Source organism: Acinetobacter sp. 22323 (genome assembly GCF_052044895.1).
In the GTDB taxonomy this organism is placed as follows: domain Bacteria; phylum Pseudomonadota; class Gammaproteobacteria; order Pseudomonadales; family Moraxellaceae; genus Acinetobacter; species Acinetobacter schindleri.
This window is the reverse complement of the sequence record NZ_JBQEOL010000003.1, coordinates 1-115,343: the sequence shown is the minus strand read 5'-3', so window position 1 is coordinate 115,343 and position 115,343 is coordinate 1. Positions and strand designations below refer to the sequence as shown.

At 43.2% G+C, this 115,343-nt stretch carries 95 protein-coding genes, 8 tRNA genes and 2 pseudogenes; 30 read left to right on the top strand and 75 right to left on the bottom strand.

Going from position 1 to position 115,343, the window contains the following annotated elements; all coding sequences use genetic code 11:
• Positions 1-8: 8 nt before the first annotated feature.
• The 4 genes from ACTJIX_RS02970 to ACTJIX_RS02955 form a co-directional block, all read right to left on the bottom strand.
• Positions 9-347 (bottom strand): FKBP-type peptidyl-prolyl cis-trans isomerase, encoded by a 339-nt coding sequence (locus ACTJIX_RS02970; protein WP_163170999.1) that lies wholly within the window; start codon positions 345-347, stop codon positions 9-11.
• A 79-nt stretch (positions 348-426) separates the two neighbouring features.
• The gene (locus ACTJIX_RS02965) at positions 427-1,050 is read right to left on the bottom strand and encodes an MgtC/SapB family protein (protein ID WP_004814826.1); all 624 of its coding nucleotides are present in this window, start codon (positions 1,048-1,050) and stop codon (positions 427-429) included.
• An 87-nt stretch (positions 1,051-1,137) separates the two neighbouring features.
• Positions 1,138-1,668 carry a YaeQ family protein gene (locus ACTJIX_RS02960; protein WP_440611152.1) on the bottom strand — a complete coding sequence of 177 codons (531 nt, stop codon included), beginning with the start codon at positions 1,666-1,668 and terminating at the stop codon, positions 1,138-1,140.
• 81 nt (positions 1,669-1,749) lie between these two features.
• Entirely contained in the window at positions 1,750-2,772 is a 1,023-nt protein-coding gene (locus ACTJIX_RS02955) for a CobW family GTP-binding protein (protein WP_440611151.1), read from the bottom strand.
• Between the two features lie 398 nt (positions 2,773-3,170).
• Here ACTJIX_RS02955 and ACTJIX_RS02950 point away from each other — a divergent pair, with 398 nt between their 5' ends.
• Both ACTJIX_RS02950 and ACTJIX_RS02945 read left to right on the top strand, forming a co-directional pair.
• The gene (locus tag ACTJIX_RS02950; protein ID WP_071320197.1) at positions 3,171-3,407 is read left to right on the top strand and encodes a hypothetical protein; all 237 of its coding nucleotides are present in this window, start codon (positions 3,171-3,173) and stop codon (positions 3,405-3,407) included.
• A 366-nt stretch (positions 3,408-3,773) separates the two neighbouring features.
• Entirely contained in the window at positions 3,774-5,378 is a 1,605-nt protein-coding gene (locus ACTJIX_RS02945; protein ID WP_325777693.1) for a bifunctional 3-(3-hydroxy-phenyl)propionate/3-hydroxycinnamic acid hydroxylase, read from the top strand.
• Positions 5,379-5,452: 74 nt separating this feature from the next.
• Here ACTJIX_RS02945 and ACTJIX_RS02940 read toward each other — a convergent pair whose 3' ends face one another.
• The 7 genes from ACTJIX_RS02940 to ACTJIX_RS02910 form a co-directional block, all read right to left on the bottom strand.
• A complete protein-coding gene (locus ACTJIX_RS02940) occupies positions 5,453-6,070 on the bottom strand; it encodes a glutathione S-transferase family protein (RefSeq protein WP_440611150.1) in 618 nt (205 codons plus the stop codon).
• A 129-nt stretch (positions 6,071-6,199) separates the two neighbouring features.
• Positions 6,200-7,093: a LysR substrate-binding domain-containing protein gene (locus ACTJIX_RS02935; RefSeq protein WP_440611149.1), complete on the bottom strand. Its 894-nt coding sequence runs from the start codon at positions 7,091-7,093 to the stop codon at positions 6,200-6,202.
• Between the two features lie 13 nt (positions 7,094-7,106).
• Positions 7,107-8,294, bottom strand: coding sequence for an MFS transporter (locus ACTJIX_RS02930; protein ID WP_163170997.1), 1,188 nt, complete (start codon positions 8,292-8,294; stop codon positions 7,107-7,109).
• A gap of 31 nt (positions 8,295-8,325) precedes the next feature.
• Positions 8,326-8,889 (bottom strand): TetR/AcrR family transcriptional regulator, encoded by a 564-nt coding sequence (locus tag ACTJIX_RS02925; RefSeq protein WP_440611148.1) that lies wholly within the window; start codon positions 8,887-8,889, stop codon positions 8,326-8,328.
• A 132-nt stretch (positions 8,890-9,021) separates the two neighbouring features.
• The gene (locus tag ACTJIX_RS02920) at positions 9,022-9,543 is read right to left on the bottom strand and encodes an acyl-CoA thioesterase (RefSeq protein ID WP_004814807.1); all 522 of its coding nucleotides are present in this window, start codon (positions 9,541-9,543) and stop codon (positions 9,022-9,024) included.
• Between the two features lie 296 nt (positions 9,544-9,839).
• Positions 9,840-10,016: a hypothetical protein gene (locus tag ACTJIX_RS02915; RefSeq protein ID WP_004814805.1), complete on the bottom strand. Its 177-nt coding sequence runs from the start codon at positions 10,014-10,016 to the stop codon at positions 9,840-9,842.
• A 344-nt stretch (positions 10,017-10,360) separates the two neighbouring features.
• Positions 10,361-11,359, bottom strand: coding sequence for a patatin-like phospholipase family protein (locus tag ACTJIX_RS02910; RefSeq protein WP_005222992.1), 999 nt, complete (start codon positions 11,357-11,359; stop codon positions 10,361-10,363).
• 122 nt (positions 11,360-11,481) lie between these two features.
• Here ACTJIX_RS02910 and chrA point away from each other — a divergent pair, with 122 nt between their 5' ends.
• Complete coding sequence (gene chrA, locus ACTJIX_RS02905; RefSeq protein WP_005222995.1) at positions 11,482-12,690, top strand: chromate efflux transporter; 1,209 nt, start codon at positions 11,482-11,484, stop codon at positions 12,688-12,690.
• 51 nt (positions 12,691-12,741) lie between these two features.
• Here chrA and ACTJIX_RS02900 read toward each other — a convergent pair whose 3' ends face one another.
• Positions 12,742-14,217 carry an alanine/glycine:cation symporter family protein gene (locus ACTJIX_RS02900; RefSeq protein WP_005222998.1) on the bottom strand — a complete coding sequence of 492 codons (1,476 nt, stop codon included), beginning with the start codon at positions 14,215-14,217 and terminating at the stop codon, positions 12,742-12,744.
• 55 nt (positions 14,218-14,272) lie between these two features.
• Entirely contained in the window at positions 14,273-15,511 is a 1,239-nt protein-coding gene (gene gltS / locus ACTJIX_RS02895) for a sodium/glutamate symporter (RefSeq protein ID WP_005223001.1), read from the bottom strand.
• A gap of 890 nt (positions 15,512-16,401) precedes the next feature.
• On the opposite strand from gltS, the gene ACTJIX_RS02890 reads away from it, so the two are divergent.
• Positions 16,402-17,109 carry a nitroreductase gene (locus tag ACTJIX_RS02890; protein WP_005223003.1) on the top strand — a complete coding sequence of 236 codons (708 nt, stop codon included), beginning with the start codon at positions 16,402-16,404 and terminating at the stop codon, positions 17,107-17,109.
• 48 nt (positions 17,110-17,157) lie between these two features.
• On the opposite strand, the gene ACTJIX_RS02885 is transcribed toward ACTJIX_RS02890, so the two are convergent.
• Positions 17,158-18,366: a multidrug effflux MFS transporter gene (locus ACTJIX_RS02885; protein ID WP_103799658.1), complete on the bottom strand. Its 1,209-nt coding sequence runs from the start codon at positions 18,364-18,366 to the stop codon at positions 17,158-17,160.
• A gap of 150 nt (positions 18,367-18,516) precedes the next feature.
• Here ACTJIX_RS02885 and yccS point away from each other — a divergent pair, with 150 nt between their 5' ends.
• The 4 genes from yccS (at position 18,517) to ACTJIX_RS02865 (ending at position 25,021) form a co-directional block, all read left to right on the top strand.
• A complete protein-coding gene (gene yccS, locus ACTJIX_RS02880; RefSeq protein WP_333822225.1) occupies positions 18,517-20,691 on the top strand; it encodes a YccS family putative transporter in 2,175 nt (724 codons plus the stop codon).
• Positions 20,692-20,776: 85 nt separating this feature from the next.
• Positions 20,777-21,337 (top strand): hypothetical protein, encoded by a 561-nt coding sequence (locus ACTJIX_RS02875; RefSeq protein WP_440611147.1) that lies wholly within the window; start codon positions 20,777-20,779, stop codon positions 21,335-21,337.
• Between the two features lie 166 nt (positions 21,338-21,503).
• Positions 21,504-24,140, top strand: a complete 2,637-nt coding sequence (locus tag ACTJIX_RS02870; protein WP_440611146.1) for a PepSY domain-containing protein — start codon at positions 21,504-21,506, stop codon at positions 24,138-24,140.
• Between the two features lie 98 nt (positions 24,141-24,238).
• A complete protein-coding gene (locus tag ACTJIX_RS02865; protein ID WP_005223011.1) occupies positions 24,239-25,021 on the top strand; it encodes a YdcF family protein in 783 nt (260 codons plus the stop codon).
• A 25-nt stretch (positions 25,022-25,046) separates the two neighbouring features.
• Here the strand turns inward: ACTJIX_RS02865 and ACTJIX_RS02860 are convergent, their stop codons facing one another.
• The 11 genes from ACTJIX_RS02860 to ACTJIX_RS02810 all read right to left on the bottom strand — a co-directional run bounded on the left by ACTJIX_RS02860 (position 25,047) and on the right by ACTJIX_RS02810 (position 27,910).
• Positions 25,047-25,508: a DUF2750 domain-containing protein gene (locus ACTJIX_RS02860; RefSeq protein WP_034434278.1), complete on the bottom strand. Its 462-nt coding sequence runs from the start codon at positions 25,506-25,508 to the stop codon at positions 25,047-25,049.
• A gap of 73 nt (positions 25,509-25,581) precedes the next feature.
• Positions 25,582-25,657 (bottom strand) — tRNA-Val (locus tag ACTJIX_RS02855).
• Positions 25,658-25,759: 102 nt separating this feature from the next.
• Positions 25,760-25,836, bottom strand: a tRNA-Asp gene (locus ACTJIX_RS02850).
• A 23-nt stretch (positions 25,837-25,859) separates the two neighbouring features.
• Positions 25,860-25,935: transfer RNA gene (locus tag ACTJIX_RS02845), tRNA-Val, on the bottom strand.
• 31 nt (positions 25,936-25,966) lie between these two features.
• Positions 25,967-26,043, bottom strand: a tRNA-Asp gene (locus tag ACTJIX_RS02840).
• A 13-nt stretch (positions 26,044-26,056) separates the two neighbouring features.
• Positions 26,057-26,132, bottom strand: a tRNA-Val gene (locus tag ACTJIX_RS02835).
• A 21-nt stretch (positions 26,133-26,153) separates the two neighbouring features.
• Positions 26,154-26,230, bottom strand: a tRNA-Asp gene (locus tag ACTJIX_RS02830).
• 49 nt (positions 26,231-26,279) lie between these two features.
• A tRNA-Asp gene (locus ACTJIX_RS02825) sits at positions 26,280-26,356 on the bottom strand.
• A 29-nt stretch (positions 26,357-26,385) separates the two neighbouring features.
• Positions 26,386-26,461, bottom strand: a tRNA-Val gene (locus tag ACTJIX_RS02820).
• A gap of 542 nt (positions 26,462-27,003) precedes the next feature.
• Positions 27,004-27,510: a cell wall-recycling L,D-carboxypeptidase ElsL gene (gene elsL / locus ACTJIX_RS02815; RefSeq protein ID WP_440611145.1), complete on the bottom strand. Its 507-nt coding sequence runs from the start codon at positions 27,508-27,510 to the stop codon at positions 27,004-27,006.
• A 4-nt stretch (positions 27,511-27,514) separates the two neighbouring features.
• The gene (locus ACTJIX_RS02810) at positions 27,515-27,910 is read right to left on the bottom strand and encodes a YbaN family protein (RefSeq protein WP_008307518.1); all 396 of its coding nucleotides are present in this window, start codon (positions 27,908-27,910) and stop codon (positions 27,515-27,517) included.
• A gap of 88 nt (positions 27,911-27,998) precedes the next feature.
• Here ACTJIX_RS02810 and ACTJIX_RS02805 point away from each other — a divergent pair, with 88 nt between their 5' ends.
• From ACTJIX_RS02805 to dapE, 3 genes are all read left to right on the top strand, one after another.
• Entirely contained in the window at positions 27,999-28,847 is an 849-nt protein-coding gene (locus tag ACTJIX_RS02805) for a DUF1853 family protein (protein ID WP_440611144.1), read from the top strand.
• Between the two features lie 138 nt (positions 28,848-28,985).
• A complete protein-coding gene (locus ACTJIX_RS02800) occupies positions 28,986-29,135 on the top strand; it encodes an entericidin A/B family lipoprotein (protein WP_004814773.1) in 150 nt (49 codons plus the stop codon).
• A gap of 124 nt (positions 29,136-29,259) precedes the next feature.
• Positions 29,260-30,396: a succinyl-diaminopimelate desuccinylase gene (gene dapE / locus ACTJIX_RS02795; RefSeq protein ID WP_308912144.1), complete on the top strand. Its 1,137-nt coding sequence runs from the start codon at positions 29,260-29,262 to the stop codon at positions 30,394-30,396.
• Between the two features lie 73 nt (positions 30,397-30,469).
• On the opposite strand, the gene ACTJIX_RS02790 is transcribed toward dapE, so the two are convergent.
• From ACTJIX_RS02790 to pilG, 6 genes are all read right to left on the bottom strand, one after another.
• Complete coding sequence (locus ACTJIX_RS02790) at positions 30,470-30,931, bottom strand: hypothetical protein (RefSeq protein ID WP_076754027.1); 462 nt, start codon at positions 30,929-30,931, stop codon at positions 30,470-30,472.
• A gap of 3 nt (positions 30,932-30,934) precedes the next feature.
• Positions 30,935-35,434, bottom strand: a complete 4,500-nt coding sequence (locus tag ACTJIX_RS02785) for an Hpt domain-containing protein (protein WP_440611143.1) — start codon at positions 35,432-35,434, stop codon at positions 30,935-30,937.
• Between the two features lie 168 nt (positions 35,435-35,602).
• The gene (locus ACTJIX_RS02780; protein ID WP_004814766.1) at positions 35,603-37,675 is read right to left on the bottom strand and encodes a methyl-accepting chemotaxis protein; all 2,073 of its coding nucleotides are present in this window, start codon (positions 37,673-37,675) and stop codon (positions 35,603-35,605) included.
• 44 nt (positions 37,676-37,719) lie between these two features.
• Entirely contained in the window at positions 37,720-38,256 is a 537-nt protein-coding gene (locus ACTJIX_RS02775) for a chemotaxis protein CheW (protein WP_004814765.1), read from the bottom strand.
• Between the two features lie 5 nt (positions 38,257-38,261).
• The gene (locus ACTJIX_RS02770; protein WP_004814764.1) at positions 38,262-38,630 is read right to left on the bottom strand and encodes a response regulator; all 369 of its coding nucleotides are present in this window, start codon (positions 38,628-38,630) and stop codon (positions 38,262-38,264) included.
• Positions 38,631-38,661: 31 nt separating this feature from the next.
• Positions 38,662-39,045: a twitching motility response regulator PilG gene (gene pilG, locus ACTJIX_RS02765; RefSeq protein WP_004814763.1), complete on the bottom strand. Its 384-nt coding sequence runs from the start codon at positions 39,043-39,045 to the stop codon at positions 38,662-38,664.
• 307 nt (positions 39,046-39,352) lie between these two features.
• Here pilG and ACTJIX_RS02760 point away from each other — a divergent pair, with 307 nt between their 5' ends.
• The 4 genes from ACTJIX_RS02760 to ACTJIX_RS02745 all read left to right on the top strand — a co-directional run bounded on the left by ACTJIX_RS02760 (position 39,353) and on the right by ACTJIX_RS02745 (position 46,141).
• Entirely contained in the window at positions 39,353-40,012 is a 660-nt protein-coding gene (locus tag ACTJIX_RS02760; protein WP_004814762.1) for a hypothetical protein, read from the top strand.
• A gap of 51 nt (positions 40,013-40,063) precedes the next feature.
• Positions 40,064-41,197, top strand: a complete 1,134-nt coding sequence (locus tag ACTJIX_RS02755) for an efflux RND transporter periplasmic adaptor subunit (protein WP_004891781.1) — start codon at positions 40,064-40,066, stop codon at positions 41,195-41,197.
• A 21-nt stretch (positions 41,198-41,218) separates the two neighbouring features.
• Positions 41,219-44,326 (top strand): efflux RND transporter permease subunit, encoded by a 3,108-nt coding sequence (locus tag ACTJIX_RS02750; protein WP_262467864.1) that lies wholly within the window; start codon positions 41,219-41,221, stop codon positions 44,324-44,326.
• A gap of 96 nt (positions 44,327-44,422) precedes the next feature.
• Positions 44,423-46,141 carry a proline--tRNA ligase gene (locus ACTJIX_RS02745; RefSeq protein WP_004891776.1) on the top strand — a complete coding sequence of 573 codons (1,719 nt, stop codon included), beginning with the start codon at positions 44,423-44,425 and terminating at the stop codon, positions 46,139-46,141.
• 54 nt (positions 46,142-46,195) lie between these two features.
• On the opposite strand, the gene ACTJIX_RS02740 is transcribed toward ACTJIX_RS02745, so the two are convergent.
• From ACTJIX_RS02740 to ACTJIX_RS02700, 9 genes are all read right to left on the bottom strand, one after another.
• On the bottom strand, positions 46,196-47,602 hold the full coding sequence (locus tag ACTJIX_RS02740; protein ID WP_108675430.1) for a hypothetical protein: 1,407 nt from the start codon (positions 47,600-47,602) through the stop codon (positions 46,196-46,198).
• 22 nt (positions 47,603-47,624) lie between these two features.
• Positions 47,625-49,859 carry a DUF6160 family protein gene (locus tag ACTJIX_RS02735; protein WP_108675431.1) on the bottom strand — a complete coding sequence of 745 codons (2,235 nt, stop codon included), beginning with the start codon at positions 49,857-49,859 and terminating at the stop codon, positions 47,625-47,627.
• Between the two features lie 31 nt (positions 49,860-49,890).
• On the bottom strand, positions 49,891-50,598 hold the full coding sequence (locus tag ACTJIX_RS02730; RefSeq protein ID WP_108675432.1) for a hypothetical protein: 708 nt from the start codon (positions 50,596-50,598) through the stop codon (positions 49,891-49,893).
• Positions 50,599-50,610: 12 nt separating this feature from the next.
• Complete coding sequence (locus ACTJIX_RS02725; protein WP_076754045.1) at positions 50,611-52,749, bottom strand: hypothetical protein; 2,139 nt, start codon at positions 52,747-52,749, stop codon at positions 50,611-50,613.
• Positions 52,750-53,003: 254 nt separating this feature from the next.
• Entirely contained in the window at positions 53,004-53,573 is a 570-nt protein-coding gene (dcd, locus tag ACTJIX_RS02720; RefSeq protein ID WP_004814752.1) for a dCTP deaminase, read from the bottom strand.
• A 125-nt stretch (positions 53,574-53,698) separates the two neighbouring features.
• Entirely contained in the window at positions 53,699-54,292 is a 594-nt protein-coding gene (locus ACTJIX_RS02715) for a LysE family translocator (protein WP_045796330.1), read from the bottom strand.
• A gap of 439 nt (positions 54,293-54,731) precedes the next feature.
• Positions 54,732-56,015 (bottom strand): iron-sulfur cluster carrier protein ApbC, encoded by a 1,284-nt coding sequence (gene apbC, locus ACTJIX_RS02710; protein WP_108675437.1) that lies wholly within the window; start codon positions 56,013-56,015, stop codon positions 54,732-54,734.
• 280 nt (positions 56,016-56,295) lie between these two features.
• Positions 56,296-57,048: a hypothetical protein gene (locus tag ACTJIX_RS02705; protein WP_108675438.1), complete on the bottom strand. Its 753-nt coding sequence runs from the start codon at positions 57,046-57,048 to the stop codon at positions 56,296-56,298.
• A 382-nt stretch (positions 57,049-57,430) separates the two neighbouring features.
• A complete protein-coding gene (locus ACTJIX_RS02700; protein WP_108675439.1) occupies positions 57,431-58,234 on the bottom strand; it encodes a hypothetical protein in 804 nt (267 codons plus the stop codon).
• Positions 58,235-58,418: 184 nt separating this feature from the next.
• Here ACTJIX_RS02700 and metG point away from each other — a divergent pair, with 184 nt between their 5' ends.
• A complete protein-coding gene (metG, locus tag ACTJIX_RS02695) occupies positions 58,419-60,476 on the top strand; it encodes a methionine--tRNA ligase (RefSeq protein WP_262467862.1) in 2,058 nt (685 codons plus the stop codon).
• A 138-nt stretch (positions 60,477-60,614) separates the two neighbouring features.
• Positions 60,615-60,971, top strand: a complete 357-nt coding sequence (locus tag ACTJIX_RS02690; protein WP_004814739.1) for a hypothetical protein — start codon at positions 60,615-60,617, stop codon at positions 60,969-60,971.
• A gap of 56 nt (positions 60,972-61,027) precedes the next feature.
• On the opposite strand, the gene ACTJIX_RS02685 is transcribed toward ACTJIX_RS02690, so the two are convergent.
• Positions 61,028-61,792 carry a hypothetical protein gene (locus ACTJIX_RS02685; RefSeq protein WP_108675442.1) on the bottom strand — a complete coding sequence of 255 codons (765 nt, stop codon included), beginning with the start codon at positions 61,790-61,792 and terminating at the stop codon, positions 61,028-61,030.
• A gap of 152 nt (positions 61,793-61,944) precedes the next feature.
• Here ACTJIX_RS02685 and ACTJIX_RS02680 point away from each other — a divergent pair, with 152 nt between their 5' ends.
• Together ACTJIX_RS02680 and ACTJIX_RS02675 are read left to right on the top strand one after the other, a co-directional pair.
• Positions 61,945-62,913: an MBL fold metallo-hydrolase gene (locus ACTJIX_RS02680; RefSeq protein ID WP_108675443.1), complete on the top strand. Its 969-nt coding sequence runs from the start codon at positions 61,945-61,947 to the stop codon at positions 62,911-62,913.
• A 450-nt stretch (positions 62,914-63,363) separates the two neighbouring features.
• Positions 63,364-64,551 (top strand): ammonium transporter, encoded by a 1,188-nt coding sequence (locus tag ACTJIX_RS02675; RefSeq protein WP_071321020.1) that lies wholly within the window; start codon positions 63,364-63,366, stop codon positions 64,549-64,551.
• Between the two features lie 66 nt (positions 64,552-64,617).
• Here the strand turns inward: ACTJIX_RS02675 and ACTJIX_RS02670 are convergent, their stop codons facing one another.
• Positions 64,618-65,241, bottom strand: coding sequence for a LysE family translocator (locus ACTJIX_RS02670; protein ID WP_071321021.1), 624 nt, complete (start codon positions 65,239-65,241; stop codon positions 64,618-64,620).
• A gap of 111 nt (positions 65,242-65,352) precedes the next feature.
• Positions 65,353-65,532, bottom strand: coding sequence for an NF038215 family lipoprotein (locus ACTJIX_RS02665; RefSeq protein WP_004814732.1), 180 nt, complete (start codon positions 65,530-65,532; stop codon positions 65,353-65,355).
• 176 nt (positions 65,533-65,708) lie between these two features.
• Here ACTJIX_RS02665 and ACTJIX_RS02660 point away from each other — a divergent pair, with 176 nt between their 5' ends.
• Complete coding sequence (locus tag ACTJIX_RS02660; protein ID WP_071321022.1) at positions 65,709-66,584, top strand: 1-aminocyclopropane-1-carboxylate deaminase/D-cysteine desulfhydrase; 876 nt, start codon at positions 65,709-65,711, stop codon at positions 66,582-66,584.
• Here the strand turns inward: ACTJIX_RS02660 and ACTJIX_RS02655 are convergent.
• Positions 66,581-66,907: a DUF4870 family protein gene (locus tag ACTJIX_RS02655; RefSeq protein WP_108675444.1), complete on the bottom strand. Its 327-nt coding sequence runs from the start codon at positions 66,905-66,907 to the stop codon at positions 66,581-66,583. The genes ACTJIX_RS02660 and ACTJIX_RS02655 overlap by 4 nt on opposite strands.
• A 184-nt stretch (positions 66,908-67,091) precedes the next feature.
• Here ACTJIX_RS02655 and ACTJIX_RS02650 point away from each other — a divergent pair, with 184 nt between their 5' ends.
• Entirely contained in the window at positions 67,092-68,291 is a 1,200-nt protein-coding gene (locus tag ACTJIX_RS02650) for an NAD(P)/FAD-dependent oxidoreductase (protein ID WP_071321024.1), read from the top strand.
• Between the two features lie 30 nt (positions 68,292-68,321).
• Here the strand turns inward: ACTJIX_RS02650 and ACTJIX_RS02645 are convergent, their stop codons facing one another.
• The 7 genes and pseudogenes from ACTJIX_RS02645 to eat all read right to left on the bottom strand — a co-directional run bounded on the left by ACTJIX_RS02645 (position 68,322) and on the right by eat (position 74,937).
• Entirely contained in the window at positions 68,322-68,474 is a 153-nt protein-coding gene (locus ACTJIX_RS02645; RefSeq protein WP_004814723.1) for a hypothetical protein, read from the bottom strand.
• A 124-nt stretch (positions 68,475-68,598) separates the two neighbouring features.
• Positions 68,599-68,766 carry a hypothetical protein gene (locus ACTJIX_RS02640; RefSeq protein ID WP_004814722.1) on the bottom strand — a complete coding sequence of 56 codons (168 nt, stop codon included), beginning with the start codon at positions 68,764-68,766 and terminating at the stop codon, positions 68,599-68,601.
• A gap of 68 nt (positions 68,767-68,834) precedes the next feature.
• A complete protein-coding gene (locus ACTJIX_RS02635; RefSeq protein ID WP_004891720.1) occupies positions 68,835-70,664 on the bottom strand; it encodes a mechanosensitive ion channel in 1,830 nt (609 codons plus the stop codon).
• Positions 70,665-70,868: 204 nt separating this feature from the next.
• Positions 70,869-71,243, bottom strand: coding sequence for a hypothetical protein (locus ACTJIX_RS02630; RefSeq protein ID WP_004814718.1), 375 nt, complete (start codon positions 71,241-71,243; stop codon positions 70,869-70,871).
• Positions 71,244-71,377: 134 nt separating this feature from the next.
• A complete protein-coding gene (eutC, locus tag ACTJIX_RS02625; protein ID WP_071321025.1) occupies positions 71,378-72,196 on the bottom strand; it encodes an ethanolamine ammonia-lyase subunit EutC in 819 nt (272 codons plus the stop codon).
• 9 nt (positions 72,197-72,205) lie between these two features.
• Positions 72,206-73,591, bottom strand: a pseudogene (locus ACTJIX_RS02620) (ethanolamine ammonia-lyase subunit EutB).
• A 25-nt stretch (positions 73,592-73,616) separates the two neighbouring features.
• A pseudogene (gene eat / locus ACTJIX_RS02615) lies at positions 73,617-74,937 on the bottom strand (ethanolamine permease).
• Between the two features lie 150 nt (positions 74,938-75,087).
• On the opposite strand from eat, the gene ACTJIX_RS02610 reads away from it, so the two are divergent.
• A complete protein-coding gene (locus tag ACTJIX_RS02610) occupies positions 75,088-75,510 on the top strand; it encodes a hypothetical protein (RefSeq protein WP_004814711.1) in 423 nt (140 codons plus the stop codon).
• A gap of 177 nt (positions 75,511-75,687) precedes the next feature.
• On the opposite strand, the gene ACTJIX_RS02605 is transcribed toward ACTJIX_RS02610, so the two are convergent.
• Complete coding sequence (locus ACTJIX_RS02605) at positions 75,688-76,449, bottom strand: ferredoxin--NADP reductase (protein ID WP_004814709.1); 762 nt, start codon at positions 76,447-76,449, stop codon at positions 75,688-75,690.
• Between the two features lie 85 nt (positions 76,450-76,534).
• Between ACTJIX_RS02605 and gigC the strand changes: the two genes are divergently transcribed.
• Complete coding sequence (gigC, locus tag ACTJIX_RS02600; RefSeq protein ID WP_004814707.1) at positions 76,535-77,413, top strand: LysR family transcriptional regulator GigC; 879 nt, start codon at positions 76,535-76,537, stop codon at positions 77,411-77,413.
• Between the two features lie 81 nt (positions 77,414-77,494).
• Here gigC and ACTJIX_RS02595 read toward each other — a convergent pair whose 3' ends face one another.
• The 16 genes from ACTJIX_RS02595 to ACTJIX_RS02520 all read right to left on the bottom strand — a co-directional run bounded on the left by ACTJIX_RS02595 (position 77,495) and on the right by ACTJIX_RS02520 (position 94,306).
• On the bottom strand, positions 77,495-77,857 hold the full coding sequence (locus ACTJIX_RS02595) for a hypothetical protein (RefSeq protein WP_071321026.1): 363 nt from the start codon (positions 77,855-77,857) through the stop codon (positions 77,495-77,497).
• 202 nt (positions 77,858-78,059) lie between these two features.
• Positions 78,060-78,353, bottom strand: a complete 294-nt coding sequence (locus ACTJIX_RS02590) for a cold shock domain-containing protein (protein ID WP_071321027.1) — start codon at positions 78,351-78,353, stop codon at positions 78,060-78,062.
• A gap of 83 nt (positions 78,354-78,436) precedes the next feature.
• Positions 78,437-79,072 (bottom strand): uracil phosphoribosyltransferase, encoded by a 636-nt coding sequence (gene upp, locus ACTJIX_RS02585; RefSeq protein ID WP_004814701.1) that lies wholly within the window; start codon positions 79,070-79,072, stop codon positions 78,437-78,439.
• Positions 79,073-79,199: 127 nt separating this feature from the next.
• Complete coding sequence (gene nuoN, locus ACTJIX_RS02580; protein WP_440611142.1) at positions 79,200-80,744, bottom strand: NADH-quinone oxidoreductase subunit NuoN; 1,545 nt, start codon at positions 80,742-80,744, stop codon at positions 79,200-79,202.
• Between the two features lie 3 nt (positions 80,745-80,747).
• Positions 80,748-82,361 (bottom strand): NADH-quinone oxidoreductase subunit M, encoded by a 1,614-nt coding sequence (gene nuoM, locus ACTJIX_RS02575; protein WP_071321029.1) that lies wholly within the window; start codon positions 82,359-82,361, stop codon positions 80,748-80,750.
• 1 nt (position 82,362) lies between these two features.
• Entirely contained in the window at positions 82,363-84,252 is a 1,890-nt protein-coding gene (gene nuoL / locus ACTJIX_RS02570; protein ID WP_071321030.1) for an NADH-quinone oxidoreductase subunit L, read from the bottom strand.
• Positions 84,249-84,557: an NADH-quinone oxidoreductase subunit NuoK gene (gene nuoK / locus ACTJIX_RS02565; RefSeq protein WP_004814693.1), complete on the bottom strand. Its 309-nt coding sequence runs from the start codon at positions 84,555-84,557 to the stop codon at positions 84,249-84,251. Before nuoK ends, nuoL begins: the two co-directional genes overlap by 4 nt.
• Positions 84,557-85,075 (bottom strand): NADH-quinone oxidoreductase subunit J, encoded by a 519-nt coding sequence (gene nuoJ / locus ACTJIX_RS02560; protein ID WP_171058617.1) that lies wholly within the window; start codon positions 85,073-85,075, stop codon positions 84,557-84,559. The genes nuoK and nuoJ overlap by 1 nt, the downstream gene beginning before the upstream one ends.
• Positions 85,075-85,617: an NADH-quinone oxidoreductase subunit NuoI gene (nuoI, locus tag ACTJIX_RS02555; RefSeq protein ID WP_004814689.1), complete on the bottom strand. Its 543-nt coding sequence runs from the start codon at positions 85,615-85,617 to the stop codon at positions 85,075-85,077. Before nuoI ends, nuoJ begins: the two co-directional genes overlap by 1 nt.
• Before the next feature lie 18 nt (positions 85,618-85,635).
• Positions 85,636-86,652, bottom strand: a complete 1,017-nt coding sequence (nuoH, locus tag ACTJIX_RS02550) for an NADH-quinone oxidoreductase subunit NuoH (protein ID WP_004814686.1) — start codon at positions 86,650-86,652, stop codon at positions 85,636-85,638.
• A 3-nt stretch (positions 86,653-86,655) separates the two neighbouring features.
• A complete protein-coding gene (nuoG, locus tag ACTJIX_RS02545) occupies positions 86,656-89,334 on the bottom strand; it encodes an NADH-quinone oxidoreductase subunit NuoG (protein WP_004891706.1) in 2,679 nt (892 codons plus the stop codon).
• Between the two features lie 11 nt (positions 89,335-89,345).
• Positions 89,346-90,677, bottom strand: a complete 1,332-nt coding sequence (gene nuoF, locus ACTJIX_RS02540; protein WP_004814681.1) for an NADH-quinone oxidoreductase subunit NuoF — start codon at positions 90,675-90,677, stop codon at positions 89,346-89,348.
• Entirely contained in the window at positions 90,674-91,183 is a 510-nt protein-coding gene (gene nuoE / locus ACTJIX_RS02535) for an NADH-quinone oxidoreductase subunit NuoE (protein ID WP_004814680.1), read from the bottom strand. Before nuoE ends, nuoF begins: the two co-directional genes overlap by 4 nt.
• A 14-nt stretch (positions 91,184-91,197) precedes the next feature.
• On the bottom strand, positions 91,198-92,985 hold the full coding sequence (nuoC, locus tag ACTJIX_RS02530) for an NADH-quinone oxidoreductase subunit C/D (protein WP_004891702.1): 1,788 nt from the start codon (positions 92,983-92,985) through the stop codon (positions 91,198-91,200).
• A gap of 88 nt (positions 92,986-93,073) precedes the next feature.
• Positions 93,074-93,754, bottom strand: a complete 681-nt coding sequence (locus tag ACTJIX_RS02525; protein ID WP_004814676.1) for a NuoB/complex I 20 kDa subunit family protein — start codon at positions 93,752-93,754, stop codon at positions 93,074-93,076.
• 6 nt (positions 93,755-93,760) lie between these two features.
• The gene (locus tag ACTJIX_RS02520; RefSeq protein ID WP_004814675.1) at positions 93,761-94,306 is read right to left on the bottom strand and encodes an NADH-quinone oxidoreductase subunit A; all 546 of its coding nucleotides are present in this window, start codon (positions 94,304-94,306) and stop codon (positions 93,761-93,763) included.
• 402 nt (positions 94,307-94,708) lie between these two features.
• On the opposite strand from ACTJIX_RS02520, the gene ACTJIX_RS02515 reads away from it, so the two are divergent.
• Positions 94,709-95,065: a hypothetical protein gene (locus ACTJIX_RS02515; RefSeq protein ID WP_004891698.1), complete on the top strand. Its 357-nt coding sequence runs from the start codon at positions 94,709-94,711 to the stop codon at positions 95,063-95,065.
• Positions 95,066-95,156: 91 nt separating this feature from the next.
• Here the strand turns inward: ACTJIX_RS02515 and bfmS are convergent, their stop codons facing one another.
• Both bfmS and bfmR read right to left on the bottom strand, forming a co-directional pair.
• Entirely contained in the window at positions 95,157-96,824 is a 1,668-nt protein-coding gene (gene bfmS / locus ACTJIX_RS02510; RefSeq protein WP_004891695.1) for a sensor histidine kinase BfmS, read from the bottom strand.
• Positions 96,825-96,866: 42 nt separating this feature from the next.
• The gene (bfmR, locus tag ACTJIX_RS02505) at positions 96,867-97,583 is read right to left on the bottom strand and encodes a response regulator transcription factor BfmR (RefSeq protein ID WP_004891693.1); all 717 of its coding nucleotides are present in this window, start codon (positions 97,581-97,583) and stop codon (positions 96,867-96,869) included.
• Between the two features lie 554 nt (positions 97,584-98,137).
• Here bfmR and ACTJIX_RS02500 point away from each other — a divergent pair.
• The 3 genes from ACTJIX_RS02500 (at position 98,138) to ACTJIX_RS02490 (ending at position 103,161) form a co-directional block, all read left to right on the top strand.
• Complete coding sequence (locus ACTJIX_RS02500; RefSeq protein ID WP_004891691.1) at positions 98,138-100,972, top strand: ribonucleoside-diphosphate reductase subunit alpha; 2,835 nt, start codon at positions 98,138-98,140, stop codon at positions 100,970-100,972.
• Positions 100,973-101,306: 334 nt separating this feature from the next.
• Positions 101,307-101,585, top strand: coding sequence for a hypothetical protein (locus tag ACTJIX_RS02495; RefSeq protein WP_004814665.1), 279 nt, complete (start codon positions 101,307-101,309; stop codon positions 101,583-101,585).
• Between the two features lie 292 nt (positions 101,586-101,877).
• Positions 101,878-103,161 (top strand): ribonucleotide-diphosphate reductase subunit beta, encoded by a 1,284-nt coding sequence (locus tag ACTJIX_RS02490; protein WP_004814661.1) that lies wholly within the window; start codon positions 101,878-101,880, stop codon positions 103,159-103,161.
• 106 nt (positions 103,162-103,267) lie between these two features.
• On the opposite strand, the gene arsC is transcribed toward ACTJIX_RS02490, so the two are convergent.
• Positions 103,268-103,696, bottom strand: coding sequence for an arsenate reductase (glutaredoxin) (gene arsC / locus ACTJIX_RS02485; protein WP_440611141.1), 429 nt, complete (start codon positions 103,694-103,696; stop codon positions 103,268-103,270).
• Between the two features lie 83 nt (positions 103,697-103,779).
• On the opposite strand from arsC, the gene ACTJIX_RS02480 reads away from it, so the two are divergent.
• From ACTJIX_RS02480 to arsH, 3 genes are read left to right on the top strand one after another with little or no spacing between them, the layout of a single operon-like run.
• A complete protein-coding gene (locus ACTJIX_RS02480) occupies positions 103,780-104,097 on the top strand; it encodes a metalloregulator ArsR/SmtB family transcription factor (protein ID WP_440611140.1) in 318 nt (105 codons plus the stop codon).
• A gap of 10 nt (positions 104,098-104,107) precedes the next feature.
• Complete coding sequence (arsB, locus tag ACTJIX_RS02475; protein ID WP_440611139.1) at positions 104,108-105,148, top strand: ACR3 family arsenite efflux transporter; 1,041 nt, start codon at positions 104,108-104,110, stop codon at positions 105,146-105,148.
• A 4-nt stretch (positions 105,149-105,152) separates the two neighbouring features.
• On the top strand, positions 105,153-105,857 hold the full coding sequence (arsH, locus tag ACTJIX_RS02470; RefSeq protein ID WP_440611138.1) for an arsenical resistance protein ArsH: 705 nt from the start codon (positions 105,153-105,155) through the stop codon (positions 105,855-105,857).
• 108 nt (positions 105,858-105,965) lie between these two features.
• On the opposite strand, the gene ACTJIX_RS02465 is transcribed toward arsH, so the two are convergent.
• The 4 genes from ACTJIX_RS02465 to ACTJIX_RS02450 all read right to left on the bottom strand — a co-directional run.
• Entirely contained in the window at positions 105,966-108,125 is a 2,160-nt protein-coding gene (locus tag ACTJIX_RS02465; RefSeq protein WP_440611137.1) for a TonB-dependent receptor domain-containing protein, read from the bottom strand.
• A gap of 233 nt (positions 108,126-108,358) precedes the next feature.
• Positions 108,359-110,761 (bottom strand): glucose/quinate/shikimate family membrane-bound PQQ-dependent dehydrogenase, encoded by a 2,403-nt coding sequence (locus ACTJIX_RS02460; protein ID WP_440611136.1) that lies wholly within the window; start codon positions 110,759-110,761, stop codon positions 108,359-108,361.
• Positions 110,762-110,921: 160 nt separating this feature from the next.
• Positions 110,922-112,181 (bottom strand): carbohydrate porin, encoded by a 1,260-nt coding sequence (locus ACTJIX_RS02455; RefSeq protein WP_440611135.1) that lies wholly within the window; start codon positions 112,179-112,181, stop codon positions 110,922-110,924.
• A gap of 393 nt (positions 112,182-112,574) precedes the next feature.
• Positions 112,575-115,343, bottom strand: a 2,769-nt coding sequence (locus tag ACTJIX_RS02450; RefSeq protein ID WP_440611134.1) for a BapA/Bap/LapF family large adhesin, incomplete at its 5' end; no start/stop codon positions are given.

Below are 115,343 nucleotides of genomic sequence, written 5' to 3'. Positions count from 1 at the left end.
ACATAATATCAGTCACGTGTTTTAACGTCATACAGTTCGATTTCAAAAATCAGGTTTGAATTGGCCGGGATGATATTTCCCATTTTACGTTCACCATAAGCCAGATGAGCAGGTACGATCAGCTTACGTTTGCCCCCCACTTTCATGCCGACGATACCTTGATCCCAGCCTTTAATCACACGACCAGTGCCGATGACCGTCTCAAAATAGTTGCCACGATCCAGCGATGAATCAAACTTGGTTCCATCTTCCAGCCAGCCAGTGTAATGCGTGGTAATCAGTGCACCTTTTACCGCTTCTTTACCTTCACCCACCACCAGGTCAATAATTTCTAGTTCTTTGGTCATCGCCAATATCCTTCATTTTGCAAATAGCCCTAGTATAAACACGATTGAGCCAAATTCCTCAGACTTTAACTGCAATGGATCAAAAGCTGAGTTCCTGAATCTTCTTATCCTGTAATAAATACTGGGTTAATTTCTGGTGATTTTTAGCCGAACCCATCAGGATCCAGCGGCCTGTGATCCGTCGGTCGATTTTTTGCTGGCTGGAATGAATGACTTTTAATTTGTATTGTTTAAACAGTTTTTCATAATGATCCGGCTCATGCTGCTCAAAAGGACAGACAATTTCGTAGTTACGTTCTTGATTCAGATGCTCAATCCCACGTTGCACGTAGACCAGTAGAACCAGTACGATCAGCACGATCACCGTTGCCCAGACACTTAACAGTTCATAGCCAGCCCCAACTGCCATGCCCAGTGCAGCTGTCATCCAGATTGTGGTTGCAGTGGTAATACCAGAAATCCGGTTATCATCTTTTAAAATCACGCCGGCTCCCAGAAAACCCAGGCCAGTTAAGACATTGGCTGCCAGACGGTCGGGGTTGGCGACGCCGATTTTTAAGGAAATAATAGTAAATAGACAGGAACTCAGACTGACCATGATCATGGTGCGCAGTCCGGCAGACTTACTGTGATATTCCCGTTCTGCCCCAATAACTGCACCAATCACGACTGCTAACAGCAAATCATAAAGTTCATGATACATGCTTCGTCCCTGGACCTTATTATTCTCTCCAGATATACGAAATATTGGGGCGAGGATACAAGTCGAAACTTGCATCCTTGTGAGTTGTTATTGTAACTGTTCCCACTCAATTACAGCCTGTGCCTGATCGCCAATCAAAGTCCATTCACTATCCATGATGTTTAGCTGCAACTGCATAGTGCGTTCACACAGTTGTTGTACCGCTTCGGTACTCGCCGGAGACAGCTTCCACACTTCCACATTGGATAGGGTCTTCAGTTTAGAACTGCGCTTGTACCATTCATCGACAGAAGTACCATAAGCCACGACTGCAACTTTCTTGCAACGGGCACTTGCCTTTTTGACCTTATCTTCATCGGGCAAGCCGACTTCGATCCACTGTATCAATTGACCGGTCAGGTCTTTCTCCCAGAGAGCAGGTTCATCAGTTTCAAACATGTCTTTAGTAAATTCAAGCGCTTCACCAGCAAAACGTGCATAAGCCAAAACACGCACCATTAGACGTTCAATGGTTTCCGAAGGATGCAATGCCATCGTTAACTGATAATCTTCATAACGATGGTTATCCATATCGGCAATATTCAGGTCAGCCTTGTAAATCGTTGCTTTAAGCGCCATAACACAATCCTCAAATTTGGCGCCTAGCATATAAGATTTATATCGATTTTGCTGAACAGATTTATCGCCATGCCAGAAAATTTAGCTAGCAGAATGTCCTGCTTCCGCATCAATCCGACATTGCATCAGCGCAGTTTCAAAATTCAGCCAGTCACGTTCAGTCTGGTAAATAATCTCGACCCGGTTATCAATACCCTCTTCTGCTGACTGATAGTTAAACTGCTCCGGATTAAAGTTAAAGCTTTTCCAGCCCTGATTGGTATTAAAAATCCCTTTGATACGTAGCCAGTCCTGCAGTTCACAGAGCAAATCAAGCAGATCATAAAAATCAAACTGCCAGCGTTTTGGCAACTTCCAGCCAGCCACTGCATAACCTTGGGCGGATTCCACATAATGATAAGGTAGCTGCTGGATTTTCACTGCAACCTCATCTGCACCAAGGGAACGCTGCTGTTTTAACAAGGGCTGAATCTGACGAACAGAACCGATATAGTCCTGCTTGAGCTGTTCAATATCAATCTGGCCATTTACACTAAATAACCAGACCTGGTTATAAGCCTGGTACTCCTGCTGTAGCTGTTTCAAACTTTCCTGATCTTCTGCAGTCATTAAATCGGTATGCGACACAATGACAATATGTGCAGCCTTGAGCTGATCGGCATACAGGTTCTGGGTCGTCCAGGCTTGATCATGCAAACGCGAACCATCGACGACAGTCATTAATGCCTGCATCTTCAGATGAGTCTGCCAGTGCGGTTCTGTGAGCTGTTCCAATAACTGCGCTGGATGCCCCAACCCGGTCGGTTCAATAAACAGTCGATCTGGCTTGGATTCGGATAATAATCGCGACAGTGCCACCTGCATTGGCAACTGACTGCTACAGCATAAACAGCCACCTAATAGTTCTTTGACTGCGTAGCCTTCATGTTGTGGTAATAAGGCTTGATCCACGCCAATCTGACCAAACTCATTCATCAAAACCGCCCAGACTTCATTTTCCGGCTTTTGACTGAGCAAATGCTTCAGTAGTGTGGTTTTTCCTGCCCCTAAAAAACCGGAAATAATATGCACGGGCACTGCAGATGAAGGAGAAAGGAGTTTCAAGGCGAGCTCACATAGCAATGAAAATGAGGAGATTGATACATTATAACAATGCCATTTGGCTTGCAGGGAGTTAATTTACTGATGTAACTAGTAAGTTCCTCAAAACTTCAATTCTGTCAGTTTTTACCAATTTTCAGCGTAGGCAACCACTGACACAAGCTCAAAATTTAACCAATTATGAAATGTTTTAAAACATTTTAATTGATTTTTTGGGGTTAAATTTAACAAAAATAAAACATAACCCTGAGTTTTGTATACCGGACGTACACATTGTTCTATAGCTTCTGTTAAATCAATTGCGGTACGAATTTTCAGCCCCTAGCATAAGTCCCTGTTGTGTTGATGTGATGGTCAACGCAATAAATGACTTGTGAATAAAACCTATAAGGATGCCAAACATGAACTATGCTCAAATTCTACTTGCAACTACACTCAGCGCAGCAGCGGCAACTAGCTTCGCAGCAACTAAAACCACAGATAGCAAAGCAACAACTGAAGAAGAAAAAGTTGTCGTGAGCACTCAGGAGCTTCCTGAAACTCAAGCTGCAACTGCTCCGGCGACTGCAGAACAACCAGCGTCTGAAGCAGCTGTAGAACCTGCAACTAAAACACCAAAAGCATCATCTGCTCAATAAGGCAATTTTGCTTTTACCGATAATGAGTAGCCGTTCATTCGGGTACTCATAGCTCCTGTTGGGTAACTCTCCAGTGGATTTATGGTCCATACTCTACAGGAACTTTAAATGGCTGATTGCAGACCTTTGCATTCAGCCATTTTTCTAAGCTTTTTTTGCTTTCCATCATAATAAATGATGATTATTAAATCACTCTAGACCATGAGATATATTTATAAATTATATTATTTATCAATAACATAAATATTAAATTTGTTTTTTCACCATGCATTATAACTATGTAGCACCGACTATGGCATAGCTTGTTTAGACTTTGGATTTAGCCCTTAATCAACTTCATTCTGGACGGATTTAAGGAACCTTGCGATGAGCAATGCAAATTACACAACTGAAGTAGCCATTTTGGGTGCAGGTCCGGTAGGTCTGACGATTGCCAACTACCTGAGTAAACAGGGCGTACAGGTCACTGTAGTTGAACAGCTGGACAGCCTGATTGATTACCCTCGTGCAATTGGCATTGATGATGAATCATTGCGTACGATTCAATCATTAGGTCTGGTGGATCAGGTCCTTCCACATACCACACCCAACCATGCGATGCGTTTCCTGACTCCGAAAGGTCGCTGTTTTGCGGATATTCAACCATTGACGCGTGAGTTTGGCTTCTCTCGCCGTAACGCATTTATTCAGCCACAGGTAGACAATGTTCTACTGCAAGGTCTAAAAAAGTATAAGAAAACTGAAGTACTGTTCTCTCGTCACTTGACTCATTTCAGCCAAGATGCTGACGGCGTAACACTAAATGTTCAGAGCAAAGATGGTGGTTCGGAAGTTGTACGCGCGCAATACCTGATCGCATGTGATGGCGGTAACTCTTATGTGCGTCGTACTTTAAATATTCCATTTGAGGGTGAAACTGCACCAAACCAGTGGATTGTGATCGATATTGACAATGACCCATTGGCAACCCCGCATATTTACCTGTGCTGTGACCCGGTGCGTCCTTATGTATCTGCTGCCCTGCCTCACGGTATCCGTCGTTTCGAATTCATGGTCATGCCAGGTGAAACGCAGGAAGAATTGAGTAAGCCAGAAAATATTGCCAAACTCTTATCTAAAGTCCTGCCAAATACTGATGGTATTGAAGTGATCCGTCAGCGTGTTTATACCCATAATGCGCGTATTGCGGACAAATTCCGTGCCGACCGTATTCTGCTTGCCGGTGATGCTGCGCACATTATGCCTGTATGGCAAGGTCAAGGCTATAACAGCGGTATGCGTGATGCCTTTAACCTGGCCTGGAAAGTAGCACTAGTGGTACAAGGCAAAGCAGGCCCAGACTTACTGGACTCTTACCAGGTAGAACGTAAGGACCATGCCAAAGCGATGATCGATCTTTCGGTCATGGCAGGCCATGTGCTTGCGCCACCGAAAAAATGGCAAGGTTTTGTACGTGACGGTATTGCCTATGCATTGAACTATATTAAGCCAATCAAACAGTACCTGCTGGAAATGCGCTTTAAACCAATGCCGAAATATCATGATGGTGCGTTACTAGCAAATACTCAGAAAGATTCTCCAGTTGGCAAAATGTTCATTCAGCCACAGGTCAAACTGGAATCTGGTGAAACTGTATTACTGGATGAAGTCATTGGCAATGACTTTGCCATCATTGCCTGGGGTGTAGATCCGAAATGGGGCTTAAGCAAGGAATCAATGCAGCAATGGAAAAAACTTGGTGTGAAGTTCATTCAGGTTATTCCTGCGGTTCAGCTGTCTAATCAACAGCGTAAGCAATATGAAGATGTTATTACCATTGGTGATATCGGCACTGATATCCGTACATGGTTTGGCAAGACCCAAGATTCTATCGTCATCCTGCGTCCAGACCGCTTCGTAGCAGCTCTTGCCATTCCTCAATCTATGGAAAGCACAAGCAAGGCGCTGTTCAACAAGCTCCATGTTAAATAATAATTGACCTGACTTAAAAAACCACGCTACGGCGTGGTTTTTTTATGTATGGATGACAATAAATAAGGTTTCAGCTAAGTACGGTATCGCTGAAACCATGGAATATCTTTGAGTGAATCACGGTACGCCATCTGCTGTAGAAAAGGCTTGAACTCCTCAAAAGGCGGTAATATTTCGGAGGAAATAGCAAAGATTAAACAATAAGCCACATATAAATCTGCAGCCGAACATTTTTCACCAAGTAAATACGGATTTGCTTTCTGTATTCCCTGCTTAAGGAAATTAAACACAGAATCTTCGTGACCAAAGCTCAGACTTATACGATTCTTTTCGATCTCTGTCTGAAGTACCTTGAGGTTTTTGATATCAATATATTCAGTCAAAGGGCCATGGCAGAAGAACATCCATTTCAGATAAGCCCCGCGTTTAGGATCATCTAGTGCAGGCGCCAGACCTTTCTCCCGATATTTATCTGCCAGATAGACATAAATTGCTGCCATTTCTGAAATGACAATACCGTTATCCACCAGACATGGAACCTTACCCATGGGATTAATCTGCTCATAAGCTGGCTGGTGCATCTCAGTATAAGGAATTTCAATCTGCTCAAGCTGATTCTCAATTTCCAGCTCTTTCAGCAAGGGCAGCAAAGTCAGGCCGCGAGACTGCGGATTATTATATAAGGTCATCATAATCGTGAACCTATGCTTTATTTTATTTCCTGACTATAGCGTTATTTTAGAGCGTAATGAGTGAGGATATGCTACCAATCATTTCATCCTCATCTGTGTCGGTTTCCCTAGCCGATCCCTCTCCCTAAATTAAAATAAATCCAGGCAGAATTTTTCTTTTAACACTTTCAGGATCAGGTTAATCACTTCATGTTTCTGATCCTTGCGATAAGTCGCATACAAACCAATCATCGGGAGCGGCTCGATGGTCTTTTTCACCATAATATTTTCACCTAATAACGGAATGACATAAGCCGGTACTAAACTCCAGCCTACTCCCATACCGACCAGATTCACATTCAGCAAAATATTGGTGGAATGCTGTACCACATTGACCTTAATACCGGACTTCTTCAGAAATTCATGGATGATATTAAACAGCTGAGGTGAAGCCTGTTCATCACTGATCACGAAGTTACGTCCTGCAAAATTCTTGATACTTAAGGCAGGTATATCTCTTACATCGGAGTCGCGCGGTACGATCAAGGTTAATGGCTCATCAAAAATCTTGATCGATTCAAATTCTGCTGAAGAATCTGGATAGCGGGTAAAAGCGATATCAATTGTCCCCTGGCGAAGCCATGAGAACTGTTCAGCATCGGTCAAGCTATGAAACTGGGCTTTTAAATCCGGAAAATGCGCACGGATATTCGGCATGATGTAAGGGAAAATTTTCATTTCTGCCACAGGTACAAAGCCAATATCCAGATGCTCTTTTTCCACTTCTGCGACCTGGCGAGCCAATTGGATCGCCCGTTCAGCATGTTCCAGACTCTGCAAAGCTTCTTTGAGAAATACCTCTCCTGCTTCGGTCAGCTCAACTTTACGGTTAGAACGTTCTAATAGCTTGACCCCAACTTCCTGTTCCAGATCTTTAATCTGCTGGCTAAGAGAAGGCTGCACTGTATTTAGCTTTTCCGCAGCACGAGTAAAGTTCAGTTCGCGTGCAACCATACAAAAATAACGTAAATGTCTAAGTTCCATGTTCTTATTCCTGTTATATCGCTACTTTTGTTCGTTTCTTGGATATGGTGTATCGATAGACCAGCAGAGTCAATATCACGATCATCGCACATAACATATACGTGGTTTCATACCCCCAATGCGCTATAAAAATACCCATCATTACAGACCCGACTGCCAAACCAAGATCAAACAAAGTAAAGAAGGTTGAGATAGCATGTCCCATACGCTGTTTCTCCACCGCCTGAATCGCCAGAGTTTGCAGACATGGGAAAAGTGAACCATAGCCAATCCCAATGAAAACAGCAGAGAGCCACAACATCCATTGATTATTGACTAAAGTCACCAGCACCAGACCTAAGGCAAAAAAGATCAATGATGGATAGATCACGGCGTCCGGACCTTTACTGTCATAAAATTTACCGACCCAAGGACGTACCAGCAACATGGAGAACGCGAAGACAATAAAGAATAGGCTGACATAGGACAGCAGCTGCTTGGTTTCTGCAAAGACCGTAATAAAGCTGGTAATACTGGAATAAGCAAATGCAGTAAGTAGCGCTACAAAGCTCACAGCCAGGACTTTTGTTTCGATAATATCCTGCAAGCTTAATCGCGATTTTTCTGCAGTTTTTACTTTCGCTTGAGGCAGCTCTCGAATATTCAAGATTAAACTGAAGATCAATCCCAGACTGATCAGGACGGCGAGAATGCCAAACAGCATCTGAAAGCTGGTGAACTGAATCGTAGTTAAGGCAATCAGCGGACCAAACACCACTCCGAGATTGGTCGACATGACGAAATAACCCATCCCTTCCCCTTTACGCTGATCCGGAATAAAGTCATTGGCTACCGGTACGGTCACCGTAGTCAAAATACTGAACCAGATGCCATGCAGAAAACGCACGATCAGTAGTGAACTCATGCTATCAATCAGCAGATAACTAAAGGCAAACAGCGCAAATAAGAGTCCTGCCCCACGCATCGCCAGTTTCTTACCCAATTTCTCAATAATCAAGCCTGAAAAAGGGCGAATAGCAATAGAAGACACCAAAAATAAGGTCAGCGCCAAGCCCGCTTCTTTCACCGTTCCACCCAGATCTGTGGTGATGTAGATTGGCAAAATCGCGATCAGGGCAAAATAATAGGTAAACAGAAATAAATTATTCAGTACGCACAAAATAAATGAGCGATTCCATAAGGGAGCTGTCGTGCTAGACATAAAAACCAACTATATACAGAAAATTCTAAAATCAGGCCTGAGGTCTTGCAGGCTGTAGGTTCAGTGCAACCAGCGCGCGAATATAACTCTCATCCGGCATTTTGTTAAAAAAGATAATCTGGTAGTGAATCGGCCCGTACAAACAGTCCAGCATCAATTCAAAATTATAGTCCGCACCGATTTCTCCACGCTCAATCGCTTGCTGGATCAAGCCGCGCATTTGTTCTCGACGCGGTAGCAGATACTGGGTGAAAAATTCCCCTGCAAGTTCACGATGATTAGCCATCACCACCAGTAATGCCCGTCCTACCGGATGATCCAGTGCCTGAGATAACCGTATTAATTGCTGTACCAGGTTATCTTCCAAAGACCTGGAAAAATCCAGATCAAAAATAGACGCGGTATGTGCTCTGAAGGTATCCAGAACCAGTTCAGACTTATGTTTCCACCAGCGATAAATAGTGGACTTACCCACCCCCGCCCGTGCAGCGACATCCTCAATGGTGAGCTGATGATATTCATATTCAATCAGTGCTTCTGCCACCGCCTGCAAAATACATTTTTGGCGACGTGAGCCTTTTTCTTCCAGTGTCATATAATCTGTCAAAAAACGAAACGATACGTATCGTTTCATATTAGATGATTTATAAGGTTATGACCAGTCCGTATGAAAAGCACAGGCCAAAAAAAGACCTCTAATTTGAGGCCTTTTTTCACTTTATAGAAATTAGCTGTGGGCTGTTTTCTTATAAATACTGCAAGAAGGATGATGATTTTCTTGCAGTCGAGCAATCTTACGCTGTTCAGCTGCTTCAAAACGGCAACGTTTCCAGTCATTATCCAGATTCAGTGGTGGAATATGTTGCGGTTTACCATTTTCATCGACTGCAACCATGGTGAAGTAACAGCTGTTGGTATGACGCACAGTACGTTTTTGGATATTCTGCGCCTCTACACGGATCCCGATTTCCATCGAAGTACGGCCCACATGGTTCACACTCGCCAAGAAAGTCACCAATTCACCCACGTGAATAGGTTCTTTAAAATTCACTTTATCCACGGACAGCGTAACCACATAACTGCCTGAATAGCGGCTCGCACAGGCATAAGCAACCTGATCCAGCAATTTCAGAATGGTACCACCGTGGACATTTCCTGAAAAATTCGCCATGTCTGGCGTCATAAGAACAGTCATTGTTAATTCTGACTGATCGTCTGAAGCTGGTGCAATTTGATCTAATGGGGCCATCGCTTTCTTTGAACTCTTTGAATGACAATGATATAAGCACATTATTATATCGTTTTTACTACTAATTAAATGTTCTATTCGGCAAAAAATCCATCATTATTATTTATATGAAAAATGATTTCATACAGAAATAAATATAATAGAAGCCGCTTGAATGATATTCCATCGAACCTGTATTTCAGAAAATCATTATTCATTTATTATTTTCATGATGAATAATCTGTATATAGATGGAATTAAGAATTTATCCAGACTGTTTTCATAACCTCTCATAGATAAATTCTTCTATTCATCCTTTAGTCAGCACTGAGTCTTAACATTTCCTGAGCGACATTTTGATAACTCAATACTTGCTGACCGTCGAGCTGTGTTTCTACAGTATAAGTGCCATCCTGATGTGTAGCAGTTACTTTAAAGATGTATTGCTCAAACTGAGCCAGTTTGACCTGCTGCCCGACTTCAAGATTATTCATATATCACCCTAGATCTGATCTTATCTGTTTTCATCAATTGTATTCTGACATGACTGATTGAATTTTTAAACAATTGATAAACTTAAGTATATAAATAACCATATAAAATTCTAAAAATATATACTTTAATAATATATTAATTCTAGTAATTTATTTAAATTTCAGCGGCTTATATTTTTAAAGCTGATTATTTTTTATTAATATATACTTAATAACACTTAGCTCATATTTTCTATAGATTGATATTTTCTTATAAGTAATTCTTATTATTTTTTTGAATATATGAATTAAAAAACCCTCATTTATTACAAATAAGGGTTTTAATTGAATAGCTGCTTTAGAGATTATTTTTCACGGGCCAGTAACTGTGGAATCTGATGTCCCTTTGCATAATCATATTTCTGATATACCTGTTCAATTTCAAGCAATTTCCCCCGTGCCGCTTCAATACCCGCTTCCATAGTCATGGTTCTGCCACGCACATCAAAAATATGTCCTTTCTCACGCAAGTCTGGCTGGATCACTACATCCGCATGTTTTAATTCTTCAAAGGCAAGTCGCTTCTGCATGATGTTGATGTTCTGATTAAACAAGCCCCAGACATTGGTCGTTTCGGTATGAATCGGCTGCGCCAGAATATCTATGGCAATGACAATATCTGCACCCAGTTCACGAGCAACATCTACAGGTACCGGACTAACCAGACCGCCATCCACATATTCCTTTTCTTCAATCATGGTGGGAATAAACATACTTGGAATCGCGACCGATGCACGTACCGCCTGACCGGTATTACCATAATTAAATACGACTTTCTTGCCTTCTTTCAGGTCTGTCGCCACCACAAACATGGGGATCTTCAGGTCCTGTAAAGGAACATTGTCTACCTGCAAGTTGACATAATCTTCGACTTTTTTGCCATCAAAGAAGCCTTTTAGATCGATTCTGAAATCACGAACATCATTGGCTTTCATGCTCAGCGCAATATTGCGCAGCTCAATCGCAGGTTTGCCACTGGCATAAATAGAACCCACAATACTGCCAGCACTGGTTCCCACAATCATGTCCGGCTGAATGCCTGCCTGCTCCAGTACCTCAATCGCGCCAATATGCGCATAACCACGAGCACCACCACTGCCTAAAACCAGCGCAACCACAGGACGCTGCTCGGTCGTTTTAATCTTCAGAAAATCGATTTGATTCGGACGTGCTTGTGCTGTGCTGTACTGCATTTGCTTGGATTGAATACCTGCATTCACTGCCATCACTCGCTGATCAGGCATGCTCTGACAGCCGTTTAAAAACAGTCCCAGCATGATGAAGCTCAACCCATAGTTCCGCATACAGCACTTATCCTCATTTTAATAGCTGCATAGTGTATAAACACCATGTTAAATTAACTGTTGAATTTCGTAAATTTGTCATACAGTTTGAATAACTTGTAGCTATTTAAACCTGTATTATCATGCAGTCACCTACCCTTTATCAGATTTTTCTGACTTTCTTCAAGCTTGGATGTACCGCATTTGGCGGACCTGCTGCACATCTGGTATTTTTTCACCATAAGATGGTCGGTCAATTGAACTGGTTGAATGATACCCAATATCAACAACTGGTGGCATTGGCCCAACTCCTGCCAGGACCCAGTAGCAGTCAGGTCGGCATCGGCATCGGCTATATGCAACGAGGTTATAGCGGTGCCTTAATGGCCTGGCTAGGTTTTACTTTGCCATCTGCACTGTTAATGACTTTGGTTGCCCTGCTCGGACAACGCTACTTTCACATTTTAAACTCGCATAGCTTTCATGTGATCCAGCTTATTGTGTTTGCAGTGGTCAGCTGGGCATTCTGGCAAATGTTGCGTAGCTTCTGTAAATCCTGGTGGCAATATAGCCTGATGATCGCTGCCACAATCCTTCTGGCCGTCATCCCACTCAGCTTTAACCAGATCCTGGTGATTCTACTGGCTGGCTTGATCAGTATTGCGATGAGCAAGTTTCAAAGTCAAGCACTGTTACAATCGACACCAGTGAAAAATGCCACTCTAGACACCCCCTATATTCAGAAAAAGCATGCAATTTACTGGTTTATCGCCTTTTTGCTGCCCTTCATAAGTATCCCCCTTCTGGTTCAGTACCTGCACTGGTCTGAACTCGGTTTCTTTGCCGATTTCTATCGAACAGGTTCTCTGGTCTTTGGTGGTGGACATGTCATTTTGCCCCTGCTTCATCAGGACTTTGTCAGCACCCAGCTGGTCAGTGCACAGGCTTTTGACCTAGGCTATGCTTTTGCCCAGTTGATGCCTGGTCCGCTGTTCAGTTTTGCTAGTTATCTTGGTGCTTTATTGGACTGGACGGATCAGCTCTGGCTCAATGCCCTACTGGCGACTATTGCTATCTTCTTGCCCTCATTCTTACTGATTTTTGCAAGCTTACCTTACTGGTCCTGGCTGATGCAGCAAGCTGTGATCCGTCATGCAGTGGCAGGGATTAATGCAGCAGTGGTCGGACTGTTACTTTATCTGGTCCTGCAACTTGGACAAAGTTACCTGAAGCGCTGGGAAGATGTGGTATTTGTAATCGTGATAATTTACCTGCTACGGTCAAAACTTCCACTCTGGTTCAGCCTGATTACAGGCTTCGCAGTCTATTATAGCTATCTCAGTTTTTTATAAACTGGAGCCATAAAAAAGCCCCGAATGATTCGGGGCTTTTTCAATAGGGTTTTACCAGATATCGGATTTGACTTTGTCTTTAAACTTAGGATGTTGATCCAGTTTAAACACTGGCTCTTTCACCCCACGCTTTAACTGACCAGTATAGTCTTTCAGAAGCATCAGGATAAATGGCATCAATAACAGAATCGCAATCAGGTTAATACTTGCCATCACGCCCATGAACAGATCTGCCATGTTCCAGATCAGTGGTACGCTGGCAATCGAACCGAAATACACCATGAACAGTACCAGAATACGGAAGATCATCATCACACCTGGATTGTTATTGATGAACTGCACATTCCCTTCTGCATAGGCATAGTTCCCGATAATGGAAGAGTATGCAAACAGGAATAGAATCAATGCCAGGAAGTCATCCCCCCAGGCACCGATCTGGCTTTCTAGTGCCATCTGGGTCAGGGTTACGCCTTCAAATCCGGCATTTTCATACAGTCCAGACACCAGAATAATGATCGCGGTACATGAACACACCACAAAGGTATCTACAAATACACCCAGCATTTGTACTAGGCCCTGATTCACCGGATGTTTTACATCCGACGCAGCAGCAGCATTCGGCGCAGAACCCATCCCTGCTTCATTAGAAAACAGGCCACGCTTGATACCCATCATCATCGCCATAGAAACCATGGCACCGAAGAAACCACCTGCAGCAGCTTCAAACTCAAACGCTTTAGTGAAGATCAGCTGGAAGATAGATGGCAGCATATCGTAATTGATCACAGCAATATAAAGCGCCACAATCAGATAGAGAAGCGCCATAAATGGCACAAAGCTTTCAGCAACTTTTGCAATCCGCTTGATGCCACCGAAAATGATCACCGCAGTGATCAAGACCAGAAATAGACCTAACCATGAAACTTCAAGGTCAAAACCACCCAATGGCAAGTTCAGATTCGCCTGATCCCAGCCCCAGGCATGTGAAGTTGCACCAATAATCGCATTGGCCTGCACCGCATTAAAGACAAAGCCGTACGTCAAAATCAGCGCGATAGCAAAGAGGATACCCAGCCATTTCTGTTTCAAACCTTGCGTAATGTAATACGCTGGTCCACCACGGAACTGCTTGTTCTGGGTATCACGAATCTTGAACAGCTGTGCCAATGAAGATTCAACAAATGCCGAACTCATCCCCAGAAAAGCGGTAAACCACATCCAGAACACGGCACCTGGACCACCAATGGCAATGGCAATCGCAACACCAGCAACATTACCCACACCTACACGGCTAGCCAAACCCGTTACAAAGGCCTGGAATGGCGTAATCCCATGCTCATCCTTGGTTTCATTCCGGCTGCGTTTCATGACTTTCATACTGTGCCAGAACAGACGAATCTGTACGGCCCCAGTCATGATGGTATACAGAATACCCACTGCCACTAGGAAGACGACCAGAAAATCCCAAAGTGGACCATTTAGGGCATTGACCCAACCCAGCAGGGTTTCATTGAGCTGTTCATTCATATTCAATCCTTTCTATCCGTCTTAGATTTATTGTTATGACTCTGCATATCTATCCTTATACAAAGAATTTCAGAATTACCTGAATCACAGTGGCATTGATCAAGTCTACGAAGAACGCACCACAGAGCGGTACAATCAGGAAGGCCTTATGTGATGCACCGTACATATTGGTAATGGCCTGCATGTTTGCAACTGCCGTCGGTGTTGCCCCCATACCGAAACCACAGTGACCTGCTGCCAGGACAGCCGCATCATAGTTTTTGCCCATGACACGAAAGGTTATGAATGCTGCGTACAGTGCCATGGTAATAGTCTGTGCACCGAGGATCACCATCAGTGGGCCCGCAAGGTCGGCTAATTGCCATAATTTCAGAGATAACAATGCCATTGCCAGATAAAGTGATAATGAAGCATTACCAAATACATCAATCGCGCGATCAAAGACCTTAACCTTAAACACACCTTCAAGCACGTTACGCAGGATTACACCACCAGCCAGCGCCCAAACGAAGGTTGGCAGTTCAAATGCAGTACCTTTACTGAAACCGGTCATAAATTCTGCAAATGCCAGACAGCCTGCAAACAGACCCAGTGTAGTAATTGCATTATCTGCGGTAATCAGGCGTACGCGGTGTGGATATTCAAATGGAATGTATTCAGTTGAATTCACATCTAGCGGAGTATTATCACGTTTTTCAACCTGAGCCGCAGTACGAGGCGTGGCTAATTCATGGCGGTTAATCAGCATTTTCGCCAAAGGGCCACCGATGATACCGCCAATGATCAGACCGAAAGTCGCACTGGCCATACCAATCACCAGGGCACCCTGGATACCATGTTGCGTTTCCAGAATCTCGCCCCATGCACCTGCCGTACCGTGACCGCCAGTGAGTGTAATTGAACCTGCAATCAGACCAATCAGTGGATCAATACCCAACAGGCTAGCCAATGTCATACCGACAGTGTTCTGTACTATGATAAACACTGAAACTGCGATCAGGAAGATCACCAGACCAATACCACCTTCACGCAGCTTGGCAAAGTTTGCACTCAAACCAATCGATGCGAAGAAGATCAGCATAAAACTGGTCTGCAATTCTGCACTTGTGGTAATACTGTAACCCCACAAGCTATGGATGATCAGGGAGATAATCGCTGCAACCAGACCACCTGCAACAGGTTCTGGAATGTTATAGCGCTTTAAAAAATCGATTTTATTGACCAGGAAACGACCGAGCAATAAGACAATCACTGCAGCAATCAAGGTATAAAATGCGTTAAAAGTAAAATCCATAATTATTTGCCCAAGATGATTCTGAATTTTTGTTGTTCTAAAAGTAATCTTTTGACCTAAGTTTAGTGGATGATGTCCACCTCCCTACCCTATATCAGTCAACACGGACAGTAATCTCTTTTAGAAAAACAAAACAATTCAGCACCTGATTCAAATTCGTTAATGCAATCTGGCAGATTGCATATAACCCTAAGACCATCTTAAAAATACAATGTGCGAAATCTTGAGGCTGTTAAACAGTCGGTTCTGCATCGAAAGATGAGATAAAAGCTTCATCATCCTGCAGGATCTCGAAGCACAATATTTTTAAATTCATTCCAAACCCACAGATACGCTACAGAAATACCGCGATAACCACAGTTTTTTATATTTACGATCCGTTCAGAATGTTTAGAATGAACCTTCAGATGAAAAGTCGGACATTATGCGGTGTCTTAATGCACTGTATTATTGTTTTTTATTAACAATATTTTGACTTTTCATAAAAATAATTCATAAATAGATAATTTTTTGATCTATCTTTCCTTATTTTAAAGTTTTAACAATTCATTATAAATACCGCATATTTAATGGAGATTCATTGAAGCTTCGATCTATTTTATTAGGATTATTGTAGTCTATATTGCTTATACAGCATTTTTATGAAAGTTTTATTTATCTTAATCACAGGATATTTAAGAAAAAATTAATTTATAGATAGCTAATATCGAATTTAGCCAAGAATAAAAGGTGCAGCGGCATGTTTTAGAGTAATGAAGTATTGATCAATTCTTAAAAACCAATATTTTTAGCTTAGCCTTTGTTCATAGATGAACTTACTTCATCGCATCAGTTAATATCATTTGTTTAGTTTATAGTCAGAACTTACCATCAAGGAAATAACAATTCATATGGATCAAACAATCGTCAATGCTGTGGATCAAACCATCACTTCCCGTCATTCAGTTCGTGCTTTTCTGAATACGCCTGTAGATCAAAATACCTTGAAAGATATTTTAACGGTTGCCAGTCGCGCACCTTCCGGTACCAATACCCAGCCCTGGAAAGTCTATGTACTTACAGGTAAAAAACGCGATGAACTGGTCGAGAAAGTATGTCAGGCACAAATGGAGATTTATCAGAATCCAAAACTGGCTGAGCAATACAAAGAAACTTTCTCTTATTATCCTGAACAATGGCTTTCACCTTTTATTGACCGTCGCCGTGAAAATGGCTGGGGACTGTATGGCTTGCTGAATATTCAGAAAGGCGAAAAAGAGAAAATGGCACGCCAGCAGTTGCGTAATTTCCAGCTGTTTGATGCTCCAGTAGGTTTATTTTTTACTGTACACAAATCATTAGGCATTGGCTCGAAAATGGATATTTCCATGATGATCCAGAATGTGATGCTGGCAGCTAAAGCACGTGGATTAGATACTTGCCCACAGGCAGCTTGGAACTATTTTCATCCTATTGTGCTAGACGTGGTGGGTGCTCCTGAAGATGAAGAATTGGTTTGCGGTATGGCTCTCGGCTATGCAGATCCAGAGGATATTGTAAATACTTTCATTACGCCACGTGTGCCAGTTGAGGACTTCGCTGTCTTTTTAAATGACTAATTGTCTGAACTTGTAAGCTTATCTTGAGCAGTTATGCCGTCCCTATGTTTAATCCCCTTTAGGCGACGGCAGCTGCAGACGGTAAATGGTCACTGCCGCAATCCCAACAAAGATCGCCATTACCAGCGCCATATTAAATAAAGCATTCCACCACATAAAGTTCAGCAGAATCCCGCCAAGCAGACCACAGGCAAACTGCATGCTGCCCATAATGGCACTGGCAGTTCCAGCACGTGCCCCCTGCTCAGACATCGCAATCGCCATGGCATTTGGTCCGGTAAAACCAGTAGATGCCACCACCATAAACATGGCAACAATGACCAGAATTAAAGATTCAGTCTCAATTATTCCCAGCACCAACAAAGCAATTACGCCACTAAGTTGTAAGGTCGTTCCAATTCTTAAACGACTTAAAATCCCAAACCGATGTGCCAGCTTTTTATTCAAGGTGGAAAACAGCATAATCCCGACCGCATTACCACCAAAGACATAAGCAAACTGCTGCTCACTTAAATGAAAATGATCCATCAGAATCGCTGAAGATGAGGTGATATAACAGAACAAGACTGCACTGGAAAAACAACCAGCAAACATTGGCTTTCTGAAACTTTCATCCTGAAAAATTGCCTGATATAGGCTCATGACCTGGGTAAAATTCAGTTGTAAACGGCGTTCTGGCTCTAGGGTTTCTTTAAAGAAAAAATGTACGCATGCCAGAATCACCAGACCAAACAGCATCAGCAATACAAAAATCATATTCCATTCAAATACCAGCAATACCCAGGCACCCATACTCGGCGCTAGAATTGGAGCAATCGTACTGACAATCATCATGCTGGCAAAAGCCTGAGCTGCTGAATGCATATCTAGGCGATCACGGATCGCAGCGCGGGCAATTACCACACCGACACATCCGCCTAAGGCTTGCAGCACCCGTGCGGCAATTAGACTCCATTCATTTTGAGCAAATACACAGAGCAGACTTGCCACTGCATATAAGGCTAAACCAAAGTACAATGGCGGTTTACGTCCGATACGGTCACTGACCGGACCATAGACCAGCTGCCCGATCGCTAGCCCCAGAAAATAGGCGGGCAAACTGTTTGCCACCTGCTGGGTAGTGACACCAAAATCATCAGCCATTTGTGGCAATGCCGACAGATACATATCAATAGAAAGCGGGCCAAGTGCAGTGAGGGATGCCAGTAATATGATCCAGGACATGGCATAGTTTTTATTGGTCGTTGTTGTCGACATAATAATATTTAGAATTTAAATGAGCGCTGTGCAGACAAGTTTACACAGGGCATAGTATGATTTGTGAAGCAAATTTACTTATTTTTATTGCTAAATTTTCACACATTTATTAAGTCTTTATCTAAAGACAGTGGTATAGAAGGACGAATCTTGAAATCCTGGCTCACTCGTTTCAAGCAAACCACCGGCAATACGACGTTTATGTATAATCTGCGGATGATCATTGCCTTTGCAGGAACTGCCTTTGTGCCTTATCTGATGGGTCAGCAGTTAATGACCATTCCACTGACCTTGGGTGTGGTGGCAGCAGGTTTAAGCGATATTGACGACCGCTTCTCGGTCCGGATTCTGAATCTCCTCTATACTTATATTGGCTTCTTTATTACAGCCTCTGCCGTTTATCTGTTATTTCCGTACCCGATCCTGTTTGCCTTGGCACTCATCGTGTCCTGTATTGGCTTAATTCTGCTCGGCTCGCTGGGACGGCGTTATGCTACGATTTCCTATGGCTGTCTAGTGATCTCAGTCTATTCCATGCTCGGGGTGGAACTGTTTGATAACTGGTACACCCAGGCAGGTCTGCTGGTTATCGGTGCCATGTGGTATGGCCTGTTATCTACAATCAGTTTCCTGCTGTTCCCTGCCCGTCTGGCACAAGACAATCTGGCCAAGTGCTATTCGTCGCTCGGTAACTTTCTTTATGCCAAATCGAATCTATTTGATGTTGATATGACATCGAGTAGTTATCAGCAAAGCATGATTGAACTTTCACTTGAAAATGGCAAATTAATTGCGATTTTTAATGATATGAAAGCTGCTTTACTGACCCGACTCAAGGGAGATCGAGGACAGAAAGACACCCGTCGCAGCCTGCAATATTATTTTATTGCCCAAGACATTCATGAGCGGGCGGACTCAGCGCATATTGATTATCAGAAACTGGCAAAGATTTTTGAGCATAGTGATATTCTGTTCCGCTTTCAGCGCATTTTGTCGATTCAGGGCAAAGCCTGTAAGGACCTGAGCGAAAGTATCCTTCAGCGCAAAACCTACCAGCATAATTCGCGGTTTAAGCATGCCTTTAAGAACCTGCGCTATTCGCTGGATAAGTTACGTCAGGAACAGCAGTATGATGAAGTCTGGATCAATGCACTGTTTTCCCTGTATCAAAACTTAAAGTCGATTGATGCTCAGTTACGTAATCTGGAAACTGAACGCAATATTAAGTTCGAGCGTGCCAAACATATTGAAAACCAGCTCAAAGATGACGACTTAAAAGGCTGGGAAGATATCCGGATCCGGATCAAACAGCATCTGACCCCGGAATCCGTGCTGTTCCGTCATGCGGTGCGTTTGTCAATTGTACTGCTGATTTCTTATATCTTTGTACAGCTGACCAATATCGAATATGGATACTGGATTCTGCTGACTGCCCTGTTCGTGAGTCAGCCCAACTTTAACGCCACCAAGCGCCGCTTACGTCTGCGGATAGTCGGCACATTGATTGGGATTAGCCTGGGCTTTGCCGTTCTGTATTTTGTCCCTTCAATCGAAGGTCAATTACTGCTTCTGATCCTGAGTGGCGTGCTGTTCTTTGAATTACGCAGCAAGCAGTATGCGCAAGCTACAGCCTTCATCACCATTCTGGCTTTGATTAACTTTAACCTGGATGGTGTGGGCTTTTCCGCAGCATTGCCACGGATGATTGATACCCTCATTGGCTGTGCGATTGCCTGGTTCGGGGTGAGCTTTATCTTCCCTGACTGGAAATTCCGCCGTCTGCCGCGTTCAATCAAACGTTCTTTAAATGCTGAGGTCGATTATCTTAGCGAAGTGATTGAACAGTATAAAACTGGGCGTAACAATGGTCTGCGTTACCGGATCGTGCGTCGCGCTGCACATAATACCGATGCTGAAGTTGCCTCCCTGATTTCGACCTTGGCGACTGAGCCCGATTTTGATCCTTTGCAAAAGAGCCAGGCTTTCGAATTTCTTTGTCTGAATCATACCCTGATCAGCTATATTGCTGCGCTGGGTGCACATCGTGAGAAAATCGAGGATCAGGAAATTTTAAGCCTGCTAGATCAGGCGCTTGAAGACATTCGTGGTGCATTGCTGGCCGATGAAGTGCCCGATCTCAGTGCACAGAATATGATCCACAATATTCGTCAACGCCTGTCACACCAGCAGGATGAAGACCAGAAATCCCTGATCATTTTGCAGCAACTGTCCTTAATGTTCAGTATCTTGAATCAACTCAGTCAGTTAAAGCAAAGTTTAAGCCATGAACGTGATGAGCAGGCAACCGAATTAGCCTCATTATAATTTGACTGATTTTGGAACAATATACTCACTGAATTGGTACAAATAATGCTAAACTTTTTGCAGTTTTAAATTTGTAAATTTCACTATGACCGCGAAAAATTTATACGCCTATACCCTACAGCCTGTGAACTATGAAGTGACAGAACAGGAACAACGTCATGCTCAGCTAATGATCTGGCGCAGTACCAATAAAATTGGCATGAAAGCCTGGCTGATCATGGTTGCAGTTGTGGCACTTTCTATTCTGGGCATTATCATGCTCAAGAACTATTCTACGATTTTTTGCTGGGTGGCACTGGTGTGTGTGGTGCTGTACTACCTGATCCGTACTTTTGGTCTGGAATGGTATGTAAAGCGTAAGATGAACGAATTTCCAGTTCAGGAAATTAAAGGTATTCGTCTGGGTGTACAACCTCACGGGATCGTGATGCGTCAGAAAATGGGTCTACAAGAAGGTGTAGGTGCGATTGGCTGGAAAGACATCTATGAATGGTACAATACACCTGAATTCATGCTGGTTAATTTCAAAGTTAAAGGTCAGCAAGGTGCTTATATCCTGCCAAAACGCCTGGATAGCAAAAATTTCTCATTCGAAACCATTCGCAAGCATTTACGTGAAGAAGTAGGCGAACCGAAAGAAATCTGATACGAACTTTCATTAAAAAACCTCCTACCTGGGTACGGAGGTTTTTTTGTATTCATAACTGTAAACGATAATGAGAATAAATATTATCCGCAAAATCCATCATTCTATTGCGATATTCCTTTATAATCAGACCATTTTCTAATATTCGTATTTTCATCCAACGACCATGTTTAAAAAAACCTTTTTCCAGATCCACTGGTTTCTTGGAATTACTGCCGGTCTGGTCCTGTCAATTATGGGCGTTACCGGGGCGATATATTCCTATGAACAACAGATCCTGAAATGGATCAATACGGACAGTTATACCGTACAGGCACAATCCGGACCGAAACTCAGCCCGGCTGAGCTGTATCAGCACTTTAAGCAGCAAAATCCTGAAATGCAGATCAACAGCGTGAGCCTGGATGCCAGTCCAACAGGATCCAGTACGGTTAATATTGCCAAAGAAGGTGCTCGTCGTGGCTACAACATGATGGTCAACCCGTATACGGCTGAAGTACTACCTGAAATCAAAGGCCGTGAGTTCTTCCAGTTCATACAGCAGCTACACCGCTATTTAACCATTGGGCCTGTCGGCAAGCAGATCACAGGTGCCTGCGCCCTGATGCTGATTTTCTTTGTCTTGTCGGGTCTTTACCTACGCTGGCCAAAACGCCATTCAGTGAAGCAGTGGCTAGCTGTGAAGCCGCAACTGAAAGGTCGTAACTTTATCTGGGATCTGCACGCGGTTGTTGGAACCTGGGTCGTGATTTTTTACCTGATCCTGGCGTGTACCGGACTGTACTGGTCTTATGACTGGTGGCGCAACGGTATGTTCAAGGTGCTGGGTGTAGAACGTCCACAACCTGAAATGCAGCAAGGTCAAGGCGGCCGTGGTGGTGCAGAACAAGGTCGTAGTGCTGGCGAATCACGTGGTGAAGGTGCAGGCGAACGTGGTCCACGAAGCGAAGGTCAGCGCGAAAATCGCGGTGAAGGTCGCGAGAGAGGTGTTGATGATACCCTTCTACTTACTGCATTGAACAAGAGCTGGGCAGGTTTCCAGAATGAATTCAATGATAAATATTCAACGGTTACTTTTAATATCCCTAAAAAAGCCGATGGTGAACTGAAACTCAGCTTTACTGATGTTGAAGTTCAGCATGAGCGTGCCCGTAATAATGCTACTTATAACTATCAGGATGCAGCATTTACATCGGTAGAAATGTATGAAGACAAAAAGCTGAATGAAAAGATCATGAGCAGTATGTTACCGGTTCACCGTGGCAGCTTCTTTGGTCCGATCTACCAGTTCTTTGCCATGGTCGCGTCACTGCTGATGCCACTTTTCTTTGTGACCGGCTGGATGCTGTATCTGAAGCGTCGTAAACAGAAGAAATTAACCCTTGCCGCACGTCAAGGCGCTACAGCCGTCAATATTGATCCAAATGCCAGGCCTTGGCTGATTGCTTATGCCACACAAACCGGTGTTTCTGAACAGCTGGCATGGCGTACCGCAACTGCCTTGCAACAAGCACATCAACCAGCAAGGGTAAAAGCCGTACAACAGCTGACGCTGGCTGATCTGCAACAGGCTGAACAGGTGCTCTTTATTGCAAGTACTTATGGTACCGGTGAAGCACCAGACCTGGCTTCGTCATTTGAGAAGAAAATTCTGTCCGGTCAGGCTGACCTGAGTCATCTTCATTATGCTGTACTGGCGCTGGGTTCTAAAGAATATCCGGATACTTTCTGTAGTTTTGGTCACCGTATTGATCAATGGCTGAAAAATAATGGTGCTCAGCAATTATTTACCACTATTGAAGTCGACAATGCCAGTAACGAGCATATCCAGCAATGGAATGCCGCACTCGCTCAGTCAACTCAGCTAGAACTTCAGGCCATGGACATTGATAAAACCTTTGACCATTGGACCCTTGTAAAACGTGAGGTGTTGAATCCAGGCAGTCTGGGAGCTCCAGCCTTTAACCTGGAATTTAAACCTGAACATGAAGCACAATGGCAAGCGGGTGATATTGCAGAAATCCAGCCAGGGAACAGTGCTGAACGCATTGCGCAATTCCTGGCAGCACACCAAATTCCTGCAGGTACTGTGGTTGCCTCTATGCAGCAACGTATAGAAGACATCCTTTGGAATCGTGATCTGACTCAGCCAATTTTCCCATTTATTTCTTCAGAAGAATTACTGAATCAGTTACCCGTGTTACCAACACGTGAATATTCTATTGCCAGTATTCCAAGCCAACAGATCTTGCGTCTCGTAGTTCGTCAGCAACAGGATGCATCCGGTGAACTTGGTCTAGGTTCAGGCTGGTTAACACAATATGCCGCACTCAATGCACCTATTGCCTTGCGTATTCGCAGCAATGATTCCTTCCATCTGGTGGATGATAACCGCCCAATTATCTGTATTGGTAATGGTACCGGGATCGCTGGCCTGATGAGTTTACTGCATACTCGTAACCGTCAGGACTATAATGAAAACTGGCTGATCTTCGGTGAACGTCAGCGTGCACACGATTTCTTCTATCAGGAAACCCTGGAAGCCTGGTTGACTGTAGGTACACTAAAACGTCTGGATCTGGCATTCTCACGTGATCAGGCTGAAAAAGTTTATGTACATCACAAGCTCCGTGAACAGGCGGATGAGCTGAAAACCTGGATGAACAATGGTGCTGTGATTTATGTCTGCGGTAGCATTGATGGCATGGCCAGTGATGTCGATCAGGCACTGATTGATATTCTAGGTGAATCAACTGTTGATCAATTACGTCAGGACGGTCGTTATCGCCGTGATGTGTATTAATCAGTGAATGATAGAAAAACCGGGCCATGTTGCCCGGTTTTTTCTTGCCTATAAAACTGAAATACCTACAATAAAATATGAAAATTACAGGATTATTCATGTCAGATTTTTATAAATGCCTGATCAGTAGTATTGTAGGGATTTTACTGAGTGCAGACAGTCTCTGGTTACTCTTACAGAACAAGATTCATCTGGGAATCTTGCTACCACTATTGATTGGCGTGTTACTGATTATTTACGCCCTGTTCTTTTCCTATTTCCAGCAATGGCACCAGCACTCCAGGTTTCGTTCCAGTGTATGGAAATGGATGTGGATTGGACTTTTTACCTGGGTTGCCAGTGTTCTGATCTTCTTTGGCTATATTCAAAGCAATATCAATAGTGATAATACCCAATTGCCAACCAAGGCAATCCTGGTTTTAGGTAGTGGTATAGAAAACAACCGACCCTCGCCAACCTTGCAAAAACGTCTCGACACTGCAGCTGACTATGTACAATTGCATCCAGAAGCATTGATCATTATGACGGGTGGCTTGAGTTTTCAGGAGAAATATACTGAAGCTGAAGTGATGCAGACTTACCTTAAACAGTCATATCCTGCTGTTCGTAATCCAGTTGCAATGGAAGATCAAAGTACCAGCACCCAACTCAATCTGATCAACTCCAAAAAGATTTTAAACCGTCATCAGATTACTTTGAATGATCCAATTACCATTGTCACCAGTGACTTTCATAGCATTCGTGCTCGTGCCATAGCCAGACATCAGGGCTATACACAGGTCATCAGTATTAGCGCAGAAACACCACTATATATTCGCTATAACTCGTGGCTACGCGAGTATTTTGCTTTTCTTAGCGGCTGGTTGCTGAATGAATATTAAAAAAGATTTATTTAAAAGATAAAAATCAATGCAATCGGATTTGGCGTGGCAATGGAATATGACCGTTTTTAAAGATCTCCGGCTTCTGTACATAAATCTGATACAGATAATTCTTGATATCCAGCAGCATTTTTTCTGGTGCAACCAGAATATTTTGCCCTTCAGGCGTCAGATCTAGAGATAAAGCGGTATGTTCTTCACGCAGGAAAGGAATCACTTTTTCAATAAAGTCTTTGAAGCTGATTTCCTGAATTTCGTATTTTTCCCAGTTATCTTTGATGAGCAGTTTTGCCAAGCCTTTACTCTGCCAGGTTGCAAAAGCCTTTTGCCCTGTTGGCGTTGCACAGAGTGCCCAGCCATCTTGGTATAAGGCGTAAATGCAGCCTTGTGCCACAATTGTTTCAATGAACTGTTTATAAACTTGTAGAGGATCGTAAGGAGTATTTTGAGTTTTAGCCGCGGCCTTGCGCTGATATGGATTTCTCATAGCCATGAAATTTTATAAATTATTATAGACTTAGGATTCTATGGAAAATTTAGATTTTAAGCAAGAGAGAATATGGTGGGCGCTGACGGGATCGAACCGCCGACATTCTGCTTGTAAGGCAGACGCTCTACCAACTGAGCTAAGCGCCCTGAAGAGTAAAAAATAACATCGTTATTTTTTATGATGCAAGACAAGCGAAGCGCGTAGTCTTAGACTTTGATAACACATTCTTCACATCAGGAAATGAAAAATGGCGCAGCGGACGGGACTCGAACCCGCGACCCCCGGCGTGACAGGCCGGTATTCTAACCAACTGAACTACCGCTGCGTGTCGTATATCTATAAAAGATATGGTGGGCGCTGACGGGATCGAACCGCCGACATTCTGCTTGTAAGGCAGACGCTCTACCAACTGAGCTAAGCGCCCTCAAAGGGTCAAACTGTTTCGATTCTAAGGATGGCGCAGCGGACGGGACTCGAACCCGCGACCCCCGGCGTGACAGGCCGGTATTCTAACCAACTGAACTACCGCTGCATCACAAAAAATCTGGTGGGCGCTGACGGGATCGAACCGCCGACATTCTGCTTGTAAGGCAGACGCTCTACCAACTGAGCTAAGCGCCCTCAAAAGGTCTATCATGTAAATGGCGCAGCGGACGGGACTCGAACCCGCGACCCCCGGCGTGACAGGCCGGTATTCTAACCAACTGAACTACCGCTGCACTTACACAATGTCGCTATTGTGGCAAACGATTCATCAAGAACTTAAAGTGGCGCAGCGGACGGGACTCGAACCCGCGACCCCCGGCGTGACAGGCCGGTATTCTAACCAACTGAACTACCGCTGCACTAAAAGATCTCAACTTTGAAAGAAGCTTGGTGGGCGCTGACGGGATCGAACCGCCGACATTCTGCTTGTAAGGCAGACGCTCTACCAACTGAGCTAAGCGCCCTTTCAAATCGACTTCATCGCTTGATGAGGTGCATTATAGAGAATCTTCACAGCGTGTCAAACGCTTTTCCGAATGTTTTCCACTTTTTAGGTTCGAGTGATTAAAAAATAGGTTGATCGCCAAAAAAAACAACACTTTTTGTTTATTTTTTAAGTCTATACCGAAATTTATTGAATCTCGAACTCAGATAAGGCGGTATTCATTGCTTGCTGGATCGTTCCTTATATACACCATACGGTCCAAAAGCCGCTATTTCACTGAAATAGTATACAAAGCTTTATCTAAGGACACGTTGTGATCATGTAAAAACGTATCTGCAATTATTTTTAATCAAAAATAAGTCGGGATTTATGCCATATTTTTCGATTCAGGAGGAAATTCAGCTTATTTCAAAGGCAAACCATGCTTTTCATTATGCTCTAAAGCTGCCTGGTTACTCATATTTAAAGGTGAATAGTGAGATAAAATCCTTTTACGCTCTCTACCCTATCTCACTCTCTGTAGAGATTTAAAATAGGAGCCATGAAAACATTGGTAAGAGACTATTTTTCTAAAGCATGTTCTGAGATATAAACCAGAGCCTGCTCATTAACCAGATCAAACAGCTCGATCAGGTCGGTATTACGCATACGGATACAGCCATGTGACATTGGTATCCCCATCGGTTCTGTATCTGGCGTGCCATGAATGTAGATATAACGGCGGTAAGTATCACAACCTTCACCATAGTTAAAACCGTCTTCCAAACCACTCAGCCATAAAATCCGGGTCAGAATCCAGTCCCGATTGGGAAATTCTGCTGCCAGTGATTCAGAATAAATCTCTCCTGTAGCCTGACGGGCAATGAATACACTATTCAATGGTGTATCAGTCCCGATTTTTTGCGCAACTTTATGCCAGCCTCGAGGCGTTTTACCACTATTTTCTATTTCTCCGATACCATTTTTACCACTTGAAATTGAATAACTCTTGGCAAAACGAGGTAGATACAGTTTTTGTGCAGCCAGATCAATCTGAATATCGGCTTGTTCTATAGTCCATTGCTGCATACATTTATTCCCTTTCAGACGGTATATGCTTTTCAGAGATTGGCTTGGGTTCCGGGCGGCACCATAACCAGATTGCCACGATTAGCATGGTCAGATCAGTAAAGATTTTGACAGCCAGCGGTGCATTGGTAAATAACATGATAATCCCGCTAACCAGCATCATGATACTGGCAAACCATTTGGCTTTACGCGGCACGGTCCGATTGGCACGCCAGTCGCGTAAAGTCTGTCCATATTTAGGGTGATTCAGCAGCCACTCATCCATCTGCGGCCAGCCTTTAGAGGCAGCCCATGTGGCCAGAATCAAGAAAACCGTTGTTGGCATGCCAGGCAAAACCGCACCTATAAAGCCTAATGTCACAAAAATGACCACCAGACTTCGCCAAAACAACACTTTCATACAGCAACCCTAACCATGGAATTGGGGTAGTATAAGGTGTTTTTGATTCTTATCCGTTGTATTTCTGCATATTTAGCTAGGACTCTTCATGCCTGTACCCTGCCTGACTCAGGACTTTATTGAACCGTGGCAACAGTATCAGCATCCACTGGTACGTCAGCTGGCATTCGCTGTTGGCAGTCCAAATATCCTTTCTCAGGTGCCTGACAAACTTGAACTAGAGCATGCCTTTGACTTGCATTCAGATCAAATGTGGCAACAATATCTGGAAAATTATCATCCACGACTTTTAGAACTGGATCAAAATCCACAGGCTTTGGAAAACTTTGTTGCACAACTCAAAAGTACCCGTCTTGGACTGCGTTTCGAAATGCTGATCTGGTTTTGGCTGCTGGATAAGGGTTATCATCCCTATACCCTGCTTGGACATAGTATTCAGAAGATTGACGGATCCAGAACCTTTGGTGAACTCGATTTTCTGCTGTTCAATAAAATCAGCGGAAAAATTGAACACTGGGAAATTGCTTTAAAATACTATCTGGCTGAAGCAGATTTTAGCTTGCCGCATTGGTATGGCTTAAACCGAAGCGATACCTTGAATCGCAAGTTGCAGCATTTCACCCAAAAACAGTTCCAGTTTCCGGATGCGCTGGATTATCCGATTGATCAGCGATTCTGCATATTGAAGGGACAACTGTATTTACCAGTCCATCGCAGCGCGCCTATTCCAGACTGGGTGAATACAGGACGGCGTTTGGGCAGCTGGGGCTATCAGATTCCAGACCGGGAACAAGGCTTTTATCGTTTGCAACGACATGAATGGATCTATCCAAACCGGCATATGAGCAGTGACTATCCACAGTGGTGGACTAATGGCTTATATAAATCGGCACTCAGCGGAGATTTCTATATGTTCCGTGTCCCGACACTGATCTAGGATATTTACTGAAAAATTTGATAACTATTACATTAATTTACGCAAGCACTATGAAAACCATATATTTTTTCTTTCGTATATTTTCTAATCTAAGTTCCACATCATAATAATTTTATTATTGATAACACGGAGATGATGATGAAAAAAATTCTTGCAACTTCTTTAATCTTGGCATTTGTACTTACAGGTTGTAATACTGTGAAAGGCGTTGGTAAAGATGTGTCTAAAGCGGGTGAAGCCGTGACTGGTACAGCAGAAAAAACTTCTGATGAAATTCGCCGCAACTAATCTTATTGCCTTAGTAAAAGAACCCTGCGCTTGTCAGGGTTTTTTTATGTCTGAGATTCCCAAATTACTATTTCTTCGCCTATCATAGTGCCCACAATATTCTTGATTTATGAATGAATCTCATATGACATCTTCCGCAACTCTCGATTTAAGCCTGCAACTGTTACGTCAGCCTTCCGTTACTCCAGTCGATCATGATTGCCAGAACATCATGGCAGAACGCCTGAAAAAGGTAGGCTTCAATATCGAAAACATGCGTTTTGAAGATGTCGACAATATCTGGGCACGCAAAGGGACGGATGGCCCGGTGTTCTGTTTTGCAGGTCATACAGATGTAGTGCCAACCGGCAACCTGGATGCCTGGAACTCTGACCCGTTCCTGCCAGAAATCCGTGATGGTAAACTTTATGGTCGCGGCAGTGCAGATATGAAAACTGCCTTGGCAGCCATGGTTGTTGCTACTGAGCGCTTTGTAGAGAAATATCCAGATCATAAAGGTTCAATTGCTTACCTGATCACTTCTGATGAAGAAGGTCCATCAATCAATGGTACGGTAAAAGTCATTGAGGCCTTAGAAGCGCGTAATGAGAAAATTACCTGGTGTCTGGTAGGTGAACCATCTAGTACCAATAAACTTGGTGATATTGTTAAAAACGGCCGTCGTGGCTCATTGAATGCCAACCTGACTGTCAAAGGTAAACAAGGTCATGTAGCCTATCCCCATCTTGCTGTGAATCCAATTCATACTGCATCTAAAGCCATCGCTGAACTCTGTGAAACTGTTTGGGATAATGGCAACGAATACTTCCCGGCAACCTCTTTCCAGATTTCCAATATCAATGCTGGCACAGGCGCAACCAACGTTGTTCCAGGCACAATGAATTTACTGTGCAACTGGCGTTATTCAACTGAAGTAACTGCTGACGAATTAAAAGCACGTACTTTAGAAATTCTGGATCATCATGGTGTGGAATATGACATTCAGTGGACTTTATCTGGGCTGCCATTCCTGACACCAGTCGGTGAACTGGTGAATGCTGCTAAAGATGCGATCCGTGATGTCACTGGTACTGAAACCGAACTGTCAACTTCTGGAGGTACTTCAGATGGCCGTTTCATTGCCCCTACCGGTGCTCAAGTTCTTGAGCTAGGCGTATTGAATGCAACGATTCACCAGATTAATGAGCATGTCGATATTGCAGATCTGGAACCACTGGCTGAAATTTACGAAAAAATCCTGATCCATTTGTTGGCAAACTAAGCCAGATTGAAAAGCTCCAAATAAAAAAGGAACTCCATTGAGTTCCTTTTTTATATTCTTAGATTTATATAGCTTAATGGCCGACTAGGGACTGAATATATGCCATCTGGGGAATATGGTACATCGCCTCGCCCATACGTACATACTGGAAAATCGTCGGATCTGTCACTTCGCGTTCATCATCGACAATTTCCGAAATACGTAAACGGATGGTCTTGGGCATTTCATTGCACATCAGGGCAAAACGCTGATTCGCTTCATCCCCTTCAATGACTAATGCTACACCATTCTTACGGTCTGGATCATTCACTGCATAAACTGGAAGTTGTGCATCATGCCACTCTACAGTTTTTACCTGTGTAGCACTATCCAGCGCTGACAGAACGATGTTCTGCGGCAGCAACATCGGATCCTTGCCATGACAGTCGATGATATACGCATCAATAAATCCCGTAGATACGGTAATGAGATGCTGTAGCTCCTGCTGGCTGATTTTATCGGCCGACACTGCGTTCACATTAGTCTGACTATTCATTCATTACCCCTGTTGAGCAGCAATTAATTCTTGAACATTGGCAAGCAGCTCCGCTTCCTGGAACGGTTTACCCATATAGTGTGTCACACCCAGACTGAAGGCACGCTCACGATGCTTCTCCCCAGTACGTGAGGTGATCATGATAATTGGCAAGTTGCAGTGAATATCATGATGGCGAACCAGGTTAGTTACTTCGAAACCATCCATACGTGGCATTTCAATATCCAGCAACATCAGGTCTGGACGGACATTTTCCAACTGTTCAATCGCGTCGACACCATCTTTGGCAGTGACAATATCATAACCCTGACGCTCTAACAGACGTGACGTTACCTTACGTACAGTTACCGAGTCATCGACAATCATGACCAGACGACGTGCATTACCACGACGCGACAGATCCTGCTGATCAGATAACTGTTTGATACGCTGAGTCGCCTGAACCTGACGGGCAATATTCTGACCATCCAGAATCAGACAGACCTGACCATCACCAAGAATGGTTGCCCCTGCAATCACACCCACACTGGCAAACTGCTGTCCAATCGGTTTCACTACGATCTGTGCACGTGAGCCAACTAATTGATCCACCAGCAAAGCGATACTTTGACCACCATTACCCTTGATAAGGAGTACTGGTAATGAATGCGCAACATTGTTCAAACGTGGAATTGGCTGATTAGAGACAAACTCAGACAGATAGCGCAGCTTGTAGTTCACACCATCAATCTTGAAGTAATCATCCTTACTGTTGAAGTAAGTTTCCAGTGTTGCTGGTGCAATACGGACAATACGGTCAATCTGTGCCAGAGAAATGGCAAATTGCTGGTCACCTGCTTTCACCATCAAGGCATCACTGACTGCCACAGTGGTCGGTACGCGAATCGTAAAGGTAGTGCCTTTGCCCAGTTCAGAATTTACCGAAACGTGACCGCCCAGCGTTTTGATTTCGCTTTGTACCACGTCCAGACCAACACCTCGACCAGAAATCTGGGTGACTGCTTTAGCCGTACTGAAACCTGGATGGAAGATGAATTGCAGCAATTCTTCCTGATCCACCTGCTGTTCCGCTTTGATCAAGTCCAGACTGATGGCTTTAGCACGAATACTCTCCGCATCAATTCCCTTACCATCATCACTAAAGGAGATAATGACATCGGTACCCTGACGGCTAATGTTCAGGACAATTGAACCGACTTCTGGCTTATTCAGCGCAAGCCGTTCTGCAGTATCTTCCAGACCATGGTCAATCGCGTTACGTAGCATGTGCTCAAATGGGTTTACCAGACGTTCCAGAATGGTACGGTCGAGTTCACCTTCGGTATTCTGAACAATCAGCTCTGCCGGACGGTTCAGTGTGGTCGAAGTTTGACGCACAATACGTTGTAAACGTGGCAACATACGGTCAAATGGTACCAGACGGGTACGCATCAGACTTTCCTGAATCTCAGCCTGGATACGCGATTGTTGCAATAGCAAACCTTCGGTATCACGGATTTTTTCCGCGAGCGTGGTCTTAAAGTCGACCAAGTCCGATGCAGATTCAGCAAGAGATTTAGATAACTGGTTCAGGGATGAATATTGGTCCATCTCCAAGGGGTCGAAGTCAGCATAGCGTGAGTTTTCTGAGCCATGTTTGGCAATAATCTGAGACTCCAGCTCGCCTTCCATACGGCGCAGCTGATCAGCCAGACGTTTGATCGCCAGTTCCATCTCATTTAAGGTATTGCCGAGCTGTCCCAGATCCATCTCGATACGCGAACGGTTAATTGCATTTTCGCCTGACAGGTCAATCATCTTCTCGACCAGTTCGGCTGAAATACGGATCATCTCGTTACTGCTATCGCTTGAGGTGTTCTCAGCCCACTCACCCATCATATTTGGTGGTTCAGTACCATCACCTTGAACAAACTCGAAGCCAGTTGTAACTTCCAGACTTTCAGTTTTGGTCAGACGTTCAGGTAGCTGTGCAGTGACATCTACAAACTCAATCGCATCCAGCGCTGCTTTGATTTGCTCAAAACCATTGTAATCATGATCAAAAATGGCTTGACCCAGCCATTTCAGGGTCTTTTGCAGCAGACTGTCATAGGCATTGGAGTTAAAATGATGAACAGCAAATTGTTCAAATGCACTTTCCAGACCATAAGCAATACTTGCGATGCTTTCATTGCTGATCATGCGGGCGCCACCCTTAATACTGTGGGCAGCACGCTGAAGTTGCAGCAATAAGCTACGATCACTTCGCTGATCGAACCATTGGTTCAGTAATTTTTCTGCATTTTCCAGAATCTCTTGCGATTCTTCCAGGAAGGTTTCTTCAACAATCGTTTGCAGATCATCTTCATCAGCAAGCATAGATTCAGCTGACTCAGCCGTAAGTGTTTCGCCTGACTGGTCTTCCTGAATTTGCTCATCTGATGCAGGAACAGATTCAGTTTCAAAGCTGTCTACTCGCTCAAGCGCTTGTGATTCCACAACGATCTCAGCAGATTCTGATGCATCGTCAATAACTTCTAGTTCTACAGAAGTCTCTGCTTCTACCGTCTCAACAGCAGCTACCGGAGTTGCAGTAGCTGTTCCAGCCACAAGTGCCTGGATATTTTGCAGCATATGAATAGCTTCAGGTGCCGGATAATCAATCTTATTATCACGAATACTCTGGATACGGTCTGACACGTTATCCTGTACCAGTCGGATAATCTGGATCAATGCAGGTGTTACGGTAATCTGCTGACGGATCACGCGCTCATAAATACTTTCCAGCTCATGTGCAATCGAACCGATATGCGTGGCAGCAATCATGTTTGCACCCCCCTTCAGGGTATGCAAATAACGCATCAGATTGTTCAATGAGTGGGTATTTTCAGGTTCTTTGGACCAGGTATTCAGGTCTTCATCAATGCCTGCCAGCAACTCATCTGCTTCTTCCAGGAAGATATCCAGCAAGTCTTCATCGAAATCACGGTTCGCATCTTCAGCGTCCTGCTGCTGACGATCAACTGCAATACGCTGGCTGAGCCCAGTAAAATCAACTGCTGTGGATATATCCGACTCTACTGGCGCAGATACCTCAGTTTCAACAACTTTGTCTGTAGCGAATACTTCGATGTCTTGCTGTACAAAGGCAGACAGATCCGCCAGAAGTTTTTCAACTTCGGCATTCAAAATCACCCGCTGTCCTGCCGCGAGCGTATCGAACAGGTGAATAAATTCCTGGTGTGCCTGTGCAAACAGTTCGAAGGCATAATCACTTTCAAGCAAGACCGGTCTCGCCAGCAAAGCATCATAAGCTTCTTTTAACTGGGATGCGAATTCATGAATACCGATCGATGCACGGTTATCCGTATGTACCATCAGCTCTGCGGCTTGCTGGCTCAAAGCTTCAATATAATCTGGATATTCTTCAAGTACCCGCTTATCAAACTCAAATTCGGCATCCAGTAACTGATCAATATTCAGTTCAACCAGACGTGTAACCATACCTTGAGATTGATCAGCATCCTGCTGTTCAGTCACAGTAAAGCCATAGGTATCCCAGGCATCCTCAAAAGTAGCAGAAATCCCTGCCAGCTTTTCAGTATTACCTTGTTTCAATAGATGTAAATAATCACCGATAAATTCTGAATATTGCTGTAATAGTGCTGTTTCTTTGGAAGTTGAAGCAATTTCATCCTGAACCAGCGTTTTAAATAAATTCTCTACTTTAACGCTGGCCTCACAGATATCATCAATCTGTGCCATAGAAGAGCTGCCACGCAGGGTATGCAATGCACGAATCAGGCCATTATAGTCTTGCTTGGCACTATTTTCATGTTTTAGGAAATCATGGATTGTCGCAAGATGTTCCTCGGCTTCTTCAACAAAGATCGCCACCGTTTCTTCAAGGTCAGTACGTTCTTCAGCAACTTCTACTCGTTCTGCGGTAGCAGTTTCAGCAATCTCTACTCCTGATGAATCTGCTTTTGCAGTATCCGCAAGCTCAAGACCTGTTAGCTGACCTTCAGCAGTCAGATTGTCCGCAAGTAGCAATAATTCTTCAAGTGCCGGTTCTGGACTCAATTGCTGTTGTAATTGTTGTCCTAAAAGTACGACTGGACGTAAATCAATGGTTAATGGCTGTACCTGCTTAAAGCATGGATACAATATATATTGATAGATATTTAAAGTTGCTTGCGCAAACTTCTGAATGACTGGTGTTAATTTGATTGAACCTGAAAGTACACGGTTCAAAGTATCTTCAACTGCCCAGGCAATTTCACCCGCCTGCTTCGCACCGACCATACGACCCGAACCTTTCAGCGTATGGAAATGGCGGCGAATGGTGGTTAATGTTTCTTGATGATCTGGTGTGGCAAACCACTGTGGCAATAAAGCATTTAACTCGACAAAGATTTCTTCAATCTCTTCGACAAATATCTCTAAAATTTCAGCATCTTGATCAAGATAACTATCTTCAGGAAGCGCTGTTGTTTCAACTAGATCTTTTAATATTTCTTTCATAGCTAAGGCTTCTTACGTTCTGCCGCCAAGAAGGGCGCTCAAACTTGATTGTGACCGTCACGCGAGACCTAACGTTTGAAGTTAAGTACATCTTGTCGAGGCTTGATCTGTATGTGGAGGTGTCCTAACCGGAATTAAGACACGCTCCTTCCCCCAAATTTGTCTGACTTATTCTGGAAGTTTAAAGTCAGATACAGATTCACGTAATGCATCGGCCATGTTGGCAAGTTCAGATACCGAACGTGCCGTATCGAAGGTTGCAGTCGTTGTTTGTGAAGTAATTTCCTGTACAACGTTCATCGTCGTTGCAATATGACCCGCAGATGCAGCCTGAAGTTTTGCTGCATCGGAAATGTTCGCAATCAGTTTTGCAAGGTTATTCGATACAGTTTGAATCTCGTCTAGTGCCACACCGGCATCTTTAGACAGGTTCGCACCACGCACAACTTCGGCAGTAGTCTGTTCCATCGAAATTACAGCTTCGTTGGTATCGGTCTGAATGGTTTTTACCAGGCCTTCAATCTGCTTGGTCGCAGATGCAGAACGCTCTGCCAGACGCTGTACTTCATCGGCAACTACGGCGAAACCACGGCCTGCTTCACCCGCCATAGATGCCTGAATCGCAGCGTTCAGTGCCAGGATGTTCGTCTGGTCGGCAATATCGTTAATTAGTGCGACGATGTTACCAATCTCTTGAGAAGACTCACCCAAACGTTTAATACGTTTAGAGGTTTCCTGAATCTGTTCACGAATCGTATCCATACCCTCAATAGAACGATGTACAACGTCTGCACCATTTGCTGCAATTTGTACTGAACGTTCCGCAACGACAGCAGACTCTTCGGCGTTGGCAGATACCTGGTCAATCGACAGTGCCATTTCGTTAATCGCTGCAGATGCACCGGCAATCTCTTGTGCCTGGTGTTCAGATGCTTCGGCTAACTGGTTGGTAATGCTCTGAGTAGTTGCAGTATATTGTGCAACTTCCTGAGATGTTTCAGTAATACGCGATACCAGATCACGTAATTGATCGATCGCGAAGTTAATCGAGTCAGCAATCGCACCGGTAAAGTCTTCAGATACCGTTGCATATGAACGTAAGTCACCATCTGCAAGGTCAGCAATTTCGTCAAGTAAACGAAGAATCGCATTCTGGTTACGGTCATATTCTTCTTGTAGGCGAGTTACACGCTGTTTATCCGATGCACCACGTAATGAAAGCAAACGGAATACGCAAACAATGAAGCCAGCCAGGAAGGTAAGTAACAATATTGCCGGAATAACTGTTTTTAAAGTTGAACCACCTGACAGTTTGTTCAGGTTATCTAATAGTTGGTCAGATTGAGAAAAAATAGATGCAGATGCCTGACGTACTTTTACAATCTGCGCTGAGTTTTTCAAAATTGTAGATGCAGCTGACTGTAATACATCATCATATTCAGCTTTAATACCTTCTAATGACTCACGTAAGTTCGGATCATCGATACGTTGTACACCCAGTTGTGCTGAACCATCTAACTGTGCATTTAAGTAAGCACCGAATGTTTCAGTATCCGAACTGAAGTCATCTGCAGACTCACGTGAACCATCTGTACCGGTTAACACCAAGCTGATCGAACGCAAGATACGTTCTGCAATGAATACCTGGTTTTTGGCAATAACCACCTGGTTCGACGGCATGTCCTGACGTGCCATCTGATCGACCATCAGGTTATATTCTGCCTGAATTCCTGGAATTGCTTCACCAATCGCGATGTTAGTATCGTAAAGTTGGTTAATGATTTTTTGTTGTGAAGAAATCAGGTCAATACTTGAAGATACTTCAGTCCATTGCTTGTCTACCGCTTGCAGGGCTTCATTATTCGAATGGATACTTTTTACCGTTTCCAGATTTTCAGCAAATGACTGCTGTGATTCGGTCAGTTTCTTCATTGCCTCAGGCGTGCCGGAAGCAGTCGCTTCAGTTGCTTGACGCGAAATGGTTTGTGAAAGTAGACGCAATTCACCCAAACTTTGTGTAAGTTCGTTGGCACGAGGAACGCTATAGAAAAGGTATAACAGTGTGATAGTTGCAGCAACAAGACAGCCAATTGCTCCGTAAATGAGTGGCTTAGACTTTTCACTATCACCAAATACACGTGATAGCTGATCTGCTTGTGATTGAATCTTGGCTAAAAAAGCATTACCGCCGCTGCGGCTGCTACTCTCGCCTGTATTTTTCTTCTTAAGCTTAAAGCCCATAAAGCTTCTCCCCGAATTTACGCCCTTTTACTTTCGTGCGACAATTAATTTATAAATTTTATAGATGCATTCATGTATTTTGGATTTTGCAACAAACGACTGAATAAAAAGACATGCCACTGCTGATTATGCTGGTGGAAATACCCCTGACAATATTCCTGTAAATTTTTGTCTAATTCAGTTGTTTTAGAAAAGAAACTTTTCTTATTAAAGTGTTGAATCCCCAAAACCTGATCTACAACCAGGCCGACATACTGATCATTATGGTTAATGCATAATACTTTTTGAGTAGGTGAATACTGGCTTCTATGTCCAGACATGTATTGAGCCAGATCTGAGACTGAAAGCAGTCTGCCCCGAATATTTGCCAGTCCCACTACCCACGGCTGAGTATTGGGAACAGGTGTATATTTTGGCGGATAGATAACTTCCGATACTTCCCCGAGCGGAGCAACAAAATATTGCCCCATCATTTCAAAAGCAATGCCTGACCATCGGTTGACTTCGTTGTCATTGGAAACGTAGTTTTTGTTACCCCGTTTCGCAATCCGAAGCAGTTCGATAAATCCATTCGCTGCCATAGCGCTTATCCTGCATTGAGGTGTTGCTTAATCACATCAATTAACTGATTTTCATCTACAGGTTTGGTCAGATAATCTGCTGCACCCTGACGCTTACCCCATACACGGTCAGTTGCCTGATCCTTGGTACTTACAATGACAATTGGAATATGTTTGGTTGTTGCCCCACGAGCGATCTGACGTGTCGCCTGAAAACCGTTTACCCCTGGCATGACGACATCCATTAACACCAGATCAGGCAATTCTGCCTGCGCCATGGTCACCCCATCAGCCCCATTTGCTGCTTCAATCACGTCAAAGCCGTGCTTGGATAGAATTTCGCGGAAACGAAAAGTTTCGGTCGGTGAATCATCTACGATTAGAATACGTGGCATGCCAATTTCCCCAAGAAAAAAATCAAATAAATTAAGCACTGATATGATTGCGGATTGCGGTAAGCAACTCATCTTTGCTAAATGGCTTGGTGAGATATTCATCTGAACCTACCACACGGCCTTTGGCCTGATCGAACAAACCATCTTTACTCGATAGCATAATAACAGGAATGTTCTGATAACTTTGCGAGTTTTTAATTAAGGCACAAGTCTGATACCCATCAAGGCGAGGCATCATGATATCTACAAAAACGATGTCGGGATTTGCTTCTGCAATTTTTGACAATGCTTCAAAACCGTCTACTGCGGTAATGACTTCACAACCTTCACGCTGAAGAAGAGTTTCTGCTGTACGACGAATGGTTTTTGAATCATCAATGACCATCACTTTTAGATTTTGGAATTTATCGTCCATTTCTTACCCCTTCCCATTCAGAAACCATAAGCGTCCACAGGCTTATAGCGGAATTTTATATAAGTGTCGATTATTTTTAACATACCTGTCCAGAGATTATCAACGAGCATTTTCTACACAAGTAGTCAAAAAATTATAATTTCAATAACGACTTCACACTTTCCCTGTTTCAATGATTTTTTTTTGAGTGGTAATAGCTTTTTATTGTCGGAATTAGGAATAATATACCAATATTATCACTTCTAATTAAGTAATTTAGTCAACTTTAAAAGAACTTTATTAGTAAACTTTTTTCGCGGAGCCGATAATGCGCCAGTTTGGGGAAAAACCTGCTTATATGGGTCAAAGAAAATCCATAATCAGGCAGACTGCTTTTTTAATGGTACTTATGCTGCAAACCATGTTGACTATTAGCCATGCATCCGCAACAAATAACGTGCCTCAAAAGGCAAAATGGTATCGTTATTATGATCATAAGGGGGTAGCAAATATTAGCAGCAACGTGACCCCTAACCATATTCGTTATGGCTATGAAGCACTAGATCAGAATATGCAGGTGATTCAGCGTGCCAAACCTTATAATGTTGAAGCAGATATTCGTCAGGCACCTCAACGCGCAGCACTTGCCAGACAACAGGCAGAAGACCAGAAGTTAAAACGTGCCTATAATAATAGTCAGATTGCATTACAAAAAAAGAATGAAGTACTCTCTCAGTTGAAAAAGCAAATGGCTTTCCAACAAGAGCAACTTAAGCAGCTACAAAAAGATCGGATTATGTTTGTACGTCAGGAACGTGAATTTCTACGTAAAGGTAAAAATGTACCTGAGCACCTTAAAAAAACCTTAGTTACCAATGAAAAAAACCTGACTGCACAAAAAGAAAATATTCAATCTTTACAAAGCCGCTATCGAAATCAGGAAGCAGAATACGACAGAATTATCCAGCGTTTAAAAGCGCTTGAATAATCTTTTATTCCTGATGCTGCTTCTGTGGTCAGCGCTATAAAAAGGACTCCTATGCACCCTGCACAGCATACTTATTTTTCGAAAAATAATACCAGTCGCTCTACTTTTGTCATGAGTCTACTCTGTATGAGTCTGCTCTTAACTGCATGTAATAAACAAGAAACAGCTGATTCAACGCCATCAAAAAATCAAAACACTGTAGAACTGATTGCTCAAGACCTGATTGAGGTAAAGACAGGCAATGCTGTGCAAAAAACAGCATTTACCGGGACTATCCGTGCGGTAAATCAAAGTAGCATTCAGGCTCAGGTGACCGCTACAGCGACCAGTGTCAATGCTCAAGTCGGGCAACGCGTTCAGAAAGGTCAGGTGCTGGTTCGCCTGAATAATCAAGACAATACTGCGCGTCTTGCACAGGCCCAGGCCAATCGTGCATCGGCTCAAGCACAGGCGAATCAGGCACGCCTCATGATGGAACGTAAGCAGCGCCTACTCAATCAAGGTTTTATTTCCAAAGCTGAATATGAACAAAGCCGTGTCGACTATCAAACACAATTAGAAAATGTTCGTGCACAACAGGCCAATGTCGATATTGCACAAAAGGCAGATCGGGATGGCATCATTAGCAGCCCGATTAGTGGGGTAATTACCCAACGTCAGGTTGAGCCAGGTCAGACTGTCGCTCCCGGTCAAACCATTTTTGAAATTGTCGATCCAGATCAACTGGAAATTCAGGCTAAAGTGCCGAGCGACATGCAGGCTGACCTGAAAACTGGCAGTAAAATTGAATACCGTATTCAGGGCAATCCAAACCTGCTTACTGCCAGTATCAGTCGGATCTCTCCTATTGCAGATCAGGCCAGTCGTCAGATTGAATTCTTTGCTCGTCCAAATGAAACCATTACTTCTTTAAGTATCGGCTCCTTTGTGGATGGCGAGATTCTCAGTGCTCGTCAGATTTCCGGACAACTGATACCTCTGGATACTATTCGGGATATTCAGAACAAGCCTTATGTTTGGGCTGTTCGCCAGAATAAGATCATCAAAGTGAATGTGGATGTACTAGAACAACGTTATAACGATAATCTTGCCGTCGTTCGCGGACTTGAAAGTAGTGATCGGGTCAGCCGAATCAGCTTCACAGATGCCGATATTAATAAAACCGTCACCCTTGGTCAGAACTAAAATCATAAAAGGATTATCAAGATGTGGTTGACGCGTATTAGTGTGAAGTTTCCTGTATTTACCATCATGATGATGTTCTGTCTGATGGTACTGGGCCTCGCTTCCTGGCAACGTATGGGTGTGGAAGAGTTTCCAGATGTGGATTTTCCCTTTGTGGTGGTCTATACCAACTATCCAGGTGCTTCTCCTGAAACGGTTGAATCTGAGATCACCAAAAAACTGGAAGACCAGATCAATACCATTTCTGGCCTTAAGCAAGTGATTTCACAATCCAGTGAAGGCCTGTCGATGATTACGGCAGAATTTAATCTGGATGTACCATCAACCACTGCTGCACAGGATGTGCGAGATAAAATTGCGTCTGTTACTGCTGATTTTCGTGATGAAATTCAGGAACCCGTGGTTGAGCGTTATGACCCATCTGCCAATGCAGTCATGTCGATTGTATTTGAATCCGACAAAATGGATCTCAAATCATTAAGTTCTTATCTTGATCAACGTATTGTGCCGCAGCTACGTACTGTTCCCGGTGTGGGTACAGTCAACCTGCTCGGTGATGCCCAGCGTCAGATCCGTATTCAGGTTGAACCACAAAAATTACAAGCTTTTGGGATTGGTGTAGACAGTGTCATTAACACACTGAAATCTGAAAATGTTGAAGTTCCTGGTGGTACGCTGAAATCTGGCAATTCTGAGCTGGTGATTGAAATCAATTCTAAAGTGCTGCATCCACAAGCCTTTGGGGACCTGGTAATTGCTAATAAAAATGGTGCGCCTATTTTCCTGAAACAGGTTGCCAAGATTGAGGATAGTCAGGCCGAACTAGAAACAGGTGCTTTCCTGGATGGCAAGGCAGCAGTGGCTATCGATATTCTGCGTAGTTCTGACTCTAATGTTATTGAAGTTGTCGATGAAACTTATAAAACTTTAGAAAGCATTAAAGCCCAGCTCCCGCAAGGTACTACTTTGCAAGTGGTGGTTGATTCCTCCAAAAGCATTCGTGGAACGATTGGCGATGTGGCACGAACCATCATTGAAGGGGCTGTGCTTGCAGTATTGATCGTGTTGCTATTTTTAGGTTCTTTTCGCTCTACAGTCATTACAGGCCTCACTCTACCGATTGCCCTGCTTGGTACCTTAACCTTTATCTGGGCCTTTGGTTTCACCATCAATATGATGACGCTGCTGGCACTTTCGCTCAGTATTGGTCTGTTGATTGATGATGCCATTGTGGTCCGGGAAAATATTGTACGTCACAGTGATATGGGCAAAGACCATGTCACTGCCGCTCTGGATGGCACCAAAGAAATTGGTCTGGCTGTTCTCGCCACAACTCTGACCATTGTTGCAGTCTTTTTACCCGTTGCTTTTATGGGCGGTATTATTGGTCGTTTCTTCTTTCAATTTGGCGTCGCGGTGAGTACCGCTGTGCTGATTTCCATGTTTGTCAGCTTTACCCTGGATCCAATGCTGTCTGCGCATTGGGCAGAGCGTAAAAAGGATCCAAATAAAAAACCCAACGCGGTAAAACGCTTTTTTACCTGGATTTCCAATAAGCTCGATGGCTTAAGCGATGTCTACGAGAAATTACTCAAACTGGCACTGCGTTTTAGATTAATCACGATTCTGATTGCGGTTGCTTCTCTATTCGGTGCTCTCGGACTTTCCAAATTGATTGGTACCGAATTTGTACCTGTGCCAGACAAAGGTGAAATCCGGATTAAATTCGAAACTCCGGTTGATTCATCTCTGGAGTATTCTCAAGCCAAACTCCAGCAGGTTGATCAGATCATCCGTAAACATCCGGATGTACGTGCGACTTATGGCGTCATTAATGGGGTTACCGACCGGGGCAAAAACCATGTCAGTCTACGCGTCACTGTGACGCCACGGACTGAACGTGAAAAAACTCTGAACGACCTTAACAATGAATTCCGTGAGCGCTTGCAGTCTGTAGGTGGGATTACCATTACTTCAGTCGCCTCCGCAGACGAAACTGTTTCTGGTGGGCAAAAGCCCATCATGATCTCTATTAAAGGGCCAGATCTGGATGAATTACAAAAAATTTCTGACCGCTTTATGGCAGAGATTAGCAAAGTAGAGGGTGTGGTTGACCTTGAGAGTTCATTGAAAGAACCCAAGCCTACTCTGAGTGTACAGGTCAATCGATTACTGGCAAGTGATCTTGGTCTTTCAGTCAATCAGATTGCCAATGTCATACGTCCATTAATTGCTGGTGATGATGTCACCTCTTGGCAAGATGAGAAAGGTGAAACCTATGACGTGAATTTACGCCTGACTGAAGATAAACGTACTCTACCAAGTGACTTACAAAATATGTATCTCACATCAAATAAGGCCGATGCGAATGGTCAACCAATCATGGTTCCCCTCTCAAGTGTGACAAAATTTGAGGAAAAACTTGGAGCATCCCAGATTAACCGCCGTGATCTGGCGCGTGAAGTACTGGTAGAAGCCAATACAGCTGGTCGTCCTGCAGGCGATATCGGTACGGACATTAGCAAAGTACAGGCTGATTTTGACTTACCACCGGGCTATAGCTTTGACACTCAAGGCGCCAATGCTGATATGGCTGAATCTGCAGGTTATGCCCTGACAGCGATAACTCTATCGATCGTGTTCATTTATATTGTACTCGGTTCACAGTTCAACAGCTTTATTCACCCAGCTGCGATCATGGCTTCGTTGCCCTTGTCCTTGATTGGTGTATTCCTAGCCCTGTTCCTGTTTAACTCGACCATGAACCTGTTCTCGATCATCGGGATCATTATGTTGATGGGTCTAGTGACCAAAAATGCTATCCTGCTGATTGACTTCATCAAGAAAGCCATGGACCGTGGTGAAGATCGCTATGAAGCCATTATCGCTTCTGGTAAAACCCGTTTACGTCCAATCCTGATGACAACGAGTGCTATGGTCATGGGTATGGTTCCTTTGGCACTTGGACTCGGTGAAGGTGGTGAACAGAGTGCACCTATGGCACATGCGGTGATTGGTGGGGTGATCACCTCTACCCTACTGACCTTAGTCGTTGTTCCAGTCATCTTTACTTATTTAGATGACTTTAAAAATTTTATGCTGCGCCATACACGTAAAATCATGTCATAATTTATTGCATAACAGTGGGGTGACATTCTGAAATGTTCACCTCATTTTTTATTGTATAATCTCTGCTTTAACGCTTAATTTTTTAGGACAGTTTCCATGCGCGCGAGTCGCTTTTTATTTGCAACGTTGAGAGAAACCCCGAACGATGCTGAAGTTATTTCACATCAGCTAATGCTTCGTGCCGGTATGATTCGTAAGTTGGCTTCAGGTTTATATACCTGGCTGCCGATGGGCGTTCGCGTATTAAATAAAGTTGAAGCGATCGTTCGCGAAGAAATGGATCGTGCTGGTTCATTACAGGTGTTGATGCCGGTAACTCAGCCTGCTTCACTTTGGGAAGAATCTGGCCGTTATGTTCAATATGGTCCTGAACTGCTTCGTTTCAAAGACCGTCATACCAATGATTTCGTACTTGGTCCTACACACGAAGAAGTCATTACTGATCTTGCGCGCAATGAGTTAAAAAGCTATAAGCAATTGCCTGCCAATTTCTATCAAGTACAGACTAAATTCCGGGACGAAATTCGTCCACGTTTTGGTGTAATGCGTTCACGTGAATTCATCATGAAAGATGCATATTCTTTTCACGCAGACCAGGAATCACTGCAAGAAACTTACGACAAGATGTATGATGCGTACTGCAAAATCTTTACCCGTTTAGGTTTAAATTTCCGTCCAGTACAGGCGGATACTGGTTCAATTGGTGGTTCAGGTTCTCACGAATTCCACGTCCTGGCTTCAAGCGGCGAAGATGACATCGCATTCTCGACTGAATCGGATTATGCAGCCAACATCGAAATGGCTGAAGCAGTTCTGGTTGGTGAACGCGCTGCACCCGCTCAAGAATTAAAAGTTGTTGACACGCCAAATCAAAAAACCATTGCTGATGTATCTCACTTCCTGGGTACTGATCCTGCACATTCAGTGAAAGCTCTCCTCGTTCAAGGCGTTGCAAAAGAAGCGGATCAGCCTGCTCCAGTTGTTGCTTTGTTCCTTCGTGGCGACCACGAACTGAATGAAATTAAAGCTGAAAAGCATCCACAAATTGCTGCTCCTTTAGCGTTTGCAACTGAAGCTCAACTTGCTGAACTTGGCTTAACGGCAGGTTTTGTAGGTCCACAAGGTCTGGTAGAAAAAGGGATTACGGTCATTGCTGACCGTGCTGCTTCTGTACTGTCTGACTTCGTTTCGGGTGCAAACGAAGCTGACAAGCATGCGACTGGTGTAAACTGGGACCGTGACGCACAATTTACTGAGGTTTATGACCTGCGTAATGTAGTTGAAGGTGATCCATCTCCAGATGGTAAAGGCACGCTTCAAATCAAGCGTGGTATCGAAGTCGGTCATATCTTCCAGTTAGGCAAAAAATACTCAGAAGCGTTAGGCTGTAAAGTCCTTGGTGAAGATGGTAAGCCATTTACTGTAACGATGGGTTGTTACGGTATCGGTGTGACTCGTGTGGTTGCGTCTGCAATTGAGCAAAACTATGATGAGAAAGGCATCATCTGGCCAGCTGCAATTGCACCATTTGAAGTTGCCATTGTGCCGATGAATGCGCACAAATCACCGCGTACTTTAGAAGCTGCTGAAGCGCTTTATGCAGAGCTTCAAGCTGCAGGTTATGACGTACTGCTGGATGATCGTAATGAACGTCCAGGGGTAAAATTCTCTGACCTTGAGCTAACTGGTATTCCACACCGTATCGTGATTGGTGAAAAAGGTCTGGATGCAGGCACTTTTGAATATAAAGGTCGCCGTGATGCTGAATCAGTCAACCTTTCTAAAGAAGAGTTATTAGCAAAAATTGCAAAATAATTTTTTTCTGAATATAAAAAAATCCCACGAAATGCGGGATTTTTTTATATTGTATTAGCAGAATTTGTGACCACCGAAACAGTTGGGTGTAACTGACTGGTTACTTAAAATCTGATTTTTTAGAGTTAGAGTTGCTGGTGAACCATTGGTATAATTAGTATAAGGACCAACGTTAATATTCATCTTACGTTCAATAGGTACTTTTGCCAGTGAGCCTAGAGCCTCAAGTAAGTTTACATCAACATTATGATAAGATTGCATTAATTCGGTTGTAAGTGCTTCAGCAACTTGTGGCAATACGGCAGATACATCTACTTGTTCTAAAGTCTGTAAATGCCCCAGTTGAATTGGATCTTTAAAAGACATCCACCACCCTGATTGAGCAGTATCCGCATCATCTGCACCCAACCAATGTACTGGATTTTTTTGTAGAGATAAATACCCACCACTACCACTTAAAGGAATATTATGAATCATATTGAGTGCCTGAACAAAAGTAATATCCAAATTCAGGTTCTCAAGTGTTGATCCTTCACTCATTTTGAAAAAGGAGTGATCCCCTACATCTAATGAACCAAGTTTAATCAGGGCTGGAAACTCTACATATAACTGATCTTTACTAAAGTCTGGAGTTCCTACCACTTCACCTGGTAAAGATTTCCCAGATTCTGCTGCAGCAAGCGGAATAGATTTCAAAGTAGAACGAATACCATATACAGTTGCAGAATTGATACGCCTACCTGTTACTATTGTTTCTGGCATCACAAAGTCTGCACGCATCGAAGGGACAGTAATACCAGTATGACCTTCAGCACCGGGCTTACTGGTATAAATTCGGTCTTGCCCCAATGCAGTCAAGTTACCTTGTATGATTTGATCTGAACTAGCGCCAAAGGTTGCCTTTTTAGTAAAAGAGTGACCAGTAGTTTGTGCCATCTTCATATACCCACTGAAACTTTTGATACCATCTGTTGGATTTTGCGTATTTTCAGTTCCTAAAGTTAATAAGCCTAGTATCTTTTCTGCTCCTAAGCGAAATCCTACAACTTCACGCGTTGCAGCACTATCTCCTTTAATTGCAAACTCCAGAAATGGATTGGTGATCTCAGCACTAGTAGCAGCACGATCTCCCTCAAACAACGGGCTTCCTGTCTGATCTGTCTTAGAAGTATAACCACTGAGAGCAATATTCGAAATATCAATATCACAACCCTGTGCACCATTATCACCACCACATCCAAGCTGCAAACTCTTAATGTTAGCATTAAGCTCCATGATCGCTTCAATACTCAGTTTAAAGAAATTCAGGCCTTGTGAAGCATCGTAATTTTTTTCCATATTTAACAAAGCTTGTCCTTCTACAGCTGACAATTCTTGATCATTCAAAGAAGTCATACCTAAAGCAGGATTAGCACTCACTAAAATTGAGACAAAAAGAGTGCTTAAAATCATTTTTTTCATAATTATATTCCTGTATTTATGCCTAGCGCGGTGTGATTCCCATAGTGCTGCGCAAGGTGCCACCTGTAATGGCAATATTGGCCATATTTTGCATTTTATTATTAGTCAACATAGCAAAATTAGTTCGAAATGGCTGATTGATATCATTGCTTTTGTTCAAATGAACTTGATTATCTAAAGTCACAGTATCAGCACTGAGCTTAACTTTAGCTTTAAGTGCTAAATGCCCTTCCATACGATTAAAATTGATTGCTGAGGTCTTCAAATTATCTTCTGGGCCATCTATATTACTCAAACTAAAATAACTGCCCAAGTTATTACTATCAGCTTTTTCTTCAACACTTAGAGGTCTAAATTTGAAGTTAGCATCAAATGAGAGAAAATTGCTATTTGGAGAGGAAGGTGTTGGATCCACACCTGGAATGATCATTAACTCCCCCTTGCCATCCAGTTTAAAGGCAATATTAGTGAGGACATCATCACGCTTGGAAAAGTTATCAAAAGGCACCAACTGACCACAGTTATTTCCTGTACCCACCTGACAGTTATACTTAGAACCTGGTAATTGACCAATTGCCAGCTCAGCATTTGCTGCTATTAGCAATTTATCGGCTCGTATATAAATACCTTCGTCCTCATAACCTATCACGCCTTCAGACTGAATGAGCGCATCTATATTTCTAAAACCAGCATAATAGTTAACCGCCTCACCATGTACACCATCTTGACCATCAATCAGAATCATTGAAGTAGTACTTGGTAACTTAGTTTTAGTGTCTATGCCATAACCTTCAGTGGAAGCTGTGATGTTGTAAGCGATACCATATTTATCTTCAGGTCCATATTGTGTTCCAGACAAAGCAACATTGGCATTTAAATTATAAATTGGAATACCAATCCCCCAAGTTCCCCCGCTACCGCCAAGTTCAGCAAGTGAATTATCTGATATGAATCGTGCTTTAGCCGCTATGGATTGGAAATCCATATCCCGTATGGCAATTAAGGCAAAATTCGAGTTATTTTGGCCATCTGAAAGTATTTGCTGGATAATATTATTGTCTTTGCCCAGAGTTTGCTTGATTTTATTATTAATTTGGAAATCTAAGTTATTCGCCTGAATGGTATTAATATAGATATTACCAAAGTCAATATAAGCATTCTTTTTATGTGCGCTACCATTTGCATCATGGGTTGTTAATGGTCTTAAATTGGAAAACTCTACTGCGTAACTGTCTTTACCTGTATGGCCGATTTCAAGTGTGGTTGGTTTTAACTGATCTGGACGATTCGTATCACTCTCACTACTAAATTCTGCGGACATGCCAAGACGCAAGCCACCTGTACCTATAGCATCATAACTATTATTAGCGGTGGTATTACCACCATTTAAACGTCCTGCTGTCCCAAAATCGGTGATGCCTTCTTGATTTGCACCTACAGATAACCTTGCATTAGTGAGTGCACCTGATGCTCCCATGCGCATAATATTTTTTGTTTGACCATTAGCCTGATAACGCAAGTCAAGATTCAGTCCAGGATTCGTCGCCTTATTACGTTCAAGAGATACATCAGTCGTATCTGCAACACGGCCTAAATCAATATAATGATCCTGTAAGCCGTTATTAGTAGCTAAGACAATACCGTCATGTTCAGACAGATACATGTAACCTGAACCAGCAAAATTAAAATTCAGATCATTTAAAATCAGGCTGTTATTACCAAGTTTATGACTAATATTGGCATTTTGAAGTTGAAAATCCATATAGGCTGTATCATTAATATTAAACAGCCCTGCCGATGTCTTCAACACAAGTCCAATTGGTGTTTTAGTGCTTATTCCCAACTGTCCTAAGCTTTGAGTCAATGCCGTTGAGCACGTACTCCCAACACATTGCTTTTTGACCAAATTTAAGTCTGCGATTATGTTAAAAGGTGCTAGGCTAGCATCAATATGTAATCCAGTACCTCGATCCGTACCTCCTAGATCAATTGCCAACTGGCTTATTATTGGTTTGTCATCTACACCATTAATTTTAACATTATGTAGCCCCAAGCCCATCTTCTGGTTAGCAGCAGGATTCGGATCATACCAATTCAACTGGTTAATAGTAGCATGTGATATCTCATGTGTAATAATAATACCATCTTGACCAGTTACACCACTTAAATCACGCTCTTCAATTTGTTCAAGTGCATACGCCTGATGAGCTAAACAGATACTTAATGTGAGCAATTTTAATTTTATTATTTTTTTCATGCTTGATTCCTGTGCTTATTTCTACCTGTACTTAACAGCGTCCACTTCCATTACCAGTGCAGTTGTAGCTAAAAATCTTCAGGTTTCCCGACATATGTAAATTGCCATGCATGTTAAGACCCATGAATCCTTTTTCAGCACCTAAGTCAAAATCAGGAACATTTTGCTCTACCTCGGCAGGGTTTCCATCTGCTTTATAAGTTCGATCCATATAAGTTGTATAAGTTCCAGTATTGGCATAACCTTCTTTACCACTGGTACCTGTTTCAATGGCTAGGGTTTCAAAACCAAGATTACGTATTTTCAAAGGTTTATCGTCATAAAATGTAATCTTCATAGCAGATTGAGCATTATTTTGATGATTAATAATTGTAGTACCGTCTATAGAAAATTTATCAATCTGAATTGTTCCTTGAATACCTTTGAATACGAGCCATTTTTTATTTCCTTGAGCATCAACATGGTTATTTGGAGAAATAGCGAGACGACAGAATTTTTTATCATCACCGCATGCAGTGGGGTTCAATTTATAAAAAACTTCAAGTGGATTATTTCTATTGTATATATCTTCCTTAGACATATCTGTTGCATAGACATGGTTTAAAGAAAGCGTCCAACTCAAATCTGCTCCTCCCTGACCCGTAGTTTCATTTAACTGTGCAGTGGACATACTTACCAGATTGGCATGACTAGAGAGTGCTATACCAAGGCTTAAGGTGAGAAAAAGTCTATTTAACATTGCCATACTCCCTTATAACCCAGTAGTTCTAATTTTCAGGTGTTGAATCAGAACACCATCAATTGCGACAGAACCTAAATTTTTTATTGATCCATCAACGCCTTTAAAAACTACACCTGTCGCATCAGCTCCATCTTTAGCTCTTAACATGTTATTCGACAAGCGTTCTGTCGTTCCAATAGCGATACTACTGTGAGTCGCATTACGTCCTTGATAACTTGTTCCCTTGATATCAATAGCTGTACCGCATGAGTTGACATTACAAGTAGAACCCTTTAGATCACTTGTTCCCAGTCCATCACCATAGTTTTGATAAATCTGGTTATAAATCGAAGCAACTTTAGGAATTCGAGTTACTTCTAGAATAATGTTATTACCTTCCGAACCCACAATAAATGGTTGGTACATATTTCCGAGTACCAAGTTGATATTCGGGCTATATAAATATAATCCTTCGGTATTATGAAAAATAGGTGCCAGTGAACCACGTTTCATTGCCGGGGTTGCCACTTCACTATCCAAATCATCTAAAGTTGCCGTGCCTATACGAATCCCTTTACGATCTAGATCTGTCTGTCTGATACTTAAATCAGCAGGATTATCGTTGGTATTTAAACGGAGTAGGCTTGCCATACCGAATGTCTGGTTATAGTTCTTGTTATCAGACTCTAAAGTCTGGAACATACGCACTTGCGAACCATTTAAACTTAAACCATTAGCAATAAATTGGGTACGCAAGCGATACTCTTTGTCCAGACCAGAAATGGGAGCACCAGTAATTGGATTTACTTCACGACTAGAATTTAACTCACGAGAGAAAATGTCTGACCAAAATCCAAGTTTAATATTAAAAGATGTATTTTCTATATTCGCCGGATCTTCTAACGCTGTTTTGGCCAAGGGAGCTTCTAATGCCAAGTATCCCAAATTCTCTGCTTTATCTTTAAATTGTCTGACATTTTCTGTACCCGCACGAAATAGCCATGGATTACTTGCTGTTCCCCAATTAAATCCTTGATTACTATAACGAGTACTTAAAGAACCATCGCTTTTAGAAAGTGCCAAACCATAGATAAAAACATCTGCTTTAGTTCTTAAAGAACGTGCAGAACTATTGATTGCTGCAGCCTGCGCAGCCTGAACAGCTTCATTAACAATTAACTTATATAATGCTTCTGTAGCTTTTTTCGCTTCCTCTTCCGCTTTAAGATCGGCATTGTTTTCAGCTCTTAAAGTAGCTAACCGCTCCTCCTCAAGAATTGCAGCGGCAATCAGATCTGTTGCTTTAGATGAAATTTGGTTGCTTCGTACAAAATTAGAACCCAAACTTTGTAAAAATGTTGAAGTTGGAATAGATTCATCTGATCGACTGCCATAAAGCAATTCAACCATTTCCCTAGTATTACTTTCTGCGAAGTCTGTTGCCTGAGCATTAATGGCCTCGAGCTTCAGCGGATTCCATACCAGATACTCTTCCTGTGTCCCATCATTCTCTGGTCCAGATGGCAGCCCTGAATTTCTCTGATAATCATCATAACGTTGTTGGTAATAACGCCGCATTTCGGCTGAGTTATAAAACTCATTAAACACATCCCTTTCAAATGTATCTCGTCTTTTTTCAACATTGGTTGGAATATCTTTCGTATAACTTTCAAGTAAGCTATTAAAATTAGTTTCATAAGCAGTATCATAGGTGTTCTTATAGATAGCATTATAATTATGCTCAGCTTTACCCTCTAGGACCGCTTGATTATAGTTATCAGAATAAATTTTATTATAGGCTCGTTGCCCTAATTGATTATAATTTTCCCCAGTAGGGATAATACGAATAAATCCAGTATCATTTTGTGAAGCATTTTTATAATTTAATAGGGCTTCATTATAAGTACTCAGCTCACTAGGACTAGCATTTGGGCCAGGCTTAAATGGTATTTTGAGCTGGTCATAGGCGGAAGTAGTCGATACGTCATTTGGCCCCTGAAAGACCATCTTAAAATCATCAAGTACTAAAGCAATGCCAGCACCTGTGCTCTCAGACATTGAGTCCTCTGACATTTCCTGCAAGGCAAAACTTGACTGAGCATAAACCAGTGCCAGCGCAGATACGAGGCAGGTTTGTTTAAGTCTGATATGATCATGACAAAAATTCATCTCATTCTTCCTTTTTATATGATGCTCCGCATCTTTCTTCTTTGGCTTCCAGCCATCGCTTACTTTTTGTAGTATTTAATTTTTATGCTACATAGCTTTCAGCAATGTATTTTTTAATGTGTAATCCTCATCCATTATGCTTATTTTCCATTCAGATGCAAAAAGCAAAGTGCTGAATAGCCAAGTTTCCGATGAATGAAAACTCAAAAAATAAACGGGACCTTAAGCCCCGTTTATTCAATACTTTAAACTAATTATGCTTTTGGCAAAGTCACACCAGTCTGGCCCTGATACTTCCCGCCGCGGTCTTTGTATGAAGTTTCACAAACTTCATCAGATTCAAAGAACAGCATCTGTGCTACCCCTTCACCCGCATAGATACGTGCAGGAAGGTTCGTCGTATTAGAGAACTCAAGGGTGACATGACCTTCCCACTCTGGTTCAAGTGGGGTCACATTCACAATAATACCGCAACGCGCATAGGTAGATTTACCCAGACAAACAGTCAGTACATTACGTGGAATACGGAAATATTCTACAGTACGTGCAAGCGCAAATGAGTTAGGCGGGATAATACATACATCAGATTCGATGTCGATAAAGCTTTTCTCGTCGAAGTGTTTCGGGTCTACAATCGCAGAATGCACATTGGTAAATACCTTGAATTCACGTGCACAACGAACATCATAACCATAGCTTGATACACCATAAGAAATGAGTTTTTCACCATTCTCATCAAAACGAACCTGGTTCTCTGCATAGGGTTCGATCATGCCATGCTTTTCGCTCATTTCGCGAATCCAGCGATCAGACTTAATTGCCATTGGTACTAATCCAAAAATCTTAAATTCAGTTATTGCGACGTACTTTAACTGAAATTCACCTCAATGAAAATAAGTGTTCTTTCTTGATGCTACTTTGAAATTTTAATAAGATTTTTTGAGTGAAGTTACAGACTCATAATCGCTGAATAACTCAGCGGTACAGAAAAGCTCATCAGTACCAATGATGCGGTCTTTTGCATATTTTTTTGGTTGAGCCAACGATTATTATTACGACCCAGTAAAGTACCGAAGAATGTCCATAAAACTGCAATTGGAATTAATAGTCCTATAAACATCAGCATATGTACGACATAGTAATAACTGTTCTGCCATGCAATTACGGGGAAAATTGCCGATGCAAACAATAAGGCCTTAGGGTTCAGTAAAGTTGCTAAAAATAACTCTCTGGCACGAATGGTGAATTGACTTAAACTGTCAGCAATTTCTGCTGTACGCCATAATCTGATTGCCAAATAGAGAATATAACAGGCGCTAAATAATTTCAGGATATTCGGTAAAGCTGGCAGATGGGTTGAAATCTTGCCAATCAGGATTCCCCAAAAACTGATCGCAAGCAGATAGCCTAACGCTTCAGCAGGAATAAGATAAAATGATTTCCTAAAACCAGCATGGATCCCGGAAGATGCCAATAAGGTATTAGTTGGGCCTGGAGTCAGTAAAATTGTGACTACTAAACCAATAAATAACCAAGAAATCATGGGTTGACCTCGCTGTAATGCTTGCAGCATAGATCAGAATATTTTTACCTGCAAAATCTTATTTGTAAGAAGAATTATAATTTTTTGGAATAATTTAAATTATAAATTAAATTCAAATACTTATATGAAAAAAATGCTAAGATTAAGTGATATACGATAGAGTCATTTTAGTTGACTCCCACTTATTCATGAGAAAATTCTATAAAAAACACTAACGCAAAAATTAAATTTTTATATCTTTAAAATGATTTATCTAATAATACATTTCTGATTTTTTCATCTTCAAATCTTTTAAAGTCACTCAGTTTATTTCCACTTATTGTCTTAATTTATTTTCTTGCTTTTATTGGACCTACTTGCTAGCGAATACTTTCATTTTACTGTCAGCTTTAACATAAAAAACCCCAGCCTGGACTGAGGTTTTAATCAATGATCTCTATTAGAAAATACGAGAATGATCTTTTTGAGCCTTTGGCAGTTTGGCTGCAATCTTTTCGGCAATCGCCATATAGCTATCAGCAGCCTCATCTCCAGCGATCACTGACGGCGTTCCGGCATCGGCATTTTCACGAATTACAGCATTTAAAGGCAGACGGCCAAGTAGTGGAATATTGTACTGTTCTGACAATTTATCGCCACCACCCGTACCAAAAATCTGTTCTTCATAGCCGCAATTTGAACAGATATGAGTCGACATATTTTCAATCACACCCATGACTGGAATCTGTACACGGTTAAACAGTTCAATTCCTTTGGTAGCGTCCAGTAATGCCACATTTTGTGGCGTTGTCACAATCACTGCGCCAGTGACTGGGATACGCTGCGCTAGAGTCAACTGGATATCCCCTGTACCTGGCGGCATATCAATCATCAAGACATCAAGATCTGGCCAAAGTGTCTGATTAAACAATTGCATTAATGCACCCGTTGCCTTTGGACCACGCCATGCCACTGGTGTATTGTGATCACCAGTTAAATGACCAATTGATAGCACCGCCAGGCCATAGGCATCTAATGGTACAAAGTTTTCAGCTTCAATCATCGGAGTTTTACCCGCATTACCGAGCATTGTTGGAATACTTGGACCATAAATATCCGCATCCAGTACACCGACTTTTAGACCCAGTTTTTGTAAAGCCAAGGCCAGGTTCACTGTTGTGGTTGATTTACCCACACCACCTTTACCAGAAGACACCAGAATCACATTTTGAATACGTGGATGCTTCGGCACATCACGCTGTTGCGGGGCAGCTTTTTGAATAGGCGCTTCTTCTTGTTGAGGTTGATAATTTTCATTCGCCTGCTTTACAGCATCAGTGCTTGCAGATGCATCCACCACGGGTGGTAAATTCGATTTTGGTGCTACTGTGGTTTGCGGCTGGCTAGAGCAGCTTTCACCTTCAGCATGATGATGCCCGCACCCGCTCTCTTTTTTATGCCCCGTTTTTTGCTGGATCACATGCATATTGAGTTCTTTGATGCCACATTTTTCCAATGCGTCAGCCAGTTCATCATGAATCTGCTGTAGCTGCTCTTTTTCTTCAGGATAGGTATTAATCGTGATCTGTAAAATCTCACCTTGTACATTGACCTGAGTAATCCGATCTTTCAAGGCATTGTTAGAATTTGGCAAGATATAATTTTGCAGTACATTCTGCACAGCTTCTTCGTTCACCTCCTTGGAAGGCGAAAAAACCGATTTAAGCGAAGAAAGCCACGACATAGGTTACTCCAAAAATGTAGATCGATATCTAAATAGCTTAGTTTAACGGGCTTTTCACTTAAGGTTAAGCATTCTGCCCATTAAGATGAGGGAGATATTTTCAATTTCCAACCATTTTACTTGGTTTTATTAATTTGTGGCGAATAGAAATAATGGAAAGTGAAAGAGAATAAGAAATAAAGTAGTTTTTAGTATGCGAATAATTATTTTTATAATAAGAGTCTGATTAGATTCAGCCACCTCAACCCTGTTATGGTTGAAGTGGCAGTGCGATCAAAGCTTATTTATGATTTTTATTGTGTTCGGACTTATCTTGCTGGTCCTTGGTGTTTTTGCCTTGATCCTGTTTAGACTGGTCTGCATCAGATTCTGAATCCTTATCTTTGGCAGCCTCTTTTTTATCAGACGTATTCTCCTTAGAGGTGTCATCTTTAGCGTCTTGATCTTTAGATGAATTCTCTTTCATTTTAGTCATTGTATCGGTGGCCATCTGTTTCAGCTCAGCCAGTTTGACAGAAGCTTCATTCACCAATTCAGTAATCTTCTGTTTGGTATCATCAAACTTATGTAAGGCTTCATCTTTTAGATGCGTCATACGATCCTGCTGATCTTGACCATTATTGCCATGTTGCTGGTCTGATTTTTCATCTTTATGCGCAGCCTGTTTGGAATCATCTATATCATCATTCTGCTTGACTTCAGACTTGCCATTTTTTAGCTCATTCAGAATCTTTTCGCCTTTCTGTAATAGCTCTTCACCAATAGCAATCGCCTTGGCTTTTAAGTCATCCATCTTGGTCGTTTCATTTTTTTTATCTGATTGCTCACTATCTGAGTCTTTAGCACTCTGCTTTTCAGATTTATTATCCGACCCGTTCTTCTGAGCCTCTAGTACTTCCTGATGTTCCTGTTTGTGCTGCTTGTCGATCTCGTTTTGCTTTTGCTCTTTTTCAATTTGATCATGCATTTCACGTGCATGTTGCTGTTTATCTTGGTTCTGCTTAGAAGTACTTGTCTGGTTATTCTGAGTCATGAGTACCCTCCTTAGGTAAGTCATATAAGTTATCAGACAATTATTTAGCATAAAGCAGAGAATGAATCGGGTGAATTAAGCAAACTGCAACAAAGCCTGTACATGTTGTTGCTGATCATCGCATCAGATAGCACAAACCTTACGATCTTAAATTTTCATCACTACCCTGGACGAGATTGTGCTCTGTATTTTGAAGATTCTATTTATCTTATTTCTTGCACCATCGGTTAGTATTTTACTGTCATCATGACATCGTATTTCCTTTAGCCTGCCTACTCAAATACTGTCATAGCTTGATTTTTCAAGCTAAAGGATGCTTATGATCGATCTACATTAAACGTTTATAGAATGAATAAAACTAAAGGTATCAAACGACCTTAGTTTAAGCACGCACGGTACTCATAAAACTTACTACCGAGAACAACCAGATAAACAGGATAAAACTGCGCGCTTGGGTGAAATGTGCCACATCTGTACCATGCAAAATGTTGTGGCGTGTTGCAGTGACGTTCGAACTAGAATCCATCTTATAGGCAGCCAGCTCTGCAAAGTATGGATTCAGTTCTGCAGCGATTTTAGATTTATGCCATAGACTCTTAATTTCATTTCCCTTTAAACCGGGAACGATTTTGTAGACATCGACAAACTTGGTGCCGTTTTGCTTTAAGAAACCTTGTTGGATTAAGACGTCGGTGAGTAAACCTTCAAGCTGTGCATAGAGCAAAGGTACACAACCTGCATAACAGCCCAATTTATACATTTTAAAGGCTTCAACAATCACGGGACGGCGTAAGGCTTTATGGGCTTCATCTATTTGCATCGCATCAAAAGCAGTCAGTACGTCTTTTTGGAAGTCTTCACTATTGATGACATCGAGTAGGTTAAAGGCTTTAACATCTTCATAGGCATGAATCTGTTGCCAAAAATGCATCAGGTTTAAGGCATCATTGGCCACTTTTGAACCGACAGGTTGATCGAGCTGATCTGCCCACACATTAAAATACTCATCCTGCTGTGCGAGTTCACGTAAGATATTGATTAAAAATGTATGTTCGCCTTGTGAGATCTGATCTAAATAGCTTTGCGCATCTTCAAGGATACGTTTGCCTAAAGTCTGTTGTTTGATATTCGATTTAAGCCGTCTGACTGGTTGATCATCTTCAAAATCATCATAATCGTCATACATAGTCAAGCACTCAAGCAAATGGCGGATAGGCTATTATCCCTGATAATCCTGCCATAAAGTAGCATTTCATTGAGGTGCAACTTTGTTATTGAAAAAGAATTCACCAAAAGCCTTATGCAAGTCATGTCTATCTCATGTAAAATTACCGCCCATTGCATAAAATACGAATGAGAGAGTCAGATCCGTGCGTAATATCTTAGTCACTAACGCCCTTCCATACGCCAATGGCCCGATCCATATGGGTCACCTACTCGGTTATATCCAAGCTGATATTTGGGTACGTGCGATGCGTGCAATGGGTCATAACGTGACTTATGTATGTGCGGATGATGCGCATGGTACGGCGATCATGCTACGTGCTGAAGCCAATGGCATTACCCCTGAACAGCAAATTGCCAACGTTCAAAAAGAACACGAACGTGACTTTGCTGGCTTTAAAGTGGACTTTGACCACTACGATTCAACCAACAGTGCCGAAAACCAGGCTCGTGCATCTGAGATTTATATCAAGAACCGTGAAGCGGGCAACATTGCAGTTCGCCCTGTAACGCAATTGTTTGACCCTGAAAAAGGCATGTTCTTGTCGGATCGTTTCATTAAAGGCACCTGCCCGAAATGTAAAGCGGAAGATCAATACGGCGATTCATGCGAAGTGTGTGGCACGACCTACAACGCAACTGAACTGCTCAATCCAAAATCGACCTTAAGCGGTGCGACACCTGTCGAGAAATCTTCAGATCACTATTTCTTTAAACTGCCTAACTTTGGTGAATACCTACAAAAATGGACACGTGACCAAGGTCGTTTACCTGTATCCATTGCCAATAAGTTAGATGAATGGTTTGAAGCAGGTTTGTCGGATTGGGATATTTCTCGTGATGCACCTTACTTTGGTTTTGAAATTCCAGATGCACCAAACAAATATTTCTATGTTTGGGTCGATGCGCCTATCGGCTATATGTCGAGCTTTGAAAATTACATCAAGACCAAACGTCCTGACTTAAGCTTTGACGATTACTGGAAAAAAGATTCTCAAAATGAGGTGTATCACTTCATTGGTAAAGACATTGTTTATTTCCACGCGTTGTTCTGGCCTGCCATGCTTGAAGGTGCAAACTACCGCACGCCTACAAGCTTATTTGTTAATGGCTTCTTGACTGTAAACGGTCAGAAAATGTCTAAATCTCGTGGCACATTCATTAAAGCTGAAACCTATTTAGAGCATTTAAACCCTGAATACTTACGTTACTACTTCGCATCTAAACTTTCTGACAAAGTTGAAGATTCTGACTTAAATCTTGATGATTTCGTTCAGAAAGTAAACTCTGACTTAGTTGGTAAAGTCGTAAACATCGCAAGTCGTTGTGCGAAGTTTATTAACACGAAATTTGACAATAAACTTTCTGCAACGTGTGCAGAGCCTGAATTGGTGCAAAGCTTTATTGATGCAGGTGATTCAATCGCGGCAGCATACGAAGCGCGTGAATTCTCAACAGCAATTCGTGAAATTATGGCGTTAGCTGACAAAGCCAACCAATATATTGATGAGAAAAAGCCTTGGGCTTTAGCGAAAATTGAAGGCGAAGAACAACAAGTTCATGACGTATGTTCTGTGGGTATTAACTTATTCCGTCAATTGGCGGTTTACCTTGCGCCTGTATTGCCAACATTGGCTGAACAAGTTCAAGCGTTCTTACAGTTAGACAGCTTTAACTTTGAATCACGTAAGCAAGTGTTAGTGGGTCATGAAATTGCATTGTTCCAACCGTTAATGCAACGTGTTGACCCTAAAGCGGTTGCTGCTATGGTGGATGCATCTAAAGACTCTTTAGCAGCCCCTGCAGAAGCACCAAAAGTTGAAAAGAAAAAAGAGAAAGCCAAAGAGAAGAAAGCTGAACCTAAAGTGGGTGAAGCTGAAATCATTAATATTGATGATTTTATGAAAGTTGACCTACGTGTAGCGGAAGTTCTTGAAGCTGCGACGGTTGAAGGTTCTGACAAACTGCTTCAATTGACGTTAAATGTCGGTGAGGCTGAGCCACGTAACGTATTTAGTGGTATTCGTGAGTTCTATAAGCCTGAAGACTTAAAAGGCAAATTGGTGGTGATGGTAGCAAACCTTGCGCCACGTAAGATGCGTTTTGGTATTTCTAACGGTATGGTGTTAGCTGCGGGTAATGACGAAGGTGTTTGGGTGATTTCACCTGAATCTGGTGCTAAACCGGGTGATAAAGTGTCTTAAGATGTAGGTCTTAAATAAAAAGCCTCTACTAATGTAGGGGCTTTTTTATACCATTTATATAATTTATTTTCTTGTTTTAAAAAAATATATCGATAAAATCAAAGCGCTTTTTATTTTTTATAACTATTCGGGGTAAGCATGAAAAAATTACTAGTTTCAGTTCTAGCGATGTCAACAATTGCATTTACAGGCTGTTCAGTTCGTATGGCGGATATGACCGTAGCTTCTACAAAGAACTATAACTTGAACTCAAACCAATTTGTGAAAGGTCAACGTGTCACAGGTGAAGATAAGGTTCCGGTAGTTTTATTCCCATTAGGTATTCCTAACTTCAAAACAGCGGTAGATCGTGCAATTGAGAAAGATCGTTGTGCTGTGGCTTTATCTGATGTTGTTATTACTCAATTGAATCAAGCATTTATTGTGGGGCAGATTGGTTACCGTGTTGAAGGTACTCAAGTAATTGACCGTTCACAACCAGAATGTAAAAAATAATTTTTGGTTGTAGAAAGAGAGCCTCTACGATGTAGGGGCTTTTTTTGTCAACAGTATTATTTCTTTAAGATAGGATCACAAATCATAGGTACAAAACTGTATTTATCATCTTCTTTAGTTACAAGTATGATTTCATCACTTGAAATTGCTATTACCTTACTACCGTTTGGAGTAATACATCTTGAAAACTTCTTTGCTTCGAAGTCGTAAATATATGATTGAGCCATTTCAGATATAAAGTTTGAATATTTATCTTTATATTTTTCTCCAAAGGTAAATAAAAGCATAAAGATAAAAGGATATATTAAAAATCTAGCAGCACAGCTCCACCCAGAATAGTTTTCTCTTAAGTCATCTCTTTCTTTAGCAAAAATAACGTACATCATATAAAATTGACTTAGAAATATAAGAAGTAGAAATACAATAAATGTGACTAAAATAAATACTATTGGAATTATCATTATAGCCACAAAATTTGTGACTCTATTTAATCCATTAGATTCATATCCAACAATGTGATTGACAAGTTGATCTGCAAAACCATATGTAATGTTTGTTAATAATGCATATATAGCAACAAGAACAACTTTACCTAATATTGTTCCCCAAGCTTTATGATAAAAGTATAAAAAATCAGATGTTATACCGCCAGCCCAACATACACTTAGAAGAAATAAACTAATTTTGAAGAAATCGTTTGTTGGCATTAAATACCAAAACAGCGTATTGAAGGCCAATAAGCCTCCTACTAAATAGAATTTTTGACTTCTATTTAATTGCTGATAGATAACCCCAACTTGTTCTTGTACTTTAGCGAGCATTTATCAAATACCTTCATATTTTTTAATTTAGTATGAAGATATAAAACTCAAATTGAATACATTTTAATCACACATGCGTCTTAAGTTGTCGTTCTAAATTCATATGTATTGTGCTAAAAATATATCATTCCCCTTAAAACTTATAAAACTTTATGAAAACTTTAAAACCATTATTCATCGCATTCATTCTAAGCACCACAACCCTCACCATCCAAGCGGCTGAAACCGCTATTCCAACGCAAAAACAAGTGGCTGGCTACTACCATCACCAAATCGGCAACACTCAAATCACCGCCCTGCTCGATGGCACAAACTACTTAAACCCTGCGCTATTTAAAGGCTTAAGTGACAGCGAAAAAACGGGCATTCTTAAAAAATACGCTGCCATCAACGACAAAGGCATACAAACCTCAGTCAATGCTTTTTTAATCAATACAGGCAACCAGCTACTCATGGTCGACAGTGGAGCTGCAAGCTGCTTTGGCGCACATTTGGGTTCAATCTATAACAACTTGAAAGCTTCAGGGTATCAGCCTGAGCAAGTGAATAGCATCTTCCTGACCCATTTACACCCTGACCATGTCTGCGGCATCTCAAATAACGGTGTAGCAAATTATCCAAATGCCACACTGCATATTTCCAAAACCGAATATGACTACTGGCTCAGTCCAAACACCATCAAGAAACTACCCAAAGAAAACCAAGAGAAATTTTTAGGCACAGTTGAGAAAATTAAAGCCGCACTTGCACCGTATGAAAAAGCCAAAAAAATTAAGGTCTTTTCAGACAAAGCTTTCGCTTTGGGTGATATTCAATTTAAGCCATCTTTCGGTCATACCCCAGGGCATTACAGCTTTAAACTGAAAACCGATGCTCAAGAAGTGGTATTTATTGGTGACATCGTGCATTCACATACCTTGCAGTTTGATGCACCAAAAACAGCGGTAGATTTTGATATAGACCCTAAGGCAGCAGTCGAAACCCGTCTTAAACATTTTGCTGAATATGCCAAAGCGGGTCAGTTGATTGCTGCACCGCATTTACCTTTCCCAGGCATTGGGCATATCTATTCAAAAGATGGTCAAAGCTATCAGTGGATACCGGTACACTTTAAAGATTAATTGAGTACTGTGATTGCAATATTCTAAGTCTGAAACCCTAAGCTTTTAGGGTTTCATTTATTTTATAAACACCTAACCAACAAGTATTAAAGATCTTAAACTCAAAAATCACGTTGAGATTGAGAATTAAAATCCGCTACTTCACTTAATTTTTTAAATTTTTTCTTAAAAATTGCTTCACATTCATTGTGCACCTTTAGCACTCATTTCTAGCATTCAATTGAGTCCGATAAATCTAAATATTTAAAAATCAGGTATAAATTTTAAATTTATCTTCTCTTGTAGTGTCTTAGTTTGGTGCAAATAAATCGCATTATGCTTTATATCGAGTCTTATTAATTTCAATAAATTCTTCATCAAAATTTCCCTTGCTAGTGCCTCTTTTAGAATCAGTTTGCCTCTATATACTGGGTTTCTTTTGTGATTCTACGCACTAAATTGGAACGCACCATGCAAAATATAGACTTATTATTTCTCCTTCTCGGTGCAGTTCTGGTGCTTGCCATGCATGCAGGATTTGCTTTTCTGGAACTTGGAACAGTTCGACATAAGAATCAGGTCAATGCCTTAAGTAAAATTCTAACTGACTTTGCCATCTCTGCAATCGCATACTTTTTAGTGGGTTACTATATTGCCTATGGACAGCATTTTTTCCATGATGCCAATACCTTAGCAGCTGATCATGGCTATAACCTGATGCGCTGTTTCTTCCTGCTTACCTTTGCTGCCGCCATTCCAGCGATTATCTCTGGTGGTATTGCTGAACGGGCCAAAATGCGCTCGCAGGCTTTAGCAACTTTATTTCTGGTTGCCCTGATTTATCCGTTTTTTGAAGGCATGATCTGGAATGGTAACTTTGGTTTCCAGGACTGGTTGGCTCAGGCATTTGGTGCTAGCTTTCATGATTTCGCCGGTTCAGTGGTGGTGCATGCCATGGGTGGCTGGATCGCACTGGCTGCAGTAATTCTGCTTGGTGCACGTCATGGCCGCTATAAAAACGATGGCCGGATTACAGCACATCCGCCTTCATCGATTCCATTTTTGGCTTTAGGTTCATGGATTTTAATTGTCGGCTGGTTTGGTTTTAATGTCATGAGTGCCCAGCGCCTCGATGCCATTTCTGGACTGGTCGCCATCAATTCTTTAATGGCAATGGTCGGTGGAACAATTGCAGCCAAAATGGCAGGTAAAGATGACCCGGGCTTTCTGCATAATGGGCCATTAGCCGGCTTGGTAGCGATCTGTGCAGGCTCAGATGTGGTACATCCATTGGGTGCGCTTTTTATCGGCATCAGCGCAGGCGTGATTTTTGTGAAACTGTTTACGTATACCCAAAATAAACTCAAAGTGGATGACGTGCTTGGCGTCTGGCCTTTGCATGGTGTATGCGGAGCTTTTGGGGGTCTTGCTGTAGGTATCTTCGGTCAGCAATGGTTGGGAGGCATGGGTGGTGTTTCTTTAATTTCACAGCTAGTTGGTACAGTTCTCGCCATTATTGTGGCTTTGGCAGGTGGCTTTCTGGTCTATGGCCTGCTCAAAGTATGGATTGGTATTCGTCTCACCCGGGAAGAAGAATTTACAGGTGCAGACCTGTCCATTCACCGTATTTCTGCGAATTCTGAAGAAAATATTTTTTAATGCTCTCGTAAAAAAGCCCCTATTTCACAGGGGCTTTTTTATCTATAGCGGAGCTTATAGAAATAATTACTTCATACCAAAAATCAACTTTAAACCGAGTACAGTCATTACCGCACCTGCAGCACGATCAAAACCTGCTTTGAATTTTAAATACACACGACGTGGCTTTTCTGCAGACAAGGCAACTGCCACCAAAGAACACCATCCTGCATCAATAAAGAAACATAGGACCGGAAGCACGACATAGAAATAGGCCGGAATTTCTTTAGGTAAAAGTGCAGTAAAAATACTGGCTAATACAATGGCAATTTTGGGGTTAGATAATTGAGTGATCAAGCCTGTGGTATAAGCACGACGCAGTGACATCTGGGTATTGCTGTTTTCATCGGCACTAATCGGCTCTTTGGCATGTTTGATAATTTTAAATGCCAGCCAGAGCAAATAGATCCCACCACAGATTTTTAAAGCCAGATAGGCAGACGGCACAGCCAGTAAAAATGCCTGTAAGCCTAGAACTGCGAGCAGACCAAAAACGGCGGCACCTGTACCGGTTCCTAATGCCGTAAACAGGCCATGCTTGCGCGAAATAGCAATTGAATTTTTTGCCACATAAATCGATGTCGGCCCAGGGCTCATTGCGCCTAACATTAATGCAAAGGCAATTGAGCCCAAAATCCAGAATGATTCCACAACACAACCCGGTTAAATCTTGATTGCGCTATTCTAAGCAAAATGCAGCACGAATGCTGCATTTTTATAGTGAAAAATCTTAACTTTATCTAATAAATATTCAGTTTAAGTTTACTGAAGCTCTTGGGCGATAAATTGCGGTTTAGACAAATGATAGTCGTGATCATGTACCGGCATTCCGCCTATGATCATGGTTCTGACTTCAGTTTTCGGTTTATTCATTTTGTCATTATCACAGCCAGCCAGACTGGACAGAAGTAACGCAAGCACAACATAGGATAGATGTTTCATTTGCTACCCTCCTGACAGATTCCCTTAACTTTAGATTAGCATTTTATGTCTGTTTTTTATTCAATTATTTTGTGACAAGCTGCATCATTCAAGAGTGCAGTTAGAATAGGAATAAAGTCACTTTCGGGTACGCTTAACTTGGTTATACTGTTGCCGTTCTCACTTTTAAGATTGCCATGTTTGATTCGATTGCCCAGCAATTCATAGACCAAACCCTGAATGTACACGGTATGCAACTAACCATACGTCGGTTGGATCTGGTGCATCCACAGATTTCGGGCAACAAGTTTTTTAAGCTGAAATATAATTTTCTGCAAGCACAACAACAAGAGTTTAAAAAGTTGCTGACTTTTGGCGGTGCTTATTCAAATCATATTGCAGCGACGGCATTTGCGGCACATCAGTTTGGTTTTGAAAGTATCGGCATTATTCGTGGTGAAGAACTTAAAGAAAAACCCTTAAATCCTACCTTAAAGACCGCGCAAGACTTTGGCATGCAGTTGCATTTTGTCAGCCGTGAAGATTATCGACGTAAACAGCAACCCGATTTTTTGGCAGAATTACAGCAGCAGTTTCCAGATCATTACGTGATTCCTGAAGGGGGTACCAATACGCTTGCTATTCAAGGCTGTCAGGAAATTTTAAAACCTGAAGATCGACAGTTTGATGTGATCTGTTCTGCAGTGGGTACAGGCGGTACAATTACAGGACTGATTGAAGCCAGTCAAAATCATCAACATGTTTTAGGTTTTTCTGCACTGAAAGGGACATTCTTAACAGAAGATGTCGCCAAACTGACCAGCAAGAAAAACTGGCAGATTATGGATAACTATTGCTGTGGTGGTTATGCCAAAACTACAGCTGAACTGATTCAGTTTATTCAGAACTTTGAAGCTGAATACGGTATTCCTCTAGAACAGATTTATACCGGGAAAATGCTGATGGGCCTGACTGAGCTGATTGCAAAGGGTTATTTCCCTGCTGGATCAAAGCTATTGGTCATTCATACCGGAGGCATGCAAGGCAAAATCCCTGAGCTGTATACAAATTAAACCGGATTAATCGGCTCATTATTATTTAAAGCCATCAAACCTTTGGCCAGACGGTAAATGTGCCAGATAAACACTATAAACAGAATCCCGAATCCAATCAGAATCGTGGTTAATAAGCCACCGATCAGATAACCGATTAAACTGACCCAGAAGGTTCGAATCTGCCAGTCGCTATGACTTTCCAGCCAGGTGCCGCGCATTTCATTGCGTTTCAGATAGTTCATAATAATGGCAACAATCGGCGTCAGGCCAACAAAGAAGCCCAGAATATACAGAATATAAGTGATCAGATTATATTGTTTTAATTGTTCGATATTCGCCATCAGTCTTTCTCCCTGGGCTTTCTATCCTCATGTATAAAACTATAGAAGCAGCTTTTCAGTATTTCAAATCAGTTGTGATGAATGTCTGATGAATATCTGTAATTCGATTTGCTTCAGGATGAATAGAGAAAGCTGAAATAAAATTGTCTATAATGCTTTCCTTTTCTTCTCCCTTGAGTGTGTCATGTCTTCCAAGCAATACGATGTTCTAGTCATAGGTGCAGGTGCGTCAGGTTTAATGACAGCATATATGGCTGCGCAACGTGGTCGTCGTGTTGTCGTGGTTGAAAAGGCCAATAAGGTCGGTAAAAAGATCCTAATGTCTGGTGGTGGGAAATGTAACTTCACCAACCTGTACGTCGAGCCGGAAAATTTTATCTCGCATAACCCACATTTTGTTATTTCAGCCCTGACCCGTTATACCAATTGGGATTTCATTGGTATGGTATGCGAGTACGGTATTGAATATGAAGAGCGTAAGCATGGGCAGCTGTTTACGCTGAATGGCGCCAAAGAAATTCTGGCAATGCTGCTGTCTGAATGTGATAAGACCGGTCTGGTCGACATTAAAACCAGTTGTGAAGTCAAAGCAGTCAACGCGGTAGATAATCAAGGTTTCCAGGTTGCAACGTCCTTGGGATATTTTGAAGTTGAATCTGTAGTGGTGGCTTCCGGTGGCCTGTCAATTCCGACACTGGGTGGTTCTGGTATTGGCTATGAGATTGCCAAGCAATTTGGGCACTATATCTATCCGACCCGTGCCGGTCTAGTGCCATTTACCTTCTCGGATAATTTTAAAGAAGTTACGACGCGCTTAAGTGGTAATGCGGTAGAAGCAACTTTATCCAATGAGCTGAACAGCTTTACTGAAGCCCTGCTGTTTACCCATCGTGGCCTAAGTGGTCCAAGTTCGTTGCAATTGTCTAACTACTGGGACGTGGGTCAAAGCTTTAAGGTCGATTTCCTGCCAAGTGTGGATCTGTTTGATTTCTTCAAATCCAGAAAACAAAGCCAGCCAAAAGTCTTGTTACGGACCCTACTCACCGAGCACTTACCCAAAAGTGTGGTACTGGAATTACAGAATCTGATCTGGACTGAGGTTACAGAAACCTCGATTGGCAATATCAGTGACGATAAACTGGAACAGATCGCCAAACGTTTGCACAGCTTTGAAGTGAAACCATCAGGCACCGAAGGCTATCGTACTGCCGAAGTAACGCTAGGGGGTGTAGATACGACTGAAGTTTCTTCCAAGACCATGGAAAGCAAGAAACAAAAAGGTTTGTTCTTTGTCGGTGAAATTCTGGATGTTACCGGACATCTGGGTGGATTTAATTTCCAATGGGCATGGTCATCGGCGCATGCCGCATCAGAATATGTTTAATTTATAAATACTCTAAAGTCAGTCTCAAGTTCACTCTAGATAGTCTGTTTTAAACAGCTTAAGATTGGCCGTATTTTCAAGACGGTCAATCGTCAGCTGCATTTTTCGGCCGGCTTCTTGCAGATAATATGGTGCTGCATTTGCAGTAGAGCTAATAAATTTAGACTGTTTTAATTTCCACATATTGTTGATCTCCTTTGTCTTTATATTATTAATGCAATAAGAATACCAAAATTAATTTAGTATTCATTTGAATATTCTATATTTTCAACATGACAATTCTATTTCAACGAATTAACAGGATTTTTCAGTTAAATTCGTCTGTATCCGGTATATTCTTTTCCAGCGCTTGTTCAGAGCGCTTATCTGCTTTGCTCTTAACAAAGATAAATCTATAGGCAGCAGTAAAAAAGCCAATCGTAATTCCTGCAATCACTAAAGGTGCTAGAACTTTATTCGGTTTTTTTGCATTCATTCATTTTTCCTCATGACTGAACAAAATCGACCACTTAAGCGTGGCCGATTTTATTTGATTGGAACAGGTTAATTCAGGTCATCTTTCTTTGGACGACTATCGACATTCGGTTCGTCTTCACCTGTAGAGCCAAATGGATTATTAGCTGGTGGATGAGTTGGATCGACGTCGAGTGAGTCCGGTACAGCCTGATCTATATCTGGAGTAACCTGATCAATACCCGATGCTTCATCATCCTGCGGTGCAGTAGTAAGTGATGCAGGGGTACTATTCGATAAGTCCGTACGCATTGGCGCATTGTCATCATTCTGACCTGGAGTAGGCACGATACTCGCTCCTGTTGTAGTAGCTGGTTCAGTCGCAGAAGTCGCACTACCTGAACCAAAAGCTGAAGTCATGATATCAGTATCTTTTTTCAAGGGATTTGGTTCTTTGCCTTCACGTTTGGCTTTATCAATCAAATCCGTCAGAACACGTTCTGCCGGCTGACGACCACCAAGACCGAATGCCAGAGCAAAAGCCACTGCTACTGCGCCCAGAGTCAGACCGAATGCAAGGTTTACAATCGAATCGGCAATGCCCATTGCGCGTAAGCCCATTGCAACTACCAGACCCATAATCAGGACACGAACCAGATTGGCTAACCAGCGTGAACTGTTATATTCACCGCGCTGCACTACATTCGCAACCACATTTGCCAGCCAGAAGCCAACCACCAGAATCACTGCGCCGAGCAGGATGTTCGCACCGAAGTAAATGAACATCGCAATCAGGCTACTTACCTGTTCAAAGCCAAGACGGTTCGCCGCTTCAGACACAGCAAACAGCATAGTGAACAGAATGATCAGGACGCCCACGACATGCGAAATTTTAGTGGTACCTAGGAAACGTTGTAAGTCTAGCTTGGCCGGAACTTCATCTACACCCGTACCTGCCAGAACTTCAGTAACCAGCTTCGCGACCAGTTTCGATACGACATAAGCCAGAATCAGAATCAGGGCTGCGGCAATGATATTTGGAATGGCATTCATTACCTCATACAACATCGCGGTTGCAGGTTGTGAAATCGCCTCAATACCGAGAGCTTCAAAAGCGATGATCAGCGCTGTAATAATAATCACAGCAAAGATGAAGGAACCAATTACTTGAGGAACATTAGAGTTCTTGAAGATGCCAACTTTTTCTGCCTGTTGCTGTACATTCAGACTACGCAATAAACCTTCTACAATGCCACGGATGATTTTCGCCAGAATATAGCCGACAAAAACAATCACACCGGCAATAAAGATATTAGGCAGATAACCAACCACATCATTGACCATGTTCTGAACTGGATACAGCAGACCGCTTAAACCCAGAATCGAGAGTACGATAGGCAGGAATAACAACAGAATCAGCCAGTAAATAATTTCACTGATATTCTCACTCAGTGGCTTTACACCAACTTCTGAACTGAGTTTTTCATCCAGTTGAGTGCGGTCAAGCAGCTTCTGTAGTCCCACCTTGACCAGATTGGCAACAATCCAGCCAATGAATCCGACAGCAATCGCAGCAAGCAATTGAGGGATAAACAGCAGGAAGCGCTGAATCATGTTACTGAACGGTCCACTGACATTGGTCAGATTCAGTACATTCAGTGCACCAATAACTGCCATAATCAGGATTAACCAGAAGACAATTCTTGTGATGATATTTTCAATATTGGAACGATGGCCAGTCGCATGGTTTAGCCGCTCATTGGTGCCAAGCTTTTGCAGGATTTTTTTTACGCCTGCAGAGACCAGCAATGCAATAACCCAGCCTATCAGCAGGATCGCCACTGCACTTAATATGGGATGAAACTGTTCCCAATAGTACATGGCATCATAACCGCCTGGGCCTCTCATATATTCATTCATGTTGTCATGCCCTCTATGGTTTTACTTTATTTATAAGTATTTACAGACTTCTTTTTTGGAAAGTTGTAAAGCCGTCTGTTATGCATTATTCACATTAGAATTGGAGCTTTTTTTATTCAATTGAGAAATGCACAACTACAACAAATCCGCACATTAGATTGCAAAAAAGCCCTGATTCTTAACCAGGGCTTTTTAAGAGGGTGCTTACTGACCAGCACCTCGACTAGATCCTTCTGAGTCGGTTGCTATACCAACATCCATACCTCCCGCTGTATCTTCTGCGGTGGCTTCAGTCGTACCAGTAACACCACTTAAGTTCGCAGGCTGATTCAGATCCTGACTACGCCCTTCCTCTGACTGAGCTGGGGTCGTATTGTTCATGGTTGCTGGTTGAGCTTGCGGATTTGGATGACCCGGAGGTGCTTCTTCTGGTGAAGGCTTAATATCGGCAAACATATAAAGTAGCAATGCCAGCAGGAAGACACCTACTAAAATTAAAATATAGACAGGAATTCTTTTCTTCTGCCGTGTATCTTCATCATAGCCTGAAGGTGGTGTTTTGTTGAAATCATTAGCCATAACCATCCTCACTGTTTTTTATTCATGTGTGGATTTCATCATAACAAGTTGATTTTTTAACTTGTGTGACAAAAATAAGTGAGATGGTGACGGCGTGTAAGTCTGTAACAGCGTAGAAGTTTCTACACTATTGGTTATTTAAATAATCCTTTGCCTGGCTCATGCCGAACTTCAACCAATGTTTCATGTTCATCTTTTAGCTGTACGCCCGAAAGCTGCAATGCACAGGATTTTTGCATGAGTGCGATTAAGCGTTGGATCGCCAGCGGATAGGACAGACCTGCCGGACGAACATTGGAGATACAGTTTCTGAGTGCATCATGGCAGCCTTTAAAAGCATTATAAGTATAATAAATTCCCATACTATCCGGAGAACTCAACCCTGGGCGTTCACCAATGAGCATCACCAGCATTTTGGCTTTTAAAATTTCTGCAACCTCATCTCCCAGTGCGACACGGCTACCCCGGGCAATAATTACAGGAGCTAACCTCCAGCCTTGTACTTTGCAAGCTTCTACCAAAGCAGGAATAAAGTGTGGTGTATTTTCTTCAATAGCACGTGCAGATAGTCCATCTCCCGCGACAATCACCACATCCCAAGTGTCATGATGTTCATTCCGGTATTGCTGTAACATCATTTTAGATTCATGAGACATGATACGGCCCAAATCGGGGCGTTTTAAATAGAAATCCTTTTCCACTGCCTGGCTTTCAATGTCTAAAATCGTTAGACCAGTCCTGCTTAGACTTGCTTTAAGTTGGTCAGCAGCAAGTGATTTAAGCACAGCATCTTTGGCTTGGGCATGTGCCAGCTGAAACTCCAGACTTGGTCGGGTTGGTAAACTGCCACCTGCCCGGCCTAAGGCTATACGCGCATCGGTATAGGCTTTGAGCTGTTGCCAGGGATTGTCTTGCAGCTGTGACTGAAATTGCACATCAGGAACCAGTTTCATCATCACTCCTTAAGACAGCATCAAACGGGAAAACTGTTTGGGTAATTCAGTCGGCCACTGCAACTGATGGGCTTGCTGAGAAAGAATACCCTGCTGTTACAGCCAGTGGTCAAATTCAGGCGCCGGTTTTAAGCCTAATAACTGACGAATATATAAAGCATCATGGAAAGAGGTAGTTTGATAGTTCAGCATCACATCATCTGAACCCGGAATCCCCATGATAAAATTCAGTCCGGCATTGGCGAGTAGAGTCAGCAAGATATCCATGTCATCCTGATCTGCATCGGCATGGTTGGTATAGCAAATATCACAACCCATCGGCACGCCGAGCAGCTTGCCACAGAAATGATCCTCCAGTCCTGCCCGGATAATCTGCTTACCGTTATACAGATATTCCGGGCCGATAAAGCCGACCACGGTATTGACCAATAAAGGGTTAAATTTACGTGCCACGGCGTAGGCACGTGCTTCCAGAGTTTGCTGATCGACCCCATGATGACCATTACTGGACAAAGCACTGCCCTGTCCAGTTTCAAAATACATCACGTTCTGACCCACTGTGCCACGTTTCAGGCTTAAAGTCGCTTCATAACCTTCCTGTAAAAGTTCCAGATTAATGCCGAAGCCGGTATTAGCTTTTTCAGTTCCCGCGATGGACTGGAACATCAGGTCAATCGGGATATTTTTATTCGCCAACTGAATCCCTGAAGTGATATGGGTCAGCACACAGGACTGGGTCGGAATCTGATATTCATGAATAATATGATCCAATAATTTTAATAACTCGGAGAGGTTTTGCAGGTTGTCAGTCGCAGGATTAATCCCGATCACCGCATCACCACTGCCATACATCAGCCCATCCAGGATCGATGCTGAAATTCCCATCAGATCATCGGTGGGATGATTCGGCTGCAAGCGGGTAGAAAGATGTCCTTCCAGCCCGATGGTGTTTCTAAATCGGGTCACCACCCGGCATTTTTTTGCCACCAGAATCAGATCCTGGTTGCGCATGATTTTACTGACCGCTGCCACCATTTCTGGGATCAGCCCCATTTTTAAGGCCGTAATTTTTTCAGTGGTGGCATCTGTACTCAACAGCCAGTTACGAAAATCCCCCAGAGTAAAATGCGAGATCGGATAGAAGGCAGCGGCATCATGTTCATCCAGAATCAGTCGGGCCACTTCATCCTGTTCATAAGGTATTAAAGCTTCATTCAAAAACTGCTGTAATGGTACTTCTGCCAGACACATTTGTGCAGCAACCCGCTCAGTTGCATCATGGGCAGCAATCCCTGCCAGCTGATCGCCAGACCGTTCAGGGCTAGCCTTGGCCATCAGTGTTTTTAAGTCTTCAAAAATATAGTGCTGACTGGCCACATTGATCTGATACAGCATAAGCATGTTCTCCCTTCAAGATGATTTATTTCAATTCCTTTTCTGCTGCCTCAATACGGGCAAATTCTTCTTCCGGTGTGCCTGCCACCAGATGATGACGGCTATACAACAGGAAGTAGAGAATCAGTACGACATAAATCGCAGCTGCCATTAACCAGACTTTTGGATCGACCAGGAAGCCAGCGACCACTGCAATGGCTGCAAGCACTAAAGCAATCGATGCCGTGACAATACCGCCCGGCGCTTGATAAGGACGTGCCAGATTTGGTCGAGATACTTTGAGTTTGATATAAGACATCATCATCAAGACATAGGAAATCGTCGCGCCAAAAACGGCCATCAGAATCAGCAGATCACCTTCACCTGAAAGTGACAGCAGAAAGCCAATAATCCCCGGAATAATGATCGCCAGATAAGGCGCATGATTGCTGTTGGTCAAAGACAATTTTTTCGGTAAATAACCGGCACGTGACAGTGCAAAAATCTGACGGGAATAGGCATAAATAATCGAGAAAAAACTCGCGATCAGACCCGCCAGCCCGACAAAATTCACAAAACTGGCCATCCAGGTATTAGACCCATAGACTGCAACCAAGGCATCGACTAGTGGCGCACCAGAATCTTTAAGGGCATTTGCACCAGCAGCACCTGGACCCAGAAGTAAAATACTGAGGGCAAAAAATGCCAGAATTAGCATGGAACCAATCAGGCCACGCGGCAAGGATTTGGCCGGATCTTTGGCTTCTTCTGCCGCTAATGGTACGCCTTCAACAGCAAGGAAGAACCAGATTGCATAAGGTACGGCCGCCCAGATACCGAGATAACCCAATGGCAGGAAAGTGCTGGCACCCGCCGCTTCAGTACTGACCGCAATATCAAACAGGTTTGCACTATTAAAATGCGGCAACATGCCGAAGATGAATACCATCAAAGCTACCGCAGCAATTGCGGTAATCACGAACATGATTTTAAGTGCTTCACCAGCACCTTTCAGATGCAAGCCTATAAAAGATCAGATAGCCACCAAAGGGACCAAAAGCAGTCCGGGCAAAACTATAACCCCCACCAGCAGTCGGCAGCATGGTCGACATTGCCGACATGGCCAGACACATGCATAAATACATCAATGCCACCACAACAGTGGCAATAAACATCCCGCCCCAACCCGCCTGAGCCAAACCAAAATTCCAGCCGGCAAAGTCACCGGAAATCACATAGGCCACCCCTAAACCCACGAGGAGCAGCCAGCCTACAGCACCTTTTTTCAGCTGTCGCAGGGCAAAATAATCTTCTTGTACTGTTGTTTCGGTGACGCCGGTATCGATGACACTTTTTGACTCTGACATAGCAACCTCTTTGTTTTTATCTTTGTTCCCTGAGGATATGCATAAGCCGTACCAGTTCATCCACTGTCTAGGGAAAGCAAACTGAATCGCTGCCCTATCGGTACGAAATGCGCTATAATCATCCACCTCCTATTTATACACTCGATTTTTATGGCGTATCGTCAACAAAGTGTATCGCTTGATCTTGACACTGACGTCACACATCAATGTGCGTTACACCACACCCGCGATCAGCATCTGATTGGAATTATTGAATTCAGCAAGCCAAGCTTTTTGCTGCGCTGGCAGGATCTGGAATATTTCCGTCGTCGTACCGAAGAAATGTCGGTGATGCCATTCCCGGACTGCGTGAATGCAATGATCATTGATGTGCGTAATGTCGCAGCTTGGCTCGACAATGACGTGCCGATCATTCCATGGCGCTTACTGGAAGAAGAATGTCCGGTACGTCTGGTCGTGCCTGCGGAACGCATCGAACATTATGCCGGTTTCTTTGAACCGACCTGGCTGACCTCTGATGTAGAGACAGCGATCCAGGAAATCCGGGACTTTATGGATATGTTTGTCCATTAAGAGATACAAAGTAAAAAGCCTCCGACATGGAGGTTTTTTTGTGTTTAAAGAAAATAAAAGTCCCCCTTTACCAAAGAGGGATTTAAGGGGATTCTGATTTCAAGAAATATTTTTTAACTTAATCCCTTCCCTTACACAGCGATGCTGCTCAACCCAAAGGACGAGGGAGAATAATGCTTACCAATAATTCTCGACTGCAATATTTCCTTCACCACGACGGTTCATGGTCAAGCCACGTGCTTTTAATGCTTCTTTGGTATCTTCAACCATATCCGGATTACCGCAGAGCATGACATGGCTGGTTTCAGGATTAAGCTGCATAGCTGCGGCTTTTTCCAGTTCACCATTTGCAATCAGAACCGGTAAACGGTCATGCAATGCTGCTTCAGGATCACGGGTAATAATTGGAATAAACTTAAAGCCGCTATGTCCTTCACCAAAGCTTTCTGCAATTTCCTGAATACGCTCTACATAAGCCAGTTCAGCTTGCGTACGCACGCTATAGACCAGATTAATTTGCTTATAGTTATTCCAGGTTTCAAAGTCTTGCAGCATGGATAAAAATGGCGCCAAACCTGTACCTGTTCCCAGTAACCATAAATCTTGTGGTAATGGCAGCTGGTAACGTGCCAGGGTCAGATAGCCATAAGGAATCTTTTCCAGGTAAAGTTCATCACCCACTTTAAGATGTTGTAAATTTGAAGTAAATTTACCTTCAGGCACCACGATTGAGAAAAATTCCAAGGTTTCATCGAAAGGTGAAGACACCACTGAATATGCCCGGACAACGAGTTCATCTCCTATCTTCAAGCCAATACGCGCAAACTGCCCTGCAGTAAACTTGAAGTGTGCAGGTCTGGTCATGGTGAAACTAAACAGCGTATCGGTCCAACGGTGTACAGATAAAACCTTTTCTAAGCTAAATTTTTCAATAGACATGATTCAAACGTGGCATCAAAGACTATGCTCATGGTAGCATGACAGCATAATTTATTAATATTTTTTAAATGTTAAGGCTCTATTCATGCGCATGACTCTACGCCAGTTGGCTGTTTTTGTAGCAGTTGCTCAAGAAGGTACCGTCACCAAAGCCAGTGATGCAGTCAAACTCACCCAAAGTGCGGCGAGTATGGCTTTAGCAGATTTAGAAGATGGTCTTGGCGCACCTTTATTCGACCGTCTAGGCAAGCGTTTACAGCTGAATGATTTAGGTCGTTTTCTTCTCCCGCAAGCACTGGAAATTCTTGGTCGCTGTGAAGCTTTTGAACAAGCTGCTAAAGGTGAACTGCAAAGCATTGACCTGCGTCTCGGTGCGACCCTGACCATTTCCGACTATCTGATGCCAGACCTAATGGCGGATTTTTTAAAAATCCAGCCACAGGCACACTTGCAACTTCAGGTGGGTAATACTCGCCAGATGATTGAAGCCGTCAACCAGTTCCAGCTGGATCTTGCGCTGATTGAAGGTTCCTGCCACTTGCCACAGCTGCAATGTATCCATTGGCGTGATGATGAACTCGCTGTGTGCTGTGCTCCGGATCATCCACTTGCTCAGTTAAACCGTCCACTGACTGCCGAAGACTTTAAATCTGTAGAATGGATTCTTCGTGAAGAAGGTTCAGGCACGCGCGAAGTCTTTGACAATGCCATTCTGCAAGATGTTCCAGATGCTAATATCCGTTTGACACTCGGTCATAACGAGGCAATTCTGAAGATAGTGGCAGGTGGCATAGGTATGTCCTGTATTTCTAAACTGGCAATTGAACCTTTACGTGAAAAAGGTCAGTTGGTGATTCTTGATACACCCTTCTGGTCTCTGACCCGTCCATTATTTATGCTGGTACACCGTCAGAAGTATCAAGGCCCAGGTTTAAAAGCTTTTATGAAATTCTGTGAAGCCTAAATTTCTGTTCAAATTAAAAAAGCGCCTTAAGGCGCTTTTTTAAGAATGGGACAAATATCTTATTAAAAACTGAAGACTGACCTAAATTTCTCCAAATATCATGAAGCCAAGCGCTGATACAAAAGCCAGCCAGAGTGTAGGACTAAAGAAAATACTGTTACGTACTGGAACAGCCACCATGGCAGGTGCTAGAGATGGTAGTACGACTACTTCAGGAACAAATTCCTGTTGGGGTTTGATATCTAGACGCACCATATTGTCCAATTGAATCTTATTCTGCTCTTCAATGATTCTGAATTTAAGCCGCTCTCCAACTTGAGGCATTATTTCAGGTGAAGGTAATTGCTGTAACTGGAAACCTAACTCCTGTGCCGTGTTTGCCAGTTCAATGCTTCCGGTCCCGCTTAGGGAGTCATAGGTTTTAACTCTTCCATCTGTAAACATGATATATGTCCCTGAATCATCATAGATGCGTATTTTAAGTGGAAGGCCATAAGATATATTGTGAGCTTTAGTAGGTATTTTATTGTTTTAGCAACATCGCATAGCATTTAAGTTAAAAAAACCGTTATAAAATTACATTAAATAAAAATCAAATAAAAAGAGGCTCTAAAGCCCCTTTTCAGTTTAAATGGAAAGTAAAAATTTAACGTTTTAAGCTAGACAATAATTCAGTGGTAATTGAAGTATTTACCGCGACAGCCTTGGCTTTTTTCGCTTTCTTGGACTTATCAGCTACGCGTTCAATTTTAATAGCTTTGTACTTATCACCATTTTGAACCACGTTAAACTTTACCCGATCATTACGCTTTGGCTCACCTGAGTCTGCAGGAAAATCCGAGATATGGAAAAATACATCACCTTCTGGAGATGAAATAAAACCAAAGCCCTTCTCTGCATTGTATTGTTTGACTTTGCCTTGATATTGTTCAGAACTCATTTACGTACCCTAATCTGACCATTATATTGTTCAGTATATAAAAAAGAGGCTATAAAAGCCCCTTTCCTGTTCATCTTCAAAAATCAGTCTTTTTGAACCGAACCAAAAATCTTGTCACCCGCATCGCCCAGACCTGGAACGATGTAACCATTTTCATTCAAGCCATCGTCCACCGCAGCCGTGAAGATCACCACATCTGGATGTGCTGCTTCAACACGTTTAATACCTTCTGGTGCAGCAACCAGTACCATCACACGAATGTCTTTACAGCCGCTTGCTTTCAGCACATCAATTGCAGCCACCAGAGAAGAACCCGTCGCTAGCATTGGATCAATAATCATCGCAATACGGTTTTGTACATCTGGTACCAGTTTTTTATAGTAAGTCCGTGCTTCTAAAGTTTCTTCATCACGCTCAAGACCCAGTACAGATACTTTAGCGCTTGGAATCAGGTTCAGAAAACCATCCAGCATACCAATGCCGGCGCGTAGAATTGGCACAACGGTAATTTTCTTACCAGCGATACGGTCTACAGTGACTGAGCCGTTCCAACCGTCAATTTCATGCTCAACAACAGGAAGATCCTTGGTCGCTTCATAAGTCAAGAGCATGGTCACTTCTTGAGCCAGCTCACGGAAGTTCTTGGTACTGATGTCTGCACGACGAAGTAAACCGAGTTTATGTCGGATTAAAGGATGACGGATTTCATGGATAGCCACGGGAGAACACCTAAAAGGTTAAAGATAAATTGCTGCTTATTATAAAGCGATTTTCGTTTTTATATAAATAAAAAAGCCCCCTATCGAGGAGGCTTTTTTTGTAATAACGTTCTAATCTTTCGATTAATTAGTTATAACCGCTTTGCACCAGAGTGAAAATGAACTGTTGAAGCTCAGGTGAGATTGCAAAGAAAGCAAACTTAGAGAATGCAATCATTGGATCTGGGTAAACACCCAGGATCAGTACCAGTGCAGCCACTGCCAGCACCATGATACCACCCACTTTTTGCCCCCAGTGATTTACAGCGTCAAGACGAGGCGTTTCTGGTGGAGTCATGTACATTACCACCATTACACGTAGGTAATAATACAGACCAATACCTGAACCCAGGATGACCATTGCAGCAAGGAACCAAGACTCGCCTGCTACCGCAGTTTTTATAACCAGGAACTTACCAATAAAGCCCGCTGTTAATGGAATACCAGCAAGAGACAGCATCATCACCGTTAATACAGCAGTCAATACTGGACGGCGCCAGAACAGACCACGGTACTCAGCCAAACTACCTGCTTCATCGGTGTTGTTGTACGGACTAGACATTAGGGTTACTACACCGAATGCACCGATTGTCGTCAACACATAAGTGATGATATACACATTCACGCTTTCAAATGTCGCGAAGCCCTGGATTTGCAGGAAGTCAGAGTTACGTGCAGAAACGATGGCAACCAGTACATAACCGAAGTGAGCAATTGAAGAGTATGCAAGGATACGTTTCAGGTTCACCTGTTTCACTGCCAGCAAGTTACCAGCAAGAATCGAAAGCACTGCAAGGATCGTAATGATGGTGACGAAGCTGTCTGCCAAGATTAAACCTGAAGACAATACATAACGTACAAACAGACCCAACATTGCTACTTTCACAACAGTCGCAAGGAAAGTTGCAACTGGTGATGGAGCACCTGCATATACGTCTGGTGTCCATTTGTGGAATGGTGCAAGCGATAGTTTGAATGCCACAGCAAAGACAATTAGCGCAAGACCGATTACCACAGCTGGCTGGCTAAATGCAGAGAACATTTTGCCTGGTTCAGCAGTGAAGTTCAGTGTACCTGTGTACGCATAGATGTAAGCCATACCCATCAGCAGCATTGCAGATGCAGTTGCTGACAATACCAGGTATTTCACACCCGCTTCAAGCGACTGAGAACGTTGATGTGTATACGCCAACAGGCCGTAAACCGGAATCGACATTAACTCAAGGCTGATGAAGAATGAAGCATAGTGCGTGCTTGCCACCATCAACATTGCACCCGCAACCGAACACAACATCAAGATGTAGAGTTCTTCGCGGTTGTCTTTATAGGTTTCAATGTATGCATGTGACAGTGTGCTACACGCAAGTGCAGCAATCAGAATCACAAACTGGTACAGCATCGTAAACGGATCTACGATGAACAGGTTCATCACGTTGGCAGGTGCAAATTTACCCGCCAACAGGACGAAGATCATATATAACGCAGCCAGGTTTAAACCAATAACTGTCGTCGTCGCAACCAGGTTGTGGTTACGCTTAACTGCTGTCACCAGCATTGCAACGATCGCAGTCAACGCCACGATCATCACAGGTGCTAGGGGCATAAGCTCAGAAAAAGACATTGTGAAGTTCATGGCTTATTGGATCTCCACATTTTCAGCTGAAACGGCAGCTTGCTGCACAGCATCAGCTGCTTCAGACACAGGAATGTAGCTATTTGCTAACCACGCCATGCTTGAGTTTGAAATATCAAGGAAGCTTTGTGGGTATAGACCAAGCCATAACAGACCAAACGCACAGATCAACAGGATTACCACTTCACGCGTATTTAAATCTTTCAGCGGATTCGTGTAATGCTGCTTTTGCTCTTCGTTTGGCGTACCAAACAGTGACTTGTGAATCATGATCAGACCGTACAGACCAGCAAACACCAAGCTGATTGCAGCAAGGATTGTATAAGTCGGATATTGACCAAATGCACCCATCAGGATCAGGAATTCACCGATGAAGTTACCTAGACCAGGAATACCCACCAACGCTGCTACGAAGAACATCAGGAAGAATGCTAAGTATGGGAACTGACCGCGCATCCCCCCCATTAGACGCATGTCACGTGTGTGAACACGTTCGTACACCTGACCACACATAATGAACAATGCCGCAGATGACAGGCCGTGAGCCAGCATCATGATCATCAGACCTTGGAAAGTCAGTACGTTACCTGCATAAAGTGCAAGTAGAACGAAGCCCATGTGTGAAATAGATGTGTACGCTAACAGACGTTTCATGTCGGTTTGCTGGAATGCACACCATGCACCGTAGAAAATACCAATCAGACCCAGAATGATCGCAATGTCTGCAAACTGAGCCGAAGCTGCCGGGAAGAACGGCATAACGAAACGCAGTAAACCGTACGCAGCAGTTTTAATCAGGATACCTGCAAGGTCAACAGAACCCGCTGTTGGTGCCTGAGCATGCGCATCCGGTAACCAGCCGTGCAGTGGGAAAACTGGAAGTTTGACTGCAAAACCGATGAACATACAGATCATGAAGGCATAAGCCAATGCTGGAACTTGCGTATCCAGTGTATTCGCAACGTCCAACAGGAAGTTGTAGTCAAAACGGATTTCACCAGTCATTGAGTAACCAGCAACCACCAGACCCAGGATACCAATCAGCATCACCAGACCAGCAACCTGTGTGTAGATGAAGAACTTGGTTGCAGCATATACACGTGACTTGCCTTCTGCCCCTTTATGACCCCAAAGCGCAATCAGGAAGTAGATCGGTACCAGCATCATCTCCCAGAAGAAGAAGAACAGAAACAGGTCAATTGCCAGGAACACACCAATTACGCCACCCAAAGACCATAAAAGGTTTAAGTGGAAGAAACCAACGTTTTTCTGAATCTCACCCCATGAACAGCCGACTGCCAATACACCAAGCAGTGCAGTCAAGCCAACCATCAGTAAAGATAAACCATCCACCGCTAGGTGAATGTTAATGCCCAGGGTTTGAATCCAAGGCAATTTGAACTCAGCAGCCCAAGAAGGTGTAGCACCGCCTAATTCATAAACATAAGTACCGTTCTGCCAGAGAACCACGGTTAACACCAGGGTTACCAGCATCCCGATTAACGCGATATAACGCGGTAGAGACTGGTCGAGCTTGTCGACCAACCAGCATACAAAACCTGCAATGAACGGAATGAGGATCAGAGCCGGCAAAATCATGTTGTTTGGAGCTTCCATTTTATTTCCCCACTACCTGAATCACGAGCAAGATCATCAGTAGGACAACGATACCGAGCCCCATACTAGATGCATATTCACGCAGTGAACCAGTTTGACGTGAGCTGGTAAAGCTGTGACCACCTTTTACAAGTGCAGGCAGTACTAACCACAAGCCATCAATTGGATCACGACCGAACAATTTCGCGAAGAATAAATAAGGCTTCACAAAAATCAGGTCATACAGTGCATCAAAACCAAGTGCATTGCGGCAAATGTTCGCAAGACCAGCACCCAGTGAAGTTTTAGCAAACGATTTCACTGCATTATAAGCAAAGGCAAATAACACTACGCCTAGCGCAAGACCTGCCAGTGCAATACCTACCGCAGTATATTCTGCAGTATGCATGCCATGCTCAAGTGCTTCAGGAATATTAAACGCAGGAACTTTAGCTGAATTCAGGATGCTTTCTACAGGCGCTTTCAGTGCTGCACCAACGAAAGTAGAAAGAACTGCAAGAATCGCCAATGGACCCCAGTAAGTCACACCCTTGATTTCGTGATAAGGGGTATTTTCTTTACCGAAGAATACAACCCAGATCAGACGGAAGGTATAGATTGAAGTCAGGAATGCCCCTGCAACACCTACCCAGTACAGTGAGTTATATACCGCAACTGATTGACCTTGTACCCATACCGCACCCAGGATGGCATCTTTCGAGAAGAAGCCCACAGTGATGAATGGAATTGCAGCCAATGCACCGCCACCAATCGCAAAACAAGCAAACAGGAATTTGTTCTTGTAGAACAGACCGCCCATCTTGAAGATATTTTGTTCGTGGTGGTAAGCCAGAATCACTGCACCAGAAGACAAGAATAATAATGCCTTGAAGAATGCGTGAGTCAGCATATGGAACAAACCTGCCTGGTAAGCTTCAGCACCAACAGCCATAAACATATAGCCCAACTGACTCATGGTTGAGTAAGCAAGGATACGTTTGATGTCTGTTTGAACAAGCGCAGCAAAACCAGCTACAAGTAATGTCACCGCACCAGTAATCGAAATGAACATCATCACTTCAGGCGCAAGTTCAAATACTGTGAACAGACGGCAGCACAGGTAAACACCCGCTGTGACCATCGTTGCAGCGTGGATCAATGCAGATACAGGTGTTGGACCAGCCATCGCGTCAGCTAACCATGTTTGTAACGGGATCTGTGCAGATTTACCTGCAGCTCCCAGGAACAACATTAATGCAGTCCAGATGGTCAGTGATGAGCTTTGAGTCATCACAGTCGCAGCATTTTCAACGATGTACTGAGTATTCAGCGTACCGAATTGCTGGAAAATCAGGAACATTGCGATCAGCAGGAATACGTCACCGACACGAGTCACAGTAAATGCTTTAATTGCAGCTAAACCGTTTTTCGGGTTCTCGTAGTAGTAACCGATCAACAGGTAAGAACACAGACCTACGCCTTCCCAGCCCAGGAACAATAACGCCAGGTTATCGCCCAGAACCAACAGCAACATGCTCGCAACGAACAGGTTGAAGTAAGAGAAGAAACGTGCGAAGTCTTCTTCACCGCGCATGTACCATGATGCAAAGATATGGATCAGGAAACCAACGCCAGTCACCATACCAAGCATTAACAGAGACAGACCGTCTAAATGCAAACTGATGCCAGGAGCAAAACCGCCTACATTGAACCAGGTCCAAAGATGCTGAACTTGAGCAACGGAACCGTTAGCCGTAAAGTCTATACCCGCGATCAGTGCAAATAATGCAGACAGACCTACGGCACCCACACCAATAATGGCTGCAACAGATTCAGGAAGCTTGTTACGCCCTGCCGCTAAAAGGACAAAACCAATGAGCGGAAATAAAATTGTTAGATATAAATAACTCATCCGCGCATCTCACTAGCAGCATCCACATCCAGATGATGGAAGCGATGATAGAACTGAAGGACGATCGCAAGACCAATACACGCCTCTGCCGCAGCCAGCGTCAGAATAAAGATGAACATGATCTGACCATCTGGCTGTGCCCAGGCACTGCCCGCCAGGACAAACGCTAAAGCAGCAGCGTTCATCATGATTTCAAGGCTCATTAGAATGAATAACAGGTTGCGTCGCACCATTACACCGTAAAAACCCAGTGCAAAAAGAATGGATGCAACGATCAAACCATGCTCTAAAGGGATGTTGCCCATTATTTATTGTCCTCTTCTGCACCTGGTTCACGTTTGCCAAGATGGTAAGCAGCAACAAGTGCGCCTAACAGTAACATCGCAGCAACTTCTACCAATAGTAAGTACTGTGTAAAGAGCGTTTGACCAACTGCTTTAGGGCCAACAATTTCCGCACCCATCACCAGAGATGGCTGAGCGTAATCTGAGTTCAGCACCCAAACCAAGATCAGACCGATCAGGAAGCTCATGAGCGCCGGGTAAGCCCAGGCACTTGAAGTTAACCACTTACGCTCCTGCTCAATGGTTTGTTCACCCAGGTTCAGCATCATGACCACGAATACGAATAAGACCATAATCGCACCAGCATAAACGATGATCTCAAGAGCACCGGCAAACGGCGCTCCCACGATCATGAACATGCCTGCAACTGCAAGAAGTGAAACAATCAGACTTAACAAAGCATGTACCGGGTTCGCGTTAGTCACTACACGAACCGTAGAGACGATGGCCACAAGCGCCATCAGATAAAACGGCCACATCATGGTAATAGACTCCGTACATCAACAGGCGCACTTTCACGCTGTGCTTGACCTTTCTCTTTACCAGTTACAGCCATACCTGTTACGCGGTAGAAGTTATAGTCAGGATATTTACCAGGACCAGAAATCAGTAAGTGTTCTTTTTCATAGACTAAGTCTTGACGAACATATTCACCGAGTTCGAAATCAGGTGTCATTTGAATTGCAGTGGTTGGACATGCTTCTTCACACATACCGCAGAAAATGCAGCGTGAGAAGTTGATGCGGAAAAATTCCGGATACCAGCGGCCATCTTCTTTTTCTGCTTTTTGCAGAGAGATACAGCCTACCGGACAGGCAACCGCACACAGGTTACATGCAACACAACGCTCTTCGCCATCTGGGTCACGCGTCAATACAATACGGCCACGGAAACGTGGTGGCACGATTTCCTCGGCTGGTACTTCTGGGTACAAGATGGTGTCACGTTTGCGCGTTGCATGGCTGAACACCATGAACAACGAACGAACGATTGACCCGAATCCAGCTAGAAATTTAAACATTTTGTTCTCCCTGCTGTCTTAGGCCTGATTCATCAGAATCACAGCACCAGTCACCAAAAGGTTAACCAACGCCAATGGCAAGCAAATTTTCCAACCAAAGTTCATCACCTGGTCATAACGTGGACGCATTAATGAACCACGTGCCAGTACGAACATCATTACAAAGAATGCTGTTTTGATAATGAACCAGAATGCTGGTGGAATGAATGAAATTTCCAGGTTGAAAGGCGCTAACCAGCCACCGAAGAATAAGGTTACGATCAATGCAGAGATCAGTACGACGTTGACATATTCCGCAACGAAGAACATACCCCATTTCATACCGCCATATTCCACATGGTAACCTTCAGCCAATTCCTGTTCTGCTTCTGGTTGGTCAAATGGATGACGGTGAGTCACCGCCACACCTGCAACCACGAAGATCAGGAAGCCAAGGAACTGAGGAATCACAAACCATACATCGCGTTGTGCTTCTACAATTTCACGCATGTTGAATGAACCAGCAATTGCCACTACACCCATCAACGAGATGCCCAGAAACACTTCATAAGAAATAGTCTGAGCTGCAGAACGTAAACCACCTAAAAGCGCGTATTTGTTATTCGATGACCAGCCACCGAACAGTACTGCATAAACTGCAATACCTGCCATTGCCATGAAGAACAACAGGCCGATGCTCATGTCTGCAACACCCAGGTAAGGTGAAACAGGAATAACCATGAACGACAGCACAGCAGTTGCCATCGCCACTGCAGGCGCCATACGGAAAGTCAGCTTGTCAGCAAATTTTGGTGTCCAGTCTTCCTTGAACATGATTTTCAGCATGTCGGCAACGATCTGGAACATACCACCTGGACCTACACGGTTAGGACCGTAACGGTCCTGCCACAAGCCCAGTAAACGACGTTCAATGAATGACATCAACGCTGCGATCAGTACCACAACCAGCAAGATCACGATCGCTTGAATGACTGAATAGGCAATTGGCCAGTTTTCAGCCCACAGCGGCGTCTGACGGATCAATTCTTGTTCCATGAATTATACTCCTACCGCGACTGAAACAGGCTCTGCAAGAGATACCGTCGGTGCTAGACCAATTGGGTAACCAATATAACCTGTAGGTAAATATTCAATCACTTGTACAGGAAGAACGATTGAAGTCTCGCCTGCTTTCACAGTGATCTTCTGACCGTCTTGCAGGTTCAAGCGTGTAGCATCCTGTTCGCCCACTGCAAATACTGCATCCGGAATACGTGATTCCATTGCTGGTGTTTTGATCGTGAATTCGCCAGAGGCAAAGATGTGATGCATCGGTACCAGACGGAAGCTTTCAGCGTTCACAAGCACAGGTGCTGGTGCAACGAAAGTACGCGCTGGACGTTTCGGTAACAGGTCGAACAGACGGATACCAGAATCACCACCTTTCAGATGACCACCCACTTTATCCTGGAATTTGTTCCAGGCTTGTGGAGAGTTCCAGCCCGCTGACCATGCAAATGGCACAAGTGGAGATGGAGTCTGGTCACCCACATAACCTTCCATCGAGAAGGTTAACGCAGTGTCTTGGTCAGTCGGCTGTTTCGGCTCGTGTACAGAAAGCGGTGCACGCATTGCAGTACGGCCAGAGTAACGACGTGGTTCACGTGCAACTTTCAGACCATGAACACGGAAGCCCGCGTCTGGAGCAACGTCTTGAATCGCTTCAAGTGCAGGAACATTTTTCGCTACTGCATCAATCACGTCATCAAGTACAGTCCAGGAAATTGACTGACCTTTCACACCAGTTTCAATGGCATGCAACCAGCGCCAAGATTCTTTGATGGCCAGTTCAGGATTGTAATAGCTTGGGTCATACACTTGGTAGAAACGCTGTGCACGGCCTTCTTGCGAGACTACAGTACCGTCACCTTCAGCAAACGATGCAGCAGAAAGTACGATATTGGCTTTCTTCACTGTCTCAGTTTCAGAATGATCAAGCACGATCACTTCTTTACCTGCCAGTGCAGCATCTACCTGAGCGGTTGGTAAACGACGGTAAAGGTCGTTTTCAACAATCACCACAGTGTCGTAATCTTGAGCGAATGCTTGCTCAAGACTGTGACCACCGAAGATTGCCAGACCCATTGAGTTCACTTCAGGAACAGTCAAAGTCAGACCAGCATTATCAAGGTTCTGTGCAACCTGTGCAGCAGCTTCCATAATCGCAGCGTCTTGCAAGCTAGTACCAGAAACAATCAGTGGTTTCTTCGCAGCTTTCAGCGTATCTGCAATCGTTTGTGCAAATGCTTTGGCATCGTCATCCAAACCAAGGATGCTTTCGCCTTTCACACCTGCCGCAATGGCAAAACCTAAACGCGCGATGTCATTTGGAGATGCAACCACTTCACCTGTTGCTACGTCAGCTAGACGTGTTTGTGTTGCTGCCAAAATGTAAATCGGAGATTTTGCATCTTGCGCAATACGTTGAACAGGCTCAGCCAGCCAGTCTGGTGTACGGCGCTCTGCCGCCATTTCTTTGCCTTTATTTTTCGCAGCTTGGCGAACAGATAAAGCCATGCGTGGCGCAGTTTGAGTCAGATCTTCACCCAGAATCAGAACAGCATCGTAACTTTCGATTTCACGCATGTTCGGGTTGTAAACACCCTCGGTTTGCATGATTGAAGCAGCCAGTTCAACCAGGTTTTGCTCTTTTTGAGACATACCAGTTGAGTAGTTGTCCTGACCAACTAACTCGCGTAATGCATAGTTGGTTTCAAGTGACGCACGTGGAGAGCCGATACCCAGAACTTTTTTGCCTTGGATATTTGCAATCACAGTATCCAGTGCAGTATCAACTGAAATAGTTTCTACGTTGTTACCTGTACGGAACTGTGGCTGACGTGGACGATCTTCACGGTTTACGTAACCTGTACCGAAACGACCTTTGTCGCACAGGAAGTACTGGTTAACATCACCATTGAAACGGTTTTCTACACGACGCAATTCACCATAACGCTCACCCGGAGAGATGTTACAACCTGAAGAACAGCCATGACATACGCTAGGCGCATACTGCATGTCCCATTTACGGTTATAGCGTGCTGAGTGAGTCTTATCGGTGAATACACCAGTCGGACATACTTCAGTCAGGTTACCCGAGAATTCAGATTCCAAAGTCCCTGATTCTGGACGGCCGAAGTACACACGTGATGCATTGGCATATACGCCAAAGTCGGTACCGCCAGCATAATCTTTGTAGTAACGCACACAACGGTAACATGCGATACAACGGTTCATCTCGTGCGCAATAAACGAACCAAGTTCCTGGTTGTAATGCGTACGCTTGGTGAAACGGTAGCGACGACGGTCATGCTGTGTCATTACTGTCATATCTTGCAGGTGACAGTGACCACCCTCTTCACAGACTGGACAGTCGTGCGGGTGGTTGGTCATCAAGAATTCAACAATCGAAGCACGAAAATCTTTTGCTTCTTTGTCTTCAATCGAGATATAGGTATTGTCAGACGCAGGCGTCATACATGACATGACCAAACGGCCACGCGTATCTTCTGGATTCGCGTACTGGGTCACAGCACATTGACGGCAAGAGCCGACAGAACCTAAGGATGGATGCCAACAAAAGTATGGGATGTCGATGCCCAGACTCAAACATGCTTGTAGCAAGTTCTCTGAGCCGTTGACTTCATACGATTTTCCATCGACATGAATTGTAGCCATAGTCGAATTCCTTAAGCTTGTTCTACGTTGCTGGTTTGAGCTGCGGCATTCACCACTTTTGCTTCAAACTCGCCACGGAAATGTTTGAGTGCGCCCATTAACGGTTCCATCGCACCTGGTGCGTGAGCACAGAAAGTTTTACCAATCCAAAGCTTACGGGTAAGCTCTTGTAAGTGATCGATATCTTCTTTCTTACCTGTACCATCTTCTAGTGCTTTAAGCGCTTTCACCGCCCAAGGTAAGCCATCACGGCAAGGCGTACAGAAACCACATGATTCGCGTGCAAAGAATTCTTCTAGGTTACGTGTCGCTGAAACCATACATTGGGTTTCATCTACCACCATCAATAAGCAAGTTCCTAAACGCGAACCTGCCTTCATGATGCTTTCCGCATCCATAGGAAGATCAATATGCTCGGCAGCCAGGAAGTCAGTTGATGCACCGCCCGGTAACCATGCTTTCAGTTTCAAACCGTCGCGCATACCACCCGCATGGTCTTCAATCACTTCACGTGCTGTCGTACCAAATGGAAGCTCCCATAAACCCGGGAATTTCACCTTACCTGAAGCACCATAAATTTTGGTACCTGGATCTTTCGACTTACCCGCAGACAAGTTGATATACCATTCAGGACCACGCAGCATGATTGCCGGTAAGTTGTTGTAGGTCTCTACGTTGTTGACAATCGTAGGGCGACCCCAAGCACCTGCAACCTGCGGGAATGGTGGTTTAGTACGCGGATTGGCACGGCGACCTTCAAGCGAGTTAATCAATGCGGTTTCTTCACCACAGATATAACGGCCTGCACCGGTATGCACGTGTAATTCGAAGCTCCAGCCTGAATCCAGGATGTTGTCACCCAGGTAACCTTTGGCACGAACTTGCTCAAGTGCTTCATTTAAGTACTGAGCAGCTTCGATGTATTCACCACGGATGAAGATATAACCATGGGTTGCTTCAAGCGTATAACCTGCAATCAACATACCTTCAATCAGCTGGTGTGGAAGATCTTCCATCAACAGACGGTCTTTGAAAGTACCTGGTTCCATCTCATCGGCATTACAAATCAGGTAACGAGGACCTGAATTGTCATTTGGCGCCATCAAAGACCACTTGATACCTGCCGGGAAGCCTGCACCACCGCGACCCTTAACAGTCGCTGCTTTAATGATTTCAAGCACATCTTTAGGCGGCATGGTGAGCGCTTTCTTAAAGCCTGCATAACCTTCTAAAGCTTCGTAGTCATCCACACTACGAACATTGGCTTGTTTGCTCAAACGCCAGGTCAATGGATGCGTTTCTGGATTACCGTCGCCATAAATTGGTTTTGGTTCAGTATTCATACATACTTCTCCAATAACTGTTTAATTGAGGTCACTTCAACCAGACCATGAGTATCTTCATCAATCATCAGGGTTGGACCTTTGTCACAGTTACCTAAGCAGCAGATTGGTAGCAAAGTAAAACGACCATCAGCGGTTGTTTGACCAAACGAAATCCCCAATTCACGCTGGAAAGCTTCTGCTAAAGTTTCCGCACCCATCAAGAAGCACGCGATCGAATCACATAACAAAATCACGTGACGGCCTACCGGCTGACGGTAAATACGGTTATAGAAAGTCGCAACACCTTCAAGGTCGGCAAGGCTCATGCTCAGCATCTGCGCGATGGCATTCATCTGTGCATCGTCTACCCAGCCATTGCGACGCTGTACACACTTCAGCGCATCTAGGCACGCTGCACGTGGGTACGGATAGTGACCAATGTGATGTTCAATCTCGTGGATTTCATCAGCTGTCAAAATCCCTTCAACATTCACACGTGGCTTTTTATCAGTCAAAATCATCATAAATCGTTTACCCCTTAGCGATCCACGTCAGCCATTACGACGTCAATTGTCGCTAAATAAATGATTAAGTCAGACATCAGACTGCCGTTAATCACGGAAGGCATTTGCTGCAAGTGGGTGAAGGTCGGTGTACGGATACGGGTACGGTAACTCATGGTTGACTTGTCTGAAGTCAAGTAGTAGTTCGATGCACCTTTTACCACTTCCGCCATTACAGATGCTTCACCTGCAGGCATTACAGGACCCCATGACACGCTCAGGAAGTGCGTAATCAAGGTTTCAATATCTTGTAAAGTCTTGTCTTTTGGTGGTGGAACAGCCAGTGGGTGATCCGCTTTGTACGCACCAGACGGCATGTTGTCCAGACATTGCTTGATGATTTTCAGCGATTGTTCAATTTCACGATAGTGAACGATCACACGTGCATATGCATCGCCTTCGTACTCCACCGGCACTTCGAAATCGTAGTTTTCATAACCACTGTATGGACGGTATTTACGTACGTCAAAGTCGATACCTGTCGCACGCAAACCAGTACCGGTTACGCCCCAAGCCAATGCAGATTTAGCATCGTATTGCGCTACGTTACGGGTACGGCCTTCAAATACAGAGTTTTTCAGTGCTGCAGTGTGGTATTCCTTCAAACGTTTTGGCATCCAGTCCAGGATTTCACGGATCAGGTGCTGCCAGTTGTTTGGAAGGTCATGCGCAGTGCCGCCGATACGGAACCATGCTGGATGCATACGGTAACCGGTGATCGCTTCAATCGCGTCATAGATCTTTTGACGGTCAGCGAACATATAGAATACTGGCGTCATACCACCAGCATCCTGAATCGCAGTACCGATATACAACAAGTGGTTATTGATACGGAACAGTTCCGACATCATGACACGGATACATTGCGCACGCTCAGGCACGGTAATGCCGGCCATTTGCTCTACACCCATCACGTATGGCATGTTTTGCGCACAACCACCAAGGTAGTCGACACGGTCTGTATACGGAATGAATGAATGCCAGGTTTGACGTTCAGCCATTTTTTCCACACCACGGTGGTGATAGCCGATATCTGGTACGCAGTCTTTAATTTCTTCACCGTCCATCTGCAAAATCACACGGAATGCACCATGCGCAGACGGGTGGTTAGGACCCAGGTTCAGGAACATGAAGTCTTCGTCAGCTGTGCCGCGTTTCATACCCCAGTCTTCAGGAACGAAACGAAGATGTTCCTGTTCGTAGTCCTGCTTCGCCTGGTTCTGACGGTACGGCGTATATTCAGTCGCACGTGCAGAATATTCTTTACGAAGTGGATGACCTTCCCAGTAAGTTGGCAACAGGATACGACGAAGCATTGGATGCCCTTCGAAGTTGATGCCAAACATATCGTAGGCTTCACGTTCGTACCAGTTGGCATTTGGCCAGATGTTGGTTGCAGTCGGGATATTGAGATCGCTCTCACTCAATGCAACTTTAATACGGATGTCCGTATTACGCTCTAGCGACAACAGGTGATAGAACACAGTGAAGTCAGACGCAGGTAAACCGTCGCGGTGCGTACGCAGACGCTCATCTACCGCTGACAGGTCGAACAACATCACGTATGGACGTGACACTGTACGCAAGAACATTAAAACGTCTTGTACACGTGCGCGCTCAACCCAAACTGTCGGGAAATCCTCGAAAGTTGTTTGCACATAGAAGTTCTCACCAAACTTGGTTTTGAGCTCTTCTACAATTGCAAATGCAGGGCGGGAATCAACAGATGTTGATTCTGGCATAGCAATGTCAGTTTCAGCCATTGGCTTGGCTTCCTATTTAATACAAATTCAGTCAACCTAAACGACAACTACACCCAAGTCGGGTGCATAAAGAAATTTGTCGCTTAAATTATTTAATTTCATCCATTGAGCGCAGATTTTTCACAGCAATACGCTGATCTTTCTTACGGTCACGTTCTGGCATCATCTTTGGCTTATACACTGGCTGAAGATCATCACCAATCACCGCAGAAAGCGGACGACGCTCAAGTTGAATCTGGTCTTGCAATAGCATGAGTGCTTGAATCAATGCTTCAGGACGTGGCGGGCAACCTGGAATGTACACATCCACCGGAATAATTTTATCCACGCCTTGTACAACTGAATAAATGTCGTACATACCACCTGAGTTGGCACATGCACCCATTGAAATAACCCATTTCGGTTCAAGCATCTGTTCATACAGACGTTGAATCACCGGAGCCATTTTCACGAAGCAGGTACCTGCAACAATCATCAAATCCGCCTGACGCGGTGAAGCACGAATAACTTCGGCACCGAAACGTGACAAGTCATGCACGCCGGTTAAGGTCGTTGCATACTCTACGTAGCAGCAAGATGTACCAAAGTTGAACGGCCAAACTGAGTTCTTACGACCCCAGTTTACTGCAGTGTGCAGCACATCTTCTAAGCGAGTCATGAATACGTTTTTATTCACTTCTTCTTGTAGTAACGGATCGTCGACAACAATACGTTCCTGAAGTGGATATTGATCAGCATCCGGATTCGCACGGGTTAGAGTGTATTTCATCCCGGGTTACTCCTTATCAGATAATGGAGCCGGTGAACCTTTCACACGACCAGATGATTGAGCTGGAATTTGACCAGTCGGGTCTATAACCAATTCTTCAATTGAGTTGAAGCGAGTGATTTCTGCGATATCCATGTTTGGCGAACCAATCTTAGTTTTAACTCCTGTCGCCTTACGTTTGTCTGAAGGTGCCCAGTTAAGTGCGCCGGTGGATAATTCGTAAATCAAACCGACAAGTAAAACTAAAATAAAGATAGCTGCAGTTGCAAAACCAATCCAACCCACTTCACGAACAGAAACTGCCCATGCATATAGATAAAGTGCTTCTAAATCGAATACGACGAAGAAGATTGCAACTAAATAGAATTTTGCAGACAAGCGGATACGAGCTCCACCTGCGCTGACTACGCCTGACTCAAACTGCTCCTGCTTGGCACGGCCCCATGATTTACCCCCGAGGAGTAATGGGACAGTAAGCATAAAGACGCATAAAAATGTAACGCCGATCACGAAGGCAATAATTGCCCATTCGTATGGAGTAATGGCACTCATGCGGGGATAACTCCTGGCAGGCCTATGTATTAACAAAGAATGTATGTATTGGCCTTCAAATACACCAAACACAAAATTAATCCCGCCAATTGTACCTGATTTTGGATTTCACTTGCTAGCTTATAAGCCTTAGTCTTTTGGATGATTTTTTGGACGAATACCCGATTTTTCTAGGTTCTATCGCCCATGTTGCGAAATAATCGCTTTAATAAATCAAAAACAATAAATTCATTATTTTTTCCAAAATCAGTTTAATTGTTTTAATGGCTGATTCTACTGAAACATAATTACTGCCTGTGAATTGTGTACTTTTTGCAACCACTTGCATCTGCAACTTCATCCCTTTATCTCTTTGTGTTATTCCTATAAACAGCATAAAAATGAACAAGAAGGATTGAATATATGAGTTTAAAGTTCACCCATAAACCTGATTATTTTCTCTATGCCCAGCTATTTGTTCGACATCTTGAAAACTATATTGTGAAGCATCCTGAGGAAAATGCTCCTAATTTCAACTTGCAGGATATTTATGATCTATTTGGCAAGGATTTCGCTTCTGCCTCGACAAATTTAGAAGGCATTTTAAATATTGCTGATGAATATCGCGTGGAAACTCTGCATGGCGACCAAAAACTGATTCAAGGCTATAACATCGATGGAAAGTACAATAACCTTCTGGTGAATCTGAATTCGGAAGCGGCCAAAAGTTTACGCGAAGGTAAACCGATCATTGAGCCCGATGCTGAAATCCACGAATAAAGCGAATTAAAAAACCTGAGTGCTTTCATTAATTAGCCTCAATAAAAAAACGATGCGGATGCATCGTTTTTTATAATCTACAGACACCTTTTTATAAGGAATCCAGGTCTTCTTTATGCTCTTCAACAGCCTTAAAGCGGGATTTCTTCTTATAACGTTGTGCTGGCCAGCTCATGGTAAAGCGTGCACCACCCAGTTTAGGACTTTGATCTACTTCGACCTTGCCACCAAACCAGAAGGCAATCCGGCTAACAATCGACAAACCCAGGCCATAACCACCAGATGCACGGGTACGACTGTCATCTAGGCGCGAGAAGGCTTCAAAGACGCGAGCACGATCTTCTTCCGGAATCCCCGCACCATCATCTTCTACGCAGATATAAGCCTGATGATTGGCATCAATACCACCGCTAATCATGATTCTTTCATCACAATAGCGCACAGCATTCCCGACCAGATTTTGTACCACACGATGCAAATAACGACGCTCGGCCTCAACCTCGATATCCATCGGCACCTGATGCAGCTCGACTTTCTTGCCAGTTTTTAGCGCTTCAGTTTCAGCCACAACCTGATCCAGCACTTCATGCAGATTAATCTTCTCGAAATCAAGGGAAGGTGTGCCCTGCTCCAGTTTGGCATAGGTCATGATCTCATCAATCAGCTTGTTCAAAGCCTCGATGTCTTTATCGATCTGTTCCATCTGTTGCAGACGATATTCATAATCATCTTCATCCGCCAGCATTTCCATAGCAAAACGGATCCGCGCAACAGGGGTCCGCAGTTCATGTGAAACTGCACGCATCAACTCACGCTGAGCTTCGATCAGACGCTGAATATGATCCGACATGGCATTATAGCTGGATGCCAATAATGCCATTTCATCCTTACCATCTATCGCCAGACGCACTGACATGTTACCGGACTTCATCTTGTTCAGGGCATAGCTAACTTCACGCAGCTTACGTTGCATCGGCACCAGCAAACCATATACCCCCAGACTCAGCACAAACATACTTAGCAAGGTAATCCCGGCTGCCAACTGGAATGGCATCCAGTTAAACAAAGGCACAGGCCCCATCACCAGTACTTCAGACACTGAGCTCGGAATCGGAGAAACAATTGAAATAGTGGTACCGCGAATCGTGGCACTATCACGATAGAGAATAATGCTGTGATCTAGACGTAGACGGCCAATCTGTTCTGAATCGAGCGGCAGGCTTTGCACATCCTGAATACTGATTGGATAAGAAAAATACTTCTGGATCTTTTCCAGATATTCTTTTTCCTGACCTGGGTAATAAACCAGATAGTCCAGAATAAATACCGGCAGCGCCTTCATCTGGCGCTCGGTAATATTGTCTGCCTTTATATATAGAAAATGCTTTGGATCATCACGCAATCCAATGACCACATAAGCCACTGAGGTTTGTGCATCCCAACGCACTACCGCCTTACGGTCTTCAATACGACGTTTCTCTGCACGGGTCAGATCAACTTTTTCAGCTTCTACATAATAGATCGGAAGCTCCAGCAAATCTGAAGCATCCGAAATCCAGTCCAGTTTCTGCTGCATATTCGGCTGGCGTGCCACCCCTTCACTCATGATATAGGCCATACCATCAGTCAAGGACTCACGATATACCTGCGCCCGCTGGTAGTTAATAATCTGCACCAACAGATAGCCGAACAGGGTCACCAGGAGTACCAGAATGACAAGTCCTGCATAAATACGCAAAAATATATTGTGTTTGAACACTTATAAGCTTTCCCGCTTATTCAGCTTAGGAATGGCATGTATTTACATGCCATTGGTTTCCTTAACGAACAGATAACCTTTACTACGAACTGTTTTAATACGTTTAGGGTTTTCTGGATCGTCCCCAATTTTCGGACGGATGCGCGAAATACGAACATCAATTGAACGGTCCTGGCCATCATATTCAATGCCACGAAGACGCTCGAAAATATCTTCACGCGAAAGAATACGGCCTGCATTTGATGCAAGCAACCACAACAGATCATATTCTGCACTGGTAAAGTCTACCAATTCACCATTCAAGGTCACAGAACGGCCACCATTGTCGATCACAAGATCGTCAAATTCAATACGTTGAGCCACTTCATCTTCAGGTACTTTATCAGTACGACGCAACAAGGCACGAATACGCGCCAATAGCACACGCGGCTGAACCGGTTTAGCGACATAGTCGTCCGCACCCATTTCCAGACCCAATACCTGATCCATATCTTCAGTACGTGCAGTCAGCATCAAAATCGGTTGATGATAATGTGGACGAACTTCACGACAGATGGTCAATCCATCCGCACCTGGCAACATAACATCTAAAACTACCATGTCTGGCTGCTCGGCGATAATGCGACGAATCGCACGATTACCGTCGGGCTCTACCCCTACCTCAAGTCCGTTACGAATAAGATATTCTTGAGTTAAACGAGCAAGACGCTCATCATCTTCAACGATTAGAATTTTGGGTAACTTTTCTTCTTGGCTCATATATTGTGCACCTTTATTCGATGGACGTATCCTTTTGAAATCTGATAGATACGGTGGATATAGCAAGCAATATACACACGTTTACATTGTAAACAAGATAGCGTTCACCAAACTGATACATCAAAGTAGCATTTTGTAATATTTTTTTGCAGATATTTCTGTTAGCGACATTTTTTATACAAAACATTGAACAAATCTAGGCTAGGTAACCGTCTATCTGAATAAAAAATGCCCCTCAATTTGCTCAAAAAGAGTTATCCACAATGTTATCTATAAGGACTTCTTGCCAGCTTTGTTATGCTATGCCTTGCCGAATAAGGCTTGCACCAAGATGATAAAAAAAGGATTTTTTTAATAAAGTTTCTCAGGTTGTTTCACTAAAATATTTATTAAAATGTCAATATTGATCTACCCTAAATTTTCCCGTATCTTGTGTTCAATTAATTTTTAAACCACTAGGTATTGTGTTTATTCCTCAAACACTGTGGCATAAAAATTGCCCAGTTCAAACGGTCCATAAACATAAAAATAGATGACAATGGAGCTATGCTAAAATGAGCGTAATTACTTCAACTCCTGGTCAACTTCAGGTGATTAAACGCACCGGTGATGTTGCCACTTTTGATGCAGAAAAAATTTCTGTCGCAATTGGTAAGGCTTTTTTGGCTGTTGAAGGCCAACAAAGTGCTGACTCAAGCCGTATTCACGATCGTATTGAGCAGCTGACGGAAATGGTCATGAACACTTTCAAACGTCGCTTGCCTTCTGGTGGGACGATTCACATTGAAGAAATCCAGGATCAGGTTGAACTTGCGCTTATGCGTACCGGCGAACAGAAAGTTGCGCGTGCCTATGTCATCTATCGCGAACAACGTTCTGACGCTCGTAAGCAGCTGGGTGCCAACCATCACCCTACCCTGCAAATTACTGATGCAGCGGGCAAACTCAAACCGCTTGACCTGAGCCAACTGACTGAAACTGTTGCTAAAGCTGCTGAAGGCCTTGAAGGAATCGACGTTCAGGCAATTGTCGATGAGACCGTAAAAAACCTGTATAACGGCGTAAAAGAGTCAGATATCTCTACAACCATGATGATGGCGACCCGTACCCGTATCGAACAAGAACCAAACTATACTTATGTAACTGCTCGTCTATTACGTAATGACCTGGTGGCAACTGGTTTAGAGTTCCTGGGTTTACCTACAGATACCGTTGAAGGCGATGCGCTAGAAACTTACCTGAAAAAAGGGATTGAGCTAGAACTTCTTTCACCTGAACTTCTTAACTTTGACCTGACTAAATTGGCTGCAGCGATTCAACCAGAACGCTCTAACCAGTTTACTTATCTAGGTCTGCAAACATTATTTGACCGTTATTTCATCCACTCGGATGGCGTACGTTTCGAATTGCCGCAATTATTCTTTATGCGTGTTTCAATGGGTCTGGCCCTGAACGAAGAAAACCGTGAAGAGCGTGCAATCGAGTTCTATAACCTGTTATCTAGCTTCGACTACATGGCATCTACGCCGACCCTGTTTAACTCAGGCACGCTTCGTCCACAGTTGTCTAGCTGCTACTTGACCACGATTGATGATGACCTGTTTGATATCTATGGCGCGATGCGTGATAACGCAATGCTGTCTAAATGGGCAGGCGGTTTAGGTAATGACTGGACACCAGTTCGTGCCCTGAACTCATACATCAAAGGTACAAATGGTAAATCACAAGGTGTGGTTCCGTTCCTGAAAGTAGCGAACGATACAGCTGTTGCAGTAAACCAAGGTGGTAAGCGTAAAGGTGCAGTATGTGCATATCTTGAAACTTGGCACTTGGACATCGAAGAATTCCTGGAACTGCGTAAGAACACTGGTGATGACCGTCGTCGTACCCACGACATGAACACAGCGAACTGGGTTCCTGACCTGTTCATGCAACGTGTATTCGAAGATGCAGAGTGGACACTGTTCACCCCTTCTGAAACGCCTGATCTGCATGATTTGACTGGTGCTGAATTCGCTGAGCGTTATGCTTACTACGAAAGCATTGCCAAAGAAACAAACATGTTGCACAAGAAAATCCGTGCAAAAGATTTGTGGCGCAAAATGCTGTCGATGCTGTTTGAAACAGGTCACCCGTGGATCACATTCAAAGACGTATGTAACCTGCGTTCACCACAACAACACGTGGGTGTAGTTCACTCTTCTAACCTGTGTACAGAAATTACGCTGAACACTAGCAAAGAAGAAATTGCAGTATGTAATTTAGGTTCAATCAACCTGGTTCAACACGTTCAAGGTGGTGTACTAGACCGCGAAAAACTTGCTCGCACTGTTAAAACTGCAGTTCGTATGCTTGATAACGTCATTGACATCAACTACTACGCTGTTCCTCAAGCACGTAATTCAAACCTGAAACACCGTCCAGTGGGTATGGGTATCATGGGCTTCCAGGATGCGCTCTACGAAATGAACCTTGCTTATGGTTCTGAAGCGGCGGTTGAATTTGCTGATGAATCGATGGAAGTGATTTCTTACTACGCAATTTCAACTTCAAGTGACCTTGCTGTTGAACGTGGTACGTATGAAACATTTAAAGGTTCACTGTGGGATCAAGGTATTTTACCAATTGACTCGCTTGACCTGGTTGCGAAAACTCGCCCAGAACGTATGTTCGAAGTCGACCGCACTCAACGTCTGGACTGGGATACTTTACGTGCCAAAGTTCAAAAAGACGGTATGCGTAACTCAAACGTGATGGCGATTGCGCCAACTGCAACGATTTCAAACATCTGTGGCGTGTCTCAGTCAATTGAGCCTACATTCCAGAACTTGTATGTGAAATCGAACCTGTCTGGTGAATTCACCGTGATTAACCCATACCTGGTACGTGCGTTGAAAGAACGTGGTCTTTGGGATGCAGTCATGGTCAACGACCTGAAACATTTCGAAGGTTCTGTGCAGAAGATTTCCCGTATTCCTGAAGAGCTAAAAGCGATCTTCGCGACTGCATTTGAAGTTGAAACTCGCTGGATCGTAGATGCTGCTTCACGTCGTCAAAAATGGATCGACCAGGCTCAGTCTCTGAACCTTTACATCGCTGGTGCAAACGGTAAGAAACTGGACATCACTTACAAGATGGCTTGGTTACGTGGTCTTAAGACAACTTATTACCTACGTGCATTGGGTGCGACTTCTGCTGAGAAATCAACGATTAATACTGGCGCACTAAATGCTGTTAAAGCGACTGCAACTGCAGCGCCTGTTGCGGCAGTCGCTCCAGCAGTTGAAGCAAAACCTGAAGTTCCTGCTGAGGAAGAAGGTTTTGCAAATGCAGCACCAGTACCAATGGCATGTTCAATTGACAACCCTGATTGTGAGGCTTGTCAGTAATCTGACAGGTTTTAAATCCTCCCCGACCCTCCTTTAATAAAGGAGGGAGAAATTCCCCCTTTTATAAAGGGGGATTTAGGGGGATTAAAAATTTTGGATTAATTATTTAAATAGTTAATTCAACTCGAAGGTAAAGTAATTCCTACTACTAAACCCAAGAGACAAATTTTAGACATAAAAAAAGGGAATCTTCCTACAGATCCCCTTTCTAGTCTAAGAAGCGAGTTCTTCGACATATTGCTTCGCAAAAAGCAGGTAAATAATCGCCTGATCTCGCAATATCGTCAAGGACTTTTAAGTAAAACTGTCCAACATATATGCGAGGTAAAGCAAAATGACAGTTTATTCTGTAAGTTATGACTTAAATAAAGCAGGTCAAAATTACAAAGATTTAATCGCTGAAATTAAAAGTTTCAATGGTTATTGCAAGGTAATGGATTCATATTGGTCCGTTTGCTCTAATGGTAATGCTTCTGCAGTATCAGAAAGACTTAAAAAACATATGGACAACAATGACTCTTTATTAGTCATAGAAACTTCAACCAATCGACAAGGTTGGTTAAATAAAGATATTTGGGACTGGCTGAAGCAGCATCAAACTAATTCAGCTTGATACCAATAAAAGGAAACCACCATGCCGCATATGACTCACAATTACCTGTTAGGACTTGTGGCACTGGTCGTTTCCTTTGTACTTACCTTTTATTTGCCAATTGCCTATTTCTGGTTAAAGGCTCATAAATCGCGCAAGCAAAATAAGTAGTGGGGATTTTTGCTCTTCCGTACAAAAGCAGAGCAGTCATCGACAAAACTTAATTTTGCTTACATAAATTGAGCGTATAGTAGGACATTTCAGCGAGGCTGAATGTCTAATAAAAGATATAAGCATCGAAGAGAGAACTGATATGTCTATCTTAAGTTGGGACGATTTCGAAGATGATTCGCAAAAACCAGCTGCACAAACACAGCAGCCTGCGCCCGTCGAGCCGCAAAAAGCGTCTAATTCACAGGTGGTACCTGATGCAAGCAACACATCGTCGGATGTGGCAGCTGCACAACCCCTTAGAGCCACTCAAAACCGAGGATCAAATCCAACCGATTCGTTGGCAAGAGCATCTGCTTCCCTAGAACAGCTTGATGTTGCTCCAGGCTTGGAAGAGCTTGAAATGGGCGCGCAACGTGTACAAGTTGACGACAAGGCAATGATTAACTGTCGTGCGGACTTGAACCAGCTTGTTCCATTCAAATACGAATGGGCTTGGCAGAAATATCTGGACGGTTGTGCAAACCACTGGATGCCGCAAGAAGTGAATATGAACCACGACATCGCGCTATGGAAGTCTGAAAATGGCTTGACTGAAGATGAACGTACCATCGTGATGCGTTCACTTGGTTTCTTCTCGACTGCGGATTCACTGGTTGCAAACAACCTGGTACTGGCGATTTACCGTCACATTACCAACCCTGAATGCCGTCAATATATCCTGCGTCAGGCATTTGAAGAAGCGATTCACACGCATGCGTACCAATACTGTATCGAATCTTTAGGTATGGATGAAGGCGAAGTCTTCAACATGTACCGCGAAGTACCGTCAGTTGCACGTAAAGCCGCGTGGGGCTTGAAATATACGCAACAGTTAAGCGATCCAACATTTAAAACTGGCACACCTGAAAACGACCAGATTTTGCTTCGCAACCTGATCGCGTTCTACTGTGTACTTGAAGGCATCTTCTTCTACTGCGGTTTCAGCCAGATCCTGTCAATGGGTCGTCGTAACAAGATGAATGGTGTTGCCGAGCAATTCCAGTACATCCTGCGTGATGAGTCAATGCACCTGAACTTCGGTATCGATATGATTAACCAGATCAAGATCGAGAACCCAGGTTTATGGACCACTGAGTTCCAGGAAGAAATCATCCAGATGATTCTTGAAGGTACCATGCTGGAAATCGAATACGCACGTGACACGATGCCACGCGGTGTATTAGGTATGAATGCTGGCATGATGGAAGAATACCTAAAGTTCATTGCGAACCGTCGTCTGGCGCAGTTAGGTCTGCCTGAACAGTTTGCTGGCGTAAATAACCCGTTCCAGTGGATGTCAGAAATGATGGACTTGCGTAAAGAGAAGAATTTCTTCGAGACGCGCGTAACAGATTACCAAACTGGCGGTGCATTAAGCTGGTAAGGTTTAGCTTAAAATGATCCGATATCTGTCATTTTAGCTTTAAATAAAAAGCCATCCTTGCGGTGGCTTTTTTGTGATCTGAGCGATCGACTTTAAATCCCGCGATTTATTTCAATCTCTTCCCTGCTTCATCAATGATCATTTCCCCGTCTTCCTTGCTAAAAGCTGCGTGCTGCGGAGCGGAAAGAATATCTAAAACAACTTCTGATGGTCGACACAATCTCACACCCAGTTCAGTCACCACAAATGGACGATTAATCAAAATCGGATGTTGCAGCATGAAATCAATCAGTTGATACTCTGTCCAATCACTGCTTTCCAAATTCAGTTCTTCATAGGGCTTAACATTTTTACGAATCGCTTCGCGTACCGACAGACCCGCATCCTGGATTAACTGAATCAGCTCTTCTTTGGTCGGTGGTGTTTTCAGATATTCAATCACCTGTGGTTCCTCACCGGTATTACGGATCAAGGCCAAGGTATTTCGAGAGGTTCCACATTCGGGATTATGATAAATCTTGATCTTTTGCGACATGACTTTTCTCAATACAGAAACAATATTGCTTTTATATATGGATATCCGTATATTCGCAATAGTAAATATATCAGGGTATCGCGATGCATCAGACCGATTTTTTCAAATGTCTTGCCGATTCAACACGTTTAGATATTTTAAAGCTGGTCATGGCCAAACAGAATGTCTGCGTCTGTGAATTCACAGAACAATTAAATCTAAGCCAGCCTAAAATTTCCCGTCATCTGGCTTTATTGAGAAATCTGGGTGTGTTGCTGGATCAACGCCAAGGGCAATGGGTTTATTACCGTTTAAATCCGGATTTGCCGGTCTGGGCAAATGAAGTATTAACAGTCATCGCACAAGATCCGGAAATTCAAAAATTAAAATCCACCATTTCAACATCTTGTGAATTATCCTGAGCCCAATATCATGTCTGCTTCAAAAATGTCATTTTTAGATAAAAATCTGACTATCTGGATTTTTATCGCCATGCTGCTGGGGATCGGGATTGGGGTTTTCTTTCCTCAGGCGTCGATTGCCTTAGACCGGATGAGTATTGATTCGGTCAATATTCCGATTGCAATCGGTCTGATTATCATGATGTATCCGCCACTTGCCAAAGTGGACTATGCCACCTTGCCGCAGGTATTTAAGGATAAACGCACACTCACCCTGTCTCTGGTTCAGAACTGGCTGATTGCTCCCTGCCTGATGTTTGCATTGGCGCTGATTTTTCTACAATCCTATCCTGAATATATGACCGGTGTCATCCTGATCGGTTTGGCGCGTTGTATTGCCATGGTGCTGGTTTGGAATGGTCTGGCGTGTGGCGATAATCAGTATGTGGCCGGACTGGTGGCATTTAACAGTATTTTCCAGATCCTGTTTTTCAGTACTTATGCCTGGCTGTTTTTGACCTTCTTGCCGCCTTATTTTGGTATTGAAGCACAAGTGATTGATGTCAGCTTCTGGACGATTACCCACGCGGTTCTGGTTTATCTGGGCATTCCATTTTTACTGGGCTTTTTGACACGTTTGATTCTGGTCAAGCAAAAAGGTCTGGAGTGGTATCAAACGCAGTTTATTCCAAAAATCAGCCCGCTCAGCCTGTTGGCCCTGTTGTTTACCATTATTGCCATGTTTAGCCTTAAAGGCGGTGATGTGGTCAGCTTGCCACTGGATGTACTCAGAATTGCCATTCCCCTGACCATTTATTTCGTGGTGATGTTCTTTATCAGCTTCTTTATGAGCAAGTGGATGGGCAATGATTATCCCAAAACTGCGGCTATTTCTTTTACCGCAGCGGGCAACAATTTTGAGCTGGCGCTGGCAGTTGCGATTGCCACTTTCGGTCTCGCCTCCCCTGTGGCATTTACCACCGTGATTGGCCCTTTGGTTGAAGTTCCGGTTCTGATTGCGCTGGTCAGCGTTTCATTATGGCTAAGAAAAAAAGTGTTTAAAGAGGCATAACCCGATGGATCTCCCGAATATCAATGTGAATCTGCTAGAAACACCGACACTGGATAAAGTTCAGGCCAAAGCATTGGATCATCCACCTCGTATTCTGCTGCTGTATGGTTCAAACCGTGACCGATCCTACAGTCGCCTCGCTGTTCAGGAAGCTGGCCGGATACTGGAATATTTTGGCGCCGAAGTTAGAATCTTCCATCCCAAAGGATTACCCTTACCGGAGGATGCAGATACGAGTCACCCTAAGGTAAAAGAACTGCATGAGCTTTTGGCCTGGTCAGAAGGCATGGTCTGGTGTTCACCGGAACGTCATGGTTCGATGAGTTCGATTTTAAAAGCCCAGATTGACTGGATTCCTCTGGCAGCCGGTGCAATTCGTGCCACGCAAGGCAAGACACTGGCCGTGATGCAGGTTTGTGGTGGTTCACAATCCTTTAATGCAGTGAATCAGTTGCGTGTTTTAGGACGCTGGATGCGGATGATCACCATTCCAAATCAGTCTTCTGTACCCAAAGCTTTCCTTGAGTTTGAGGAAGATGGGCGCATGAAAGCATCACCTTATTACAACCGCATTGTGGATGTGATGGAAGAACTCTACAAGTTCACCCTGCTCACTCGCGGTCAGTCTGCTTATCTCACCGATCGATGTTCTGAACGGGTCGAAAGTGCCGAGGAATTATCAAAACGAGTGAATCAGAAAACGATCTAGTTTTACCTCAAATCCTCTGATCAACTGGTCAAAGCTTAAATATAAAAAATCCCGCTCAGGAAGCGGGATTTTTTATTTTGAAAATTGAGCAGCCACAAATTATTTTAATTAAAACGCTTTGGTTATACTCAATCCGGCACTCCAGTTTCGCCCTTCTGCCGGCTCATAGAAACGGCCATTGCTTTCATTGACAATCACCGAACCTGAATAGTCTTTATCAAACAAATTATCTACACGCGCAAAAGTTTTGACAGACCAGTCTTTCATATTCCAGTTATAGCCAACACTGGCACCGGCAATGGTATAACTTGGCGCATACTGTGAATTAATGTCGTTGACATAAATACGGTCTGAATAACGTACATCTAAACCCGCATTTAAGCCATTTTCAGGTTTCCAGCCTAAACCAAGAAAAGCCTGATTTTTAGCAATACCCGGAATGTAGTTACCGGATGCCACTCTAGATACTACAATCTCTCCTTCATCATTAAGAATTGCAGGAATATCTGCATCAAAAGTTGCATCTATATAGCTATAACTGGCTTGAGCAGTGAGATCACGCCAGAGGTCTTTACTCCAGGAAAGTTCTAGCCCTTTTCTTAAGGTTTTATCTGCATTACGGAAAGTAGAGCGACCATTATCATTGCCTGCAGACACAATGTCATTTTCAGTCTGGGTCTGGAAAGCGGCTGCAGTAAAGTCACCGAAGCGATTAGCAGCCTTTAAGCCAATTTCATAAGTTTCACTTTCTGCCGCATTTAAGCTCAAGCTGTTATTACTGTTATCCGCTGGATAGGCCATTTCTGTAAAAGTTGGTGTTTCAAAGCCTTGGGCATAGCTGGTATAGGCCATCAATTCGGGTAGAATCTGCCAGCTTAGCGCGGCTGAAGGCAGTAATTTCTCATAAGTGGTTTTACCTGAATTATCGCCATTACTTAAGTAATGATCATCAGATTTAAAATGCACATTGCTATAACGCAAGCCTGCGTCTAAAGTCCAGTCTGGCACAAAGTTATAAGATATCTGTAAATAAGGGTCTGCATTCCATAAGGTATTGTCTTCATTACGACGTAATTCACCTTTAACACCTAAAGTATTACCCACAAAATTTTGATAGCCTTTCCGCTCTTCGGTCATGGCATCTACGGCGACACCAGCAATCAGTTTGGTATTTGGCAGAATCTCTCGCCCTGTCCAACGCAAGTCAGTCCCATAAAACTGACGGTCAAAATCAATTACCCCACCTGGATGTTTAGCAGCTAATTGACTAGTATCTGGCACACAAATGTTATTTTCAAATCTACATTTAGGAATAGACTGATATTGGGTAACCTCACGCTGCCCCCAATACGCCATACCGTACAATTCATGCTGATCATCAATAGGTTTGTTCCAGGTTAAACCTGTTTGAAACTGTTCAATCTCTTTTCGGGCGTTATAAAGCAGCACATTATTTGCAACCTGTTTAGGATTTGCTCGCCATTGCTCACGGTTTAAACCACCCGGGTCATCGGCAGAAATTTTGACATAGTTGTTGATCCAGTTAATCTTAGAACCATCGTCCAGCTCCCAGGTCAGCTTGGCATTATTCAGGACTTTATGCGCACTGCTGTGGTCACGGTAGCCGTCCGTATCAAAATAGGATGAACTGATAACATAACTTGGCTCAGAAGCATTGTCCGCACCGCCTTGCAGCACCAGATTGGTTTGGCCTTTATTTTGACTGCCACCTGAATATCCTAAAGTGACTGAATCAGGTCCTTGCCCTTCACGGCTTTGTGTCAGGATGGTTCCGCCAGAAGAATTACCATATAGCGAGGAAAATGGACCACTCAGCACTTCAATATGATCCAGACTATTCAGGTCAATATTCGAGGTTTGCCCCTGCCCATCCGGCATAGTCGCAGGAATACCGTCCACATATAAACGTACTCCTCGCACACCGAAAGTCGAGCGTGCGCCGAAGCCCCGCATTGAGATCTGTAAATCCTGAGCGTAATTTTCGCGGTTATTCAGCTGCAACCCTGGTACACCTTTTAAGGTTTCAGAGAGATTTACATTCAGGCTATTTGGCTGATTCTGACTCAGGTAATAAGCTGAAGCCGGGGTGTTCAGCAATGTACGGTCGGTACGGGTTGCTTCAACCACGATGGGTGCCAGTCGCTGTACCTCCGTCACTGGTTCTTCCGCATGAATGCCTTGACTGATACAGACGATCAGGTAGGACAATGTTGATTTCATCGGTAACCGTCTTATATGAAGGTACATAGCTTATATTCCTGAAGTCTGGCGTCTACGCATGTCATGGAAGCCAAAATATTTATAAAGTGTTTTTTGCTGTATCTCGAATGCTCAGCAGCATGAGATCAGTGCATCATGTTTATAAACATGCTCATCTGACCAATCATGATTTGCTGCTTAAGATTCATTGTTATAACAGCCTGTATTCTGCATAAAAAAGCCTGACGAATCAGGCTTTTTTACTTAACTACAAAACTTCATTATTTGTTGTCTGGTAATGCATAGGCCACTAAAGAGTCGCCCATTTTGGTACCGAAGGAACCATGACCACCCGCCATAATCACCACATACTGTTTACCGTTGGCTTCATAAGTCATTGGAGTGGCTTGACCACCTGCTGGCAGACGACCTTTCCATAACTCATCCCCATTGTTTACGTTAATGGCACGGATATAGTTATCCTGAGTTGCACCAACAAACATCACATTACCCGCAGTCGAGATTGGACCACCGAGCATTGGCACACCCATTTTAAATGGGGGTAATGGAATACCCGGCATACTGTCACGAATGGTACCAATACGGCGTTTCCAGGCAACTTCATGGGTGGTCAGATCTACACCCGCCACATAGCCCCATGCAGGCTGCTTACATGGCAAGCCAAATGGAGACAGGAAGGCACTGATTTCAACACCATACGGCACCCCATACATTGGCTGTACCCCCGCCTCAGTACCTGCACCTTTGGCAGTCTGCTTACGGTTCGGATCTTGCGGAATCAGACGAGATACAAATGGCAAACCAATTGGGTTGGTCAATGCAATCTGACGGTCTGGATTCACAGACATACCGCCCCATTCGAATACCCCCAAGTTACCTGGGAAGACCAGCGTCCCGTTTTCAGAGGGTGGTGTATAAATACCGTCATAGTTCAGTTTTTTGAACGATACACGACACATTAACTGATCAAACATGGTGGCACCCCACATGTCCTTATCCGTCAATTTATCTTGAGGAGCCAGGTTGAAGTCAGAGAACGGTTGAGTTTTTGAATACCACTCACCTTTAGTTTGTGGACCACGTTTTACAGATTGAGGCACCGGTTTCTCAGTGATTGGTATAATCGCTTCACCATTACGACGGTCTAATACAAAGGCATTGCCAGTCTTGGTCAGCACGTAGATAGCTGGCACCATATTCCCGTTTTTATCTTTGATATCAGTCAATGTCGGTTGAGCTGGTACGTCCATATCCCATAGGTCATGATGGGTAGTCTGGAAATTCCAGACTAATTTACCAGTAGAGGCATTCAATGCCAGCATTGAATTGGCATAACGCTCGTCCAGTTCAGTACGATGACCACCATAGATATCTGGTGTACCGACACCTGTAGGCACATAGACAATATCCAGATTGGCATCATAAGCTAAAGGTGCCCATGCATTTGGTGAGTTATGTACAAACTTTTGCCCTGGAGCAGGAATCGCATTTGGATCTTCCGCACCCGTATCAAATACCCAGAGCAATTCACCAGTATTTACATCATAACCACGAATGACACCTGAAGGTTCTTCAGTTGAATAGTTATCTGTGGTTGAACCCGCAATGATAATGGTTGTACCTGTCACCACAGGAGGTGAAGTCGGGTTATAACCGCCTGGATATGGGAATGGCATGTCTTTTTGCAGATCGACTTCGCCGTTATTACCAAAGTCGGAACATACCTTACCCGTAGTTGCATTGACCGCCACCAAACGTCCGTCATTCACTGGTAAGATTACTTTCTGAGGACATTCGGCAGACGTTGTAGAACGAGCAGCTAGACTGCTTTCAAAACCGGCAGTGTTATTGGCATCATAATAAGACACTCCACGGCACGTTAAATGCTGGAAGGTATTGTCCGCTTTCAGCTTAGGATCAAAACGCCATTTTTCCTTACCCGTCGCAGGATCAAGTGCAATCAGATACTGGTGAGTGGTACACATAAACAGGTTATTACCCACTTTAATCGGGGTTACCTGATTCGTAGTTTCACCAGAATCTTTATCCGTTTTTACATCACCGGTATGAAATTCCCAAGCCAGCTCCAGATCTTTTACGTTATCAACAGTAATCTGTTTCAATGGAGAATAACGTAGACCAGATTGAGTACGGCCATAGGCTGGCCAGTCTTCGTCAGCAATACCTGGAATAGACTGATGCACTGCAGGCTGCTGTGATTTTAACTCACCACGAATTTCTTGCGGGTCATTAAACACAGAATAGATCATTACCGCAATGGTAATTGCCAAAGTACTGGTGAGTGCGATCCTGGCACCTTTTGTCTCCCCAAAACCACGCGTCACTGCTGGAATGAGAAGTGCTAAACCGAACAGGCCTAAAATGTCTAAACGAGGTGCGAGTGCGAAGAAGTCCGAACCAACTTCCCATAGCCCCCATACCACTGTGCCTAAAATCAGCACGGCGTATACGATCAGTGCTGTACTTTTCTGTTTATGTAATAACACTGCGGTTGCAATAAAGAAAATACCGGCAATGATGTAGTACCAAGACCCACCAAGTACTGCCAGGTAAATCCCTCCGATCAGTAGTACCAGACCGAAAATAACAGCAATGACTGCCATAATCGTTTTCAGTACTGAACCTGAAGACGAAGTATTCATATTGAACACCTTTATAAGATTTCTTTTCGCTCATGCAATTCGAATGCATGAGCACCATATTGTTAAGTTCTTAGTTATAAATACATACCTGAGGCATCTGTTTATCAATGCCTCAAAGTCATGGGAGATTCAATTATGTATTTGCAACTAAAAACTCTTTTTAAAAGGAGGTATTAAACTTGATACCGCCTACCCAAACGTTTTCACTATTTCTGTATGCACCGACATGGCGAACATACTGAAGGTTAGGTCGAATGGTTAACCAGTTCGTGGCATGCAATCCGTAGTAGATTTCCGCATCGATTTCTTCACTACGGTCACCCAATGCATCATGATTCATATGGATACGGGCAATACCAAACGCAATTTCATCCTTTGGACGAGCATCCATTGCGCCTTTATACACAAGGCCAATATTTTGCATATCACTAACTTGGTTGGTTTTAGAGTCATGAACAGTGACGTTCACGAAACCGTTTAAACCACGAGATATATCGTCTTGCTGTGCCGTCAATTGTTGCTTGGCAACAATCCAGCCACCTTGATGATGGTCTGTTTTAGTCTGGATCTCTTGAGGCGTTACACCGTCAAGAATTTTTGAACCTGCGGTACTGTAGTAATACCCGGCACGATACTCCCCTGGAAGTTTTCGTTCACCGAGTTTTGGTGTCCACACCACTTCTGCCGGAATAATCGCGCCTGTAGAGCCGTCTGTGCTCAGGTTAAAGCCTTTACCACGTTCCAGATTCTCAGGGTTATATTCATAGACGCCCACTTGGGTAAAGATTTCAGGTATGAGGTTATATTTCACACGTGCTGCCCACTGTGATACTGGCCAGTTATACCATTGGTCACCGACCCAGTTGCCTACCTGTGAACCACACAATGCCAGGTTCTGGAAATCGCAATCAAAACTGTTAAAGTCTTCACCTTCACCAAAGCGACCAACTTTGACATCCAGTTTTTGATCTAGGAATTTTTTCTTGATCCAGAAGTCAGTTAAACGCCAGGTTTGACCACGTCCCCATACTTCCTGCACCGAGCTTAAGTGTCCATTAAGCGCTTCAGCAGTATTGGATAAGTTACGACCGTTACGCTGAGTCACCGTAATTTGTGCTTCGGTATCTTTCCATCCTGCAATTTTTTCCAGATCCAGATGGGCCCCGATTGCAAACTGGTCGGCGTATTCAGTACCGTGATCAGATGATCTTTTGGCATCAATCAGGGTTGCTACCTCACCGGTATAACCAAAACTGAAATCATAACCTTGTTCTTGAAGTTGGGCACGTTGACCATTCCAATCGCCGAACATCCATGGACTTTCTGCACTGAATGCATCCGCAGCATGAGTAGCAGTATTCGCCAATAGCAAAGCAGTTAAAGATGCATATACAGCCTTAGATAATGGGGAGAGAGACATTAAATGTGTTACCTTAATCACACGTTTAAGATGAATATAGTACACCTTTTTGAATTTTTCGTTTTAAATTATAGATAAAAAGTATTAGTTATGTGAACCAAATGCTTATATCTGTTGATTATTTATTATAAGCAAAATAATGAATATATTTAAAATAAATATTTAATTTATAAAAAGTTACTATAAAAGTTTTATATTTATAAGCAAGCTATTATAGAAATTTAATCAAACGGAAATATCACTTTATTTTTCTAAAATTTAATTTTTATATGAGGAAATAGTCGAATTTAAAAGATTTTTTTAATGATTGGTGATTGGTTGAAAAACCGAGAAATAGATTGAATGAGTAATAAAAAAATCCCGCATAAGGCGGGATTTTTTTCAAAAAACTATTTAATAAATGATTTGATTATTTTCTAACAGGTCTTGCAAAGTTACGTTCGTATTATTCAGAATAATCAATCCAGTATAGATACTACCACCTACCAGATTTGGACCATCTAAATCTACGCTTACTTTTACATTATTACCATCTTGCTCTAGACGAATATAACCACCCACATTTTCAGTAGTAATCGTTCCTTCATCTAGTTCTTTAAATAAACCACGTAAATCTAACGTATCACCTTCATTAAAGTTATAATCTGCCCATACATCATTACCAGAAATACTTGTATTATTACCTGCATTCGTACTAGTTAATGCCGAACCTGATAACAAGTCATATATAACTGTATCAGCACCTGTGCCTGTATTGAAGACATCATTTTCCGTCGTACTTATAGCAACAGTACCTTCAGTATTTATAATAGGATTGAAGCTAACTGTAGCCGTATCAGTTGCTCCATTCGGGCTGACTAGCTCATACTCGATCTGATCTGGTGTAATGCTATTTACATTCGACACTGGTTTTGCTGTATAGATATAATCGCCATTACCAGAAACTATCAAAGTACCTTGAGCTGTTTCAATAATTGTTGTCTCATTAAGGCTAATCTGAGTTGCACCAAATTTTAATTTAGTAGCATAGCCATCTAAACTATCTGCTCCCAAACCATTATCAGCATATAAATTACCTGTCACGATCGACTGTGATTTACTTGCATCAGTATTCTCACCAATAACGAAAGATGAACCATCCAGAGTGATAGTTACCGGAGCTGCGGAAGTTGCTGCACCTGTTATAGTAGAGCGAGCAGCTTTAGTTACCGTATATTCAAGTCTATAATTACCTGGTAACAGATTTGGGTCTGATAAATTAATGGTTGCTAGAGTTTCTGCAGCAATCACTCCAAGTGTATGAGAAGCAGTTTTTGATAGATTTGTATAACCTTCCACTGGTACGTCATCTCGATACAGAGTATAGGTAACTGTGGTATTAGCACCTGCTGTCGCAACATATCCACTTGAGATTTGTATTACTCCATTATTTAAATCACCTAAAATAAAGGTTATTGAATCTGAAGCTTCAGTCAGCTGTGTACTTCTTGCCGCTTGTGCAGTACTCACAAGCTCATGATCAATAAAGTCGATCTGTTTAGATATATTTACATCAATATCGAAATTATCATCTTGAGCATTCACATTACCACTTATATCCGGACTTATAATGTTGAAAGTTAAATTAGCTGTATTATTGGAAGGATCTGTATCATTACGATCACTAATGGTGTAAATAAAGACGTCTTGCTGACCGATATCCGATACGTTTGGTGTAGTTAGAGTATAAGTATATTGACCGCTTGAACTAATTACTAATTGACCATAATTACCTAGAATAGTTACGGACTCATTTTCTGGTATTTCTATTGTTTCACCATTTACTTCAATACGAATAACCTTTGTATTCACAGTAATGGTATCTTTTCCTGCCAGATAGTTTGTATCTTCAAATACATTACCCTGTATCTCTGAAGCAGTTACTGAACCAATTTGGGTATAATCATAATCTGTAGCAGTAGCTGTTACTCGTGTTAATAAACTAACTGTTAACACGCTAGTAGATGCCAGATAAACACGATATTCGCCTGCGTCTAAGCCTTCAGCTGTTGCTCGGAAACCGTCCGTCAAGATATCGAGATTAATTAAGGTTGCACCTTGGGCACTAGAATCAACACTCGTCCACACACCATTTTCCAATTTTTGTAAAATGATAGTTGGATTACCAAACAAGCTAAGGTCTAATAATGTAGTAACATTAAATGTGACATCCTGTTCATGACCCTCCTGAACATTAAAGCTCACTACAGGTCGTCCCAGTACATTTAAATCCAGCTCAACTAATCCTACAGTGGCAACTACAGTGCCAGAACCCTGAGCAACATTTGCAGTAATTATAGGGCTAACATTAACCTCTACATCTCTTTGATCATCTACTGCAATAGCATCAAAATTGTCTGGAATTCCATCATCATCCGCATCATTTACTGCGGGAATTGCAAGATCTAGATTATCCAAACGAGATTGAAGGTCACTTTTTATCTCTCCAGCAGGTAATAAGTCTACCAGATCTCGTGCAGTTTCACGGGCTTGATCTACTTCTGCCTGAGCTATAGCCAGTTCGTCCTGTAATTCCACCAGAGCGGTTTCATATTCTTCCGGTGTGATCACACCATTGCCATTTGCATCTGCCAATTCATACAGATCAGCCTGTTTTTCAGCATACAGTGCTTCTGCTGCAACAACAGCGCCTTCTGCCTCTATTACATCATCTACACCATTCGCATCCGCATCATTCACCGGTGGTACCGTGATTGGATCGTTGATTGCATCCAGGCGATCTTCCAGCGCATCCCGGACACCACCTGCGGCCAAATCATCCACCGCCGCTTCCGCCTCAGCTCTTGCCTCTGCTGCTGCATCTGCTGCTGCTTGTAACTGCGCTTGTTCAGCAGGAGTGATTAAGCCATCTTCCTGAAGTTCGGCGAGCAACTCTTCTGCAGCTTCTTGTGCTGCTTCCGCGTCTTCCACCAATGCTGTTGCTGCCTGTTCTGCAGCTGTGTCTTCTACACCATTCGCATCCGCATCATTCACCGGTGGTACCGTGATTGGATCGTTGATTGCATCCAGGCGATCTTCCAGCGCATCCCGGACACCACCTGCGGCTAAATCATTCACCGCCGCTTCCGCCTCAGCTCTTGCCTCTGCTGCTGCATCTGCTGC

What these genes read in the sequence shown, in the direction of transcription:
- ACTJIX_RS02970 (WP_163170999.1), bottom strand. Translation starts at nt 347, where the DNA reads ATGACCAAAGAACTAGAAATTATTGACCTGGTGGTGGGTGAAGGTAAA.
- ACTJIX_RS02965 (WP_004814826.1), bottom strand. Translation starts at nt 1,050, where the DNA reads ATGTATCATGAACTTTATGATTTGCTGTTAGCAGTCGTGATTGGTGCA.
- ACTJIX_RS02960 (WP_440611152.1), bottom strand. Translation starts at nt 1,668, where the DNA reads ATGGCGCTTAAAGCAACGATTTACAAGGCTGACCTGAATATTGCCGAT.
- ACTJIX_RS02950 (WP_071320197.1), top strand. Translation starts at nt 3,171, where the DNA reads ATGAACTATGCTCAAATTCTACTTGCAACTACACTCAGCGCAGCAGCG.
- ACTJIX_RS02945 (WP_325777693.1), top strand. Translation starts at nt 3,774, where the DNA reads ATGAGCAATGCAAATTACACAACTGAAGTAGCCATTTTGGGTGCAGGT.
- ACTJIX_RS02940 (WP_440611150.1), bottom strand. Translation starts at nt 6,070, where the DNA reads ATGATGACCTTATATAATAATCCGCAGTCTCGCGGCCTGACTTTGCTG.
- ACTJIX_RS02935 (WP_440611149.1), bottom strand. Translation starts at nt 7,093, where the DNA reads ATGGAACTTAGACATTTACGTTATTTTTGTATGGTTGCACGCGAACTG.
- ACTJIX_RS02930 (WP_163170997.1), bottom strand. Translation starts at nt 8,294, where the DNA reads ATGTCTAGCACGACAGCTCCCTTATGGAATCGCTCATTTATTTTGTGC.
- ACTJIX_RS02925 (WP_440611148.1), bottom strand. Translation starts at nt 8,889, where the DNA reads ATGACACTGGAAGAAAAAGGCTCACGTCGCCAAAAATGTATTTTGCAG.
- ACTJIX_RS02920 (WP_004814807.1), bottom strand. Translation starts at nt 9,543, where the DNA reads ATGGCCCCATTAGATCAAATTGCACCAGCTTCAGACGATCAGTCAGAA.
- ACTJIX_RS02915 (WP_004814805.1), bottom strand. Translation starts at nt 10,016, where the DNA reads ATGAATAATCTTGAAGTCGGGCAGCAGGTCAAACTGGCTCAGTTTGAG.
- ACTJIX_RS02910 (WP_005222992.1), bottom strand. Translation starts at nt 11,359, where the DNA reads ATGCGGAACTATGGGTTGAGCTTCATCATGCTGGGACTGTTTTTAAAC.
- chrA (WP_005222995.1), top strand. Translation starts at nt 11,482, where the DNA reads ATGCAGTCACCTACCCTTTATCAGATTTTTCTGACTTTCTTCAAGCTT.
- ACTJIX_RS02900 (WP_005222998.1), bottom strand. Translation starts at nt 14,217, where the DNA reads ATGAATGAACAGCTCAATGAAACCCTGCTGGGTTGGGTCAATGCCCTA.
- gltS (WP_005223001.1), bottom strand. Translation starts at nt 15,511, where the DNA reads ATGGATTTTACTTTTAACGCATTTTATACCTTGATTGCTGCAGTGATT.
- ACTJIX_RS02890 (WP_005223003.1), top strand. Translation starts at nt 16,402, where the DNA reads ATGGATCAAACAATCGTCAATGCTGTGGATCAAACCATCACTTCCCGT.
- ACTJIX_RS02885 (WP_103799658.1), bottom strand. Translation starts at nt 18,366, where the DNA reads ATGTCGACAACAACGACCAATAAAAACTATGCCATGTCCTGGATCATA.
- ACTJIX_RS02875 (WP_440611147.1), top strand. Translation starts at nt 20,777, where the DNA reads ATGACCGCGAAAAATTTATACGCCTATACCCTACAGCCTGTGAACTAT.
- ACTJIX_RS02870 (WP_440611146.1), top strand. Translation starts at nt 21,504, where the DNA reads ATGTTTAAAAAAACCTTTTTCCAGATCCACTGGTTTCTTGGAATTACT.
- ACTJIX_RS02865 (WP_005223011.1), top strand. Translation starts at nt 24,239, where the DNA reads ATGTCAGATTTTTATAAATGCCTGATCAGTAGTATTGTAGGGATTTTA.
- ACTJIX_RS02860 (WP_034434278.1), bottom strand. Translation starts at nt 25,508, where the DNA reads ATGAGAAATCCATATCAGCGCAAGGCCGCGGCTAAAACTCAAAATACT.
- elsL (WP_440611145.1), bottom strand. Translation starts at nt 27,510, where the DNA reads ATGCAGCAATGGACTATAGAACAAGCCGATATTCAGATTGATCTGGCT.
- ACTJIX_RS02810 (WP_008307518.1), bottom strand. Translation starts at nt 27,910, where the DNA reads ATGAAAGTGTTGTTTTGGCGAAGTCTGGTGGTCATTTTTGTGACATTA.
- ACTJIX_RS02805 (WP_440611144.1), top strand. Translation starts at nt 27,999, where the DNA reads ATGCCTGTACCCTGCCTGACTCAGGACTTTATTGAACCGTGGCAACAG.
- ACTJIX_RS02800 (WP_004814773.1), top strand. Translation starts at nt 28,986, where the DNA reads ATGAAAAAAATTCTTGCAACTTCTTTAATCTTGGCATTTGTACTTACA.
- dapE (WP_308912144.1), top strand. Translation starts at nt 29,260, where the DNA reads ATGACATCTTCCGCAACTCTCGATTTAAGCCTGCAACTGTTACGTCAG.
- ACTJIX_RS02790 (WP_076754027.1), bottom strand. Translation starts at nt 30,931, where the DNA reads ATGAATAGTCAGACTAATGTGAACGCAGTGTCGGCCGATAAAATCAGC.
- ACTJIX_RS02785 (WP_440611143.1), bottom strand. Translation starts at nt 35,434, where the DNA reads ATGAAAGAAATATTAAAAGATCTAGTTGAAACAACAGCGCTTCCTGAA.
- ACTJIX_RS02780 (WP_004814766.1), bottom strand. Translation starts at nt 37,675, where the DNA reads ATGGGCTTTAAGCTTAAGAAGAAAAATACAGGCGAGAGTAGCAGCCGC.
- ACTJIX_RS02775 (WP_004814765.1), bottom strand. Translation starts at nt 38,256, where the DNA reads ATGGCAGCGAATGGATTTATCGAACTGCTTCGGATTGCGAAACGGGGT.
- ACTJIX_RS02770 (WP_004814764.1), bottom strand. Translation starts at nt 38,630, where the DNA reads ATGCCACGTATTCTAATCGTAGATGATTCACCGACCGAAACTTTTCGT.
- pilG (WP_004814763.1), bottom strand. Translation starts at nt 39,045, where the DNA reads ATGGACGATAAATTCCAAAATCTAAAAGTGATGGTCATTGATGATTCA.
- ACTJIX_RS02760 (WP_004814762.1), top strand. Translation starts at nt 39,353, where the DNA reads ATGCGCCAGTTTGGGGAAAAACCTGCTTATATGGGTCAAAGAAAATCC.
- ACTJIX_RS02755 (WP_004891781.1), top strand. Translation starts at nt 40,064, where the DNA reads ATGCACCCTGCACAGCATACTTATTTTTCGAAAAATAATACCAGTCGC.
- ACTJIX_RS02750 (WP_262467864.1), top strand. Translation starts at nt 41,219, where the DNA reads ATGTGGTTGACGCGTATTAGTGTGAAGTTTCCTGTATTTACCATCATG.
- ACTJIX_RS02745 (WP_004891776.1), top strand. Translation starts at nt 44,423, where the DNA reads ATGCGCGCGAGTCGCTTTTTATTTGCAACGTTGAGAGAAACCCCGAAC.
- ACTJIX_RS02740 (WP_108675430.1), bottom strand. Translation starts at nt 47,602, where the DNA reads ATGAAAAAAATGATTTTAAGCACTCTTTTTGTCTCAATTTTAGTGAGT.
- ACTJIX_RS02735 (WP_108675431.1), bottom strand. Translation starts at nt 49,859, where the DNA reads ATGAAAAAAATAATAAAATTAAAATTGCTCACATTAAGTATCTGTTTA.
- ACTJIX_RS02730 (WP_108675432.1), bottom strand. Translation starts at nt 50,598, where the DNA reads ATGTTAAATAGACTTTTTCTCACCTTAAGCCTTGGTATAGCACTCTCT.
- ACTJIX_RS02725 (WP_076754045.1), bottom strand. Translation starts at nt 52,749, where the DNA reads ATGAATTTTTGTCATGATCATATCAGACTTAAACAAACCTGCCTCGTA.
- dcd (WP_004814752.1), bottom strand. Translation starts at nt 53,573, where the DNA reads ATGGCAATTAAGTCTGATCGCTGGATTCGCGAAATGAGCGAAAAGCAT.
- ACTJIX_RS02715 (WP_045796330.1), bottom strand. Translation starts at nt 54,292, where the DNA reads ATGATTTCTTGGTTATTTATTGGTTTAGTAGTCACAATTTTACTGACT.
- apbC (WP_108675437.1), bottom strand. Translation starts at nt 56,015, where the DNA reads ATGTCGTGGCTTTCTTCGCTTAAATCGGTTTTTTCGCCTTCCAAGGAG.
- ACTJIX_RS02705 (WP_108675438.1), bottom strand. Translation starts at nt 57,048, where the DNA reads ATGACTCAGAATAACCAGACAAGTACTTCTAAGCAGAACCAAGATAAA.
- ACTJIX_RS02700 (WP_108675439.1), bottom strand. Translation starts at nt 58,234, where the DNA reads ATGTATGACGATTATGATGATTTTGAAGATGATCAACCAGTCAGACGG.
- ACTJIX_RS02690 (WP_004814739.1), top strand. Translation starts at nt 60,615, where the DNA reads ATGAAAAAATTACTAGTTTCAGTTCTAGCGATGTCAACAATTGCATTT.
- ACTJIX_RS02685 (WP_108675442.1), bottom strand. Translation starts at nt 61,792, where the DNA reads ATGCTCGCTAAAGTACAAGAACAAGTTGGGGTTATCTATCAGCAATTA.
- ACTJIX_RS02680 (WP_108675443.1), top strand. Translation starts at nt 61,945, where the DNA reads ATGAAAACTTTAAAACCATTATTCATCGCATTCATTCTAAGCACCACA.
- ACTJIX_RS02675 (WP_071321020.1), top strand. Translation starts at nt 63,364, where the DNA reads ATGCAAAATATAGACTTATTATTTCTCCTTCTCGGTGCAGTTCTGGTG.
- ACTJIX_RS02665 (WP_004814732.1), bottom strand. Translation starts at nt 65,532, where the DNA reads ATGAAACATCTATCCTATGTTGTGCTTGCGTTACTTCTGTCCAGTCTG.
- ACTJIX_RS02660 (WP_071321022.1), top strand. Translation starts at nt 65,709, where the DNA reads ATGTTTGATTCGATTGCCCAGCAATTCATAGACCAAACCCTGAATGTA.
- ACTJIX_RS02655 (WP_108675444.1), bottom strand. Translation starts at nt 66,907, where the DNA reads ATGGCGAATATCGAACAATTAAAACAATATAATCTGATCACTTATATT.
- ACTJIX_RS02650 (WP_071321024.1), top strand. Translation starts at nt 67,092, where the DNA reads ATGTCTTCCAAGCAATACGATGTTCTAGTCATAGGTGCAGGTGCGTCA.
- ACTJIX_RS02645 (WP_004814723.1), bottom strand. Translation starts at nt 68,474, where the DNA reads ATGTGGAAATTAAAACAGTCTAAATTTATTAGCTCTACTGCAAATGCA.
- ACTJIX_RS02640 (WP_004814722.1), bottom strand. Translation starts at nt 68,766, where the DNA reads ATGAATGCAAAAAAACCGAATAAAGTTCTAGCACCTTTAGTGATTGCA.
- ACTJIX_RS02635 (WP_004891720.1), bottom strand. Translation starts at nt 70,664, where the DNA reads ATGAATGAATATATGAGAGGCCCAGGCGGTTATGATGCCATGTACTAT.
- ACTJIX_RS02630 (WP_004814718.1), bottom strand. Translation starts at nt 71,243, where the DNA reads ATGGCTAATGATTTCAACAAAACACCACCTTCAGGCTATGATGAAGAT.
- eutC (WP_071321025.1), bottom strand. Translation starts at nt 72,196, where the DNA reads ATGAAACTGGTTCCTGATGTGCAATTTCAGTCACAGCTGCAAGACAAT.
- ACTJIX_RS02610 (WP_004814711.1), top strand. Translation starts at nt 75,088, where the DNA reads ATGGCGTATCGTCAACAAAGTGTATCGCTTGATCTTGACACTGACGTC.
- ACTJIX_RS02605 (WP_004814709.1), bottom strand. Translation starts at nt 76,449, where the DNA reads ATGTCTATTGAAAAATTTAGCTTAGAAAAGGTTTTATCTGTACACCGT.
- gigC (WP_004814707.1), top strand. Translation starts at nt 76,535, where the DNA reads ATGCGCATGACTCTACGCCAGTTGGCTGTTTTTGTAGCAGTTGCTCAA.
- ACTJIX_RS02595 (WP_071321026.1), bottom strand. Translation starts at nt 77,857, where the DNA reads ATGTTTACAGATGGAAGAGTTAAAACCTATGACTCCCTAAGCGGGACC.
- ACTJIX_RS02590 (WP_071321027.1), bottom strand. Translation starts at nt 78,353, where the DNA reads ATGAGTTCTGAACAATATCAAGGCAAAGTCAAACAATACAATGCAGAG.
- nuoN (WP_440611142.1), bottom strand. Translation starts at nt 80,744, where the DNA reads ATGAACTTCACAATGTCTTTTTCTGAGCTTATGCCCCTAGCACCTGTG.
- nuoM (WP_071321029.1), bottom strand. Translation starts at nt 82,361, where the DNA reads ATGGAAGCTCCAAACAACATGATTTTGCCGGCTCTGATCCTCATTCCG.
- nuoL (WP_071321030.1), bottom strand. Translation starts at nt 84,252, where the DNA reads ATGAGTTATTTATATCTAACAATTTTATTTCCGCTCATTGGTTTTGTC.
- nuoK (WP_004814693.1), bottom strand. Translation starts at nt 84,557, where the DNA reads ATGGGCAACATCCCTTTAGAGCATGGTTTGATCGTTGCATCCATTCTT.
- nuoJ (WP_171058617.1), bottom strand. Translation starts at nt 85,075, where the DNA reads ATGTGGCCGTTTTATCTGATGGCGCTTGTGGCCATCGTCTCTACGGTT.
- nuoI (WP_004814689.1), bottom strand. Translation starts at nt 85,617, where the DNA reads ATGTTTAAATTTCTAGCTGGATTCGGGTCAATCGTTCGTTCGTTGTTC.
- nuoH (WP_004814686.1), bottom strand. Translation starts at nt 86,652, where the DNA reads ATGGAACAAGAATTGATCCGTCAGACGCCGCTGTGGGCTGAAAACTGG.
- nuoG (WP_004891706.1), bottom strand. Translation starts at nt 89,334, where the DNA reads ATGGCTACAATTCATGTCGATGGAAAATCGTATGAAGTCAACGGCTCA.
- nuoF (WP_004814681.1), bottom strand. Translation starts at nt 90,677, where the DNA reads ATGAATACTGAACCAAAACCAATTTATGGCGACGGTAATCCAGAAACG.
- nuoE (WP_004814680.1), bottom strand. Translation starts at nt 91,183, where the DNA reads ATGATGATTTTGACTGATAAAAAGCCACGTGTGAATGTTGAAGGGATT.
- nuoC (WP_004891702.1), bottom strand. Translation starts at nt 92,985, where the DNA reads ATGGCTGAAACTGACATTGCTATGCCAGAATCAACATCTGTTGATTCC.
- ACTJIX_RS02525 (WP_004814676.1), bottom strand. Translation starts at nt 93,754, where the DNA reads ATGAAATACACTCTAACCCGTGCGAATCCGGATGCTGATCAATATCCA.
- ACTJIX_RS02520 (WP_004814675.1), bottom strand. Translation starts at nt 94,306, where the DNA reads ATGAGTGCCATTACTCCATACGAATGGGCAATTATTGCCTTCGTGATC.
- ACTJIX_RS02515 (WP_004891698.1), top strand. Translation starts at nt 94,709, where the DNA reads ATGAGTTTAAAGTTCACCCATAAACCTGATTATTTTCTCTATGCCCAG.
- bfmR (WP_004891693.1), bottom strand. Translation starts at nt 97,583, where the DNA reads ATGAGCCAAGAAGAAAAGTTACCCAAAATTCTAATCGTTGAAGATGAT.
- ACTJIX_RS02500 (WP_004891691.1), top strand. Translation starts at nt 98,138, where the DNA reads ATGAGCGTAATTACTTCAACTCCTGGTCAACTTCAGGTGATTAAACGC.
- ACTJIX_RS02495 (WP_004814665.1), top strand. Translation starts at nt 101,307, where the DNA reads ATGACAGTTTATTCTGTAAGTTATGACTTAAATAAAGCAGGTCAAAAT.
- ACTJIX_RS02490 (WP_004814661.1), top strand. Translation starts at nt 101,878, where the DNA reads ATGTCTATCTTAAGTTGGGACGATTTCGAAGATGATTCGCAAAAACCA.
- arsC (WP_440611141.1), bottom strand. Translation starts at nt 103,696, where the DNA reads ATGTCGCAAAAGATCAAGATTTATCATAATCCCGAATGTGGAACCTCT.
- ACTJIX_RS02480 (WP_440611140.1), top strand. Translation starts at nt 103,780, where the DNA reads ATGCATCAGACCGATTTTTTCAAATGTCTTGCCGATTCAACACGTTTA.
- arsB (WP_440611139.1), top strand. Translation starts at nt 104,108, where the DNA reads ATGTCTGCTTCAAAAATGTCATTTTTAGATAAAAATCTGACTATCTGG.
- arsH (WP_440611138.1), top strand. Translation starts at nt 105,153, where the DNA reads ATGGATCTCCCGAATATCAATGTGAATCTGCTAGAAACACCGACACTG.
- ACTJIX_RS02465 (WP_440611137.1), bottom strand. Translation starts at nt 108,125, where the DNA reads ATGTACCTTCATATAAGACGGTTACCGATGAAATCAACATTGTCCTAC.
- ACTJIX_RS02460 (WP_440611136.1), bottom strand. Translation starts at nt 110,761, where the DNA reads ATGAATACTTCGTCTTCAGGTTCAGTACTGAAAACGATTATGGCAGTC.
- ACTJIX_RS02455 (WP_440611135.1), bottom strand. Translation starts at nt 112,181, where the DNA reads ATGTCTCTCTCCCCATTATCTAAGGCTGTATATGCATCTTTAACTGCT.